The 85,065-nt window shown below is 59.0% G+C and carries 80 protein-coding genes, 9 tRNA genes and 1 pseudogene (1 of these 90 cut by a window edge); 60 read left to right on the top strand and 30 right to left on the bottom strand.

The genetic code is table 11. The annotated features are described in order from the left end of the window. Nucleotides 1-78 precede the first annotated feature (78 nt). The 3 genes from DFR38_RS14020 to DFR38_RS14005 all read left to right on the top strand — a co-directional run bounded on the left by DFR38_RS14020 (nucleotide 79) and on the right by DFR38_RS14005 (nucleotide 4,058). Nucleotides 79-528: a Rossmann-fold NAD(P)-binding domain-containing protein gene (locus DFR38_RS14020; protein ID WP_110313549.1), complete on the top strand. Its 450-nt coding sequence runs from the start codon at nucleotides 79-81 to the stop codon at nucleotides 526-528. A 245-nt stretch (nucleotides 529-773) separates the two neighbouring features. Then, nucleotides 774-2,846, top strand: a complete 2,073-nt coding sequence (locus DFR38_RS14015) for an acyltransferase family protein (protein WP_082693982.1) — start codon at nucleotides 774-776, stop codon at nucleotides 2,844-2,846. A 216-nt stretch (nucleotides 2,847-3,062) separates the two neighbouring features. Continuing rightward, the gene (locus DFR38_RS14005; RefSeq protein ID WP_110313547.1) at nucleotides 3,063-4,058 is read left to right on the top strand and encodes a 2-hydroxyacid dehydrogenase; all 996 of its coding nucleotides are present in this window, start codon (nucleotides 3,063-3,065) and stop codon (nucleotides 4,056-4,058) included. 24 nt (nucleotides 4,059-4,082) lie between these two features. Here DFR38_RS14005 and yaaA read toward each other — a convergent pair whose 3' ends face one another. Continuing rightward, entirely contained in the window at nucleotides 4,083-4,856 is a 774-nt protein-coding gene (yaaA, locus tag DFR38_RS14000; RefSeq protein WP_059286950.1) for a peroxide stress protein YaaA, read from the bottom strand. A 50-nt stretch (nucleotides 4,857-4,906) separates the two neighbouring features. Next, nucleotides 4,907-5,746 carry a PhzF family phenazine biosynthesis protein gene (locus DFR38_RS13995; RefSeq protein WP_110313546.1) on the bottom strand — a complete coding sequence of 280 codons (840 nt, stop codon included), beginning with the start codon at nucleotides 5,744-5,746 and terminating at the stop codon, nucleotides 4,907-4,909. 51 nt (nucleotides 5,747-5,797) lie between these two features. Between DFR38_RS13995 and dtd the strand changes: the two genes are divergently transcribed. After that, nucleotides 5,798-6,250, top strand: a complete 453-nt coding sequence (dtd, locus tag DFR38_RS13990; RefSeq protein ID WP_059286949.1) for a D-aminoacyl-tRNA deacylase — start codon at nucleotides 5,798-5,800, stop codon at nucleotides 6,248-6,250. Between the two features lie 72 nt (nucleotides 6,251-6,322). Here the strand turns inward: dtd and DFR38_RS13985 are convergent, their stop codons facing one another. Next, nucleotides 6,323-8,215 (bottom strand): LysM peptidoglycan-binding domain-containing protein, encoded by a 1,893-nt coding sequence (locus DFR38_RS13985; protein ID WP_239688768.1) that lies wholly within the window; start codon nucleotides 8,213-8,215, stop codon nucleotides 6,323-6,325. Nucleotides 8,216-8,436: 221 nt separating this feature from the next. Beyond that, a complete protein-coding gene (gene gloB / locus DFR38_RS13980; RefSeq protein ID WP_059286951.1) occupies nucleotides 8,437-9,195 on the bottom strand; it encodes a hydroxyacylglutathione hydrolase in 759 nt (252 codons plus the stop codon). A gap of 20 nt (nucleotides 9,196-9,215) precedes the next feature. Between gloB and DFR38_RS13975 the strand changes: the two genes are divergently transcribed. The 12 genes from DFR38_RS13975 to DFR38_RS13920 all read left to right on the top strand — a co-directional run bounded on the left by DFR38_RS13975 (nucleotide 9,216) and on the right by DFR38_RS13920 (nucleotide 20,277). Then, nucleotides 9,216-10,025 (top strand): class I SAM-dependent methyltransferase, encoded by an 810-nt coding sequence (locus tag DFR38_RS13975; protein ID WP_059286947.1) that lies wholly within the window; start codon nucleotides 9,216-9,218, stop codon nucleotides 10,023-10,025. Further along, nucleotides 10,022-10,465: a ribonuclease HI gene (gene rnhA / locus DFR38_RS13970; protein ID WP_059286946.1), complete on the top strand. Its 444-nt coding sequence runs from the start codon at nucleotides 10,022-10,024 to the stop codon at nucleotides 10,463-10,465. Before DFR38_RS13975 ends, rnhA begins: the two co-directional genes overlap by 4 nt. A 61-nt stretch (nucleotides 10,466-10,526) precedes the next feature. Continuing rightward, entirely contained in the window at nucleotides 10,527-11,249 is a 723-nt protein-coding gene (gene dnaQ, locus DFR38_RS13965) for a DNA polymerase III subunit epsilon (RefSeq protein WP_059286945.1), read from the top strand. Further along, nucleotides 11,246-11,929 carry a 2-C-methyl-D-erythritol 4-phosphate cytidylyltransferase gene (ispD, locus tag DFR38_RS13960; protein WP_110313545.1) on the top strand — a complete coding sequence of 228 codons (684 nt, stop codon included), beginning with the start codon at nucleotides 11,246-11,248 and terminating at the stop codon, nucleotides 11,927-11,929. Before dnaQ ends, ispD begins: the two co-directional genes overlap by 4 nt. A 5-nt stretch (nucleotides 11,930-11,934) precedes the next feature. Beyond that, nucleotides 11,935-12,414, top strand: coding sequence for a 2-C-methyl-D-erythritol 2,4-cyclodiphosphate synthase (ispF, locus tag DFR38_RS13955; protein ID WP_059287288.1), 480 nt, complete (start codon nucleotides 11,935-11,937; stop codon nucleotides 12,412-12,414). 85 nt (nucleotides 12,415-12,499) lie between these two features. Continuing rightward, entirely contained in the window at nucleotides 12,500-13,159 is a 660-nt protein-coding gene (gene rpiA / locus DFR38_RS13950) for a ribose-5-phosphate isomerase RpiA (protein ID WP_059287285.1), read from the top strand. Between the two features lie 126 nt (nucleotides 13,160-13,285). Then, the gene (gene phoU, locus DFR38_RS13945; RefSeq protein WP_059287284.1) at nucleotides 13,286-13,990 is read left to right on the top strand and encodes a phosphate signaling complex protein PhoU; all 705 of its coding nucleotides are present in this window, start codon (nucleotides 13,286-13,288) and stop codon (nucleotides 13,988-13,990) included. Between the two features lie 145 nt (nucleotides 13,991-14,135). Beyond that, on the top strand, nucleotides 14,136-15,629 hold the full coding sequence (gene ppx / locus DFR38_RS13940) for an exopolyphosphatase (RefSeq protein ID WP_233170336.1): 1,494 nt from the start codon (nucleotides 14,136-14,138) through the stop codon (nucleotides 15,627-15,629). A gap of 2 nt (nucleotides 15,630-15,631) precedes the next feature. Continuing rightward, on the top strand, nucleotides 15,632-16,699 hold the full coding sequence (gene corA, locus DFR38_RS13935) for a magnesium/cobalt transporter CorA (protein ID WP_239688815.1): 1,068 nt from the start codon (nucleotides 15,632-15,634) through the stop codon (nucleotides 16,697-16,699). Between the two features lie 126 nt (nucleotides 16,700-16,825). Next, the gene (locus DFR38_RS13930) at nucleotides 16,826-19,168 is read left to right on the top strand and encodes a heavy metal translocating P-type ATPase (RefSeq protein ID WP_110313544.1); all 2,343 of its coding nucleotides are present in this window, start codon (nucleotides 16,826-16,828) and stop codon (nucleotides 19,166-19,168) included. A gap of 16 nt (nucleotides 19,169-19,184) precedes the next feature. Continuing rightward, a complete protein-coding gene (locus tag DFR38_RS13925; RefSeq protein ID WP_059287180.1) occupies nucleotides 19,185-19,400 on the top strand; it encodes a heavy-metal-associated domain-containing protein in 216 nt (71 codons plus the stop codon). A 112-nt stretch (nucleotides 19,401-19,512) separates the two neighbouring features. Continuing rightward, entirely contained in the window at nucleotides 19,513-20,277 is a 765-nt protein-coding gene (locus tag DFR38_RS13920) for a substrate-binding periplasmic protein (protein WP_059287181.1), read from the top strand. Between the two features lie 106 nt (nucleotides 20,278-20,383). Here DFR38_RS13920 and DFR38_RS13915 read toward each other — a convergent pair whose 3' ends face one another. The 8 genes from DFR38_RS13915 to lgt all read right to left on the bottom strand — a co-directional run bounded on the left by DFR38_RS13915 (nucleotide 20,384) and on the right by lgt (nucleotide 27,937). Further along, nucleotides 20,384-21,151, bottom strand: a complete 768-nt coding sequence (locus tag DFR38_RS13915; protein ID WP_059287186.1) for a 3',5'-cyclic-nucleotide phosphodiesterase — start codon at nucleotides 21,149-21,151, stop codon at nucleotides 20,384-20,386. A gap of 119 nt (nucleotides 21,152-21,270) precedes the next feature. Then, nucleotides 21,271-21,945, bottom strand: a complete 675-nt coding sequence (locus DFR38_RS13910; protein WP_059287182.1) for an amino acid ABC transporter permease — start codon at nucleotides 21,943-21,945, stop codon at nucleotides 21,271-21,273. Beyond that, nucleotides 21,942-22,679 (bottom strand): amino acid ABC transporter permease, encoded by a 738-nt coding sequence (locus DFR38_RS13905; protein ID WP_059287183.1) that lies wholly within the window; start codon nucleotides 22,677-22,679, stop codon nucleotides 21,942-21,944. The genes DFR38_RS13910 and DFR38_RS13905 overlap by 4 nt, the downstream gene beginning before the upstream one ends. 89 nt (nucleotides 22,680-22,768) lie before the next feature. After that, complete coding sequence (locus DFR38_RS13900; protein ID WP_059287184.1) at nucleotides 22,769-23,575, bottom strand: ABC transporter substrate-binding protein; 807 nt, start codon at nucleotides 23,573-23,575, stop codon at nucleotides 22,769-22,771. 186 nt (nucleotides 23,576-23,761) lie between these two features. After that, complete coding sequence (gene phnE / locus DFR38_RS13895; RefSeq protein ID WP_244909909.1) at nucleotides 23,762-25,330, bottom strand: phosphonate ABC transporter, permease protein PhnE; 1,569 nt, start codon at nucleotides 25,328-25,330, stop codon at nucleotides 23,762-23,764. Further along, nucleotides 25,324-26,121 carry a phosphonate ABC transporter ATP-binding protein gene (locus DFR38_RS13890; protein ID WP_110313543.1) on the bottom strand — a complete coding sequence of 266 codons (798 nt, stop codon included), beginning with the start codon at nucleotides 26,119-26,121 and terminating at the stop codon, nucleotides 25,324-25,326. The genes phnE and DFR38_RS13890 overlap by 7 nt, the downstream gene beginning before the upstream one ends. After that, the gene (locus tag DFR38_RS13885; protein ID WP_059285342.1) at nucleotides 26,118-26,966 is read right to left on the bottom strand and encodes a putative selenate ABC transporter substrate-binding protein; all 849 of its coding nucleotides are present in this window, start codon (nucleotides 26,964-26,966) and stop codon (nucleotides 26,118-26,120) included. The genes DFR38_RS13890 and DFR38_RS13885 overlap by 4 nt, the downstream gene beginning before the upstream one ends. 119 nt (nucleotides 26,967-27,085) lie before the next feature. Further along, nucleotides 27,086-27,937, bottom strand: coding sequence for a prolipoprotein diacylglyceryl transferase (gene lgt, locus DFR38_RS13880; protein WP_059285341.1), 852 nt, complete (start codon nucleotides 27,935-27,937; stop codon nucleotides 27,086-27,088). A 198-nt stretch (nucleotides 27,938-28,135) separates the two neighbouring features. On the opposite strand from lgt, the gene ilvD reads away from it, so the two are divergent. From ilvD to yfcF, 3 genes are all read left to right on the top strand, one after another. Then, entirely contained in the window at nucleotides 28,136-29,989 is a 1,854-nt protein-coding gene (gene ilvD, locus DFR38_RS13875) for a dihydroxy-acid dehydratase (protein WP_059285340.1), read from the top strand. An 83-nt stretch (nucleotides 29,990-30,072) separates the two neighbouring features. Then, nucleotides 30,073-30,459 carry a nuclear transport factor 2 family protein gene (locus tag DFR38_RS13870; RefSeq protein WP_059285339.1) on the top strand — a complete coding sequence of 129 codons (387 nt, stop codon included), beginning with the start codon at nucleotides 30,073-30,075 and terminating at the stop codon, nucleotides 30,457-30,459. Between the two features lie 24 nt (nucleotides 30,460-30,483). Continuing rightward, a complete protein-coding gene (gene yfcF / locus DFR38_RS13865) occupies nucleotides 30,484-31,122 on the top strand; it encodes a glutathione transferase (protein WP_059285338.1) in 639 nt (212 codons plus the stop codon). Between the two features lie 79 nt (nucleotides 31,123-31,201). Here the strand turns inward: yfcF and DFR38_RS21055 are convergent, their stop codons facing one another. Continuing rightward, nucleotides 31,202-31,453, bottom strand: coding sequence for a hypothetical protein (locus tag DFR38_RS21055; protein ID WP_146215981.1), 252 nt, complete (start codon nucleotides 31,451-31,453; stop codon nucleotides 31,202-31,204). Between the two features lie 420 nt (nucleotides 31,454-31,873). Between DFR38_RS21055 and DFR38_RS13860 the strand changes: the two genes are divergently transcribed. From DFR38_RS13860 to DFR38_RS13835, 6 genes are all read left to right on the top strand, one after another. Continuing rightward, nucleotides 31,874-32,980, top strand: coding sequence for a hypothetical protein (locus tag DFR38_RS13860; RefSeq protein ID WP_059285343.1), 1,107 nt, complete (start codon nucleotides 31,874-31,876; stop codon nucleotides 32,978-32,980). A 95-nt stretch (nucleotides 32,981-33,075) separates the two neighbouring features. Further along, on the top strand, nucleotides 33,076-34,323 hold the full coding sequence (gene glyA / locus DFR38_RS13855; protein WP_059285337.1) for a serine hydroxymethyltransferase: 1,248 nt from the start codon (nucleotides 33,076-33,078) through the stop codon (nucleotides 34,321-34,323). Nucleotides 34,324-34,471: 148 nt separating this feature from the next. Further along, nucleotides 34,472-34,930, top strand: coding sequence for a transcriptional regulator NrdR (nrdR, locus tag DFR38_RS13850; protein ID WP_059285336.1), 459 nt, complete (start codon nucleotides 34,472-34,474; stop codon nucleotides 34,928-34,930). 78 nt (nucleotides 34,931-35,008) lie between these two features. Continuing rightward, complete coding sequence (gene ribD, locus DFR38_RS13845; protein WP_110313553.1) at nucleotides 35,009-36,145, top strand: bifunctional diaminohydroxyphosphoribosylaminopyrimidine deaminase/5-amino-6-(5-phosphoribosylamino)uracil reductase RibD; 1,137 nt, start codon at nucleotides 35,009-35,011, stop codon at nucleotides 36,143-36,145. A gap of 169 nt (nucleotides 36,146-36,314) precedes the next feature. Then, entirely contained in the window at nucleotides 36,315-37,046 is a 732-nt protein-coding gene (locus tag DFR38_RS13840; protein WP_193394273.1) for a hypothetical protein, read from the top strand. A gap of 85 nt (nucleotides 37,047-37,131) precedes the next feature. Continuing rightward, nucleotides 37,132-38,622 (top strand): carboxypeptidase M32, encoded by a 1,491-nt coding sequence (locus DFR38_RS13835; protein WP_059285335.1) that lies wholly within the window; start codon nucleotides 37,132-37,134, stop codon nucleotides 38,620-38,622. A 71-nt stretch (nucleotides 38,623-38,693) separates the two neighbouring features. Here DFR38_RS13835 and DFR38_RS13830 read toward each other — a convergent pair whose 3' ends face one another. Both DFR38_RS13830 and DFR38_RS13825 read right to left on the bottom strand, forming a co-directional pair. Continuing rightward, entirely contained in the window at nucleotides 38,694-39,551 is an 858-nt protein-coding gene (locus tag DFR38_RS13830; RefSeq protein WP_059285334.1) for an HDOD domain-containing protein, read from the bottom strand. Nucleotides 39,552-39,671: 120 nt separating this feature from the next. Beyond that, on the bottom strand, nucleotides 39,672-40,565 hold the full coding sequence (locus DFR38_RS13825; RefSeq protein ID WP_059285333.1) for an alpha/beta fold hydrolase: 894 nt from the start codon (nucleotides 40,563-40,565) through the stop codon (nucleotides 39,672-39,674). Nucleotides 40,566-40,742: 177 nt separating this feature from the next. Between DFR38_RS13825 and DFR38_RS13820 the strand changes: the two genes are divergently transcribed. Together DFR38_RS13820 and DFR38_RS13815 are read left to right on the top strand one after the other, a co-directional pair. Then, entirely contained in the window at nucleotides 40,743-41,615 is an 873-nt protein-coding gene (locus tag DFR38_RS13820; protein WP_059285332.1) for an AraC family transcriptional regulator, read from the top strand. A 13-nt stretch (nucleotides 41,616-41,628) separates the two neighbouring features. Further along, nucleotides 41,629-42,114, top strand: coding sequence for an AraC family transcriptional regulator (locus tag DFR38_RS13815; RefSeq protein ID WP_059285331.1), 486 nt, complete (start codon nucleotides 41,629-41,631; stop codon nucleotides 42,112-42,114). A gap of 81 nt (nucleotides 42,115-42,195) precedes the next feature. Here DFR38_RS13815 and guaB read toward each other — a convergent pair whose 3' ends face one another. Further along, nucleotides 42,196-43,659, bottom strand: coding sequence for an IMP dehydrogenase (gene guaB, locus DFR38_RS13810; RefSeq protein WP_059285330.1), 1,464 nt, complete (start codon nucleotides 43,657-43,659; stop codon nucleotides 42,196-42,198). Between guaB and DFR38_RS13805 the strand changes: the two genes are divergently transcribed. The 8 genes from DFR38_RS13805 to DFR38_RS13770 all read left to right on the top strand — a co-directional run bounded on the left by DFR38_RS13805 (nucleotide 43,649) and on the right by DFR38_RS13770 (nucleotide 47,227). After that, nucleotides 43,649-44,227 carry a DUF4124 domain-containing protein gene (locus tag DFR38_RS13805; protein ID WP_082693337.1) on the top strand — a complete coding sequence of 193 codons (579 nt, stop codon included), beginning with the start codon at nucleotides 43,649-43,651 and terminating at the stop codon, nucleotides 44,225-44,227. The genes guaB and DFR38_RS13805 overlap by 11 nt on opposite strands. Continuing rightward, complete coding sequence (uvrC, locus tag DFR38_RS13800) at nucleotides 44,227-46,032, top strand: excinuclease ABC subunit UvrC (protein WP_110313542.1); 1,806 nt, start codon at nucleotides 44,227-44,229, stop codon at nucleotides 46,030-46,032. Before DFR38_RS13805 ends, uvrC begins: the two co-directional genes overlap by 1 nt. 24 nt (nucleotides 46,033-46,056) lie before the next feature. Continuing rightward, complete coding sequence (gene pgsA, locus DFR38_RS13795; protein WP_059285328.1) at nucleotides 46,057-46,638, top strand: CDP-diacylglycerol--glycerol-3-phosphate 3-phosphatidyltransferase; 582 nt, start codon at nucleotides 46,057-46,059, stop codon at nucleotides 46,636-46,638. A gap of 89 nt (nucleotides 46,639-46,727) precedes the next feature. Beyond that, a tRNA-Gly gene (locus DFR38_RS13790) sits at nucleotides 46,728-46,803 on the top strand. 28 nt (nucleotides 46,804-46,831) lie between these two features. Next, nucleotides 46,832-46,907: transfer RNA gene (locus DFR38_RS13785), tRNA-Gly, on the top strand. Nucleotides 46,908-46,933: 26 nt separating this feature from the next. Next, a tRNA-Gly gene (locus DFR38_RS13780) sits at nucleotides 46,934-47,009 on the top strand. Nucleotides 47,010-47,035: 26 nt separating this feature from the next. Then, nucleotides 47,036-47,111, top strand: a tRNA-Gly gene (locus DFR38_RS13775). Between the two features lie 42 nt (nucleotides 47,112-47,153). Beyond that, nucleotides 47,154-47,227 (top strand) — tRNA-Cys (locus tag DFR38_RS13770). Between the two features lie 655 nt (nucleotides 47,228-47,882). Here DFR38_RS13770 and DFR38_RS13765 read toward each other — a convergent pair. The 6 genes from DFR38_RS13765 to DFR38_RS13740 form a co-directional block, all read right to left on the bottom strand. Further along, nucleotides 47,883-48,950, bottom strand: a complete 1,068-nt coding sequence (locus DFR38_RS13765; protein ID WP_082693336.1) for a fimbrial protein — start codon at nucleotides 48,948-48,950, stop codon at nucleotides 47,883-47,885. A 489-nt stretch (nucleotides 48,951-49,439) separates the two neighbouring features. Continuing rightward, nucleotides 49,440-50,522: a fimbrial protein gene (locus DFR38_RS13760; RefSeq protein WP_082693335.1), complete on the bottom strand. Its 1,083-nt coding sequence runs from the start codon at nucleotides 50,520-50,522 to the stop codon at nucleotides 49,440-49,442. A 182-nt stretch (nucleotides 50,523-50,704) separates the two neighbouring features. After that, on the bottom strand, nucleotides 50,705-53,206 hold the full coding sequence (locus DFR38_RS13755) for a fimbria/pilus outer membrane usher protein (RefSeq protein WP_082693334.1): 2,502 nt from the start codon (nucleotides 53,204-53,206) through the stop codon (nucleotides 50,705-50,707). 45 nt (nucleotides 53,207-53,251) lie between these two features. Further along, nucleotides 53,252-54,037, bottom strand: a complete 786-nt coding sequence (locus DFR38_RS13750; RefSeq protein WP_059285326.1) for a fimbrial biogenesis chaperone — start codon at nucleotides 54,035-54,037, stop codon at nucleotides 53,252-53,254. A gap of 44 nt (nucleotides 54,038-54,081) precedes the next feature. Then, nucleotides 54,082-54,621, bottom strand: coding sequence for a fimbrial protein (locus tag DFR38_RS13745; protein WP_082693333.1), 540 nt, complete (start codon nucleotides 54,619-54,621; stop codon nucleotides 54,082-54,084). Between the two features lie 168 nt (nucleotides 54,622-54,789). Continuing rightward, nucleotides 54,790-55,332, bottom strand: coding sequence for a fimbrial protein (locus DFR38_RS13740; protein WP_059285325.1), 543 nt, complete (start codon nucleotides 55,330-55,332; stop codon nucleotides 54,790-54,792). Nucleotides 55,333-55,674: 342 nt separating this feature from the next. Here DFR38_RS13740 and DFR38_RS13735 point away from each other — a divergent pair, with 342 nt between their 5' ends. Next, nucleotides 55,675-56,760, top strand: a complete 1,086-nt coding sequence (locus tag DFR38_RS13735; protein WP_239688572.1) for a nucleoid-associated protein — start codon at nucleotides 55,675-55,677, stop codon at nucleotides 56,758-56,760. Between the two features lie 66 nt (nucleotides 56,761-56,826). Here DFR38_RS13735 and DFR38_RS13730 read toward each other — a convergent pair whose 3' ends face one another. Then, a complete protein-coding gene (locus tag DFR38_RS13730; RefSeq protein ID WP_110313541.1) occupies nucleotides 56,827-58,023 on the bottom strand; it encodes an amino acid aminotransferase in 1,197 nt (398 codons plus the stop codon). Nucleotides 58,024-58,232: 209 nt separating this feature from the next. Here DFR38_RS13730 and DFR38_RS13725 point away from each other — a divergent pair. The 3 genes from DFR38_RS13725 (at nucleotide 58,233) to DFR38_RS13715 (ending at nucleotide 60,171) form a co-directional block, all read left to right on the top strand. Next, nucleotides 58,233-58,317: transfer RNA gene (locus DFR38_RS13725), tRNA-Leu, on the top strand. Between the two features lie 212 nt (nucleotides 58,318-58,529). Beyond that, on the top strand, nucleotides 58,530-58,949 hold the full coding sequence (locus DFR38_RS13720) for a ProQ/FINO family protein (protein ID WP_059285323.1): 420 nt from the start codon (nucleotides 58,530-58,532) through the stop codon (nucleotides 58,947-58,949). 91 nt (nucleotides 58,950-59,040) lie between these two features. After that, a complete protein-coding gene (locus DFR38_RS13715; protein ID WP_059285322.1) occupies nucleotides 59,041-60,171 on the top strand; it encodes a glycerate kinase in 1,131 nt (376 codons plus the stop codon). 14 nt (nucleotides 60,172-60,185) lie between these two features. Here DFR38_RS13715 and DFR38_RS13710 read toward each other — a convergent pair whose 3' ends face one another. After that, entirely contained in the window at nucleotides 60,186-61,055 is an 870-nt protein-coding gene (locus DFR38_RS13710; RefSeq protein WP_059285321.1) for an ion transporter, read from the bottom strand. 120 nt (nucleotides 61,056-61,175) lie between these two features. On the opposite strand from DFR38_RS13710, the gene cysK reads away from it, so the two are divergent. The 5 genes from cysK to DFR38_RS13685 all read left to right on the top strand — a co-directional run bounded on the left by cysK (nucleotide 61,176) and on the right by DFR38_RS13685 (nucleotide 64,754). Further along, entirely contained in the window at nucleotides 61,176-62,108 is a 933-nt protein-coding gene (gene cysK / locus DFR38_RS13705) for a cysteine synthase A (protein WP_059285320.1), read from the top strand. A 144-nt stretch (nucleotides 62,109-62,252) separates the two neighbouring features. Continuing rightward, entirely contained in the window at nucleotides 62,253-62,726 is a 474-nt protein-coding gene (locus DFR38_RS13700; RefSeq protein WP_233170330.1) for a hypothetical protein, read from the top strand. A 7-nt stretch (nucleotides 62,727-62,733) separates the two neighbouring features. Beyond that, on the top strand, nucleotides 62,734-63,144 hold the full coding sequence (locus tag DFR38_RS13695; protein WP_059285318.1) for a YchJ family protein: 411 nt from the start codon (nucleotides 62,734-62,736) through the stop codon (nucleotides 63,142-63,144). Nucleotides 63,145-63,241: 97 nt separating this feature from the next. Beyond that, nucleotides 63,242-64,273 (top strand): histone deacetylase family protein, encoded by a 1,032-nt coding sequence (locus tag DFR38_RS13690; RefSeq protein WP_110313540.1) that lies wholly within the window; start codon nucleotides 63,242-63,244, stop codon nucleotides 64,271-64,273. 172 nt (nucleotides 64,274-64,445) lie between these two features. Further along, on the top strand, nucleotides 64,446-64,754 hold the full coding sequence (locus DFR38_RS13685; protein WP_059286512.1) for a hypothetical protein: 309 nt from the start codon (nucleotides 64,446-64,448) through the stop codon (nucleotides 64,752-64,754). Nucleotides 64,755-65,133: 379 nt separating this feature from the next. Here DFR38_RS13685 and dcd read toward each other — a convergent pair whose 3' ends face one another. Further along, entirely contained in the window at nucleotides 65,134-65,703 is a 570-nt protein-coding gene (dcd, locus tag DFR38_RS13680; RefSeq protein ID WP_059286513.1) for a dCTP deaminase, read from the bottom strand. Between the two features lie 221 nt (nucleotides 65,704-65,924). On the opposite strand from dcd, the gene DFR38_RS21265 reads away from it, so the two are divergent. The 3 genes from DFR38_RS21265 to DFR38_RS13665 all read left to right on the top strand — a co-directional run bounded on the left by DFR38_RS21265 (nucleotide 65,925) and on the right by DFR38_RS13665 (nucleotide 68,977). Next, a complete protein-coding gene (locus tag DFR38_RS21265) occupies nucleotides 65,925-66,155 on the top strand; it encodes a FeoA family protein (RefSeq protein ID WP_059286514.1) in 231 nt (76 codons plus the stop codon). Further along, a complete protein-coding gene (gene feoB, locus DFR38_RS13670) occupies nucleotides 66,152-67,921 on the top strand; it encodes a ferrous iron transport protein B (protein ID WP_110313539.1) in 1,770 nt (589 codons plus the stop codon). The genes DFR38_RS21265 and feoB (DFR38_RS13670) overlap by 4 nt, the downstream gene beginning before the upstream one ends. A 117-nt stretch (nucleotides 67,922-68,038) precedes the next feature. Continuing rightward, nucleotides 68,039-68,977, top strand: a complete 939-nt coding sequence (locus tag DFR38_RS13665) for a dihydroorotate oxidase (protein WP_082693516.1) — start codon at nucleotides 68,039-68,041, stop codon at nucleotides 68,975-68,977. A 57-nt stretch (nucleotides 68,978-69,034) separates the two neighbouring features. Here DFR38_RS13665 and DFR38_RS13660 read toward each other — a convergent pair whose 3' ends face one another. The 3 genes from DFR38_RS13660 to DFR38_RS13650 all read right to left on the bottom strand — a co-directional run bounded on the left by DFR38_RS13660 (nucleotide 69,035) and on the right by DFR38_RS13650 (nucleotide 74,141). Further along, a complete protein-coding gene (locus DFR38_RS13660; RefSeq protein WP_059286516.1) occupies nucleotides 69,035-69,814 on the bottom strand; it encodes a DODA-type extradiol aromatic ring-opening family dioxygenase in 780 nt (259 codons plus the stop codon). A gap of 656 nt (nucleotides 69,815-70,470) precedes the next feature. Beyond that, nucleotides 70,471-72,648, bottom strand: a complete 2,178-nt coding sequence (gene katG, locus DFR38_RS13655) for a catalase/peroxidase HPI (protein ID WP_059286517.1) — start codon at nucleotides 72,646-72,648, stop codon at nucleotides 70,471-70,473. 509 nt (nucleotides 72,649-73,157) lie between these two features. Beyond that, nucleotides 73,158-74,141 (bottom strand): recombination-associated protein RdgC, encoded by a 984-nt coding sequence (locus DFR38_RS13650; RefSeq protein WP_059286518.1) that lies wholly within the window; start codon nucleotides 74,139-74,141, stop codon nucleotides 73,158-73,160. A 93-nt stretch (nucleotides 74,142-74,234) separates the two neighbouring features. On the opposite strand from DFR38_RS13650, the gene DFR38_RS13645 reads away from it, so the two are divergent. From DFR38_RS13645 to DFR38_RS13635, 3 genes are all read left to right on the top strand, one after another. Then, nucleotides 74,235-74,311, top strand: a tRNA-Pro gene (locus DFR38_RS13645). Nucleotides 74,312-74,390: 79 nt separating this feature from the next. Continuing rightward, nucleotides 74,391-74,467 (top strand) — tRNA-Pro (locus DFR38_RS13640). 61 nt (nucleotides 74,468-74,528) lie between these two features. Next, nucleotides 74,529-74,604 (top strand) — tRNA-Thr (locus tag DFR38_RS13635). Nucleotides 74,605-74,673: 69 nt separating this feature from the next. Here the strand turns inward: DFR38_RS13635 and DFR38_RS13630 are convergent. Further along, nucleotides 74,674-75,156: pseudogene (locus DFR38_RS13630) on the bottom strand (IS3 family transposase); the annotation flags it as partial. 234 nt (nucleotides 75,157-75,390) lie between these two features. Between DFR38_RS13630 and DFR38_RS13625 the strand changes: the two are divergent. The 7 genes from DFR38_RS13625 (at nucleotide 75,391) to efeB (ending at nucleotide 81,491) form a co-directional block, all read left to right on the top strand. Beyond that, nucleotides 75,391-75,639 (top strand): FeoA family protein, encoded by a 249-nt coding sequence (locus DFR38_RS13625; RefSeq protein ID WP_059286519.1) that lies wholly within the window; start codon nucleotides 75,391-75,393, stop codon nucleotides 75,637-75,639. After that, on the top strand, nucleotides 75,632-77,467 hold the full coding sequence (feoB, locus tag DFR38_RS13620; protein ID WP_059286520.1) for a ferrous iron transporter B: 1,836 nt from the start codon (nucleotides 75,632-75,634) through the stop codon (nucleotides 77,465-77,467). Before DFR38_RS13625 ends, feoB (DFR38_RS13620) begins: the two co-directional genes overlap by 8 nt. Continuing rightward, on the top strand, nucleotides 77,464-77,682 hold the full coding sequence (locus tag DFR38_RS13615; RefSeq protein ID WP_059286521.1) for a FeoB-associated Cys-rich membrane protein: 219 nt from the start codon (nucleotides 77,464-77,466) through the stop codon (nucleotides 77,680-77,682). The genes feoB (DFR38_RS13620) and DFR38_RS13615 overlap by 4 nt, the downstream gene beginning before the upstream one ends. 280 nt (nucleotides 77,683-77,962) lie before the next feature. Next, complete coding sequence (gene efeU / locus DFR38_RS13610; protein WP_110313552.1) at nucleotides 77,963-78,802, top strand: iron uptake transporter permease EfeU; 840 nt, start codon at nucleotides 77,963-77,965, stop codon at nucleotides 78,800-78,802. A gap of 37 nt (nucleotides 78,803-78,839) precedes the next feature. Beyond that, nucleotides 78,840-79,733 (top strand): iron uptake system protein EfeO, encoded by an 894-nt coding sequence (efeO, locus tag DFR38_RS13605; RefSeq protein ID WP_110313538.1) that lies wholly within the window; start codon nucleotides 78,840-78,842, stop codon nucleotides 79,731-79,733. Nucleotides 79,734-79,807: 74 nt separating this feature from the next. Continuing rightward, nucleotides 79,808-80,170 carry a cupredoxin domain-containing protein gene (locus DFR38_RS13600; protein ID WP_059287164.1) on the top strand — a complete coding sequence of 121 codons (363 nt, stop codon included), beginning with the start codon at nucleotides 79,808-79,810 and terminating at the stop codon, nucleotides 80,168-80,170. Nucleotides 80,171-80,210: 40 nt separating this feature from the next. Continuing rightward, the gene (gene efeB / locus DFR38_RS13595) at nucleotides 80,211-81,491 is read left to right on the top strand and encodes an iron uptake transporter deferrochelatase/peroxidase subunit (RefSeq protein WP_110313537.1); all 1,281 of its coding nucleotides are present in this window, start codon (nucleotides 80,211-80,213) and stop codon (nucleotides 81,489-81,491) included. A 71-nt stretch (nucleotides 81,492-81,562) separates the two neighbouring features. On the opposite strand, the gene DFR38_RS13590 is transcribed toward efeB, so the two are convergent. After that, nucleotides 81,563-82,897 carry a sigma-54 interaction domain-containing protein gene (locus DFR38_RS13590; protein WP_059287163.1) on the bottom strand — a complete coding sequence of 445 codons (1,335 nt, stop codon included), beginning with the start codon at nucleotides 82,895-82,897 and terminating at the stop codon, nucleotides 81,563-81,565. 188 nt (nucleotides 82,898-83,085) lie between these two features. Here DFR38_RS13590 and cydP point away from each other — a divergent pair, with 188 nt between their 5' ends. The 3 genes from cydP to cydB form a co-directional block, all read left to right on the top strand. Further along, nucleotides 83,086-83,277: a cytochrome oxidase putative small subunit CydP gene (cydP, locus tag DFR38_RS13585; protein WP_059287162.1), complete on the top strand. Its 192-nt coding sequence runs from the start codon at nucleotides 83,086-83,088 to the stop codon at nucleotides 83,275-83,277. Next, on the top strand, nucleotides 83,267-84,817 hold the full coding sequence (locus tag DFR38_RS13580) for a cytochrome ubiquinol oxidase subunit I (protein ID WP_059287161.1): 1,551 nt from the start codon (nucleotides 83,267-83,269) through the stop codon (nucleotides 84,815-84,817). The genes cydP and DFR38_RS13580 overlap by 11 nt, the downstream gene beginning before the upstream one ends. Before the next feature lie 78 nt (nucleotides 84,818-84,895). Then, nucleotides 84,896-85,065 carry the beginning of a cytochrome d ubiquinol oxidase subunit II gene (gene cydB / locus DFR38_RS13575; RefSeq protein ID WP_193394310.1) on the top strand. It continues 970 nt past the right edge of the window, so 170 of the gene's 1,140 nt are visible here — the first part of the coding sequence; it begins with the start codon at nucleotides 84,896-84,898; the stop codon falls past the right edge of the window.

The following is an 85,065-nucleotide window of genomic DNA, read 5'->3' as shown; positions in this document are numbered from 1 at the left end:
CCCTGTATTTCATCGCCCGCGGCCTGCCTTCGGCGCGCGTTATACTGGAAGCTCTTCCACTTTCTGGCGACCCCCACCATGCGCATCGCTGTTTTCGATACCAAAAACTACGACCGTCAAAGCCTGGATCTTGCCAACCAGCAGTTTGGCCATCACTTGAGCTATTTTGAACCCCGGCTCAATCGGGACACGCTGGAGCTGGTGCATGACGTTGAGGCGGTCTGTCCCTTTGTCAATGACCGGCTGGATGGCGAGGTCATCGCCCGTCTGGCGCAACGTGGCGTGCGCCTGATCACCTTGCGTTGTGCCGGCTTCAACGGGGTGGACCTGGCGGCGTGTCAGCAGCACGGCATCGTGGTGACCCGGGTGCCGGCCTATTCGCCGCACGCGGTGGCCGAGCATGCCTTTGCCCTGTTATTGGCGGTGGTGCGGCGCATCCACAAATCCTATGTGCGGGTGCGTGAAATGGATTTCTCACTGGATGGGCTGGTGGGTTTCGACCTGTATCGCAAGACCATTTCCCTTTGATGGTATTCGCGATGGTGATGCTCAGGCCCAGAATTTTGGTGTAAGACATCTCCGCATGGGTCATAAACCCAGTTTGATGCTTGTTCCGTATCGAGGCATGCCTGATGTTGAAAAGTTTTGAGAAATGCTCATTGTTTTATGTAACGACATGCCAGATGGTTAGGCAGAAACTGGTATGGCAGGTAGAATGTAGGTTTTAATCGATTTGTCTACCTGCCGGTATACGGTTGGCAACGGCCTGGTCCATGCGTACATCCTTCCCATCTAAAGACTCGAATCCTCACCTTACCTATCGCCCTGACATTGATGGCTTGCGTGCAGTGGCTATCTTGGCTGTGCTGTTGTATCACGCTTTTCCAAACCAGTTTCACGGCGGTTTTGTGGGTGTGGATATTTTCTTTGTGATTTCTGGTTACCTGATTTCCAGCATCATTTTTAAAGGCCTTGAGAGCAAAAAATTCAGTTTTATAGATTTCTATGTGCACAGGGTTAAAAGGATTTTTCCAGCACTTATTCTCGTGTTACTTACCGCATTTGGTATCGGTTGGTTCTTGTTGTTGCCAGATGAGTTTAGGCAATTGGGTAAGCATATGGCAACGGGGAGTGGTTTTGTACAGAACATCGTGCTATGGAAAGAGACTGGCTATTTTGATAATGCCTCAGAACTCAAACCATTGGTACATTTATGGTCACTTGCTGTAGAAGAGCAATTTTATCTGATTTTTCCTGCCTTGATGTGGTTAGTGTGGCGTTTTGGCCTGAATGCGTTAATGGTCGTGTTAGTGATTGCCTTGTTTTCATTCAGTCAAAATTTGCATGAAACGTTTCGTGATATAGTTAAAGCTTATTTTTTACCGCAAACCAGGTTTTGGGAGCTGCTTGCAGGTTCTATTCTTGCATATGCACGTATTTTTAAGAATGATAGATTTTTGGTCGGGGCGAGGCGGTTTTTTTTAAATCCGGTATTTTTCAGAAGTTTAAGTGCTGAAGGAGAGTCGCGAGATATACTAAATAATGCCTTATCTGCTTTTGGTTTTTTTGTGGCGGTTATGGCGGTTTTTGTTATTGATAAAAATAGACTATTCCCAGGGTGGTGGGCGTTAGCTCCAGTTATTGCTGCATGTCTGATGATTTTGGCAGGTCCCGGGTCTTGGGTTAATAAGAATATTCTTGCAAATAAAATAATGGTTTGGGTCGGTTTGATTAGCTATCCACTTTATCTTTGGCATTGGCTTGTTTTGTCAATGATACGAATTGTTAATAATGGATTGCTGACAAATTATGCAGCATGTTTTGCTATCGTTGTAAGCTTTGTTTTAGCATGGTTGACTTATAAGTTGATAGAGCGACCCGTAAGGCTAGGTAATCGGGAGTGGTGGGCCCCTGTTTTGGTTGCACTATTGGTGGTTGTCGGCTTGTTGGGAGCTGTCACTTTTAAGAAGGATGGCTTCGAGTTCCGAGAAGAAGTTCGCAGTAGTAAGAAATTGTTTGATGGGCTTTCGCTAAATCCGGCTGGAATTAATTATCCGAGTTGCTCAGAGTTGTTGAAAAAGACTAGTGGTATTAATTATTGTCTTCAGTCAAAGAAGGGTGAGCCGAATTATGCAATAGTTGGCGATAGCCATGCGGAGCATCTCTTTTATGGTGTTGCTGCTCAAAGCAAATACAATTGGGCATTGTTGGCTAATTCAAGTTGTCCCCCGCTGTTAGGTGCGGGTGTGGTTTCTGATCGAGGTCTGGATTGCCAGAAAATGATGAACGACATCATGCAGTATGTTGCAAAGTCGGAAAAAATAAAGACAGTGGTTTTTTCATTTTTTGGAAATTATGAATTGGATTCTGGCTTTGCGGCGGATCATGTAAGCGGAGCCGGGAAGTGGTCTGATTTGAGGATTACTGGAGACAAGCCCGGTTCAAAGATTGATTTGTTTTATTATGGATTGAATAATTCAATTGAGTATATGGAGCGGAGTGGTAAGTCGGTTGTTTTGGTTGTAGATATTCCAGAAATTCCATTTTACCCGAGAGGCTGTATTGGGCGTTCATTCTTGCCTGGTGCTGTTGAGAATTGTTACGTCTCCAGGGAAGTGACAAATGACAGGCAAAAAGTATTACGAGAAATGGTGGCGAAGCTGAAGGTTGTGCATCCTAATTTGCAGGTTTTTGATTCGATTCCATATTTTTGCGATGAAAAGAAATGTAATGTCATTGTGGGTGGTAATTTAATGTACCGAGATTCGCACCATTTGGGGATTTATGGAAGTTCGTACCTTGGTGGTGAATTGATCAGATGGCTTGCTAGTCGTGGTATCGGTTAAGCCTAGCTCTGTTGGAGTCCTATACGGTCAAGGTTTGTAAGTAATCCACCAGGTACCAGCAACCAATTCCCTGCAGCTTGCTGCACGGTAGTAAAAACCCCGATCAAGCCTTGCTTGACGGGGTTTTTGCATATGGGGCCCTGTATTTCATCGCCCGCGGCCTGCCTTCGGCGCGCGTTATACTGGAAGCTCTTCCACTTTCTGGCGACCCCCACCATGCGCATCGCTGTTTTCGATACCAAAAACTACGACCGTCAAAGCCTGGATCTTGCCAACCAGCAGTTTGGCCATCACTTGAGCTATTTTGAACCCCGGCTCAATCGGGACACGCTGGAGCTGGTGCATGACGTTGAGGCGGTCTGTCCCTTTGTCAATGACCGGCTGGATGGCGAGGTCATCGCCCGTCTGGCGCAACGTGGCGTGCGCCTGATCACCTTGCGTTGTGCCGGCTTCAACGGGGTGGACCTGGCGGCGTGTCAGCAGCACGGCATCGTGGTGACCCGGGTGCCGGCCTATTCGCCGCACGCGGTGGCCGAGCATGCCTTTGCCCTGTTATTGGCGGTGGTGCGGCGCATCCACAAATCCTATGTGCGGGTGCGTGAAATGGATTTCTCACTGGATGGGCTGGTGGGTTTCGACCTGTATCGCAAGACCATGGGGGTGGTGGGAACCGGTCGCATCGGTCAGGCCACGATAGCCATTGCCAAGGGCTTTGGCATGCGGGTGCTGGCTTTCGATGTCTATCCCCAGGCAGGGCTGGACCAGCAGCTGGGCTTTGAATATGTGTCGATGGCGCAATTGCTGCAGCAGTGCGATGTGGTCAGCCTGCATTTGCCGCTGACAGCGCAAACCCAGCACATGATCAATGCCGATGCGCTGGCCGGCATGAAAAGCGGTGCGGTACTGATCAATACCAGTCGTGGGGCGCTGGTGGACACCACGGCCCTGATTGCGGCGCTGAAGGATGGCCGGCTGGCCGGGGTGGGGCTGGATGTGTATGAGATGGAGGAGGGGGTGTTTTTCGAAAACCACTCGGAAGTCGGCCTGCAGGATGACCAGCTGGCGCGCCTGCTGACCTTTCCCAATGTGCTGGTCACGGCGCACCAGGGTTTTCTCACCCGCGAGGCGCTGGACAATATCGCTGAAACCACGCTGGCCAACGCCACGGCTTTCGAGCAGGGGCTGGCGCTGGCCAACAAGGTGGGAAGCTGACGATCCAGGCCGGCCAGCCCGGGTTCAGGCCAGCTGGCGGCGGAATACCCAGCGCTGGCTGTCTGACTCGGTCGCCTCGAACCGGTAGCCCGCCAGATTGAAGTCCTGCAGTGCTTCCGGCGTGTCTGCCGCATGCAGGGCGGCCCAGCGTGCCATCAGGCCGCGCGCCTGTTTGGCGTAGAAGCTGATGATCTTGTACTGGCCGTTCTTGAAATCCTGGAATACCGGGGTAATCAGCCGGCCATGCAATTGGGCCGGTTTGACCGATTTGAAATACTCGTCGGAGGCCAGGTTGATTAGTGTCGGGTTTTCTGCTGCCTCCAGCAGCTGATTCAGGGCGGCGGTAATACGCTCTCCCCAGAAGGCATACAGATTGGCTCCACGCGGATTGGCCAGCTTCGTGCCCATTTCCAGCCGGTAGGCTTGCATCAGGTCCAGCGGGCGCAGCAGGCCATACAGCCCGGACAGGATGCGCAGATGCTGTTGCAGATAGTCGAGCTGTGCTTCGTTCAGACTGGCGGCATCCAGCCCCTCGTAAACATCTCCCATGAAGGCCAGCACGGCTTGCTTGGCATTGTCCGGGGTGAAGTCGGGGGTCCAGTCGTGATAGCGGCCCACATTCAGGGTGGCCAGCGTGTCGCTGATATTCATCAGGTGGGCAATATCTGCCGGGCTTTTTTCGCGCAATACCGTGATCAGTTGCTGACTGTCGGCCAGAAAATCAGGCCGAGTGTAGCGCGTGGTATGGGAGGGCGTGGTGTAGTCCAGCGTTTTGGCCGGCGAGAGTACCATCAACATGAGGCGGATCCTTGCTGCGGAGTAGGGGGAATTGTAGCGGAGACAGCGGCTTAGTGCGCCGGCTCCATGAGTCTGGCGCGGCCGGATACGCGAATCGAGCTGCCTTGTTCTGGCGGAATGGCCGCATGCAGGCAAGAGCGCTGGCCCATGTCCTCGCCTTGTATCACCTCGATATGGCCACCATGCTCCCAGCCGATATCGCGCAGATAACCGGCCAGGGCGGCGGTGGCGGCGCCGGTGGCCGGGTCTTCATACACGCCGCCGGCGGCAAAGGCATTGCGGCTGTGAAAGCATTGCCGGTTTTCTGCCCATAGCAGCAGGATGGTGGTGAGGCCGGCACGGCGCATCAAGTCGCGTCCTGCTTCCAGTGAATAGCGCATGGCGGACAGGGTGGCACGCTCCTGCACCGCCAGCAGCAGGTGGTCGGCACCGGCATGAATCAGGGCTGGAGGCAGCTCGGGGGAAAGCTGGGCGGGGCTCAGTCCGAACAAGGCGAGCACCTCTTGCAGCAAGGCGGCTGCTACCGGTGCACTGCGGGTCGGTGGTGATTGCAGGGCGGCGCTGAGCCGGCCGGCCTGATACTGGCCACTGACGCTGATGCTGGCCTGATTCAGCTGCAGGGGAAAGTCGCCATCGCCGTAGTGCATGGCCAGCGCTGCCCCCAGCGCAATGGTGGCATGTCCGCAAAACGGCACTTCTGCTTCCGGGGAAAAATAGCGCACCCGCCAGCCCTGGCCTTGCGGCATGGCAAAGACGGTTTCCGAGAAGCCCAGCTCGGCGGCAATGGCTTGCATTTCACGGTCAGCGGGCAGGGTGGGCTGGATGACTACGCCGGCCGGGTTGCCCCCGCGCTCGCCATCGGAAAAGGCGGCAATCTTCAGAATATTCATCACGCGCTCCCAGCGGGTAGAATGGCAGGTCAGACTTCAGGAGATGTGGGCATGCGGGTCGTAGTTCAACGGGTGAGTGCAGCAAGCGTGACGGTTGCCGGCGAGGTATGCGGGCAGATTGGCCCCGGCCTGCTGCTGCTGGTGGGGGTGGAAGAGGTGGATGGCCAGCAGGATATCGACTGGCTGGTACGCAAGATCAGCCAGCTGCGCATTTTCAATGATGATGCCGGGGTGATGAATCTTTCCCTGCTGGAGCAGGGCGGCGAGGTGCTGGCGGTCAGCCAGTTCACCCTGTTTGCTTCCACGCGCAAGGGCAATCGGCCTTCCTATAGCCGGGCGGCGCGTGGTGATATTTCCAGACCACTGTTCGAACAGTTTGTTGACAGCCTCAGCCGGGTACTCGGCCGCGCCGTGCCTACCGGGGTTTTTGGGGCGGATATGCAGGTTGCGCTGGTCAATGACGGGCCGGTGACCATTTTGCTGGACAGCCGCGACCCCGAGTAAGTGCTGGCCTGACCGCTGGCAGACAAGAAAAAACCCGCGACAGCGGGTTTTTCATTGGCAGGCTCAGGGGAGTTACAGGCCCTGGGTCTCGATGCGCACGCGCTGGCCTGGTTGCAGGCGGGTCAGCTGGTTGGCGTCGTTCCAGCGCTGGATGTCAGCGTGATTGACACCGAAGCGGCGGGCGATGCTGTAGACGGTATCGCCACGCTGCACCACGTATTCGGCCGGTACCGCTCCGCTCGCCGGGGCGATGCTGCTGCTGACCTTGACCAGGGCCTCATCCTGCGCACTGGGCGCCGGTACTGCCTCTGCCAGCATGGTATTGGCAGCCAGCGGATTGCCCTTGACCTTGATGACCTGCCCCAGCTTGACGGTGTTATCCGTCAGGTTGTTGAAGGCTTTCAGGTCGGCCACGCTGACATTGTAGCGGCGGGCGATATTGAACAGGGTATCGCCACTGGCAACAGTATGCTGGCTGGCAGCCGGGTTGACGCTGGCCAGGCGGGCTTCCAGCGGCTTGGGTGGCGGCGTGTTGCCGGAGGGCAGGCTGGGTGCTTCCGCCTTGGCCAGCAATACCGGTTTGGCCGCTGCGGCCGGTGCGGCGCTCTGCGCCGGTTTGACCACCGGTGTGCTGTCGGCAATGATCGTCGGTTGTGTTGGGGCAGCCGTGCTGGCAACCGTCGGCGCGGCCGCGCTGGCTGCTGCGACGGCTAGCGGCTTGCTGCTGACTGGCTGCGCTTTGGCGATGCTGGCGGGCGCAGCACTAGCCAGCACCGGCGTCTCTGCACTGCTGGCAAGCACCGGCGAACTTGTCACCGTGGTCGTGCTGGCGATCAGGCTGGTGCCATCCCCCAGGTTGCCATCACCGGCATCCAGCGGGCTGGCGCCGTCACTCTTGCCACGCAAGGCAACCAGTACCGGGCGACCGGCCGCCAGATTGCGCGAGCCTACCTTGTTGACGTTTTGCAGCTCGGCGGTGCTCATGCCATAGCGCTCGGCCACGGTGGTGATGTTTTCATCCGTGCTCGGGGTGTATACCTGCCAGCTGAGCAAGGGTTTGTTCCAGTGCGACAGGTTGTAATCGAACTTGTCGGCCTTGGACAGCGGGATCAGCATCTGCCGGCCCGGCTTGTGGGCGTATACCGGCAGATTGAAGGCAGGATTCAGTTCCTTGAATTCGGCAACGGAAATGCCGGCCATCTTGGCCGCTACCTCGATGTCCATGTGACGACCGGTGGACACCGCGACGAAATAGGGCTTGTTGGGGAATTTATCCAGCTTGACGCCGAATTTTTCCGGCTGGCTGAGAATGTTGCGCACGGCAATCAGCTTGGGAGCGTAATTGCGTGTCTCATTCGGCATCTTGATGTTTTCGTAGGTCGGCTCAAGACCGGCGGCCTGGGCACGGGCAATGGCGCGCGCCAGATTGCCCTCGCCCCAGTTGTAGGCGGCCAGTGCCAGATTCCAGTCGCCAAACTGCGCGTACAGATTCTGCAGATAATCCAGCGCGGCGCGGGTGGCTTCCATCACATCGCGGCGACCATCGTACCACCAGGTCTGTTCCAGGCCGTAATGACGGCCGGTAGCCGGCATGAACTGCCACAGCCCGGCTGCACCTACCGGTGAATTGGCGGTGGGGACAAAGGCGCTTTCCACGATGGGCAGGAAGGCGATTTCGGTCGGCATGCCACGGCGTTCCACTTCATTCATGATGTGAAACAGGTATTTGTGGCTGCGGTCCAGCATGCGTTTGAAGTATTCGGGCTTGCTGCTGTAGAGACGTTCCTGCTTGCGGACGATGTCGGCGTTGACTTCGGTCAGCTGGAAACCTTCGCGCGCGCGTTCCCAGACATTGTCGCCATTACGCAGCAGACTGGAGTTCAGCAGCATCATGTCCAGGCCGGCGGCCTGGGCTTCGTCGACGCCGACTGACTGGCGGAAGGCCCCTGAATCGGCATGTGCCAAGGATGAAACGGAAAATGCAAATGACAACGAAAGTGCCAATGGTGTAATTCTTTTCATTTGGCCAGCCCGGAATTCTGATCTCGGCCGATGCTAAACACCCCCCAAGGGTGTGTCAATCGAAAAAGACAAATCATTTCATGAGCTTTGCTTGAATGAGTCGCTAGATTTAATAAAGATTGGCAGCCAGCCTTTTGGCAAGAATGATCTACCCGGAATGCATGTCAGCGGAAGTTGTTTTTCCATTCGCGCAACACTGTGAACACCTGCAGGCGGTCCTGCAGCGCCTGCCCGGCCTGTCGGCTGGCCTGCTGTTGCACTGCCGGTTTGCTGCAGCGCATGAAGGGGTTGGTGGTTTTCTCCAGCCCCAGCTCGGTGGGCAGCGTGGGCAAACCCATGGCGATCTGCTTTTGATCCAGCAGCTGACGCAGCTGTATCTCGTCATTGTCCGGCTCTACCGCCAGCGCAAACTTGAGATTGGACAAGGTATATTCGTGCGCCGGGTAAAAGCGCGTGGTATCCGGCAGGGCGGCCAGCTTGTCCAGTGAGGCCAGCATCTGGGCCGGGCTGCCTTCAAACAGGCGGCCACAGCCCGCGCCAAAAAGGGTGTCGCCGCAAAACAGCTGGCCATGACCGTAATAGGCCAGGTGGTCCAGTGTGTGGCCGGGCAGGGCTAATACCTCGAACTGATAGCCCTGCCAGTCGATCCGCTCGCCTTCCGCAACGGGCTGATTCACCCCGCTGATCGCCGCCGGCCCATAGACCCTGGCCTGTGGCCAGCGCTGCAACAGCTCGGCCAGTCCGCCACAGTGGTCGGCATGATGATGGGTGATCAGAATGCCTTGCAACGCCAGACCGCCATGCTCCAGAAAGGCGATCAGCGGTGCTGCTTCGCCCGGATCAACTGCAAGTGCGCCGGTGCCCTGCTGCAAAACCCAGATATAATTGTCGGCAAATGCCCGAACGGGGGTAATGGTAAACATGGTCGGATCGGACTCCTTCAATGATGCAAGCGTTTTCCACGTGGCTGGCCACGACCGAACTGGGACATTACCTGCTGGAGTGCGAACAGGCGTTTTTCGATCGGGCTGTTGCCGATATTTTCGGTTTTCATGCAGTGCAGATGGGCCTGCCGGAGGTGGACTTCCTGGCGGCCAACCGCATTCCCTGGCAATGCCGGGCGGCGGAAAGCGGTGAGGCGGCGCAGATCATCTGTCACCCGGCCCAACTGCCTTTTGAATCGCGCAGCCTCGATCTGCTGGTGATGCCGCATCTGCTGGATTTTACCACCGAGCCGCACCAGGTACTGCGCGAGGTGGAAAGAGTGCTGGTGCCGGAAGGGCGTCTGTTGATGACCGGCTTCAATCCGGTGTCCCTGTGGGGGGTGCGCCGCCTGATACAAGGGCGGGCGGACACGCCGTGGCGTGGCAACTTTTTCCCGCTGATCCGCATCCGCGACTGGTTGAAGCTGCTCGATCTGGAGCCGGTCGCCGGCTGTTTCATGGCTTATGCCCCCCCCGTTTCGCAGCGCGACTGGCTGGAGCGCTTTGGTTTCCTGGAGCGCGCAGGCGACAAATGGTGGCCGCTGGCCGCCGGTGTATATGGCATCGAGGCCATCAAGCGCCAGCGCGGCATGCGGCTGATTACCCCCAAGTGGAAAGCCGCCAAGTCGGCACAGGGGCTGGTGGTGGCCGCCGGCAACGAACGCCACCCTACCCGCAAGCAAGCCGCCACCACCGCCGGTGCGCGGCAGCCTGCACAGAATGACCATGCCCGGTCGGCAGGACGGGGCGGAACTGACAGAGACACATGACAACTGAAGATCGCGTTGAGATTTATACCGATGGTGCCTGCAAGGGCAATCCGGGCCCCGGTGGCTGGGGTGCGCTGCTGCGTTTCAAGGACAAGGAAAAGGAATTGTTTGGTGGCGAGCACGGCACCACCAACAACCGCATGGAGCTGCTGGCGGTGATTCGCGCGCTGGAGGCATTGAACCGGCCTTGCAGTGTGGTGGTCTACACCGACTCGCAATATGTGCAGAAAGGCATTTCCGAGTGGATCCACGGCTGGAAGGCCCGTGGCTGGAAAACCGCCGCCAAGGAACCCGTGAAGAATGCCGATCTGTGGCAGGCGCTCGATGCCGAGCGCAACCGTCACACCCATGTCGAGTGGCGCTGGGTCAAGGGCCATGCCGGCCATGAGTTCAACGAACGCGCCGACCAGCTGGCCAACCGTGGCGTCGACACCCTGTAAATCCCCCTGACAGAGTTATTGATTGCGACCGGCGCAGGCCGGTTCGCCTGAAAGCAGCAGCATGAGACAGATCATTCTCGATACTGAAACCACCGGCCTCGATCCCGATCAGGGCCATCGCATCATTGAATTCGCCGGGCTGGAAATGGTGAACCGCAAGCTCACCGGCAAGCATCTGCATCTGTACATTCACCCGGAGCGCGATATCGACCCGGATGCCGAACGGGTGCACGGCATTTCGCTGGCCTCGCTGGAGGGCAAGCCGCGCTTTGCCCAGGTGGCGGCCGAGCTGGCCGACTTCATGCGCGGGGCCGAGCTGATCATTCATAACGCGCCGTTTGACGTCAAATTCCTCAATGCCGAATTCGACCGCCTGGGCCTGCCGCTCGTCAAGGATGTGGCGGCGCAGGTGACCGACACCCTGGCCATGGCGCGCGACCAATTTCCCGGCAAGCGCAACAGCCTGGACGCCTTGTGCGACCGCTTTGAAATCGACCGCTCCAACCGTACCCTGCACGGTGCGCTGATCGACTGCGAACTGCTGTCGGAAGTCTATCTGTGGATGACCCGCGGCCAGGAAAGCCTGGTCATGGACATCGATGTCGACAACGGCAGCCAGCAAGCCGGCGACATCCATTTCGAGCGCAAGCCGCTGTCGGTACGCCGGGCCAGCGAGGAAGAACTGGCCGCACACCAGAGCTATCTGGGCGAGCTGGACAAGGCGGTCAAGGGCAGTTGCCTGTGGCGCACGCTGGAGAACCCGCCGTCAGGGGAGGCCGCATGAGCCGCTATCTTGCCCTGGTGCCGGCCGCCGGTTCCGGCAGCCGCTTTGGCGGCCCCAGCCCCAAGCAATACCTGCAACTGAACAATCGTCCGCTGATGTGGCACACCTTGCAGGTCTTGTCGCAGGTGGCAGCCATCAGCCGGGTGGTGGTGGTGATCTCGCCCGGTGACGAATGGTTTGATGATTTCGAATGGGACCTGCCCAAGCTCAGCGTGCTGCGCGTGGGCGGTGCCAGCCGCGCCGAAAGCGTGCGCAATGGCTTGCAGGCCATGGAGGCCGGCGAGCAGGACTGGGTGCTGGTGCATGATGCCGCCCGCTGCTGCCTGTCGGTGGCGGCGGTGGAGCGGCTGATTGCCACCCTGGCTGACGATGCGGTAGGCGGCCTGCTGGCCTTGCCGGTGCCGGATACGGTGAAGCGGGCGGATGGCGAAGGCCGCATCAGTGCCACCGTGCCGCGCCAGGGGCTGTGGCTGGCGCAGACGCCGCAAATGTTCCGTGCCGGGCTGCTGGCCGAGGCACTGGCCGCGGCCACGGTGGCGGATATCACCGACGAAGCCTCCGCCGTGGAGCAATATGGACACAAGCCGCGGCTGGTGGAAGGCGATGCGCAGAATTTCAAGGTGACCTACCCGCGCGATCTGGCACTGGCGCGTGCCATTCTGGCCGCAAGAAAGGAGTGAACAGCATGTTCCGAGTTGGACAAGGTTACGATGTGCATCAGCTGGTGGAAGGCCGCCCGTTGATCCTGGGCGGCGTGACCATCCCGCACAGCCATGGCCTGCTGGGGCATTCCGATGCCGATGCCCTGCTGCATGCCATTACTGATGCCATACTGGGAGCAGCCGCGCTGGGCGATATCGGCCGGCACTTTCCGGATACCGATGCCCGTTTCAAGGGGGCGGACAGCCGGGTATTGCTGCGCGAAGCGGCGGCACGGGTAAGGGCGGCCGGCTGGCAGGTGGTGAATGTGGACGCCACGCTGATCGCACAGCGCCCCAAGCTGGCACCGCACATCGATGCCATGTGCGCCTGCATTGCCGCCGATCTGGGCATTGCCGTGAATGCGGTCAATGTGAAGGGCAAGACCAATGAAAAGCTGGGCTATCTGGGACGTGGCGAGGCAATCGAAGCGCAGGCCATCTGCCTGCTGATGCCGGCGCAGTGATGGCTGGCGCACCGACAGATGCCAGCCGATGTGGGATAATCCCTGTCTGAATGCGGAATCGAACTCACCTGATGGAGGTATCAACATGCTGACCCAAGACCAACTCAAGCTGGCCGTGGCCCAAAAGGCGCTGGAATTCGTGCCGGACGACTGTATCGTCGGTGTGGGCACTGGCAGCACGGTCAATCTTTTCATTGAAGAACTGGCCACCATCAAAGGCCGTATCAAGGGCGCGGTCTCCAGCTCGGAAGCCTCCACCGCCCGCCTGAAAGCGCATCACATCCCGGTATTCGAGCTGAACGAGGTGGAAAAGCTCGAGGTGTACATCGACGGTGCCGACGAAATCAACCACCACCTGCACATGATCAAGGGCGGTGGCGCCGCGCTGACCCGCGAGAAAATCGTGGCCAGCGTGGCCGATCAGTTCATCTGCATCGCCGATGAAAGCAAGTATGTGCTCAAGCTGGGCAAGTTTCCGCTGCCGATCGAAGTCATTCCGATGGCCCGCAGCTCGGTGGCCCGCCAGCTGGTGGCACTGGGTGGCCACCCGGAACTGCGCCAGGGCGTGGTGACCGACAATGGCAACCTGATTCTCGATGTGCACGGCCTCACCATCAACACCCCGGTGGAGCTGGAAGAAGCCATCAACCATATCGCCGGCGTCGTGACCTGTGGCCTGTTTGCCCGTCGTCGCGCCGATGTGCTGGTGCTGGGCCGCCAGGATGGCGTGGAAGTCATCCGCTAAGCCCTTTGTCGCATGCCGCCGGGCCTGTCGCTGACAGGCCCGTTTTGATTAAATGTCATCAGCCTGTCATCAGGCCGGCTTACCATCATCTATTCATTGCAATCCGGATTCGTTCAAGAGGCAGACATGGCAGAACACATCTCCAAGCAGTTCGACATGGAACTGGAAACCATCCGCACCCGCGTCCTGCAAATGGGCGGTCTGGTGGAACAACAGATCCTCTCTGCTATCGATGCGCTCATGTCCGGTGACATCGCCAAGTTCGACAAGGTGATTACCGAAGACGCGCTGGTCAATTCGATGGAAGTCACCATCGACGATGATTGCCAGCACATCATCGCGCGCCGTCAGCCGGCCGCCAGCGACCTGCGCATCATCATCACCGTGATCAAGACTATTACCGATCTGGAGCGCATCGGTGACGAGGCGCAAAAAATCGCGCGCATGGGCAAAACCATCTACCAGTCCGAGCGCTACCAGATGCCGCGCTTCCGCGAAATCCGCAAGATGGCGGAAGTGGCCCTGGCCATGCTGCGCCGCGCACTGGACGCCTTTGCCCGGCTGGATGCCAGCGCGGCACTGGAACTGGCCGAAGAAGACATGCGCCTGGACGACGACTTTGCCGCCGAGCTGCGCCAGCTGATCACCTTCATGATGGAAGACCCGCGCACCATCAGCATGTCCATCGACACCCTGTTCATTTCCAAGGCCATCGAGCGCATTGGCGACCATTCCAAGAACATCTCCGAGTACGTGGTTTACCTGGTGAAGGGCAAGGATATCCGCCATACCTCGCTGGAAGACATCAAGCGGGAAACCCTGGGTCACTGATCAAGCGCAATGACGCAACAGCACGAATGGCGGTAACATCGCGCATGTTACTGCCATTTTTTATTGAATAATCCATGGCGTGGCCGCTTACAGGCTGAGCCCTGAGCATGGCCGCGCAGCAAACCATATTGGAAAAGGCTAGCCTTTGACCACAACCCTGCCCACCCCGGATGTGCTGGCCACGGTCGACCTGGGGTCCAACACCTTCCGTCTGCAAGTGTCCCGTGTTGTAGAAGACCAGCTGTACCCGCTGGATGCCATGAAAGAAACCGTGCGTCTGGGCGCGGGCCTGACTGCCGACAAATACCTGGACGACGCCACCCAGGAAAAAGCCCTGGCCTGCATGGCCCGCTTTGGCGAGCGCCTGCGCGGCTTCAGCCCGGCCCAGGTGCGCATCGTCGGCACCAATACCCTGCGGGTAGCCAAAAACTCGGCCGATTTCATTCAGCGCGCCGAAGCGCTGCTGGGCTTTCCCATCGAAATCATCGCCGGACGCGAAGAAGCACGGCTGGTGTATATCGGTGCGGCGCACTCCCTGCCCGCCACCAAGGAAAGACGGCTGGTGGTGGATATTGGCGGCGGTTCGACCGAATTTGTCATCGGCAGCCAGTTCAAGGCCCATGTAACCGAAAGCCTGCCGCTGGGCTGTGTCAGCTACAGCATGCGCTATTTTGCCGATGGCAAGCTCAGCCGCAGCAATTTTGCCGATGCCACACTGGCGGCGCGCAATGAAATCCAGCGCATCACCACCGAATACCGCCCGGAAGAATGGCAACTGGCGGTGGGGACCTCGGGCACCGCCCGTTCCTTGCGCGACATCCTGGAAATCAACGACTGGTCGGCTTCCGACATCACGCTGGAAGGCATGCTGCAACTGCGTGCCGAACTGATCAAGCGCGAATCCCTGAAAAACGTCAGCCTGAACGGCCTGAAGGCCGACCGCCTGCCGGTGCTGCCGGGCGGGCTGGCCATCATGATCGCCATTTTCGAAGAACTTGGCATCAGCAAGATGACCGTGGCCGAAGGCGCGTTGCGCGATGGCGTGCTCTACGACCTGCTGGGGCGCCAGCGCGAAAAGGACATGCGCGAAAGCACGGTGCAGCTGTTCAAGCGCCGTTATCACGTGGATGTGCCGCAAAGCGAGCGGGTGCAGGCCCTGGCCGAGCGGCTGTACCGCATGGTGGCGGGCGAGGATGTGGACCAGGACATGCTCAAGCGGCTGATCTGGGCGGCCCGGCTACATGAAATCGGCCTGACCATCGCCCATACCGCTTACCACAAGCATTCGGCCTATATCCTGCAAAATGCCGATATGCCGGGTTTTTCCAAGCGCGAACAGGCCATGCTGGCCACCATCGTGCTGGGCCATCGCGGCGACATGGGCAAGATGCAGCAGGTGGTGAACGACCCCGCCTTGTGGCAGGCCGTGGTCGCGCTGCGCCTGGCGGTATTGTTCTATCGCAGCCGCATGGCCATCACCCTGCCGGAATTGCTCGACCTCAAGCTGGATGTGAAAGGTTTTGTGCTGACCATGAGTCAGAATTGGCTGAATGATAATCCGCTGACTGCCAGCGCCTTCCGTCAGGAAGTGTTGCAGTGGAAGAATGTCGGTTTCGAACTCGACGTCAGCCAGCTTTAATCATGCGCCATGCCGAAGTGAAACAACGGGTGCCCAGCCTGGGCGAGGCACCCGGCAGCCTGCTGCCAGTCGGCGAGCAGAAACTCTCCAGCTCCAGCCTGGCCCTGGTGGAATTCGGGCCGCAGCAGCTGACTGAAAACCGTTTTGACAGCATTGCCGCCGGGCTGGCCCATCAGCCGGCGCAGCCGATACAGTGGCTGAATGTCTATGGCCTGCACGACCCCGCCGTGATGCAGGCCATCGGCGAGCGATTCCAGCTGCACCCGCTGGTGCAGGAGGACATTCTCAATAATCGTCAGCGTCCCAAGCTGGAAGACTATGGCGACTATCTGTTCATCGCCACGCGGGTGTTCGATTTTCCCAAAAACGGTGGCCGGCTCAGTTATGACCAGATGTATCTGGTGGTGGGAGAAAACTTTGTCCTGAGTTTTCAGGAAAGGCCGACCGGGGTGTTCGAGCCGGTGCGCGAACGGCTGCGCAATCCGCACAGCGTGCTGCGCGGCAAGGGCGCGGACTATCTGGCGTATTCACTGCTGGATGCCATCATCGACGATTATTTCGGCGTGCTCAGCCAGTTTACCGAGCATGTCGAGCGGACGGACCAGCTGCTGCTGCGTGGCCGCGAAGTGGGTGTGCTCAACAAGGTGCAGCGGCTGAAACATGATTGTCTCAAGCTGCGCCGCTCCATCCTGCCCCTGCGCGAGATGCTGCTGACCATGACCCGTGGCGAATTCATCCTGATCCGGCAGGAAACCCAGGTCTATCTGCGCGATGCCTATGACCACACCATGCATGTCATCGAATCGCTGGAAATGTCACGCGAAATGGTGGCCGACATGCTGGACCTGTATCTGTCCACCCAGTCGCACCGGCTGAACCTGCAAATGCGCGTGCTGACCGTGTTCAGCATGATCTTCATGCCCTTGACCCTGATTGCCGGCATCTATGGCATGAACTTTGAAAACATGCCGGAGCTGCACTGGCACTATGGCTATTTTGCCGTGCTGGGGCTGATGGCCGCCATTGCCGGCGGGCTGATCTGGCTGTTCTGGAAGCGTAACTGGATCTGACGTGCATCCTGTTGCATCCGCTGCCGCAGCGCGCAGGCCCTGCGGCTTTTTCATGCCTGGCGTTTGCTTTATGGTGGTGTTCATATACCCCTTGGGGGTATATACTGACATCCCGAGGAGGCCGTCATGAATGAATCTGTCATTACCCTGCCCATTGCCGGAATGCATTGCGCGGCCTGCGCCATCCGCCTGGAGAAGGTGTTGAACCGGCTGGATGGCGTCAGTGCCAGTGTCAACTTCGCCAGCGAACAGGCGCTCATCCGTTACCAGCCGGCGGCCACCAGCATCGCCCAACTGCAGGCGGCCATCGACAAAGCCGGCTTCAGCCTGCCGCAGCAGCAACTGCAACTGGCTATCGCCGGCATGAGCTGTGCCGCCTGCGCGGTGCGTCTGGAAAAAGTGCTGAACAAACTGCCGCTGTGCACTGCCGAGGTCAATTTCGCCACCGCCACTGCCCGCCTGCAGTTTGCCACCGGCACCGTGCAGCCGGCCGACGTGCTGGCAGCGGTGAGCAGGGCCGGCTTCACAGCCACGCTGCAGCAGGATGCCGGCCAGGATGGCACCGCGCAGACGCAGTCATACCGGCGCGAGCTGCTGTGGTTTGCCGCCTCGGCCTTGCTCACCCTGCCATTTTTCCTGGAAATGCTGGCCATGCTGTTCGGCTGGCACCAGCTGATGCTGCCACGCGGCCTGCAACTGGCCCTGGCAACACCGGTGCAGTTCCTCATCGGCTGGCGCTTTTATCGCGGTGCCTGGCATGCGCTGCGCAGCGGCGGGGCCAATATGGATGTGCTGGTGGCGCTGGGCACCAGCATGGCCTGGCTGCTGTCCACCGTGGTCACCCTGGCGGGCTGGCAGCAGCAACATGTGTATTTCGAGGCCAGTGCGGCGGTGATTACCCTGGTATTGCTGGGCAAGCTGCTGGAAGCACGGGCACGCGGCAAGAGTGCCGGGGCCATTGCCAGCCTGCTGCGGCTGGCGCCACGCACGGCGCGCATCGAGCGTGACGGCAGCCTGCAGGAGATCGGGGTGGACCAGTTGCAGGTGGGCGATGTGGTGCTGGTGCGCCACGGTGAAAGCCTGCCGGTGGACGGGGTGGTGCTGGAAGGCAAGGCCAGCCTCGATGAAAGCATGCTGACTGGCGAGAGCATGCCGCTGGCCAAGACGGTGGGCGACAAGGTCTATGCCGCCACCCGCAATCTGCAAGGCATGCTGAAAATACGCGCGGTCAGTGTTGGCGCCCACACCCAGCTGGCGGAAATCATCCGGCTGGTCGGGCAGGCGCAGGGCAGCAAGGCGCCGATCCAGCGGCTGGCCGACCGCATTGCCGGCGTATTCGTGCCGGTGGTGGCCGGCCTGGCGGTGCTGACCCTGTTGCTCAACGGCTGCTGGCTGGGCGACTGGAGCCAGGCATTGATCAATGCGGTGGCGGTGCTGGTGATTGCCTGCCCCTGCGCGCTGGGGCTGGCAACGCCGACCGCCGTGATGGTGGGCGTCGGCAAGGGGGCCAGCCGCGGCATGCTGTTTCGCAATGCCACGGCACTGGAAAGCGCCGGCCGCATCCAGCTGCTGGTGGTGGACAAGACCGGTACGCTGACCGAAGGCCGGCCGCAGCTCAGCCACCTCTGGGCTGCCGATGGCGATCAGGACCAGTTGCTGCGCCTGGCAGCGAGTGCGGAGAGCGGCTCGGAACACCCGCTGGCGCTGGCGCTGCTGCAACAGGCGGCTGCGCGTCAGCTGCCCTTGCTGGCGCTGCAGTCCTTCCGTGCCGAAGTGGGGCAGGGGGTGATTGCCGAGCTGGCAGGATATGGCAGGATACGGGTCGGGCGGCCGGAGTGGGCCTGCAGCCAGCCCTTACCGCCAGAATGGCGTGCACCGGGGCAGAGCGTGATTGCCGTCGCCCGCGATGATGTCTTGCTTGGCCTGCTGGCCGTCGCCGACCGTTTGCGTCCCACCTCGGCCGCCGCGGTGCGCAGCTTGCAGCAAATGGGGGTGCGGGTCATCATGCTGACCGGCGATAATCCATCGACGGCCGCCGCCATCGCTGCCGAGGCCGGCATTGACCACTATCGCGCCGGTTTGCGGCCGCAGGACAAGGCGGATGCGCTGCGCGAACTCCAGGCGACCGGCCTGCAGGTGGCCATGCTGGGCGATGGCATCAACGATGCCCCGGCGCTGGCGCTCGCCGATGTCAGCTTCGCCATGGGTGGCGGCGCGGACGTGGCACTGGAAACCGCCGACATCACCCTGATGCGTGGTGATGTGCAACAGGTGGCCGATGCCATCCGCCTGTCGCGTGCCACCTTGGGAAAAATCCGGCAGAACCTGTTTTTTGCCTTCATCTACAATGCGCTCGGCATTCCGCTGGCGGCATTGGGATTGTTGAATCCGGTACTGGCAGGGGCTGCCATGGCCATGAGTTCGGTGTCGGTAGTCAGCAATTCGCTGCTGCTGCGCCGCTGGAAATAAACGGAAAGGAACGAGCATGAGCGAACTGAAACTGCATATCGAAGGCATGAGCTGCGGCGGCTGCGCCAACAGCATCAGCCAGGTATTGTCCACCATGGCGGGTGTCAGCAGCGCCGAGGTCAGCCTGGAAAGCAAGCAGGCACACGTCGTGTACGATGCGGCGACCGTGTCGCCGGAAGAACTGGCGGCCGCCGTGGTGGATGCCGGCTTCGAGGTCGTCGCCAGCGAATGAATCAGTACCGGCCATCGGTATAAACACTTATACTGCTGTCATTGCAGATGCCGGTCGCGCAGGCCGGCATCAGTCGTTTACAAGCAGACGGCTTCAGGCCGCAGATGACGCGATGATGCGCTTTTTGATCAAGTGGGTGGCAATGTGCTGCGGGCTGGCGGTCTGCAGCAGCTGGGCGCTGGCTGCAACACTGCCGGTGCTGGCAGAAGACAACCTGCCTTTTTCCTATCGGCAGGATGGGGCGATACGGGGCTATTGCACCGACATCGTGCGCGCCACCCTGGCCAGCGCCGGTTTGCCCTACCAGGTGGATATCCAGCCCTGGGCCAGAATCTACACCACCACGCTGGCCCGGCCCGGCACCCTGATGTATCCGGTGGCCAGAACCCCGGAACGCGAGAACAAGTTCAAGTGGATAGGCCCGCTGGTGACCAACCGCATCGCGCTGTTTCGCAAGAAAGGGCGTGGCGACGTGGTGGTGCACAGCCTGGATGATGCCCGGCGCTATCGCATCGGCGTGGTCAATATGGATTTCCGCGAGGAATACCTGCGGCGCAAGGGCTTTGCCGAAGGCGGTGACAAGACCCTGATGGTGGTCAGCTCCAGCGATCTGCTATTGCCGATGTTACAGGCTGGCCGCATCGATCTGGTGCCGCTGGGGCTGGCCAAGTGTGCGCCGCACGGCCTGGATTGCAGCCAGATCGAGCCTGTCTATGTGCTGAGCGAGCTGGAGTCCGGCCTGTACATGGTGTTCAACCGTGATACCAGCGAGGTGCTGGTGCAACAGGTCCGCGCTGGTTTTGAGCATGTCCGTCGCAGCGGCCGGCTGGCACGCATCATGCAACCGCTGCAGCGCATTTACGGCAGCAGCCCGTAAGCGGCTGCCGCTCTGTCCCATCTCCCCCGGGAAGCGCTGACAAAACCTCGTGGAGAATCCGGGCCAAGGCAGCGTAACGCTGGCGCCGGGGTTTTGTTACCGGGTCTTACAACTCGATGCTGATGCCTTGCTCCAGCGGATGCAGGTGCAATAGCGAGGGCAGTTCCTTGCGCACCTGCTCCAGCAGCTGGCTGCGCAGGCTGCTTTCGGTGTGGGTGATCCACACATGGACATTGGGTGGCAGGATTTCCAGCAGCGGCAGCAGCAGGGCGGGGGACATGTGGCCGCCTTTCAGCGCCAGGGCCGACTGCTCGCTCAGATAGCTCAATTCGCAAATCACATCCGTCAATGACGGGACATGGCTGATCCAGTGCCAGAAAGGCAGGCAGGGGCCGGAGTCGCCGGTAAAGGCCAGCGCCCGCCATGGACCTTCCAGCAGCCAGCCCAGTGCCGGCACGCTGTGCTCCGCCGGCAGGGCGGTGGCAATGCCATCGGGCAGGGAGATCGAATCGCCCACTTCCAGTGCATGCAGCCTCACCCATGGCATATTGCCGGGGGCCGCCTTGGTGTAGTCCGGCCACAGCAGGCCGTTGAACATGTGCTGCTGCAACGCGCTGATGGTTTCCTGCTGGGTGTAGACGTCCAGCCCCCTGCCGCCGTGTGTCACATGGGCATCGGCCAGCAAGGGCAGGCTGCCGCTGTGGTCCAGGTGGCTATGGGTCAGCAGTACGGTGTCGATCTGCAACAGCGCGTCGGTATCGAGGTCGGCAACACCGGTGCCACAGTCGATCAGGCAGTTGCCATCGACCAGAAAGCTGGTGGTACGCGCCGCTTGTCCGATACCGGCGGACGCACCCAGAACCTTGACATGCATGTGGAAGCCCTCGCTCATCAGCCCGTTCAATCTGTAGCCAGTGTAGTCGATGGCGCAGCATTGCGCCGGAGCGCATGGTGCGGTGGCCAAGCTGCGCCGGCTTGCGCGGCAGGACGCCTTCAGGCCGGCATGCGGCCGGCGCGCCGGCCCAGCCATTCCAGCGCACTGCACAGCAACAGATAGCCGATGGCCAGCAGGCCGAAGATCTGCAAGGGATAGACCTGCTCGCGGTTGTTGATCTGGGTGGCGACAAAAGTGAATTCCGCCACGCCCACCACATAGGCCAGCGAGCTGTCTTTCAGCAGGGTGATCCACTGGTTGACGAAGGACGGCAACATGGCGCGCAAGGCTGGCGGCAGGATGATGTAGCGCAGGGCTTGCCAGCGGGTCATGCCCAGGGCCTGCGCTGCGCGCCACTGCCCGTCGCCGATGGCATCGATGCCGGCCTTGACCGACTGGCTGAGATAAGCGGCATTGATCAGCGCCAGCGCGGCAATCACCGTCAACACGCCAGGAATGTCGATGCCGAACAGGATCGGCAGCAGAAAATAGCACCAGAAAATCAGCATCAGCACCGGGATGGCCCGCAGGATCTGCACCAGCGTGTTGAGTACCCGGCACAGCCGCGGCCCACCCATGCACAGCGCAACCCCCCCGGCCAGCCCACCCAGCGTGGCCAGCACGCCTGCGGCCAGGCTGATGCCGACGGTGAGCAATAGCCCGCCTGGCTGGCCCTGGGCCAGATTGCCCCACAGCAGATAGTCCAGATTGTCATGCAGCAAGCTCAGCATCATCGGCCAGGCTCCTCGGCGCTGCGCCGGCTCCCGGCCAGCTGTGTTGCGATGACCAGCAGCAGATAGAACAAGGTGGCCACGGCAAAGGCCTGAAAGGCCAGCAGGGTTTCGCTTTCCACCTGGCGAGAGGCATAGGACAGCTCGGCCACGCCAATGGCCATGGTCAGCGAGGTGTTCTTGATGATGGCGGTGTACTGGCCAAGCAGTGGCTGACGAATATGGCGCAATGCCTGCGGCAGCACGACAAGGCGGAAAATCTGCCACTCGCTCATGCCCAGGGCCCGGCCAGCCAGCCGCTGCCCGCTGCCGACGGTGCGCAGGCCAGCGGCCAGTTCTCCGCTGATAAAGCAGGCCGAATACCAGGACAGGGCAATCCAGGCGGCCAGCCATTCAAACGAGGGCCAGGACAGGCTCAAGCCCAGCGGCAGCGCCAGTTGGTGCGGGCTGTTCAGCCATTGCATGGCCTGATCCGGCAGCAGGCCACCCACGCCGAAATACCACAGCAGAACCTGCACCAGCAGCGGTGTGTTGCGATGCAGGCTGCAAAACAGACGGGCAGGCCAGTGCAGTACGCGCAGCGGGCTATCCTGTGCTGCGCACAGCAAGATGCCCAGCAAGCTGGCAGCCAGGCTGACACACAGTGCCAGTGCGGCCGTCATGGCTGCACCATGCAGCAGCCAGCCCAGATAGTGCGGTGCCAGCCAGCCTTGTCCCAGCCAGGAAGGCGGAGTCATCTGTCCATTCTTTCCGTAAGGGGGATGAAAACGCAGAAAACCGACCCGTGCGACCGAGGCGCAGGCCGGTGGGCTGATCCGGGGAAAAATCAGGCAGCGTCGCCGATCTTGAAATCACGCGGCAGCGGAGCCTTGGTCTTGGGGCCGAACCAGCGGTCGTAGATCTTGCGGGCCTGGCCGGACTTTTCCAGTTCCAGCAGCGTGTCATTCACTGCCTTGCTCAGGCGGGCTTCGCCCTTGGGCAGGCCGATGGCCTGGTATTCGCGGGTCAGGGTAAAGGGCGCCAGCTCGTACTTGGCCTTGTCCGGGGCATTGGCCAGCAGCGCAGCCAGCTTGGAGCCGTCTTGCGAAATGGCCTGCACATTGCCGTTACGCAGCGCGGTAAAGGCCAGCGGGGTATCGTCGTAGGCCACTACCGTGGTCTGGCGGTATTTCTCGCGCAGGTAGATTTCCTGGGTGGTGCCCTTGTCCACCCCCACGCGCAGGCCGGCCAGCTGTTCCGGCTTGCTCAGGCTGCCTTTGCGGGCAATGAACTGCTGACCGGAAGCAAAGTAGGGCAGGCTGAAATCCACCTGTTTCTTGCGTTCGTCGGTGACGGTAAAGTTGGCGGCGACCAGATCCGCCTTGCCAGCCACCAGCAGCGGAATGCGGTTGGCGGGATTGGTGGGCACCAGTTCCAGTTTTACTTGCAGTTTCCTGGCAATGGCCTGGGCCACTTCCACATCCAGCCCGCTGATCTGGTGGGTTTGCGCATCCAGAAAACCGAAGGGCGGATTGCTGTCGAAAGCGGCCACGCGCAGCACGCCGGCTTTCTTGATGTCGTCCAGACGGTCGGCCAGGGCATGGCCGGCAGTGCCCAGCAGGGTGAGCGCCAGTAGCAGGGAAGGGGTTTTCATGGCTAAGCCTCTTGTGGAGTGAGATGACAATGACTGCAGTACCGGTAGGCAGTGCAGTGAATGGCCCCCATGCTAGGCGCTGCTGCTCAGCAGGTAAAACGATTAAAACTGCATTTTTTATCAGAATATGGAATAAGAAACGGCAGCCCAAGGCTGCCGTTGCAAGGAGTTGTGCATGCTGAGGAATCAGCCCATGCGCTGCCGGCAATAACGGCTGAGCTGTTCCACCGCCCACGAGAGCAGCAGCATGGCGATGATCAGGCTGGCTGCCCGGTGCTGCTGGAACAGCGACAAGGCCAGATACAGCTGCTGTCCCAGGCCGCCGGCGCCCACGATGCCCAGTACGGTGGCGCTGCGGATATTGTTTTCCCAGCGGTACAGGGTGTAGGCCAGCCACTGGCTGCATACCGTGGGCAACTGACCGTAGGCAAAGGCCAGCAGCCTGCCGGCCCCGACCTGCTGCAAGGCCAGCTCCGGCTCCGGGTCGGCGTTTTCCAGTGTCTCGGCAAACAGCCGCCCCAGCACGCCGGTGGTGTGCAAGGCCAGCGCCAGCACCCCGGCCGCCGGGCCAAGGCCCACGGCCAGTACCGCCATGGCAGCCCATAGCAGGTCGGGCACGCCACGCAGCACGTTCAGCAACAGCCGGCTCAGCCACTTTGCAGCCCAACCAAACCGGCCGGCGGCCGGCATGGCCAGCACCGCGCCAGCCATAAAAGCGAGCACGCTGCCCAGCCCCGACATGGCCAGGGTTTCCACAACGCCGTGGGCGATGTCCGCCAGCATGTCGCTGGCCGGGGGGAAGAAGTCCCGGGCAAAGCGCACGATGGCGCTGCTGTCGAAACCACTATCCCGCCAGCCCGGCCACAGCCACAGCACGCTGGCGGCCACGGCGAGCAGGCCCATTAGCGGCAGCATGCGCGTGGTGGCTACGCGGCCCAGGGCAAGGCGCGATAACTGGCTGACGCCTTCACTCAGGCTGACCAGCAACAGGAACACCAGCAGCAGGGTGCTGACTTCGCCGCCATTGAGCATTTTCAGGCTGGTGTCCAGCAACTGGCCCACGCCACCGGCACCGACAAAACCCATCACCGCCGAGGCGCGAATGGCGCACTCCCAGCGATATACGCTATAGCTCAGCAGCTCGGGCAGGGCTTGCGGCCACAGGCCGTACAGCAGGCACTGCCAGCGGCTGGCCCCTTGCAGATACAGGGCAGAAGCCAGCCCGGGTGTTTGTGATTCCAGAATCTCGGCATACACCTTGGCCAGCATGCCGCCATACGCCAGGCCGATGGCCAGCACCGCAGGCAGGCTGCCCAGGCCGACCGCCCGTACCAGCAGCAGCGCCCAAACGATTTCCGGAATGCCGCGCAAGATCACCATCAGCCCGCGCAGCCCCGAGGCCAGCCAGCAGGCCAGACGGGCAGGGCGCTCGCCACCCAGCACATGGCGCTGCAAGGCATGGCTGGTGGCAAAGGCCAGCGGCGCACCCAGCAGCATGGCCAAGGCAATACCGGCGGTGGCACTGGCCAGCGTGGTGATGGTTTCGCGTGCCACATCGCGCAGAAAATCCGCCTGCAGCGCCATGGGGAAGAACCCCGCGACAAAGCCGGCCATGGTGCGCCAGCTATCCGGATTGGCCAGGGTGGCCGGGTTGAACTGGGTCAGGCTGAAGCTGGGGGCCAGCAAGGCCAGACACAGCAGCAGGGTAAGCAGGCGCGGCCAGCGCGCCGGATCGCGCGGATGGCTGCTCAGCATCGCAGGTCCTGGCGGCTGGCGGCCGGGGCGGGTGGCTCAGCCGGCTCGCGCAGCCTTTCACCGGCATACAGGGCGCTGACCACGCCCGGATGCACTTGCTCGCGTGGCAGGTCGAACATGATCTGGCCATCGCGCACCCCGATGATGCGCGGGAAATAAGCCAGTGCCAGTTCCACCGAATGCAGGCTGACCAGCAGGGTGGACTGGCGTGCGGCGGCTTCGTCGCACAGCAGGCGGATGGTGTCATCGGCCAGCCGCGGGTCGAGCGCTGCCACCGGTTCGTCCGCCAGTATCAGCGCGGGACGCTGGTGCAGCACCCGGGCAATGCCGACGCGCTGGCGTTGCCCGCCGGACAGCTGATCGCAGCGTTGCCACAGCTTGTCGGCCAGCGCCACCCGCTGCAGGCTGTCCAGGATGGCTGCCGTGTCGTCCGGCCACACTAGCTGGCGCAACGCGCTCCAGCCGGACATCTGCCCCAGCCGTCCGGCTGCCACCGCATGCACCACCCGCTGGCGGGCCGGCAAGGGTGCTGCCTGGTAGATCATGCCGATGCGGCTGCGCAAACCGGCCAGCCAGCGCGGTGACACATGCCAGGGATTGTCGCCCAGCAGGTTGAGGCTGCCGTGTCCGGGACGGTAGCGGGTGGCGGCCAGCAACAGCAGCGAGGTCTTGCCGGCGCCGGATGGTCCGATCAGCGCCGCCTGCTCCCCCTGGGCCAGGCTCAGACTGATCGCGCGCAGGATGTCTGTTCCGCCCAGTTGCAGGCTGACGCTGTCAAACTGCAGGCTCACTTGAGCAGGCCTGCCGCTTCTGCCGCAGCCTCGATACCCTTGTAGTTGTCAGCCTTGGTGGGAATGAAGCGGCTGGCCCGTTGCAGATCGAGAATGGCTTTGTCCTGCGGATTTTTCGGGTCCAGCTTGAGGAAGGCGCTGGTGATCCTGGCCTGCAGCTTCTTGTCCAGATTGCCGCGCACCGTCCAGTTGTAATCGTAGAAGGGCGGCGTGGTGGCCAGCAGTTTCACCTTGCTGCCATCCACCTTGCCGCTTTGCACCAGCTTTTCCCATACCGAGGCATTGAGCGCACCGGCATCCACCTTGCCGGAGGCGACCCAGGCCACGGTGGCGTCATGTGCGCCGGAATAGGCGACGTTCTTGAAGAAGGTTTCCGGCTTGATGCCTTCCTTCTGCAGGAAGTAGCGCGGCATCAGGTGACCGGAAGTGGAGGAGGCCGAGCCGAAAGCAAAGCTCTTGCCCTTGAGGTCTTGCAGCGATTTGGCGCCCGTCGCTGCATTGACGATGAATTTGGCGGTGAACTTGCTGTCTTCCTCGCGCTGCACCAGCGGCACCACCTTGCCGTGCAGGCTGGCCTGCACAAAGGTAAAGCCACCCAGCCAGGCCATGTCGATCTTGTCGCTGTTAAGCGCAGTCACCACCGCGGCGTAATCGGTCACCGGCACGAATTGCACCTTCATCCCCAGCTCCTTTTCCAGATACTGGCCTAGCGGCGCAAACTTGCGTTGCAGTTCGGTCGGGGCCTCATCGGGAATGGCGGAGACTTTCAGCACGGCTTCTTCGGCAGAAGCCAGGGCGGACAAGGCCAGCAAGGCAGTGGCCAGGGTGAGCTTGAGGGTTTTCATGCCAGATTTCCTTAGCGGTGCGGGCGAAAGGCCGCAGGACAAATAAAAGCCAGTCGATGACTGGCTTTCTGGATAAAACTGATGATGGCAGGCTACAAGCTGCCAGCGGCAATTATAGCCTAGCGTGGCTGGCGTTTGCCGAAGAATAGCAGCAGCGCCACGCCGATGATGATCATCGGCAGGCTCAGCCACTGGCCCATGCTGATGGTGTAGGAATGGCCGAAGATGCCGGCGTCCGGATTGCGGAAAAACTCGCTGACAAAACGCGCCAGACCGTAACCGATCAGGAACACCGCCGACACCTGGCCACGGGCACGCGGCTTGCTGCTGTAGATCCACAGCACGGCAAACAGGGCGATGCCTTCCAGCAGGAATTCATACAGCTGCGAAGGGTGACGTGGCAGCGCGCCATACTGCATCAGCATATTGAGCAGATCGGACGAAGTCTGGCCCTCGGCCAGATCATTGGCCCGCGCCTGCGGAAACAACATGGCCCAGGGCAGGTCGGGGCTGGCCACGCGGCCCCACAGCTCGCCATTGATGAAGTTGCCGATACGTCCGGCCGCCAGGCCCAGCGGCACCAGCGGAGCGATAAAGTCGGTCAGCTCCCAGAAGCTGCGCTGCTGTTTGCGGGCAAACAAGGCCATGCCCACCAGCACCCCCAGGAAACCGCCATGGAAGGACATGCCACCCTTCCACACCATGAAGATTTCCGCCGGATGGCTGAAGTAGTAGCCGGGCTCGTAAAACAGCACTTCACCCAGGCGTCCGCCAATCACCACGCCGAGCACGCCATACATCAGCAGGTCGTCCAGCAGCTTGGAAGTGAGGAAGGCATGGCCCTGGCGGATGCGGTAATTACCCAGCAGCAGGAACAGGCCAAAGCCCAGCAGGTACATCAGGCCATACCAGTGAATGGCCAGCGGGCCCAGGTGGATGGCGACGGGGTCAAACTGCGGATGAACGATCATTTGTCAGGTCGGTGCGTTTGCGGTAAAAGAATATGGACGAAATTATACGGAATGCGTTCCGCCGCGTCCTGTCATTACCATGACAGAATGTGGCCAGCCCGATCCAGCGGCACCCCGGAGAGGGCAGACCGGCCTGCAACACAGGCGCGGTCAGCGGCAATGTGCTCTGCAAGCATCTGATCATCAAGGAAACAAGACATGCCCCAATACCGTTCCAAAACCTCTACCGCCGGTCGCAACATGGCGGGTGCCCGCGCCCTGTGGCGCGCCACCGGCATGAAAGACGAGGATTTTGGCAAGCCCATCATCGCCATTGCCAACAGCTTTACCCAGTTCGTCCCCGGCCATGTCCACCTGCACAATATGGGCCAGCTGGTGGCGCGTGAAATCGAACGCGCCGGCGGGGTGGCCAAGGAATTCAACACCATCGCCATCGACGACGGCATCGCCATGGGCCATGGCGGTATGCTGTACAGCCTGCCTAGCCGCGACCTGATTGCCGATAGCGTGGAATACATGGTGAATGCCCACTGTGCCGACGCGCTGGTGTGCATCTCCAACTGCGACAAGATCACCCCCGGCATGCTGATGGCCGCCATGCGCCTGAACATTCCGGTGATCTTTGTTTCCGGTGGCCCGATGGAAGCCGGCAAGGTGCAATGGGGCAACGACATCCGCAAGCTCGACCTGGTCGACGCCATGGTGGAAGCGGCCAATAGCGCCATCTCCAATGAGGACGTGGAGCGGGTGGAACGCTCGGCCTGTCCGACTTGCGGCTCCTGCTCCGGCATGTTCACCGCCAACTCGATGAACTGCCTGACCGAAGCACTGGGCCTGTCGCTGCCGGGCAACGGCAGCCTGGTAGCCACCCATGCCGACCGCAAGGAATTGTTCCTGCGTGCCGGCCGCCTGATCGTCGACATTACCAAGCGTTATTACGAACAGGACGACGCCAGCGTGCTGCCGCGTGCCATCGGCACCAAGCAGGCTTTTGAAAACGCCATGAGCCTGGACGTGGCCATGGGCGGCTCCACCAATACCGTGCTGCACCTGCTGGCGGCTGCCAGCGAAGCCGGTGTCGACTTCAAGATGGCTGACATCGACCGCATCTCGCGCTCGGTGCCCTGCCTGTCCAAGGTGGCGCCGGCCACGCAGAAATATCATATGGAAGATGTACACCGCGCCGGTGGCGTGGTGGCCATCCTGTCCGAACTGGACCGTGCCGGCCTGATCCACCGCGATGTACCCACCATTCATAGCAAGACGCTGGCCGAGGGGCTGGAAGCCTGGGACATCATGCGCCATGGCGAAGACAGCGCAGCCCGCCGCTTCTACCGTGCCGCACCGGGTGGCGTGCCCACCACCATCGCCTTCTCGCAATCCATGCGTTACCCGACGGTGGATGACGACCGCGCCGCTGGCTGCATCCGCGACAAGGCCAATGCCTACTCGCAGGACGGCGGCCTGGCCGTGCTGTACGGCAATATCGCCGAGCGTGGCTGCATCGTGAAAACGGCTGGTGTGGATGATTCCATCCTCAAGTTCACCGGTCGTGCCCGCATCTTCGAAAGCCAGGACGATGCCGTTGCCGCCATTCTGGACGACCAGATTGTGGCTGGCGACGTGGTGGTGATCCGCTACGAAGGCCCCAAAGGCGGCCCCGGCATGCAGGAAATGCTCTATCCCACCAGCTATCTCAAGTCCAAGGGCCTGGGCAAGGCCTGCGCGCTGCTGACCGATGGCCGCTTCTCCGGTGGTACTTCCGGCCTGTCCATCGGCCACGTGTCGCCGGAAGCAGCCGAAGGCGGTGCCATCGGCCTGGTGGAAGAGGGCGATACCATCGAGATCGACATCCCCAACCGCGGCATCCGTCTGGCCATCAGCGACGAGGCACTGGCTGCGCGCCGTGCCGCCATGAACGCGCGTGGCCGTGATGCCTGGAAGCCGGTGGACCGCCAGCGTCCGGTCAGCGCCGCCCTGCGTGCTTACGCGGCCATGACCACCAGCGCCGATACCGGCGCGGTGCGTGATGTGACCCAGGTGGAAAAATAAGCGGACTGCCCGCAGAATGTGCAAGAACGGCAGCTGCGGCTGCCGTTTTTTTTGCGCTCAATCGACAACAGGAGATAGCCTGCATGGCTGACACAGCGTATTTGTCGCCCGAAGCGGTAGTGCAGCAACAGCTGGATGCCTACAACGCCCATGATCTGGAAGGCTGGCTAGCCACTTATGCCCCCGATGCCTGCCAGTACCAGCACCCTGCCACCTTGCTGGCGCGTGGTCATGCCGAGATTCGCCAGCGGGCCATCGCCCGCTTCGCCGAGCCCGATCTGCATGCAAGGCTGTTACGGCGTCAGGTCATTGGGCAGGTGGTGATTGACCATGAAATGGTCAGGCGCAATTTTGCCGAGGGACCGGGCCAGATCGAGCTGCTGTGTCTGTATACCGTGGAAGCGGGCAAGATCAGCAGCGCCAGCTTTATCGCCGGGCCTGAGCAACTAGACCAGCCCGGCACTGATTAACGCCACCGCCAAAGGAGGTCACCGATGCACAGTCGCGCAGCACTACACCTTACTGTCGATGCCCAGTACTGCAGCCCCTATGCCATGTCGGTGTATGTGGCGCTACAGGAAAAGCAGCTGCCCTTTACCCTGGCCACGCTGGACCTGGATCACGGGGCCAATCATGCACCGGCCTATGCCGCCAGTTCACTGACCGCGCGGGTGCCCGCCTTGCAGCATGGTGATTTCGTGCTCAGTGAGTCTTCGGCCATTACCGAATATCTGGACGAGTTGTTCCCCGCCCCGGCTTTGTACCCGCAATCGGCCCAGGACAAGGCGCGGGCACGGCAAATCCAGGCCTGGTTACGCAGTGATCTGCTGCCTTTGCGGCAAGAGCGGGATACGCTGGTGGTGTTTTACCGGCCAGTGCGCCAGCCCTTGTCGGATAGCGGCCAGCGCGCCGCCCACAAGCTGCTGCGTGTTGCCGAACAGTTGCTGCTACCGGGGCGGGACAGCCTGTTTGGCGAGTGGAGCATTGTCGATGTCGATCTGGCGCTGATGCTCAATCGCCTGCGCCTGAATGGCGACCCCATGCCGCAGCGGCTGGCAGATTACGCTGCCCGGCAATGGCAACGACCATCAGTGCAGCAGTGGCTGCAGCTAGCGCGCCCGGCGCTGGCCTGATGCCGGACAGCCGCTGCGCTGTGTGCGGCCCGCCACAGTGCTGCTTGGCTGCGGTGTGGAATTTTCTTCAAGTCCGAACTTAATTTCTCTGGTGCAGTCTCATCATTTCCAGTTTGGTCCCCAGACTGGATTCCCCGATCAACAGCGCAATTCCCGCTGTTTTGCCTTGCTCGCTCAGCAAGACCGAACATTTCCGCATGTTCGGTTTTTCTTTTTTGTCACAATCTGAACTTGTATACAGTATATGTTTCATTTGCTGCGCAATATTGCGCAGATCCGAACATGGCCAGCGTTCATTCCATTGTCCTGGGTTGCCGGCAGTGACTGGCATGCGCAGTCATGCCCAGGAGCAGCCTGTCCTGCTGCCCGGCGTGCTTGTCAGCGAATGGGGGGAAAGTGCTTCTGGTGTAAAAAATCTTTAATAACATTGTGTTATGCAGATTTTTACTGGGGTTGGCCGGCGAATGGACAAAAAAATGCGCGGTGCCGTGAGGCCCGCGCCAAGTCTACAAAGGAGAAATAGAGGAGAAACTATCAAGAAGCAATTGCTGCATCTCAACGAGTACGGATTATCCGGATGTCGCGCTCGAGTGTCAACATCCGAATTTTCGAAAAGCTAAAAAATATCCGTTTCTGTCGCTAATTAGCACATGCTTATGTTTGAAAGTGAAAGTCAAGCGCTTGCTTGGTGATCCGGGCGCGGCGGATTGTGCGACAATATGGCCTTTCCCGATTTCAGCAGGATGACATGATGTCGCAGCCGCTTCTCACTCTTCCGGACCCGCGCCAGTACCACCCGCAGGTATCGCTGACCAATATGCTGATCCACAACGCGCTGTCGGTGCAGAACGCCACCACAGAAGCGGATCGCGAGTTGTGGTTTGTCGCCATTCGCGATGCCATGGCGCAAATGCTGCAGCGTGGCGAATTGCTCTCCATTTCGGTCGCATTGGCGATGGTGCCGTCACAAGACACTTATAAGATTGTCTGGGATGCATTGCGGGCGGCAGTGGAGCAGCCGGACGGGCGCTGTGCCCATGTGTTTGCCCTGCCGCTGGTGCTGGTGGCCGGCAGCAAGAACCAGGCAACGCTGCCTGCCGCCATTGCTGATGAAGACGGCTTGAACGCGTTGCTGCGCCAACATGGCGTCATCAGCTCGGATGGCGATGTCCGCGTATTCGGCCAACTGCTGCATCCGGACACGGTAGTGGCGATGGATGCGGCCAGGCTGTACCGCCTGACCCGTGATTTGACCAGCGCGGCAGATGGTGTTGGTGAAGCCTTGAACGGTGCCGCCATCACCCTGAAAGAAGAGGGCGTGTTCCTGCGTTACCTGCTGGGTGTGGCCATCCAGCAGCCGGGCGATGCCGCGCCGGTACAGCTGGGTGGTGCTGTCGGCGCCTGGGGCATGCCCTTGATGAAATTCCTGGGCGAACAATTGCATACAGATGGTGTGACATTGTTCCCGATTGCCCGCCCGCCCCTGCCGGTGATGCAGGCGCTGGTGGCCGGCAATTTCGCCCGTTTCGAAGTGGCCTTGCAGGTGTTTGCCAGCAGCCAGATCCGCCGGCTGCGTGAGCTGTCGAAAGACCCGGTGGCCATTCTGTCCGCCCATGACAACGGTGAGTTGCACATCACCCTGTCGGCAGAAGGCGACGAACGCAACTGGGAAGCCTTTGTCTGGCCACTGGCGGCCATGGACAATGTGGCGCTGATCGAATCGAACTTCCGCGAACTGATGGCGGAGTGCCGGGTGCGCGATGTCCATGTGCTGCCGGCGGTTTACCCGGAAAGCCGCGATGGCATTCCGCTGTTCTTTACCGCAGACGACTTGCCGCAGCTGAACGGGCAGGGCTGAAGCGGCGTTGGTAAAAACGCTTCATGTGAAAATGTTTCAGAGGGCGATTCGTGTAGAATGGCCTCATCGTTAACCCTTTGATGGAAGAGTCAAAGATGTTTGCAGCTGACCAGACGATTGCCAAGTTCGACCCGGAATTGGCCGCCGCTATCAAGGCCGAGTGCCAACGCCAGGAAGATCATATTGAACTGATCGCTTCCGAAAACTATACCAGCCCCGCAGTGATGGAAGCCCAGGGCTCCCAGCTGACCAACAAGTACGCCGAAGGCTATCCGGCCAAGCGTTTCTACGGTGGCTGTGAACACGTTGATGTGGTCGAGCAACTGGCCATCGACCGTGTGAAGCAACTGTTCGGTGCCGAATACGCCAACGTGCAGCCGCACTCCGGCAGCCAGGCCAACCAGGCGGTGTACTTCTCCATCCTGAAGCCGGGCGACACCGTAATGGGCATGAACCTGGGCCACGGTGGTCACCTGACCCACGGTTCCCCGGCCAACCTGTCCGGCAAGATGTTCAACATCGTGGCCTACGGTCTGAACGAAAAGGAAGAAATCGACTACGACGACATGGAACGCGTAGCGATGGAAACCAAGCCCAAGCTGATCATTGGCGGCGCTTCCGCCTACGCCCTGCGCTTCGACTTCGAACGCATGGGCCAGATCGCCAAGAAGTGCGGTGCTTATTTCATGGTCGACATGGCGCACTACGCCGGTCTGATCGCCGCTGGTGTGTATCCGAACCCGGTACCGCATGCCGACTTCGTGACCTCCACCACCCACAAGACCCTGCGTGGTCCGCGTGGCGGCATCATCCTGGCCAAGGCCGAGTTCGAAAAGAGCATCAACAGCAATGTGTTCCCCACCCTGCAGGGCGGCCCGCTGATGCATGTGATTGCCGGCAAGGCCATCGCTTTCAAGGAAGCGCTGCAACCGGAATTCAAGGTCTATCAGGAACAAGTGCTGAAGAACGCCGACGCCATGGCCCGTACCCTGGCCGAACGCGGTCTGCGCATCATCTCCGGCCGTACCGAAAGCCACGTCTTCCTGGTGGACCTGCGTCCCAAGGGCCTGACCGGCAAGGCTGCCGATGCACTGCTGGGCCGTGCGCATATCACCGTCAACAAGAACGCCATTCCGAACGACCCGGAAAGCCCGTTCGTGACTTCCGGCATCCGTATCGGTTCGCCGGCCATCACCACCCGTGGCTTCAAGGAAGCCGAGGCGGTCATGGTGGCCAATCTGGTGGCCGATGTCCTGGATAATCCGACTGACGATGCCGCCATCGCCCGCGTTGCCGAACAGGCCACCGCGCTGTGCCATCGCTTCCCGGTTTACGCCAAGTAAGCAATTGCTTGCCGGACGGAAGGCAGCCTGCGGGCTGCCTTTTTTCTTATCTGCGGCAAATCAAGGCGGCTTTACCGTTGCAGGCATTAACCTGTCAGGTCTTTGCTGCTACCATCAGACCTCATCAAACATACTGGATTGACACGTCATGAAATGTCCTTTCTGTGGCAATGCCGATACCCAGGTCATCGACTCCAGAGTCAGCGAGGACGGGGCCAGCATCCGTCGCCGTCGTCGTTGTCTGGCCTGCGAAAAGCGCTTCACGACATTTGAAACCGCCGATGTGCGCATGCCGCAGGTGGTCAAATCCGGTGGCCATCGTTCCGAATTCGATATCGAGAAGGTTCGCACCAGTTTCCTGCGCGCCCTGCACAAGCGGCCGGTGCCGACCGCGCTGGTGGATGACGCCATCGACCGCATCTGTCACAAGCTGCTGCAGCTGGGTGAACGCGAAGTATCCAGCCGCCAGATCGGCGAAATGGTGATGAACGAACTGGCCAAGCTGGACAAGGTGGCTTATGTGCGTTTTGCCTCGGTCTATCGCAGTTTCCAGGATATTTCCGAGTTCTCTGATGCGATCAGGGAAATCCAGAAGTCCAATCATTGAAACAGGGCGGGCTGCGCCATGCCGGCGCCGGCCCGCCATCTGATGCCGGCTGCCGCCACCCCGCAGGACTGCGCAGCCATGTCTCATTCGCTGGAAGGCTTGTTGATGTCGTCGTATTCCCCGCAAGACCATATATTCATGCAACAGGCGCTGCGCCTGGCCGAAGCCGCCACCCGCCGTGCCGCCCCCAATCCCGGAGTAGGTTGTGTGCTGGTGCGCGATGGCCAGGTCATCGGCGAAGGGGCCACCTTGCAGGTGGGCGGGGATCATGCCGAAATCCAGGCGATCAAGGACTGTCTGGCGCGCGGTGACACGCCACGCGGCGCCACAGCCTATGTCACGCTGGAACCATGCAGTCATCACGGCCGCACCCCGCCCTGTGCCGAGCGACTGGTACAGGAAGGGCTGGCACGCGTGGTGGCGGCCATGGTCGATCCTTACCATGAAGTGTCCGGCCGCGGGCTGGCCATGCTGCGGGCAGCGGGCATCGACGCCTCTGCCGGTCTGCTGGAAAGCGAGGCGCGCCGGGTGCACCGCGGTTTTCTGTCGCGGGTGGAGCGGCAACGTCCATGGGTGACGCTCAAGGCCGCCGCCTCGCTGGATGGCAAGACCGCTTTGCTGAATGGCAAGAGCCAATGGATTACCGGGCCGGCGGCGCGCCATGACGTGCAAAAACTGCGCGCCCGCCACTGTGCCATCCTCACCGGCAGCGGCACCGTGCTGGTGGATAATCCGCAGCTGACGGTGCGCGATTTCATCCTGCCGCAGCAGCCCTTGCGCGTGGTGCTGGACAGCCGGCTGGTCACGCCGCCGGATCGCCGCATCTTCCATGGCGGTAATACCCTGCTGGTGACCAGCAGTACCGACCTGGCCCGCCATCAGCCCTACCTGCAACGTGGGGCCGAATTGATGGTGCTGCCGGAAGATGCCGGCCATGCCAATCTGCCCATGCTGATGCGGCATCTGGCCGAACGTGGCATCAATGAATTGATGATAGAAGCCGGTGCCGGCTTGAACGGCGCACTGGTCAGGGCCGGGCTGGTCGATGAGGCCATTCTGTATCTGGCCCCCGCGCTGGTGGGCAGCACGGCACAGGGCCTGTTTGCCTGGCCGGCGCTGGAGGATCTGGCTGACAAACAGCAGGTCAGGATTCAGGATGTGCGCATGGTGGGAGCGGATATCCGCATCAACATGACTTTTGCTGCGCCGCTGTGAAGCGCGCGGTGATGGCTGCCATCGCGATCAGGCTGGCCGAACCGGCTGGCGTGTTCCACAATGAAGCAGCGTGTTCATTGCACCGCCGCTGTCCTGGCCGCGCTGCGCTGACCAACAAGACTGGCATGGCAGCCAGTACCGGCCCGGCCGCTAGCATGAGTAGACCACAATGACTGACTCAGCCTCATCACTTCCCGCCATGGATTCCGCTGGCCTGCAGCAGGCGCTGGATGCCTATCTGCGCCTTATCTTGCGCCAGGGAGCCGCCGAGCAGGTATTGGATGAGCGGCGGCAATTGCTGGATAAATTGCTGCCATTGCTGGACGGGGTATCGCGCGATGCCCATTCCTTCCGCCGTGTGGTGGAGCGCTTTGTCGGCAGCTGTGCGGTGCAGGACCGGGTCACCGCCTTGACCTGCGCGCGCGAGTTCTATTACTTCTGGCTGGGCGATGTGAAAAAGCTGGTGGAAATTACCGCCCGCTCCGGCTTTACCACACGCAATGTGCGGCTGGAAATGGCCGACTCGCTGGCCTCGCTGCTGGAGCGCATGCGGCGTCAGGGCTTCGATGCCTTTCCGCCTTCGCTGGAAATCTATCTGGGCAAGCTGTTCGAGGATGGCATGGCCGAGGCCGACATCCATGAGCGCGAAATGCTGCTCAAGGGCATGTTGTTCCTGTTGTCCGGCCAACCCTACCGGCCAGACAGCTTCCGCATGGTGGTGGATGCCATGCTGTTGCACCTGAATGATAGCCGCAACAAGAAAGCCTTCGTGCAGCTGGCTCGCGAGTACTTCTACTATTGGCTGTCCTTCCCGCCGGCGCACGAGCGCATTCATCTGGCCGAGGAAGCCGCTCAGCCCATCAGCCTGCTCCAGCCGGGCAGCACCACGCGCCAGCGCTGAGTCAGGCTGCTTTTGCTGCCTGTGGCTGGCTTTGCCGGGCGGCGGCGTGGCATCATGCTCCCACTCATACCTTGCAGGAGCACGCATGTCCCAGCCCACGGCCTACCCGTCCCTTGTCGCCAGCTTTACCCGGCTCTATCGCTACGAACACCTCTCCGCCATGGTCAGCTGGGATCAGGCCACCATGATGCCACCGAAGGGCAATGATGCGCGGGCTGCGGCGCAGGCCGAGCTGGATGTGCTGATGCACGCCACCCTGACCGATCCGGCGCTGGCCGCGCTGTTGCAGCAGGCGGAACAGGAAGATCTCAGCCAGCAAGAGCGCGCCAGCCTGCGGGAAATGCGCCGGGAATGGCAGCGTGCCAATCTGCTGCCCGCCTCGCTGGTGGAGGCACAGGCCCTGGCCGGTGCGCGTTGCGAACATGCCTGGCGCAGCCAGCGCACGGCCAATGACTGGGCGGGATTTCTGCAGAATTTCCGCGAAGTGGTGGCCCTGTCACGCCAGGAGGCGCGGCTGCTGGCCGAGGCGCAAGGCTGCAGCCCCTACGATGCCTTGATGAACAAATACGAGCCGGGCATGCAGAGTGCCGACATCGACCGCATTTTCGGCGAGGTAAAGCAGTGGCTGCCGGGACTGATCGCGCAAGTCATGGCCAAGCAGGGCAGTGAAACCCTGCTCTTGCCGCAGGGCAGTTTTCCGGTAGAACAGCAGCGTCAGCTGGGGCTGGCCGTGATGCAGCTGCTCGGTTTCGATTTTGACGCGGGCCGGCTGGATGTCAGCGTTCATCCCTTCTGCGGCGGCGTGGCGGAAGATGTGCGCATCACCACCCGCTACCGCGAAGACGATTTCATGCAAAGCCTGATGGGCATCATTCATGAAACCGGCCATGCCCGCTACGAACAGGGCTTGCCGCGTGACATGCTGCATTTGCCGGTAGGGCGTGCCCGCTCCATGGGCATTCATGAAAGCCAGAGCCTGTCCTTCGAGATGCAGCTGGGGCGCAGCCCGGCCTTCCTCAGCCTGATTGCGCCGCTGCTTGCTCAATACCTGGGCGCGCAGCCGGCTTTGTCAGCAGAAAACCTCGCCAGGCTGTACAGCCGTGTCCATCCGGGCTTTATCCGCGTCGATGCCGACGAGTTGTGCTACCCGGCACACGTCATCCTGCGTTATGAAATCGAAAAAGCCCTGATGGAGGGCGAGATCGAGGCCGAGGATATTCCAGCCCTGTGGGATGAGAAAATGCAGGCTTATCTGGGAGTGGATACCCGTGGTAATTACCGTCAGGGTTGTTTGCAGGATATCCACTGGACCGATGGCAGCTTTGGTTATTTCCCCAGCTATACGCTGGGGGCGATGTATGCGGCGCAGTATTTCGCGGCGATACGGCGCGATACGCCGGATCTGGAGCAGCGCATTGCCGCCGGTGATCTGGCCGTGGTGTTCGACTGGCTGCAACAGCATATCTGGAGCCAGGCCAGCTTGCATGACACGAACACACTGGTAGAGCGCGCCACCGGGGAAAGTCTGAATCCGGCTTACTTCCACGCGCATTTGCAGGCACGCTACCTGGGATAGCCGCAGGCGGCTGACAAGAAAAAACCGCGGCCGGAATGGCGCGCGGTTTTTTTATGGCCGGATAGAGGCAGTCAGCCGGCGACAGCCAGCTCCTGATGCATGGCATCGACCCAGTCTTCAAACTCTACGTCCGACATGCCCAGGTAGTTCAGCACCTCATCCTTGCGTGCCTCCCAGCCGGCATCTTCCTTGCCCGGTGTCAGCGTGCGCCAGACATGGCGCGCTGCGCGGGTGACCGCCACCATCATGCGGCCATCATGATCCAGCGGTGCATCAGGCCCGGTGAGCATGACCGTGTCGTCGTTCTGCATCAGGATTGCTTTGGCAAAGCTTTCCGGCATGTTCCAGGTACGGGCCACCAGATAGCCCACCACATCATGGCGGGTGCCATGCAGTTCCTGTTCAACCAGGCCGATCCGGTCATCACTGGCCATTTCGGTCAGGCGCAGGGTGCGGTAGTAAGTGGGGAAGCGCATCAGCATGATGGCAATGCCGCAGCTGTGAAACAGCGCAAAGCTCTGGCAGTCATCCGGGACATGCACGATCTTGTCACACAGCGCGGCGCTGATCGCGGCAATCTGCAGGGCGTTATCCCAGAATTGCTCCAGCGCAGGCGGGGTTTCGGCGGTCAGCCGGGTACGCAAGACCAGGCCGCTGACCAGGCTGACCACGTTTTTGACCCCCAGCAGGCTGATGGCCTGATGGATGGAGGTGATGTGGCGACCGCGGCCAAGAATCGGCGTGTTGGCCGCCTTGAGCATGGCGACACACAGCGCCAGGTCTTCGCTGATGATGTCGCCGAGCTTTTGCAGCGTGACATCCGGGTCGTTGCGCAATCCCAGCAACTTGTCCAGCACATCCGGACGCGGGGGGATAACCAAATTTTTCAGGAGCTCGTCACGCTCGTCGGTACTGATCAGTGGCGTCATGCTGGAGGCTATGAGGAGATGATTTCCATTTATTTTATCAGCCTTCCCGCGAATCGATAGGCCATCTTATAGGCCATCCGACAAATTTTGACCGTGCTCAAGCTTGCCAGGGGCGAGTTTTCAAGCAGACCTGATTTCAGCTTGAATCAGGAATGGCTGAATCACCTGTGCCAGCGCCTCCGGCTGTTCCCATTGGATCATATGGCCTGCGCCGGCTATCACGTTTTCCTGCAGCCGCGCAAAGCAGGCACGTCGCTCCGGCAGGCTGTCCATGACGCCCTTGGCCATGGGGTGGTCCCACATATCGCCGCCCATGACCCATTGCACCGGCGCAGTGATGCGCTGCCAGCAGCATTTGGCTTCCTCCAGCCGGTACAGCACCGGGTTGACCATCTTGTGGCGCGGATCGGCACGGTAAACCAGCTGGCCGTCTTCCCGCTGCCGGGTCAGCATGCTGGCCAGCCAGCGTGCCCGCGGCGCAATCAGGCGCGGATTGCGTTCGATCAGCTTGTTGGCAACGTCTTCCAGCCGTCCCAGCGCATTGAAGCTGGGGGCATCGCGCCGCTCGCGCAGCCAGCGGGCATAGCGGCCGGGTGCTTCGGCCGGGCGGGTGGCATTCAGGCCAAAGCCTTCCACCAGCGACAGGCAGGCGATGCGTTCAGGGCGCACGCCGGCATAGATGCCGGCAATCATCGCCCCCATGCTGTGTCCCAGCAGCCGTACCGGCTGTTGAGGCGACAAGTGGCTCAGCAGGGCATCCAGATCGGCCAGGTAGTCGGGAAAATAATAGCTGTCGCGGTTCCAGTCGCTGTCGCCAAAGCCGCGCCAGTCCGGCGCCACCACATGCCACTCGCCGGGCAGGGTATCGACCAGAAACTGGAAAGTGGCCGAGCTATCCATCCAGCCATGCAGCATGACCAGCAAGGGGGCCGCGGGATCACCCCAGTGGCGCAGGTGGTAACGGTGCTGGTTCAGGGAGATGAATTCGCTGTGGCTGGGCTGAACAAGAGGCATGGCGCATGGGTCGTCTGGATTGGACAGAGGCTTAGTGTACGGAAAAATCCGGGCAGGCTCACCATGCACGGTGGGGGAGGGCGATGCGCGGTCGTATCGCGCCGGAATGTGCAGCGCAAGAACGGGGCAGGCTAGAATCGCAAAATCGATCAACGCCTCTCATCTAGACTGTCCGTCATGAGCAAACCCTATCGTCAGCACGGCCCCGGCACCCTGTATTCGCAACGCCTGCTGCGTGCGCTGGATTATCTGTGGCGGCATCTGGATCAGCCGGTCACGCTGGAGCGGCTGGCCGAGGAGGCCTGCTTTTCGCCCTATCACTTTCATCGCTTGTTCCATGCGCTGATGGGCGAGACGCTGAACCAGAGCCGGCAGCGCATGCTGTTGCACCGGGCCGCCGGTGAACTGGCTGCCGGCCGGCGCGCACTGCCCAGCATTGCAGCCCGTGCCGGTTACCGCAGCAGTGCCGCTTTTGTACGGGCTTTTGGCAAGCACTACGGCGAGCCACCCGGGCGCTATCGCCAGCGCCGTTTGCTCATGTCCGCCACTTTACAGGAGCGTGTCATGCACAGCGTCAGCATCATCTTGTTACCCGCCTTGCCGGTCGTGCAGCGGCATCATCACGGACCCTATATGGGCATAGGGCAGGCTTTCGATGCCCTGCATGCCTTGCTGGGGCCAAGGCCGGCTGACGGTGAGCCGGTGCAGGTATTCGGCCAGTATCTGGATGATCCGGACCAGGTGGCCGCGGCCGATTTGCGCGCCATCGCCAGTGTCAGCCTGCCAGGCGGATTCAGCCTGAGTGACGCCGCGCTGACGGCGCAGGGTTTTGTGCGTGGTGAAATCCCGGCCGGTCGTTATGCTTGCCTGGAGCATGTGGGTCCTTATGCCGAGCTGAAAACGGCATGGGATCAGCTATACCGCCACTGGTTGCCGCAAAGCGGCGAAGAACCGGCCGACCAGCCCTGCCTCGAGCAGTATCTGAATGCCCCTTACCATACGCCGCCCACCCAGCTGCGCAGTCGTTTGCTGCTGGCCTTGCGCGACTAAACAGGAGTTCTCCATGTATCAGCCTGAAATCATCCACTTGGCACAGCCGCTACCGGTGCTGATGAAGCCCCATCTGGGCCCGTACTCGGGCATTGCCACGGCGTTTGCCGACTTGCGGGCGCTAGTGCAGCAGCATGCAGACGGAGCGCATACCCTGCGGGCATTTGGTCAGTATCTGGATGACCCGGCCACGGTGGCACCGCAGGCATTGCGCGCAGCCGCCTGCCTGACACCGCCGCCGGCTTTGCGCGTGTCGGCGAGCGAAGTTGCAGCCATGGGTTTTTCTTATGGCGAACTGGCGGCCGGGCGTTATGCATGCATTGTGCATCAGGGGCCGTATACCGGCCTGGCCGAGGCATGGAACTGGTTAATACAAGAATGGCTGCCCGCCAGCGGCGAGCAGTTTGGCCAGCGCCCCTTGCTGGATGAAGCCTTGAGCGGGCCGCATGCTGTGGCTCCGGAAGCATGGCGCACCCGTTTGCTATTGCCCTTGGCCTGAGGTGCAGACACAAAAAAGCCCGCATCATGTGATGCGGGCTTTTGATTCTCAGGCGGTCTAAGGACCTGCCTTGACCAGGGATTAACGCGAAACGTGATAGTTCGGCGCTTCCTTGGTGATTTGTACGTCATGCACATGCGATTCCTGCATGCCGGCGGAAGTGATTTCCACGAAGCCGGCTTTTTCATGCATTTCATCGATGTTGGCGCAGCCGAGGTAACCCATGGAGGAGCGCAGACCGCCCATCAGCTGATGGATCACGGCGGCAATCGGGCCCTTGTACGGAACGCGACCTTCAATACCTTCCGGCACGAACTTGTCGGCAGCGTTGGAGCTGTCCTGGAAGTAACGGTCAGCCGAACCCTGGCTCATGGCACCCAAGGAGCCCATGCCACGGTAGGACTTGTAGGAACGGCCCTGATACAGCTCGACTTCGCCCGGCGCTTCTTCGGTGCCGGCAAACATGCCGCCCAGCATCACGCAGTTGCCACCGGCCGCCAGTGCCTTGGAAATGTCACCGGAGAAACGGATGCCGCCGTCGGCGATCATCGGCACGCCCGTGCCTTTCAGTTCTTCGGAAACATTATGGATGGCAGTCAGTTGCGGAACGCCCACACCGGCCACGATACGGGTGGTGCAGATGGAGCCGGGGCCAATGCCCACTTTCACGCCATCGGCACCAGCTTCCACCAGCGCGCGCGCCGCAGCAGCGGTCGCGATATTGCCGCCAATCACGTCCACCTGCGGGTAGGTCTGCTTGACCCAGCGCACGCGGTCGATCACGCCCTGGCTGTGGCCGTGGGCGGTATCCACCACGATCACATCCACGCCGGCAGCCACCAGCGCGGCCACGCGCTGTTCGGTATCACCACCAGTACCTACGGCAGCACCCACACGCAGACGGCCCTGATTGTCCTTGTTGGCACTCGGGTGTTCGCTGGTCTTGATGATGTCCTTGACGGTAATCAGACCCTTCAGCTCCCACTGGTCGTTGATGACCAGCACACGCTCCAGGCGGTGGGTGTGCATCAGCTCGCGGGCTTCGTCGATGCTGGCACCTTCCTTGACGGTGATCAGGCGCTCACGCGGCGTCATGATCGAACCGACAGTCTGTTCCAGACGGGTTTCGAAACGCAGGTCACGGTTGGTGACGATACCCACCACCTTGCCGTTTTCGATCACCGGCAGGCCGGAAATCTTGTGTTGGCGGGTCAGCAGCACCAGATCGCGCACCAGCATGTCGGGTGCGATGGTGATCGGGTCTTTGACCACGCCGCTTTCGTGGCGTTTTACCTTGGACACTTCCGCAGCCTGTTTGTCGGCCGACATATTCTTGTGAATGATGCCAATACCACCTTCCTGAGCCATGGCGATGGCCAGCCCGGATTCGGTAACCGTATCCATGGCAGCAGAAACCAGCGGCAGGTTCAGCGTGATATTGCGGGTGAGTTTGGTAGAGAGGACTACGTCGCGCGGCAGGACTTCAGAATGGGCCGGGACGAGGAGAACGTCGTCGAAAGTATAGGCTTTCTCGATGATACGCATCTGGCGTTTCCTTTGCGGCAAAGCGGCATTATACCGAGACTATAGAAGTGTTGCAAAAAATGCTGTCGCTTGTTTTTGCGATCAGCGTGCCGACACCGTACAATCAGCGTGTTTCAGCTTAGGACACCAAAGAATGAAAACCCGTGCGATTCTGAGTGTGCTTGTTGCATTTTCGCTGTCGGCCCCGGCCATGGCCGAGGTGTACCAGTACATCGATGCCAACGGCAAAACCGTGTTTTCCGACCAGCCGCCGCCGGGAGCCAGGGCCAAGCCGCTGAATGTACGGGCCTCTGCCGCGGCCTCGGCGCCAGCCAAAGCCCCCAAGACGACAGCGCTGAGCGAGATCGAAAAGAAAAACGCCGAGATCGATGCAGAAAACGCCAAAATAAAAGAACAGAACAAAAAAACAGCGCAGGAAAACTGCAAGAATGCCCGCAACAACCTGGCTGCGCTGCAGCAGGGCGGTCGGGTCAGGATGCCGGGTAGCAATGCCCTGGCTACCGACAGCCAGCGCAATGATTTACTGCAAGAAGCGCAGCAAAATGTAGCCAACTGGTGTAACAAGTAGTGCCTTCCAGCGTATTCGATTACCAATCGGTACTGGCCAGCCTTCCGAATTTGCCCGGCGTCTATCGCATGTTCGATACGTCGGGCAATGTGCTTTATGTAGGCAAGGCCATCGACCTCAAAAAACGGGTCAGCTCCTACTTCCAGAAAAGTGATCTGTCACCGCGCATCCAGCTGATGGTGCGACAGATTGCCAGCATCGAAACCACCGTCACCCGCTCGGAAGCGGAGGCGCTGATTCTGGAAAACAATCTGATCAAGGCGCTGGCACCCAAGTACAACATCCTGTTTCGCGATGACAAGTCCTACCCCTACCTGATGCTGACCGGCCATGAATACCCGCAAATGGCCTATTACCGGGGGGAGCCGAAAAAGCCGCATCAGTTTTTTGGCCCCTATCCCAATAGCTATGCGGTACGCGAAAGCATCCAGATCCTGCAAAAAGTCTTCCGCTTGCGCACTTGTGAAGATGCGGTGTTCGCCAACCGCTCGCGCCCCTGCCTGCTCTACCAGATCAAGCGCTGCTCCGGCCCCTGTGTCGAACATATCTCGGCCGCGGATTACCACAGCGATGTGCAAAGTGCGGTGGCCTTTCTGCAAGGCCGGCAAAGCGAACTGATCGACACGCTGACCGCCCGCATGGAACAGGCTGCCGCACAGCTGGAGTTCGAACAGGCGGCAGAGCTGCGCGACCAGATACAGGCATTGAGCCGGGTACAGGAAAAACAGTTTGTCTCCAGCAACGCCAGCCAGCTCGATTGCGATGTGGTCGCCGTTGCCGCAGAGGGTGGGCTGGTGTGCATCAATCTGGTGATGATTCGCGGTGGCCGGCATCTGGGGGACAAAAGCTTCTTCCCGCAAGGTGCACAAGAGGCCGATGCCACAGCCAATCTGGATGCCTTCCTCGCCCAGCACTATCTGGGCGCCCCCATGCCGCCGGTCATCATCTTCAATGGCGAGGTGTCCGCTGCGCTGCGACAAACGCTGGAAGAACAATCCGAACGCAAAGTCCACCTGGTCAGCAACCCCATCAGCGAACGCCGTGTATGGCTGGAAATGGCCGAAAAAAATGCCATGCTGGCCATTCAACAGCGCCATAGCAGCAAGGCTACCCAGCGGCATCGTGTGGCACAGCTTAATGAGGCGCTTGGGCTGGAAGGGGTGGAGCGGCTGGAGTGCTTCGACATCAGCCACACCATGGGCGAAGCCACGGTGGCTTCCTGCGTGGTGTATGACAAGGAAAGCATGCAGCCCAGCCAGTATCGCCGTTTCAATATCGAAACCGCCAAGGCCGGCGACGACTATGCCGCCATGCGCGAAGTGCTTTCCCGGCGCTACGGCAAGCTGGCGGCAGGCGAGGGCCAACTGCCGGACGCCGTGCTCATCGATGGCGGCAAGGGACAGGTCGGGGTGGCGCTGGAGGTTTTTGCCGAACTGGGCCTGACCCTGCCCATCATCGGTGTGGCCAAAGGGGAAGAACGCAAACCCGGTCTGGAAACGCTCATCCTCCCTTACCAGCAAAAGACGCTACAATTGCGCAGTGATCATCCCGCCTTGCATCTGATCCAGACCATCCGCGATGAAGCACACCGCTTTGCCATCACTGGCCATCGTGCCCGTCGTGCCAAGGCCAGGACCGCCTCCACACTGGAAGACATTCCAGGTATTGGTGCCAAGCGCCGCCAGCAACTGCTGCTGCGCTTCGGCGGCCTGCGGGGTGTGGTGGCGGCCAGTGTCGACGAGCTGGCGCAGGTGGATGGCATCAGCCGGACGCTGGCGGAAAAGATTTACCACGCGCTGCATTGAACAAAACATAACCAGATAATCCAGATGCCCTTCAATTTGCCGATCTTCCTTACCTGGCTCAGAGTCGCCCTGATACCGCTCTGCGTTGCCGTGTTTTTCCTGCCGGATAGCGTGCTGCATGCCAGTGACCGCAATAATGTAGGGGCCATGATCTTTTTCCTGGCAGCCTGGACCGACTGGCTGGACGGCTTTCTGGCGCGCAAGCTCGGCCAGACCTCCGCCTTTGGTGCTTTTCTGGACCCGGTAGCCGACAAGCTCATCGTTGCCGCTGCGCTGATACTGCTGGTCGAAATGGGCCGCACCCCCGGCTGGATGGCCATGATCATCATCGGCCGTGAAATCACCATCTCCGCCTTGCGGGAGTGGATGGCAGGGATGGGCAGCCGCGGCAGCGTGGCGGTGGCCTATATCGGCAAGCTGAAAACCGCGGCGCAGATGCTGGCCATTCTGCTGCTGCTATACGCCGGCCCCTTGTTTCCGGGAATAAACAGCCTGCTGCTTGGAAATATTTTCATGGTGATCGCGGTAATTTTGACTTTGTGGTCAATGGTTTATTATCTGCGCATGGCGGCACGCGAGTTTTCCGGTAAAAAAATTGATGTGTGAAGTGTTGACAGGGTCCGAGAAACCCTTATAATTCGCACTCTCTCGACGCCACTTCGGTGGCAGACAAGAGAAGCAAAAGTAGTGTGAATGCGGGAATAGCTCAGTTGGTAGAGCGCAACCTTGCCAAGGTTGAGGTCGCGAGTTCGAGCCTCGTTTCCCGCTCCAGCATCACTTTTGCTGCTGTAAATGCGACGCGGGAATAGCTCAGTTGGTAGAGCGCAACCTTGCCAAGGTTGAGGTCGCGAGTTCGAGCCTCGTTTCCCGCTCCACTACAGTTCAAGCAGTACCATGCGACGCGGGAATAGCTCAGTTGGTAGAGCGCAACCTTGCCAAGGTTGAGGTCGCGAGTTCGAGCCTCGTTTCCCGCTCCATCACAGTTCAAGCAGTACCATGCGACGCGGGAATAGCTCAGTTGGTAGAGCGCAACCTTGCCAAGGTTGAGGTCGCGAGTTCGAGCCTCGTTTCCCGCTCCACAATTTATCAGTCAGACTCAGCGCTGATTGAACACAAGCTACGGCGCGGTAGCAAAGCGGTTATGCACCGGATTGCAAATCCGTGTAGGTCGGTTCGACTCCGGCCCGCGCCTCCAAATCAAACCTTGCCACGCAAGGTCGTAAACGCCCAGCACAGTCTGGGCGTTTGCTATTTCCCCTTTCCAATTGCGCGACATCAGTGCATCACCACTCTTGCCCTCATTGCCTGGCTTGCCTGCTAAGTGCGGTTTCGCTGGCAAAACCTGGCGTGGCAGATCAAGCCCGTCTGGCATCGTGGATGCCAAGCCTTTCGGACCAACATCATCGCCAGTGCCCTTTCCTGACGGGCCTGCCTGGATGCCCGCCACGCAGATGGCCCGCAGTCGTCCTACAGCCGCCGCCCCAGGCCAGCGCTCCCGTAAACCCAGGCCAGCTCAGCGATATCAGCAGCCTTGGCGTCTACGTGGCTGGCAAGCCGGGGAAGCGCCACAGCAGCCCTTATTGACCCAAGCGGGGCTTGGCTAGCCGGTTTTGGCAAGTGGCTTAACTGTTGCGCGCTGCGACAGGCCAATCCTCACATCTGGCGCGAACCAGTGCATTCCGGGCTCGGCAAGTGATAAATGCTCGCTTGAATCTTGAGCGTGGCCAACAGCATTGCTAGCACCGCGATGCCTTCAGCCCGCAGGTTTTGTGCTGTCGGAATAGCTTGGGCATGCATCAAGGAAGGAGGCTATCTTGTTAACCGCTATAGCCGGGATGATGTATTTCCAATTATTGATAAGAGAAGGTAAAGGTAGCGATTGCCGCTAATGAACCAGGCATCATATTTCCTGTTCTGACAATGTAGGCAGAAAACGGAAAGACCTGATTTCCCGTCATATTATTCATCAAAAGAAATTGATTGGTTGTGCCTTTATTGGCGGAGTCGGGTCCAAATTTGACCAGACTGCCATCGGCCTTCTTTATTTGCACTCCAATGCCGCTGGCAGTAGAGCTACTTTTTAAAGACAGCAGGTTGCTGGTATTGCTCGGATTATTATTGTCCGTAAATGTCATGTAAACATTCAGACTGCTGGGGCAGCTAAGGCTAAGGCTAAAGGGCGTGGGTAATGATAAGCTGCCAATGCTGGCCAGGTTTATGGAATTAACAGAAGGTAGTGTAATATTAAGATTTCCAGTATTGGCTGTGCATGTTGACGCTTTTATGCTGATAGTGGTACTGGCAAGATTAAGATTAAACGCATATGCTGCGGAGTTGGTTTCATCACGTAGCTGAATATTTGCCACAGTCTGCGCCGGAATGATATAAGTACCAGTTTTCAGTGATCCGGTAATCACGAATTGAATGAAGTATTTTAATCCCATGCCTACATAGCCTTGCCCATTTAGCATGAAGTTGGGAGAGAATCCCAGCGGGGTGTAGCTTTTGGCTGGATCAGCAGCGCCCACAATATAACCAATGCCAGGAGCTTTGGTTGGGAAAATGCTATAAGTAACGCCATTCAAAGTGTAAAACATTCCACTTATTGGTGGGATGGCCGGTGCGATATAAGTGGCGGGGTAAGGAGCACCATCCAGTTTCCCTTGGGTGCAAGTAAAAACACTATAAATATTATCGGCTGTTTGCCAGCTTGTAAAAGATGTGCCTACTGTCAAAGAGTTGGCAGCACCGCTCCAGCTGAATCCTGGAATGCTTGCATTAATTGGCGGGGAGACGACTGGTGCAGTAACATTACTGCTATCGCCGGTGTAGCTCGAGACACATTTGACGGTTGCAAAAACATGATTGCTACAAATCAATAAGCCAGCGCTTGATATATGCTTCAACAAGTTTCTCATCAATATTTCCCCATTAATGCGTGCCAGATATTCAAAAGTTAGTATTCAATACTGCACAATCCGCCAGATTTTTTGACAAGGCATGGTGTATGTCGTAATGCACTTATCCAGTCAGCACCAATTGCTATGGAAGGTATGGTTTTCCATATAGGGGTAGGGAATATCCCGCTCCTTACTACTGACAAAAGTGGATTTTCAAAAGTATTTCAGCTAAAAGGCAAAAGCTGCACCATTACGTTTTACTTGAATATCAATGCAGCTGCTTATCGTTGTTGCTTAGGGTGTGATTGACGGCGTGGGGGCAGGTATTAATGCATGCGCAAAATCTACACTGCTTTGGCAGTTAAAGACAGGGTAAAAGGAGTGGCGCCTGTGGCAGATTACAATGCTGGTAATTATCCAGTCATTGTATTGCATACATGGATTGGTTTATACCAGGTACACAGCAATTATATTGGACGCGAGGGTTGCAAGGTATCCTGTTTGGCATCACTGGTATGACATGGTAAACGTAGCCCGTGCTGTTAGAGTGCCAACCCCCACGCTACCTGCCGATGTGCGAATATAACTGGCACTAAAGGGGATTAACTGGTTGCCGATGACATTGTTACCAATCAGGAACTGATTGGGATTGCCAGCCATGCTAGAGTCTGGTCCCATGGAAATAATTTTCCCATTCTGCTTTATCTGTACACCAATACCCGTTGTCGTGGATCCACTTGCTGCCTGAATGATATTGCTGGTCTGCGCTGGATTGCTGTTATCGGTTATAGTCATATAGGCATTAACCGCATTGGGACAGTTAATAGAGATATTGAATGGCGTTGCACCTGTAGTTGATCCTGCACTAGGCAATAGTGCAGTTTGGATGCCTGGTAGCTGAACCTGGATATTGCTGGTATTAACGGTGCAGCTTTGGGTCTGAATAATAGCGCTGGTTGGTTCAACGCGAAATAAACCTCGGTATGAACCACCGTCTGAAGTCCATCCCATGATGTAGGTTGCCGTTGTTGGCAGAGATATAACTCCGCTGCTAAGTGGGGCAATTCTGATAAACCGAATTTTAGCGGTCAATAATACTGTACGATTTGCTGCCGAGTAGCATATGCCTCCCACCAAGAAACACCATCCTTTATCTACTGGAAGTGGAAAAGGAAGTGTTTGGTATGCTCCAGTCCATTGGACAGATGCTATGTAACCAATATTCGAATTTGGAAGTTTAAAAATGGTATAGGTAGTTCCGTTGTCATCGTAAGTGAGGTTGGTTGAAGGTTGAGCCGCGGCTAGACTGAGCCTTTCATTTGGAATGCAATTGGAGAAGGCGGTCGCTGTTGTCGTATACCAATCACTAATTGGAGTGATCAAGGGTGTACTGGCTGGAATGTTGGCAACGGTGAGTGGGGGAATTGTAGTGAATAAATATAAATTCAAACCACCTATATTAGTACCTTGAACAGTACAACTTGCATAGGATGAGTTATGCAAAAAAAATAATCCGATTAGGATAAATATTTTCCCAAAGTGTAGTGTAAGCAATTTATAGAAATTGAAATGTTTTGGCATGAATTTCATCGTATCACTCCGCAAGTGCCAGCTGTTTTTATGGTTTTAAGCAGCTTGAAAGGTGCAGCTTGTTTTCTAAAGGATTTCTTACTACTTTTACATGTGCACTTTGCGCTAGGGCATGGTTATTTAATTTTTATTATCATGTGTCATTAAAATGGTATGTGTCAAAATAAAATTAATGGTAGCCATTACTGAATGCCCATCTGGCAAACTGCTGTCTTGAAAGAAGTGATCGTAAGCTCAGCATTGTCATAGCTTAGCATGCATTTTTTGCCACCATCGAGGTCGACAAACAAGCTACCGCTGGGCTGTTTCACTCGCGCAAATAGTTTGCCAGCTTGACCAATATCACCGACTATGTGACCGTCCTTGTCTTTTACGCTGGCACCAAAGGGCAGTGGGCTTTCATCGGCAAAGCGTGTTTTCAGTAGCAATGGCAAGCCCATCGTGGTTTTAAACTTCACCAGTACCACCGAACCACTACGCGGAATCGCTTGTGTACTGCTATAGTCCAATTGCACACCATCACTCATGCTACCCGTTTCCAGCTGTATATCATTTTTGCGGTAAGAGGAGAGCGATGGCAGCAGTGCATGACCGGAGCCATCCACTTCTACGCCAATACCAGGCGCCACCATCGCACCTTTGGCATCTGGTGCTTCAATAATTGCAGTACTCTCTCCGAGTGGTTGGCCAAATAACACGGTCCCGGCCGCGGCGACGACCGAGCCATTCAAGCCCAGCGAAGCTTGTTTATTTCCACCGGAGCTGCTGGCGCTCGCATTGACAATGCCTTTGCTACCTTGGTAAGCAAGATTGCCAGCAATGCTGCTACTGTTACTGCCACCACCACGACTTTCTCCTATGTTGATTCCATAGCTCATTTTTCTATCCTGGTCGAAGCTACCGCTCATATTCAGTTGTGCATCACTGCTACCCGTAGAATCATTACGCAGGCTGCTGCTGAATATCTTTCCGCTATCCAGGTTAAAGTTGATACTTAGCATGACGCTGTTGACACTTTGTCCGCCATTGTTGGTTTGTCTATTGGCATCAATTGCCAAACTACCCCACTTGTAGCCTTGCCGTATACCCATCTGGTATTGGGTGCTACGTGCTTGGCCACCCCAGTAATCCTGAATGGAGCCACTTATATAAGCAGAACTCCCATTTTTAAAGTTTTGATTAATATTGATTTCTCCACGACTGCGTAGCCGGGAAAAGTTGTTAAATAAGAGTTGCCCATTGTTGGGATCTGCCATCGTGTCCCGAATATTTAGTGCAGTTTGCACATCCATGTAGCCGGAGGTCGAGTAGCGATAGGCAGCAAGAGTGACATTGGTTCCAGTGTTATTGAATAGCTTGTTGAAGCTGAATCGATAAGACTGACCAGTTAGCGTTGTGCCATTGATTTTCGTATTTGAACTACTGACATCAAAGCCAAGGGCGCCAGCACCAGTATTAAACACACTGCCTAGTTCTAATGTGGTATAGCCATCTGCTGCGGTCACCCCACCATTTAGTGTGAGTAAATTGGACATCCCGCGCTGATAGGTAAACTGTCCAAGCATGGGCGTTGTGTTTGCCAGCTTGCGCACTTGGCCTAAAGTAAAATTATAGTGGCTCGAACCTTCTCGTAGCGAACGTGGTACGGCAGAAAACGGTACGGTAAATGTTGATTTTTTGCCATCAGCTTCAGTCACCGTTACGACAAGATCACCGTTGTAGCTGGCTGGAGCAATATCCCTGATTTCAAATGCACCAGGAGCGACGGTGGTATCGTAAATGGTATAGCCGTTTTGCTGGATGACCACATGCGCATTGCTATTGGCCATGCCACGGACGACCGGTGCGTATCCGGTATCATTGATGGGCTTCATCCGGTCATCGCTGGCTATGCGGATACCCCGTACCGGAACCGAAGTGAATAGATCGGAATCGCTAAAACTATCACCAATAATCAGCTGGGAATGGATGGCATCCAGATCGCGACTGATATAATTTCGGATCGGTTGGATTGAATGGCCGTTGCTATTACTCCAGTTAACCGATGTCGTATTGCGGAAACGCCAGCTGCCCAGGTTCAGTCCGATATTTGCCGACAAGTAGGCATTGCTATTGTCAGTATTGGCTGTTTTTGAGTAGTAAATATTACTGGAGTAGTCGAGCAGCAGGGCAGGTACACCTTCATCCCAGCTGTCTGGTGAGGTGTAGCCTATGAAATGCTGCTGCATGTCAACCTGTGGAACGCTTATTTTTAATTGTAGCAGGTTGCTATCAAATTGGTAGAATGCGCCGTTAATCTGCTTGGCCAGATCAACACAGATATCCTCCCCCTTTTGTGTTGGCTCTGGTAAGCGATCGGCACGCACGCCCAGCTCCAGTAAAAGTGATCGCGGAATGCATGGGACAGTATTTTTATTATCTTCAGTTTTGATAAGGCGCAGATCACGCCGTCCGCGCGGTATTTCGTTGATGAGCACATCCGTACTGTACTCACCCTCCGGCAATGATGATCCAGTCTGAAATTTACTGAAATCCAGTTTCTTCAATGAATCACCCCATAGCAAGCTTCTATCAAAAGAAGGCTCGCTGCCATTTTCATTGGCTTGTACCGCTTGATGGCTTATGCCAAAGCAGACGGCCAGAAAAAGGTGTATTGGTTTTTTTTTGAAGCTAATGGATTTCACTGTATAAACCTTGTTGTGCCACTACGGTGGCAACCTTCAAGTGGTTTATTCGGCAAGCTTTGCTGTATAGCTAGAGCTGCCACCATAATCATTAATAACGCTGAAATTTATGCCGGGCTTGATTTCATCACTCTTGGCGGTTATTTCGTATTCCATATCGCCATTAGGTGAAATCATTGATTTTTGCGGTGATAAATCCACACTGCCCTTGGTTTTTTCTGTATTGATATGTATTTGATTGAAAGTGATATAGTACGGGGTACCATTGTGAATAAGCACATACCATTTGGAATTTTTGCTAATCAGTTTCCAGCTTAATTTTTCTGGTGCATTTTCTGGAGATAGTGCTAACTTTTCAGGGCGAAAGAAAAATTTGATCCGACTTCTGATGCCGATGCGCAATTGGTTAGGATCGTCGGTATTTTGTGGTACTTCGAGTACATTTATCCAGAACAGGCTTTCCTTGTCGGTGGGAAGTGCTATTTCTCCGGTATAGCGTACGCGAATATTCTGCCCTTTTTCGGCCTGCAATATGGATATGGGTGGGGTTAAAACAAAGGGTGCGCTAGTGTTGTCCGGCGTGTCTTTGCTATTTCCTTCATCAAGCCATGCCTGGATCAGTGATGATTTTTTTCCCGCATTATTTACGGTAAAGGTGATTTCTTTTTTGCTGGCGGGGTAGATGATGCGTGTTGCATTAATGGATACGTCGGCCTGTGCCAGATTAAACAGGCTGCCCATGGAAAAAGTGCCTACTGCTGTAATGAAGTTTTTTATCATGTTTTCCCCAGATACTTTATTAGTGATGGCAAGAGGGTGATGTAAATTCATCACCCTCTGCTGCTTTGCTTCTGTGAAAAGGAGTTGCTTAATATCTACTCGTATTGCACAGTGTAATTGACGCTTGCAATAACGGTGCCTGCAGTGACCGCAGCTTTGGCATAGTAACTGGCACGATAATTCAGTATGGCGCCATCGTTGATAATATCGAAGGAGGCACCGCTAGCACCAAAGCCACTACCCTGGCCAATATTGATTGGTGAATTAGAGTTTATGTTGTACAAGGCAACATCTACATTGCTTGCGGTGCCAGTATTAATCAGTCTTCCGGTAGTGGAATCAACATTACTACCAGCTTCAAACCAGGCTGCAGCTTTCTTGAATGGTTGTGGGCAGCTGCTGAGGGTAATGGCAAATTGTGTGGCTCCAGCTGTTGCTGCAGGACTGGCTAACGCAGTCGCCGAAACAATTGGCAGTGTCACCGTGCCATCATTGGTACCATTGGCTGCACTGATCGTGCAGGTCTCTGATGAAATATCACCATTGAAACTGATGAGTCCATCGGCGGCTTGGGCTGTCGAAGCTAATGCAGCTAGTAATGATATGGTTGAAACGCTTATAAGGACCTTTTGCATTGCAAGCTTCCTCAGGTAGACAGACCGCTAGTGCGTGCTTTTTTTATAGTCTGAAAGTGGCGAATGGTTAAATTCGCGGATATATAGTACGAGGAGGAGCCAATATGACTCCTCCTTGGGGATTGGCTATGCAGCTATGCCATGACGCTGCAGCATGCAGCGCTTTGCTTACTGATATTGAATGGTGTAGTTAACCGAGGCGACAACTGAGCCGGCCGTGGCTGCGCCAGTGGCGTAGTAGCGGGCATTGAAGTTCATGGTGGCGGCATTATTGGTAATCGGTACGGCAGTACCGCTGCTGCCCAAGGAGCCATTACCTTGGCCAACAGCAATCGGCGTGGTGCCGGTACTGTTGTACAGTGCTACATCCACTTTGGTGGCGGTGCCGGTGTTAATCAGACGGCCCGATGCGGGATCAACGTTAGATCCAGCTTCAAACCAGGTGGCTGCTTGGGTGGCTGCTGCTGAGCAACCTGATAGTGCGATAGAGAACTGAGTTGTACCTGCGGTAACACCGGCGCTAGCCAGCGATTTGGCCGAGACGGTCGGCAGGGTCACCGTGCCGTTAGCTGTGCCGCCGGCAACGGTCGGGGTGCAAGATTGGGCGGTCACATTACCATTGAAGGTAATGGTGCCGTCTGCAGCTTGTGCCTGTGCAGCAAGGCCAGCCAGCAGAAGAGCGGTAGAAGCGGTGGTGAGCAATTTTTTCATGATGTCTGTTCCTTCGTGTCGGATGAGGAGGATTCAAATACGCTGACGCGTTGCGTGCGTTTGACTCAGGCTAGTATCGACTGGGAGACAGTTTTTTCATCTAAGACGCATCATTTTTGAATCTAGGAAATTTCCTATATCCAGCTGATTTGGCTTGTTTTATGTGGGAAAATTTAAAAAAACGTCATTATTTTAAATGATTAAATTTTGCTCAGAAGTTAAGTGCTGGCCACATGTTGGTAATTTGCCTTGATTACTGCATTCGTCTTGCTTGATGTGTATTGACTATTTCTTTTTTATCGAATTGTCCATGTCATGTAATGTATTTCGATTGCATAGCATTTGCGCTGCCACGCATTTCGATTGTCAAGCGGCGGGGCGGGGGCAATAATCCTGCTTTGCTTTGAGCTGAGGCAGCTTATGTTGATTGGTGAATCGCGTGTTGAACGCCTGGTGGTGCATCGGGTAGGCAATCAGGCTAGGGGAGAGGGCTTGCAGCTGTCCGAGCGGGCTTGTGATGTGGATGATGGTGTTTCCTCGCTCATCTTGAGTGGCTACTTGCGGGGTGTGGTTTCCGACAAGAAGAAGCACCAGTTCTTTCATGAGTCGGATCTCAATCTGAATGAGATCTATCACTACACGCGGCAGTTTTTCAGGGATGAGCTGGACTTCCTCACGGTTTCCCAGCGTATTGCCAAGCATTTGTATGCTCGTTCACAGCATCCGAATATCAGTGCTGGCGATTTGTTTGTCATTTTGTTTGCCGGTTTGTCTGATGGTGAGCGGCAGTTGCGTGCCCTGGGGGTATTCAAGTCGGAAGTGCGGGATGACTTTCTGTCGGTGATCGAGGCCGGTGAGGTATTTGACATTCGCCATGCCTCTGGCATCAACCCGCGTCTGATTGATAAGGGGGCCTTGATCCTGGAAAACAGTCCGCTGGTCTATGCCGTGGATCGTGGTGGTCAGCAAGCAAAGTTCTGGCTGGATGATTTTCTCAAGGCGATGCGGGTGCCGGATGCGCAAAGCAGCAGCCGCATGGTGGCCAGCGTGGTCGAACAGCTATCCGAGGAGATTGCCGACCCGCTCGAGCAGGCCCGCTTCAAGGATGAGTTTCTGGCGGTGTGCGGTGCGGAAGAGGAGATGTCGACCGGTCAGGTCAGTTCCATCGCCGAAAAATTCGTCGGCAAGGAGCAGGTAAGCCAGGCATTTGACAGCGCGGCCGAGGCATATGGCTTTGCCCTGGATGAGGAGGCGCGGCTGCCGGCGCAAAACATGGCCAAGCGTCTGGAAAAATCGCTATCCAAATATGGTATCGGTCATGGCATCAGTGTGCTGTTGCCGACAGGCATTACCTTGAAAAATATCCAGTCGGTGAATGACGGTGAGGGAGAGTTAAGCCTGACCTTGAAGCTGCACAAGCGCGACTGATTGTTGTTGTGAGCAAAAAGCCCGTCAGTGATGACGGGCTTTTTGCTGGGCGGGGTGGGGATGGCCTCAGCCTTCCAGCACGCTGGCCATGGCCTGGGCGACATAGTCCACATTGCGGCTGTTCAAGCCGGCTACGCACATGCGGCCTGAGCGCACCAGATAGACGGCAAACTCTTCACGCAGGCGGTCTACCTGTTCCGGGCTGAGGCCGGTGTAGCTGAACATGCCTTGCTGGGTGGTGAAGTAGCTGAAGTCGCGGCCAGGCAGGCGGGCGCTGAGTACGGCGAACAATTGCTGGCGCATGGCCTTGATGCGTACCCGCATCTGTGCCACTTCGGTTTGCCATAGGGCAAACAAAGCCGGATCGTTCATCACGGCGGCGGTAATCTGACCGCCATGGGTGGGGGGGCTGGAGTAGTTGCGGCGTACGGTGGCTTTCATCTGTCCCAGTACGCGCTCTGCTTCTTCCTGGCTTTGGCAGACGATGGACAGTCCGCCGCAGCGTTCGCCATAGAAGGAAAGGTTTTTGGAAAAGGAGTTGCTGACAAAGAAGCTGATTCCCGCATCGGCCAGTGCGCGGATGGCGTAGGCGTCTTCATCCAGCCCCTGGCCAAAGCCTTGGTAGGCAATGTCGAGGAAAGGCAGCAAATTGCCGTTTTTCAGCACGGGAATCAGCGCATCCCATTGCGCCTGGCTCAGGTCAACCCCGGTGGGGTTGTGGCAGCAGGGGTGGAGCAAGACCACGCTTTGCGCGGGCAATTGCTTGAGTGTGGCCAGCATGTCATCGAACAAGAGGCCACCGCTGTGTGCATCGTAGTAAGGATAGTCATGCACCTTGATCCCGGCACCTTCAAAGATGGCGCGGTGATTATCCCAGCTGGGCTTGCTGATCCAGGCTTCACTGTGCGGGAAATAGCGCTTGATGAAATCCGCGCCCACTTTCAGCGCTCCGGAGCCACCGATGGTCTGAATGGTGGCGATGCGTTGTTGCTGTAGTGCCGGGTGTGTCGCACCAAACAACAGTTTTTGCACGGCGCTGCGATAGTTGGCGGCGCCTTCCATCGGCAGGTAAGGACGCGGTGCGGGAGATGCTGCACGGGCTGCTTCCGCTTGTTGCACGGAGTCGAGCAGAGGGATGCGTCCCTCTTCGTCATAGTACAGGCCGATGCCCAGGTTTACTTTCTGGCTGCGGGTGTCGGCATGAAAGGTTTCCACCAGGGTCAGGATGGGGTCGCCGGGATAGGCTTCGACATGTTCGAACATGAGACGGCAATTCCTTGGTAGCGATCAGGATAGGTAGTGGGCAGCGACCCGTCCTAAGAACAGGGTTGCTGCGCTGTATTAAGAGAGCCATCTTCGCGCAAAGCGGCCAATAGCAGCAAGTCATGCACGGCTTGTGCTGCTGGATAAGGGAAATTGCGCGTGCAAAGGGTGACTCTGCGGCAGAGTGCTGGCATAATCCGCCACTCGGTGCGCCCATGGCGAAATTGGTAGACGCAAGGGACTTAAAATCCCTCGACTTCGGTTGTGCCGGTTCGACCCCGGCTGGGCGCACCAACACCGTTACACTGTTCGAGCCACATGGCTAGCAGACCAGTTGGTCGATGCCGGCTTTTGCTGGCACGCGCTTGCAAGCTGCATTACCATACAGGGCGCAGCAGCGTCATGGAGATGATGACAGGCTGTGCTAGCGACGGGTTGTATACCGTCACCCCGTCTGGCAGGCTTGCCTGTCATTGAAAAGCATCACTGGATCTAGATAGAAGTTCATGAAGCCAAATACCGAAACGGCACTGGGTGCTGCTCTCAAATCCGCAGTGCAGAGTCTGTCGAAGAAAAAACAGACAGAAATGATTGCGGAACATGTTTACAGCAAGTTCGAAGTGTTTCGTCAGTTCCGTCCGCTGGCTCTGGGCATCCATGAGAGCCTGATTGCTGCCTTGCCGCAATTCGATGCCACGCTGATTTCCCGTGTGGTGGCCAATCACTGCCGTAAGCCGCGCTATGTCAAGTCGCTGGCGCGTGGCGGCAAGCGTTTCGACCTGGCCGGCAAACCGAGCGGCGAAGTGACTGCTGAAGAGAAAAAGGCTGCCCAGCTGATGTCGGCACCCAAACCGGCAGTTGAAGCCGCTACTGCACCAGAAGCCAGTGCGACGCCGGTGGCGCCAGAAGGCCAGTCGGCAGAATAAGCGTTCATTCGCCCCCGTTACCAACCCCTTCTTGCCTTGGCAAGGAGGGGTTTTGCATTTATGTTGTCCATTTTCCGCTGGAGGATGACCCATGCGTTGGCTGCTTGCACCGGATTCCTATAAAGGCTCGCTGGAGGCCGCTGCGGTGGCAGAGGCGATGCAGCGTGGCATTGAACGCGCCGACCCGCAGGCGGAGTGCCTGCTTCGTCCAATGGCCGATGGCGGCGAAGGGACGCAGGATGCCCTGTATGCCGCTGTTGGCGGCCAGTGGCTGCAGTTTCCGGTGTGCAATGCCACGGGTGACACCATCATGGCTCCATGCTTGCTGTTGCCGGACGGAACCGCAGTGCTGGAGGTGGCGCGCATCATCGGCTTGCCCGAAGCGGGAGACAGCCCGGTGGCGCAACGTAGCAGCCGTGGTGTTGGCCAGATGCTGGCAGCCTTGTTGCAGTCGGGGCAGCGGCGTATCGCAGTAGCCTTGGGCGGCTCCAGTACTAATGATGGTGGGGCGGCGTGTCTGGCGGCGCTTGGTCTGCAGTTACTCAATGCCCGGGGGCAACGGTTGGACGGCGCACTGCAGGATTTGTCGCAGTTGTTCACGCTGGACGCCGATGGCTTGCTGCAGGCTTTTGCCGATGTCGAGCTGGAAATCTGGTCGGATGTGGATAATCCGCTGAGTGGGCCTCGTGGGGCAACCGCAGTCTTCGGCCCGCAAAAAGGCGTGGCTGCGGCGGATATCGCCCGCATCGATGGCGAGATCACCCATTTCGCGCAGCTGCTGGATGCCCGCTTGCAGCGAGATACCCGGCACCTGCCCGGCAGTGGTGCTGCCGGTGGGCTGGGCTATGCCATGCTGTTGCTGGGTGGGCGCATGCAATCGGGGGCGCAGGCCGTGGCGCGCCATCTTGGCCTGGCGGCAGCCCTGCAGAGGGTCGACTGGGTGTTCAGCGGGGAAGGGCGCAGCGACAGCCAGACACTGGCGGGCAAGGCTCCGGCCTGTGTGGCTGCGCTGGCACGCGCGGCCGGTGTGCCGGTCAGCCTGCTGTCCGGTGCGGTCATCGCCGACGAGCAAGGGGCGCTGGCTGGCAGTTTTGACGGCTGTTATTCCCTGTGCAACCGGCCGATGTCGCTGGATAGCGCGATGCAGGAAGCTCCGCAACGGCTGGCCCAACTGGCCGAACAAGTGGCGCGCACCATTCTGGCCGCCCGGGCCGCCGCCTAGCCTTTAGCAGTACGTTAGCTGACCTCGCCCCTGGCTGGTCTGGGCAGTGTGCCGCCGCAATGCTTGCAAAAGCGCGCATCCCAATCATGCCCCTCGCTGAAGCAATGGGGGCAGAGGCGGGTGGCCGACTGCTTGTCGGTTGGGGTGGCCGATGCGCCGCGGGCGATTTCTGCCGTCACGATGCCGGTGGGCACGGCGATGATGCCATAGCCGGTAATCATCACCAGGCTGGCCAATGCCTGGCCCAATGGTGTCTTGGGGGTGATGTCGCCAAAGCCGACGGTGGTGAGGGTGACAATGGCCCAGTAAATGCCGACCGGAATGCTGGTGAAGCCATTGGCTTCGCCTTCGATGACATACATCAGCGTCCCCAGGATGATGACCAGCAGTACCACGGTGCCGAGAAACACGATGATCTTGCGCCGGCTGGCCAGCATGGCCCGTTTCAGCTCGCGTGCCTCGCCCATGTAGCGGGTGAGCTTGAGAATGCGGAACATGCGCAGCAGCCGCAGCACGCGGATATCGGCCAGGAAGCGGCTTTCCGGAATGAACAGGCCCAGGTAGAGCGGCAGGATGGACAACAGGTCGACCACGCCGAAAAAGCTGCGGGCGTAGCGTAGCGGTTTGTGGACGCAGGCCAGACGCAGCAGGTATTCCAGCGTGAACAGAATGGTGAACAGCCAGTCCAGAATCTTTAATTGCGGGCCCCATTGCTGGCGGATGCTGGCCACACTCTCCAGGATCACGGTGAGCAGCGACAGGATGATGCTGACAATCAGCGCCAGATCGAACAGCCGGCCGCTGCGGGTGTCTGCCTCAAAAATGATGATGTACAGCTTGCGGCGCCAGCCGCTCAAGGGAATCAGCTCTTCCTGGGTCGGCATGATGGATGTGGGACCAGTTGGTTCATTGAATAGAAGTAAACACTATTAGAGTTTTCTGAGCGCTCATATATTATAAGCGTTATTAAACCTTGCATTAATGTTGCCCGGGAGAATAAGACGATGCGTATCGCCAATACCGTAACCGACCTGATCGGCAATACCCCTCTGGTCAAACTGAACCGCGTTACCGATGGCTGCGTCGCCACCGTGGTCGCCAAGCTGGAGTTTTTCAATCCGGCGCACAGCGTCAAGGACCGTATCGCGGTGGCCATGATCGATGCTGCCGAGCAGGCTGGCAAGATCGGGCCGCACACGACCATCGTCGAGCCGACCTCCGGCAATACCGGCATCGGCCTGGCCATGGTTTGCGCCGCGCGTGGCTACAAGCTGGTGATCACCATGCCGGAAACCATGAGCCGCGAGCGTCGCCAGCTGCTGAAAGCCTACGGTGCGGAACTGATCCTCACTCCGGGGCCGGATGGCATGGGTGGTGCCATTGCCAAGGCGCGTCAGCTGGTCGAAGAAAATCCGGACAGCTGGTTCATGCCGCAGCAATTCGAAAACGCAGCCAACCCGCAAGTCCACCGCAATACCACGGCTGAAGAAATCTGGCGCGATACCGATGGCCAGGTGGATATTTTCGTGGCTGGTGTTGGTACTGGCGGCACCATTACCGGTGTCGGTGAAGTGCTGAAAGCCCGCAAACCGGGTGTGCGGATTGTGGCGGTGGAACCGGATGCGTCGCCGGTGCTGTCGGGTGGACCGAAGGGCCCGCATCCCATCCAGGGCATTGGTGCCGGTTTTGTACCGCCCATTCTGAATACCGAGGTTTACGACGAAATCATTCGCGTCAAGAATGATGATGCCTTTGCCACGGCACGGGCGGTGGCGACCCAGGAAGGCGTGCTGGTCGGCATCTCTTCCGGTGCCGCCGTGTGGTCGGCCATTCAGCTGGCCAAGCGCCCGGAAAACGCCGGCAAGCTGATCGTGGTGGTCATTCCTTCCTTTGGCGAGCGTTATTTGTCGACACCGCTGTTCGAACATCTGGCCTGATCGTTTCAGCTCAGCCTTCCTCGCCATCTCACCGGCCGCGCAGTCACTGCCCGGCCGGTTTTGTCATGTGGGGGGCTGCCGGCAGCGAACTGCCAGCCGGCGTATTTTGTCCAATCTGCCTCCACATCCGCTACACTACCGCCCATGCATTCCACTCTCAAAGTGCTTAGCCGGGTAGCCGGCATGTCGCTGGTGTTGTCTGCCTGCAGCTTGCTGCAACAACCGGCAGCCCCGCAAACCGGGGTGCGACCTGCTCGACCGGTGCAGGCCCAGCCGCAGCCTGACAGCAAGCAGGACTTGCTGTTCAGGGAAGCCAGTCGCCTGGCTGGCAAGGTGAAAAGCGGCGAGCTGAGCCGCGTGGCGGCGGCCGATCAGCTCAATGTCTATCGCCTGCGCTTGATTGGTGCCAACCTGGTTGATGACAACAGCTTTGCCATGTATCGCTACCTGGCGGTGGAACGCGATGCCGGACGGCTGACGCAAGAAGAGTCGCAAGCACGCATGGAAATGCGCTTGCGCGAATGGCTGCGCCGCTGGCCCAAGCTGCAGCCCAAGCCGCCAGCGCCGGTATTTACCAATTTTCTGTTGAAACTCTATGGATTGCCCGCCCTGGGCTGATAAAGCAATGAGCAAGAAGAAACATTCCAGTGCCTGCCCCTGTGGCCTGACGGCCTCTTACGCCGACTGTTGCGGCCGCTATATCGATGGCACCCAGCAGGCTCCCACGGCCGAGAGCCTGATGCGCTCCCGCTATGCGGCCTACACCATGAATAATGCCGATTATCTGCTGGCCAGCTGGCACGCCTCCACCCGTCCGGCAGAGCTGGACTTGTCGCGCGAAGAGCGCTTCGTCAAATGGCTGGCGCTGGACGTGCTCAGCACGCAGGCGGGCAGTGCCGAGGACGACGCCGGTGTGGTGGAGTTTGTCGCCCGCTACAAAGTCAACGGTCGTGCACAGCGGCTGCATGAAGTCAGCCGCTTTCGCAAGGAAGACGGTCGCTGGTTCTATGTGGATGGCGATGCCGAAGAAGGTTGAGCAAACAGTATTGCGCCCGGGCAAATCATCGCCCGGTCATGGTTGACCCCATCGCCCCATCGCGCCAGCATGGGGCTTTTGCTTGCCGGATATTCCCATGCTGACCATCTATAGCGACACACACCGCCTGCAGCACGGCAAGGCCGAGCTGATCGATGGCACCCTCAAGCCTTGTTTCGAAAATCCCTCGCGTGCCGACATGGTATTGCAGGAAGTCAGGTCACGTGATCTTGGCCCGGTGATCGAGCCGGTCGCGCACGGGCTGGCACCGGTACTGCGCGTGCACGATGCCGGCTATGTCGAATTTCTGCAAACTGCCTGGCAACGCTGGACGGCCATGGGGCGCGACTACGACGCCTTGCCCAAAATGTGGCAGATCCGCCGTCTGCGCGCGGCCATCCCGCAGCATGTGGAAGGGCAGCTGTGTTATTACTCGATGGACTGCGGCACGCCGCTGACCGCCGGCACCTGGCCGGCCATCACGGCCGCGGCAGATGTGGCACTGACGGCCGTCGATCAGCTGGCGGCGGGCCAGCGCGGCGTATTCGCCCTCACCCGGCCGCCGGGCCATCATGCTGCCCGTGATTACTGTGGTGGCTATTGTTTCTTCAATAATGCCGCCATTGCAGCACAAAGCCTGCTGGATCGCGGTGCGAAGCGGGTGGCCGTGCTGGATGTCGACTATCACCACGGCAATGGCACGCAGGATATCTTCTACCAGCGTGATGACGTATTGTTCCTGTCGATTCATGGCGATCCGGCCACCGAATACCCCTTCTTTCTTGGCTTTGCCGACGAGCATGGCGAGGGGGCCGGCCTGGGCTACAACTACAATTTTCCGCTGCCGGCTGCGTCCAGCGTGGCCTTGTGGTTTGCCGCGCTGGACACTGCGCTGGGTGAAATCCGGCGCTATGCCCCGGATGCGCTGGTGGTGTCGCTGGGGGTGGATACCTTCGAAGGCGATCCGATCTCGCGCTTTTCCCTGGCCAGCACCGACTTTCTACGGCTGGGTGAGCAGATTGGCGGGCTGGGACTGCCTACCGCTTTCTGCATGGAGGGTGGGTATGCGGTGGAGCCCATCGGGCTGAATGCGGTGAATGTGCTGGAGGGTTTTTCAATGCGGCAGTAGCCGGCACGCCCGTACTACGGTGATCCCTTCAGCGCAGCCCCGCGGCCGCGGCTAGCCCGATTGCTGGCAATGGCAGATGAATATTTTGTTTCAAGTCAATATCTTGTCTGCCGTCGCTTGGTTTTTGGGAGGAGCCCAGCTAGCGTTAAAGTGTGGGTGAAAGGAGATGGCAATGGGACTCGCTCTGAAAGGCTTGCTGTGCGAGCTGGAAAGCTGCCGCAGCAAGGGCATGACCACTGAAGCCGTAACACGGGTCGACGTGGTGCGCACACTGGAAGTACCGCTGGATCTGCATGCCTGCCGTGAGTTGCGCGTATTGGCCCATGTGTTCAGTGGCGACCAGGCGGCACTGGCTGCCATGGTGCTGAAGGCGGCCTTGCTGGATATGCAGGAACATCTGGATGAAGATCTGGACCAACTGGCGGAAAATGCCCGGATTTTGCTGGAAGATCCTTGCCACAAGGCAAGCGAGGTCATCTAGTCGGGAGACAACAACGGGGTCACCGGGGAATGAGGGAGTAGCAGGGCCGGCTTTGCCGGCCCTGTTTCTTTATGTGCCTGGTCTCTTGCGCTGCCCTGTCATGGCCAAAGCAGCAAACTATTTCTATAGAATGAGAATATTGAATAAAAATGACATATGTATTATTGCGGCATAAAAAAAGGGACGTTACGGCAAGGGGGAACCGCGACGTCCCAAGAAGAAAGCATGTGCTGTATTGGGTTTGCTGCTGAAAACGGATAAGCCACAGTTCATCCTAGAACAGGCAGCGGAAATTGCCCGACAGATTTTCATGCTGATGAAATAAAAAAGGACAGCCTGGGCTGTCCTTGTCGTAGCGGCTTGTCGCGCAAGGCGACCATCAGGGGCGGGGCAGGGTGACGCCAACCTGGCCCATGTATTTGCCCGCACGATCGGCATAAGACACATCACACACTTCATCGGATTCGAAGAACAGCACCTGTGCCACGCCTTCGTTGGCATAAATCTTGGCCGGCAGCGGGGTGGTGTTGGAAAACTCCAGCGTGACATAGCCTTCCCATTCCGGTTCGAAGGGGGTGACATTGACGATGATGCCGCAGCGCGCGTAGGTCGATTTGCCCAGGCACACGGTCAGTACCGATCGCGGAATACGGAAATATTCCACCGTGCGGGCCAGGGCGAAACTGTTGGGCGGGATGATGCAGTAGCCCTTGCCGGAGACTTCGACAAAAGAATCGGGGTCGAAATTTTTGGGGTCGACAATGGTGCTGTTGATATTGGTGAATACCTTGAATTCATCGGCACAGCGAATATCGTAGCCATAGCTGGAGGTGCCGAAGGAAATCACCTTCTCGCCGTTGATATTCTTGATCTGGTTGTATTCAAACGGCTCGATCATGTTGTGATCCTGCGCCATGCGGCGGATCCACTTGTCGGATTTGATACTCATGGTCGGGGGTCCGTTACAGAAATTTAGATGGCACCGATTCTAAACGGTATGACCCGGCAGGGCCATATCTCGTCATGTTTTGCCGATGCCGGCAAACGGCTTGGGCTTGCTGGCCATTGATGTTGCGCAAACCTTGCGCAGATGCCGGCCAGGAAGCCTTATCGGGAGAAAGGTCTTTTACTTATAATAATGCAAACTATTCGCGTTATTGGGTATGCAAGATGTTGTCACTCGACAAGTTTCCACTGGGGTGCAAGGGCGTGGTGGACAGCCTGGATCTGTCTGACGAGGCCTTCCGTCGTGTTGCGGCGTTCGGGCTGATTCCCGGCAGTCATTTCAGCCTGATGCGCAGCGCCCCCTTTGGTGGCCCGCTGGTGCTGGAAGTGGGGAGTACGCGCTTTTTACTGCGTCGCAGTCTGGCCAGTCTGATCCAGGTACGGGTGGCGGAATGAAGCGCTTTGCCTTGCTCGGCCTGCCCAATACGGGCAAGTCCACGGTATTCAATCGCCTGACCGGCATGTCGCAACGGGTTGGCAACTGGCCCGGGCTCACGGTCGAGCTCACCAGCGCGCGGCTGCTGCTGGGCGGCAAGATGGTGGAATTGGTCGACTTGCCTGGGGTGAATGACCTGACCGGCTATAGCGACGATGAAGCAGTCGTGCGCGATGTCTTGATGAGCACCGCATTTGACGCGGCCATCCTGCTGCTCAATGCCGCCCAGCTGGACCGCCAGCTGCCACTGGCGCTACAGGTGCTGGCCAGCGGCCTGCCTGCCGTGGTGGTGCTGAATATGGCGGATGAAGCCAGGCTGCTGGGGATTTCGCTTGATCTGCCGCTGTTGCGTCAGCGCCTTGGCGTGCCGGTGGTGCTGGTGTCGGCCAAGCGCATGGAAGGCTGGCCTGCGCTGCTGGAGGCGCTGAATCGCCAGGCCGCCAGTGCTGCGGTTGCCAGTCATGCCCAGCTGGAGCGCGTGCCGGAGACGCAGCAGGCCATCATGCAGGCGCGGGCACTGCTGGCCGGGTGCTGGCGTTTGCCTGCCGTGCTGCCGGCGGGCATCACGGAAAAAGTCGATGCCTGGCTGATGCACTCCTGCTGGGGCTTGCCGCTGTTCTTCGCCTGCATGGCCTTGCTGTTCAATCTGACCTATCAGATCGGCACGCCACTGCAAGGATGGGTGGGCGACGGGCTGGACTGGTTCAAGGAAGCGGCCTTGCAGCACTGGCTCGCTCCTTTGCCTGCCATTGTGCAGAGCCTGCTACTGGAGGGCGTCTGGCAAGGAGTGTCCACCGTGCTCACTTTTGCCCCCATCCTGTTCGTGTTTTTCATCCTGATGGCCTTGGTGGAGGACAGTGGCTACCTGGCGCGCGCGGCCTATCTGACCGATGCCTTCATGGCCAGGCTGGGGCTGGATGGCCGTGGTTTTGTCATGCAGCTGATGGGTTTTGGCTGCAATGTGCCGGCCATTCTGGGTACGCGGGTGATGCGCGAGCGCCAGCAACGCCTGCTCACCATGCTGATCGTCCCCTTTTCCCTGTGTTCGGCGCGGCTGCAGGTGGTGGTGTTTTTTGCCGGCATCCTGTTCACTCCGCATCAGGCGCCGTGGGTCTTGCTGCTGCTATACCTGCTGAGTTTCGTGGTCGCCATTTTCACCGCCTGGTTGTTCAAACATCGTTATCGGGGCAATGAGGCGTTTTTGCTGGAGCTGCCGCCTTATCGCCTGCCGGGTATGCGTCACATGCTGATCCGGGCGGTGGGCGAGGTACGTGCCTTTCTCGAACTGGCCTCCAGCTTCATCCTGATGGGAGTGGTGCTGGTGTGGCTGGTTTCGCATATCCCGGCTGGTGATAACAAGACGCTGGCCGATATGCTGGGTACGGTATTGGCTCCGGTGCTGGACCCCATCGGTATCAGGCATGAACTGGCCGTGGCCCTGCTGGTGGGCTTTGTCGCCAAGGAAATCCTGCTGGGCGGCCTGGCGGTGATCTATGGCGTACCGGAGGCCGGCCTGGGGGCCGCCTTGCTACACCATCTGGACTGGGCCTCGGCCATGAGTTTCCTGATCTTTACCCTGGTGTATGTGCCTTGCCTGTCCACCGTGGCGGCGATACGGCGCGAGTCCAGAAGCCGCAGCTTTACCGCGCTCTCTGTCGGCTGGTCGGTCCTGCTGGCCTGGCTGCTTTGCTTTGCCTTCTATCAGGGCCTGCATCTATTGCGCTAGACGGCCGGGCAAGGCGCGCTGCGGTGGTCGTATTGCATGGTGGCTTGATGTGGCGCAGAGCGACCCTGCGGTGCCGGGCGCAGACTGCGTTTTTTGTTTTGTCGGGAAATCCAAGGCATGCATGTCGACCTGTCTGTCTCCTGGCTTGGTCTTGCCATGGCCAATCCGCTGTATAACGCCTCGGGCGTCATGTGCCGCAGTGTGGCGGAACTGGAGCAAGTGCGCACCTCGGCGGCCGCTGCAGTGATCACCAAGAGCTGCACACCGCAGCCGCGTACAGGCAATCCGGAGCCACGCTATTGTGCGACAGCGCTGGGCAGCATCAACTCCATGGGGCTGCCCAATGCTGGCTATCCTTATTACCTGGATTATGCGCGCAGCTATCCCTATGCCGCAGGCAAGCCGCTATTCCTGTCGCTCTCCGGCATGACGCTGCAGGAGAACCTGGACATGCTCAGTGATCTGGCGGCTGCGCAGCTACCCTGCTTGCCGGAAGTCAATCTGTCCTGCCCGAATCTGCCGGGCAAGCCACAGCTGGGCTACGATTTCCAGGCTTGTCATGAGGCGCTGACGCAGATGGCGCGTGTCTACCACGGCCCGTTCGGTGTCAAGTTGCCACCGTATTTCGATCCGGTGCATTTTGCCCGGATGGCCGCCGTGCTCAATGCCTTCCCCGCATTGCGCTTTGTCACCTGCATCAACTCCATCGGCAATGGCCTGGTGATCGATGTCGACCGTGAAAGCGTGGTGATCAAGCCCAAGGACGGGCTGGGTGGTCTGGGGGGCAGCTATGTATTGCCGACCGCACTGGCCAATGTCCGTGAGTTTTACCGCCTGTTGCCTGGCAAGCATGTGGTGGGCTGTGGCGGTATCAACAGTGGTCGTGAGGCCTTCATGCATATCCTGGCCGGAGCGACGGCGGTACAGATCGGCACCTGCCTGTACGAAGAAGGCGAAGGGGCGTTTGCCCGCATTCTGGATGAATTGCGGGCGTTGATGGCGCACAAGGGATACCAGCGGCTGGATGATTTCCGTGGCAAATTGAAAACGCTGTGAGCTGAGAAGCGTACTTGGACAGTAACAGGGCCATCTTGAAGATGGCCCTGCTGCATGTCAGTCGAAGCGCCAGCAGGCCATGGACAATGAGCCCATGCGCCAGTCATCGTGCAGCTTGTGCGGTGGCGTATCATCCGATGCCGCCCCCATGGCTACCAGCAGTGGATTGAAATGCTCGTCGCTGGGATGGTTTTCACGGGCGTGCGGTGCCAGCTGCTTCCAGTTGAGGATGTCCTGCGGCCGGTTATCACTCAAGGCATGGTCCATCCACTGGGCAAAATCCTCGGCCCAGGAGGGCGGGGCACTGCCATCGCGGCCAAGCTGCCACAGATTATGGGTATAGCTGCCCGAGCCCACAATCATCACATTATCATCACGCAGTGCGCGCAAGGCGCGCCCCATCCGGTAATAGGTGTCGGCTGTCGCCGCATGCGGTAGCGACACCATGACCAGGGGAATATCCGCTTGCGGATACATCAACATCAATGGCGTCCACATGCCGTGGTCCAGGCCACGCTGATCGGTGCTGCCCACACGGAAGCCAGACTGGCGCAACAGGTCCATCGCCTCTGCGGCCAGGGTCAGATCGGTGCTGGCAGGATAGCGCAGGGTGTAGAGAATGGGCGGAAAGCCGCCAAAGTCGTACAGTGTGCCCGGTTTTTCTGCCAGATTGACCATGGGCAGCGTACTTTCCCAGTGGGCGGACAGCACCACGATGGCCCGTGGGCGGGGGAGCTGCTGCCCAAGCTGCTGCAGAAAGTCACGGGTGGCGCTGTGCTCGATGGGGAGCGTCGGGGCGCCATGAGAAATAAACAGGGCGGGTTGTCGCGTGGTCATGGTGGTATTGCCTGCAGTGATTGCCATGTAAACAGCTTAACCAGCTTTCCCTGTTAAAAAAACCGTGAATTTCTCATTATATTGTTTACCAATGGTGCATAGTTTGCCAGCCTTGTACTGCTGGATATGGCCCAGGCCAAGCGCTTGTCGCGCATTCCGCCGGGCAGCCTGCGACTAGGTGAAAACGACTGAGCCGGCGCAGTTTCCCAGGCATCAATAAGCCTGCCGCAGGCCCGGTTCACCCGGCATCACTGGCGCGCCACGGAGCAGCCACCGTTGCTCATGCTAAGCCGGGTGACTGGCAACAGGCTGCTTCGCCATGCTGTGGTGCCCTGTTGGCTGCAGTATCAGGGCCCAACCAGCGCAGACGATGGCCAGGCCAAGCAGTCGGCGGGTCATCAGGCGCAAACGGCTGCGCTGTAACGGGGTGTGCTGTTGTTTCATACGGTTCTCCCAATCAATGATGCCATTTTAATGAGAATAATTCTCAAGTAAAATTAATCTTTTAAAATTGTCGATTTGTTTTGACAATGACAGGACAGGAGCCGGCGCCCGCAGGACCTGCCTGAAAAGCGGATAGGCTGTAAAAAAACCGGACAGCATGTGCTGTCCGGTTGGTTGGCCTGTTCGTGATGACGCGCCGTGCGTCAGGACGGTCAGTTCAGATCAAAGCGATCTGCATTCATCACCTTGGTCCAGGCTGCGACGAAATCCTTGACGAATTTCTCCTGGGCATCGTCCTGCGCATACACCTCGGCGTAAGCACGCAGCACCGAGTTGGAGCCGAATACCAGATCGACACGGCTTGCGGTCCACTTGACGGCGCCGCTCTTGCGATCACGCAACTCGTAAAGATTGTGCGCAGCCGGTTTCCAGGTATTGGCCATATCGGTCAGATTGACAAAGAAATCATTGGTCAATTGTCCGACACGGTTGGTGAACACGCCGTGCTGGCTGCCGCCATGATTGGTACCCAGCACGCGCAGGCCACCCACCAGTACGGTCATTTCGCAGGCGGTCAGGCGCATCAGCTGTGCACGGTCGAGCAGCATTTCCTCGGCGCTGACCACGTAATCCTGTTTCTGCCAGTTACGGAAACCGTCGGCAAGCGGTTCCAGCACATCAAAGGACTCGACATCGGTCATCTCGGCAGTGGCATCACCACGACCGGGTGCGAATGGCACCGTGATGGCATGGCCTGCAGCCTTGGCGGCCTGCTCGATACCGACATTACCGGCCAGGACAATCACGTCAGCCACGCTGGCACCGGATTCGGCGGCGATTTTTTCCAATACCGCCAACACCTTGGCCAGGCGCGCCGGCTCATTACCGGCCCAGTCCTTTTGCGGAGCCAGGCGGATACGTGCACCATTGGCACCGCCGCGCTTGTCCGAACCACGGAAGGTGCGGGCGCTATCCCAGGCGGTGCTGACCATTTCGGCCAGGCTCAGGCCGCTGGCGGCAATCTTCGCCTTGACGGCGTCGATATCGTAGCCGGTGGGGCCGGCCGGAACCGGATCTTGCCAGATCAGGTCTTCCTGCGGCACATCGGGGCCGATGTAGCGGGCCTTCGGACCCATGTCACGGTGCGTCAGCTTGAACCAGGCGCGGGCGAATACTTCCGAGAAGTAGGCCGGGTCCTTCTGGAAGCGTTCGCAGATGGCACGGTAGACCGGGTCCATCTTCATGGCCATGTCGGCGTCGGTCATCATCAGGCGGGTACGCTTGGACGGGTCGTTTTCCACGTCGGCCGGGTAAGCCTCGGGCTTGGCATTGGTGGGTTCCCACTGCCAGGCGCCTGCCGGGCTCTTGCGGCTCTCCCACTCATGGTTGAGCAGCATGTCGAAGTAGTCGTTGTCCCAGCGGGTCGGGTGAGTAGTCCAGGCACCTTCCAGGCCGCTGGTGACGGCATCGCGGCCAATGCCACGGCTGCTGTGGTTGAGCCAGCCAAGCCCCTGGTCTTGCAGCTCGGCACCCTCGGGAGCGGGACCCAGTTTGCTGGCATCGCCGTTGCCGTGCGTCTTGCCGACGGTGTGGCCGCCAGCCGTCAAGGCCACGGTTTCTTCGTCATTCATTGCCATGCGGGCAAAGGTGACACGCACATCATAGGCGGTCTTGAGCGGATCGGGCTTGCCGTCCACGCCTTCCGGATTTACATAGATCAGCCCCATCATGACGGCGGCCAGCGGGTTTTCCAGATCGCGCTCACCGGAGTAGCGGCTGCCTTCGCTGCCGCTGGGGGCCAGCCATTCCTTTTCCGAACCCCAGTAGATGTCTTTCTCGGGGCCCCAGATGTCTTCGCGGCCAAAGGCGAAACCATAGGACTTGAGGCCCATGGACTCGTAAGCCATGGTGCCGGCCAGCACGATCAGATCGGCCCAGCTGATCTTGTTGCCGTATTTTTTCTTGATCGGCCACAGCAGGCGGCGGGCCTTGTCGAGGTTGCCGTTGTCGGGCCAGGAGTTCAGGGGGGCAAAACGCTGGTTGCCGGTGCCGGCGCCGCCACGGCCGTCCGCAATACGGTAAGTGCCGGCCGCGTGCCAGGCCATGCGAATCATCAGTCCGCCATAATGGCCCCAGTCAGCCGGCCACCAGTCCTGGCTGTCTGTCATCAGGGCCTTGATATCATTTTTCAGTGCTTCAACATCCAGCTTTTTCAGTTCTTCGCGATAGTTGAAACCACCACCCAGCGGATTGGTCTTGCTGTCGTGCTGGTGCAGGATGTCCAGGTTCAGGGCTTTGGGCCACCAGTCCATGTTCGACATGCTGGTCTGGGTCATTCCGCCATGCATGACCGGGCACTTGCCTGCAGAACTTGCGTTATTGTTCGCCATCACTTGCTCCTGTTGCGTGGGTTATGGATTGTTGCGGGGTGTTCCCGCGAACAGATAGAGGTTTTCAAGAATCCAGTGCAGGGGATAGTGCCCGTTTGCACTTTCAAGGCAGACTCCGGCAGACAGCTACCAGAGGGATTGCACCTGATCGTACTATTGCAAGCCTGCGAATGCGGCCAGCATGTCGAGCAGGACTTCCTGCCATGTCTGATTGTTTTGCATGACGTTCTCCCGGTGTACTGGATTGATAGCCTAATTTGTACTGCATCACCTGTTCTTTGTTACTGGGATAATTCCTTAATATTGATAAGAAAAATCTTATCTAGTGCTAGGGCAGTAAAGTAGCCGTCAAGTTCAAGCCTTTGCTGCTCATCCCGTAGCAGGGTGATGGGCTTAGTATGGTCATGACTGATAGTTTTGTTAAATTGATTGTTATTAATCGATTGTTAGTCTTGTGCTATCAAAAAAAAAGAGCCCGCAGGCTCTTGGTCAATCCGGATGTGATGGGCTTAGTCCCAGGGCAGCTTCTCGTCGCTGCCATGCTCTGCCGGCGCCGCAAGGTGCTGTGCTGGTGCCGGGGCAGGCGATGCCTGGCTGTCTTCCAGGCCGCCAAGCGCTTCGATCAAGGCTTCTACCAATTCACCCAGCTCTTCACTCATCAGGGTGAAGGTGGCTTCAAACAGGCTTTCCCGGTCATCACCCGCCTGACTGGCTTCTTCTTGCAGAACATCCAGAAACTGGATGCGCTTGAGTTGCAGGGTATCCGTCAGCATGAAACGAACTTTTTCCTGCCAGATCAGGCCAACGCGGGTCACCTGCTTGCCGGTCGCGATATGCTGGCGGATTTCCTCTGCGGTCAGGTCCATGCGCGTGCAGCGAATGACTGCGCCATTCTCGCTGCCATCTTTCAACTCACAGTCGGCATCCAGTTCGAAGCCGTAAGGTGCTTCGCCAGCGGCCAACCAGTCGGTCATGGCCGTATGTGGAGCCAGTTTGGTACGGGGCAGGGCGGCGGGGAAGGGCGGCAGGGCCTCGCGCAGTTTGGAAACCAGGGCTTCGGCCTTGCTGGCCGTACCCGAATCCACCATCATCCAGCCGCGGCGGCAATCCAGATAGGCGGTAGTACGATGACTGCGTACAAAGGCGCGTGGCAGCAAATCGTCGGTGACCTGCTCTTTCAGTGCCAGCTTTTCCTTGCGGCCAACCTTGCGCAGCTCCTTATCCTCGATCTCCTGCACTTTCTGTTCGACAAAATCGCGGATCACGCCAGCGGGCAATACCTTGTCTTCCCGCTTGAGCGACAGCAACTGGCAATCGCGGGCGGTAAACACCGGGCTGTCCAGATGTGAGGCAGGTGCGACCCAGCCTTCGGCAAACCAGTCCAGCCCGCCACAATGCTGAAAGGGGCTTTTCTCCAGCGCGGCGGCCAGTTTGTCGCTTGCGTGGATGGATTCGGAAGTCAGGCGATAAAAAGATAGTTGCTTAAACCACATAATTGTTCCATAATGCGCGTCCTCTGATGCCGCTGATTGTAACCCGGAAACGGGCCGCGCAGCAGACAACAGATTGCAGATATTAGTGGGAAGCGGAGTGTAGCTTAGCCTGGTAGAGCGCTACGTTCGGGACGTAGAGGCCGGAGGTTCGAATCCTCTCACTCCGACCAAAAATATCGCAAAAGTATTGTGAAATACTTGGATTTGAGTTAAATTGCTGTTCTCGCGCTGATGCGCGAAAACACAAATCGGAGTGTAGCTTAGCCTGGTAGAGCGCTACGTTCGGGACGTAGAGGCCGGAGGTTCGAATCCTCTCACTCCGACCAGATTCAAAAAAGCCTTGAATTTCTTCATAAGAGACTCAAGGCTTTTTTACCAAGTTGGTTCGCCGGTATAGCTCAGTTGGTAGAGCAGCGCATTCGTAATGCGAAGGTCGGGGGTTCGACTCCTCTTACCGGCACCATGTAAGTCAAGCACTTGAAGCCAGCCCTGCGGGGCTGGCTTTTTGCTTTTCTGTAACTTGTAAGACTGGCTAGGTGAATCGCCCGCCGCTTCTCTGGACACTCTTGAGCCGTTGGAAATATTGCTTCTCAAACTCTACCGGCGATAGCCCGTTTGCGGAACCATGCCGGCGTTTCGGCTTGTAGGACATCTCGATGTAATCGAAGATATCTCGCCGGGCTTCTTCTCTGTCGTGATAGGTTTTTAGCTTGATACGCGCACGCTTCAGCAACTGGAAGAAACTCTCCGCCACAGCATTGTCGTGGCAGTTCCCATGCCGGTTCATGCGGGGTACCAAGCGATGGGCCTTCAAAAAATCTTGCCAGTCGTCACTGCTGAACTGACTTCCCTGGTCGGAATGGACCAGCACCTCCTGCTTGGGCTGACGTCGCCATACCGCCATCACCAGGGCATTCCGCACCAGCTCTGTTCTATTGATACGTGACTGCATCGACCAGCCAATGACCTGCCGCGAAAGCAGGTCCAGTACCACCGCGAGACGTAACCACGTTCGGTTACCTGTTTGACAGCTTCAATCTTGAACTCCTCCGCTGTCCGGCTTGGCCGCCCGCAGTTTTGCTGACCGGCTTTTCCTTACTTGCCATCGGGTTGCTGCGGCATGAATCCTGTGGCGCAGTTGCGTGTGTCCGCAGCGCTTGTAAAAAGTGCTGGAAAAATATTGACATTAAAAAGTGGAGGGGTATTATCCGATCCAATCAAAATTGATTTTCATTTACGGGTGATGTGAATGCGGCTGAGTGAGCTGGGAAAACAACAAACAGCCAGTGTGGTCGGTGTGGAAAAATTGCAGGCAGATGACGCGATTGCCGCGCGCTTGCAGGACATCGGCTTTGTCGCTGGCGAGACGGTAAAGGTCATTACCCGTGCGCCGTGGGGAGGCGATCCGATTCTGGTACAGGTTGGCACCAGCCGCTTTGCCCTGCGCCGGGAAGAGGCCAGCCGCATCGTGCTGCAACCAGGAGTGCAACATGGCTGAGATGGCATTGCGCATTGCCCTGGTGGGGAATCCCAATTGCGGTAAAACCGCGCTGTTCAACCAGTTGACCGGCGCGCGCCAGAAGGTGGCCAATTATGCCGGCGTAACCGTCGAGCGCAAGGAGGGGCATTTCTTCACGGCGTCCGGTCACCGGATCAGCCTGCTCGACCTGCCCGGCACTTATAGTCTGGAATCGGCCAGCCAGGATGAGAAAGTCACGCTGGATGTGCTGCGCGGGCAGCATCGTGGTGAGCAGACTCCGGAAATGATTATCTGTGTTGCCGATGCCACCAATCTGCGGCTGCATTTGCGCTTTGTACTGGAGGTGCAGCAACTGGGCCTGCCCATGGTGCTGGCGCTGAATATGGTGGATGCGGCGCAGCGGCGTGGCATCCGGATTGATGTGGCGCGCCTGTCGGCCGAGCTGGGCATTCCGGTGGTGGAAACCGTGGCAGTGCGGCGTGGCGGGGTGGATGCGCTGGTGCAGCTGGTGGATCAGACCGCCAGCAAGATCCCTGCGGCGGCGGCAGCTCGCGGCGGGGATCTGCATCAGCAAGTACGCCGCATCATGGCCGATTGCGTCAACATTCCGCAGCTGTCCGATGCAAAAGTGGATGCGATTGACCGCTGGGTACTGCATCCGGTGCTGGGACCGCTGATTCTGCTGCTGGTGATGTTCATGGTGTTCCAGGGGGTGTATTCGCTGGGCAAGCCGGTAACCGACCTGATCGGCGACAATTTTGACCAGCTGAACAAGCTGGTGGCCAGCCTGCTGCCGGATGGCCCGCTGCGCGGCCTGCTGTGTGATGGCCTGATCAGCGGCCTGGGCACGGTGCTGGGTTTCCTGCCGGAAATCCTGGTGTTGTTCTTCTTCATCCTGGTGCTGGAGGAATCCGGCTATCTGCCGCGCGCCGCTTTCCTGCTCGACCGTGTCATGTTGTCGGTGGGTCTGACCGGCCGTTCATTCATTCCGCTGCTGTCCAGCTTTGCCTGCGCCATTCCCGGCATCATCGGCAGCCGCAGCATCAGTAATCAGCGTGATCGCTGGACCACCATTCTGGTGGCGCCATTGATGACCTGCTCGGCACGTTTGCCGGTGTATGCCCTGCTGATCGGCGCCTTCATTCCGGCGCAGAGCATTGGCGGGATACTGAATCTGCAAGGTCTGGTGCTGCTCGGCCTGTACCTGCTGGGTATCGTTGGGGCGATGGTGGTGGGCTGGGTATGCAAGCGGCTGCGGCCGCGTGATGCGCAGCAACCGGCGCTGATCATGGAGTTGCCGGCCTACCGTGTGCCGCAAATCCGCGATCTGGCGCTGGGGCTGTGGGAAAGAGGCAGCATCTTCCTGAAAAAGCTGACCGGCATGATTCTGGCGCTGACGGTGCTGATGTGGTTTATTTCCAGCTTCCCCAATCCGCCTGCCGGTGCGACCGGTCCGGCCATCGACTACAGCATTGCCGGCTATCTGGGCAAGTCCTTGCAGTTTCTGTTTGCACCGCTGGGTTTCAACTGGCAGGTCACGCTGGCGCTGATTCCGGCCTTTGCCGCACGGGAAACCGCCGTGGCTACCCTGGCGACGGTTTACTCGGTGGCCAATGCCGATGATGTGGCTTCGCTGGGCCATGTGCTGGCGCATCAGATCTCGCTGGCCAGCGCGCTGTCCCTGATGGTGTGGTTTGCCTTTGCGCCGCAGTGCATGTCGACACTGGCAGTGATCCGCAAGGAAACCGGCAGCCGGCGGCAGGTGGTGTTGTCCTTCAGCTATATGTTTGTGGTGGCTTACGCCTGCTCGTTTCTGACCTATCACCTGGTGAAGGCCTTTGCATGACTACCAGCCTCTTGCTCCAGTACGGCATCATCGCCATCGTCGTCCTGTTTGCCCTGCGCAGCCTGATTCAGCGCTTTGCCCGCAAGCAGGGCGGCTGTGGCAGCAGCTGCGGTTCTTGCGGGGGCGGCTGCGCGAGCAATGGCGCCACGCCCGTGGTGATGATCAAGCCACTGCCGCCGACAAAGAAAGGCGGCGACTGCTGCGCGGGTGACTGAGTTTTCTTGTCCCTGCTGATCGCGCTCCGCAGGCCACCGGCCTTGCCATGAAAATGCCACGCTTAGCCGTGGCATTTTTCTTTTGATGTCAGACAGGCCGCCTGCACGCTGCACGGGCAGTGCTCATCGCGGAGGATGCGCCGCACGGCAAGCGGTGACGCTGGCCACGGACCTGGCCCGGCGGCAGCCGGGGAGGGCTGACGACAGCGACGACAAAACTTTGCGTTGACAGTTCAAATGCAAATGATCATGATTCTCATTTTCAATAATGGGTCTGGTCATGTTGATCCCGTTTCTCATCATGTTGCGCGAAGGCATGGAGGCTGCGCTGATTGTCGGCATCATCGCCAGCTATCTGCGCCAGTCCGGTCAGCAGCGCTGGATGCCCGCCGTATGGCTGGGCGTGGTGCTGGCCTGCCTGCTCAGTCTGGCGGTGGGCGCGCTGCTGGAACTGACCCAGCAGGAATTCCCGCAAAAGCAGCAAGAGCTGTTTGAAGCGGTGGTGGCGCTGATTGCCGTCGCCATTCTCACCTCCATGGTGTTCTGGATGAAGCAGGCCGCCCGTTCCATCAAGGGGCAGCTGCACGAATCCATGGCGGCGCTGTTCCGCCGCAGCCGGGGCCAGGCTTATGCACTGGTCGGCATGGCGTTTTTTGCCGTGGCGCGCGAAGGGCTGGAATCGGTGTTTTTCCTGCTGGCGGCCTTCCAGCAGCAGGCAGAAAACCCGCTGGCCTGGCTGGCCGCCGTGCTGGGCCTGCTGGTGGCGGCAGCCATCGGCTACGGCATCTACCAGGGCGGCGTGCGTATCGATCTGCGCCGTTTCTTCCGCCTGACCGGCCTGTTCATCATCTTCGTCGCGGCCGGCCTGCTGGCCGGTGCCATCAAGTCGCTGCACGAAGCCGGCTTGTGGAACCAGCTGCAGGCCGTGGTATTCGACCTGAGCCATGTGCTGCCCACCGACACCCCGCTCGGCGTGATCCTGGCCGGCCTGTTCGGCTACAACGACACCCCCACCGTCAGCGAAGTGCTGGCCTGGCTGCTGTTCCTGATTCCAGCCCTGTGGCTGTTCCTGCGTGGCAGCCAGCCTGCCGCCAGCCCGCAGCCTGCCTCCACGCGCTGACACGGCTTTCGCCCCCCATTTTTCAAGGAAAAACCTGATGACACACCGTTCCCTGTTCAAGTTGTCGCTACTGGCATTGCTGGTCTCCACCCTGGCTGCCTGCGGTAAAAGCGAAGATGCGCCAGTGGCGCAGGCCAGCAGTGCGGCCGTGGCTGCCGCCTCGGCAGCGGCGGTGGACTACAGCGCCCAGCTGGCCGGCCCGATTGCCGACTACAAGCAATACGTGACCAGCGAGCTGGCCGGCCTGCTGACCCAGTCCAAGGCTTTTGCCGCCGCCATCAAGGCTGGCGAACTGAAAAAGGCGCAGGAGCTGTACCCCATCACCCGCCAGCATTACGAGCGTATCGAGCCGATTGCCGAACTGTTCTCCGATATGGATGGCGCGATCGATGCCCGCGAGGATGACTTCAAGCAAAAAGCCGCCGACCCGAAATTCACCGGCTTCCACCGTCTGGAAAAAGCCCTGTTTGGCGACCACACCACCAAGGGTCAGGCTGAGTATGCCGACAAGCTGGTAGCGGACATCAGCACCCTGCAAAGCCGGGTGCAGACGCTGAGCATTCCGCCAGCCAAGATGGTGGGCGGCGCGGCCGGCCTGATCGAAGAAGTGGCGGCCACCAAGATCAGCGGTGAGGAAGACCGCTACAGCCATACCGATCTGTGGGACTTCCGCGCCAATGTCGACGGCGCGCAGAAGATTGTCGAGCTGCTGCGCCCGCTGCTGCAGAAAGCCAGCCCGGACTTGCTGGCCAAGGTGGATGAAAACTTCAAGTCGGTCGACAGCCTGCTGGACAAATACCGCAGCGAGGACAAGCAGGGCTTTGTCAGCTACGACAAGCTCACCGATGCCGACCGCACCGCCATGAAGGGCCCGATCACCGCGCTGGCGGAAGACCTGTCCAAGCTGCGTGGCGTGCTGGGGCTGGATTGATCCGTCACGCTACCGCCCGGCGCTGCCAGTGCGCAGGCCGGGCGGGCTGGAACAAATTGTCTGAGGAATGAGCCATGTCCAGAGTATTCCCCGTAGTCCTGCTTGCCGCCTTGCTGGCCGGCTGCAGCAAGGAGGCCCCGGCACCACAGGCCACCGTCGCCGCTGCTGCCATCCCGGTGGTGAATGTCGGCATCAGCGATGAGGCCTGCCAGCCGATGCAGCTGACCGTGCAGCGCGGCAAGACCCAGTTCCTGATCAAGAACAACAGCAGCCGCACTGTGGAATGGGAAATCCTCAAGGGCGTGTATGTGGTGGAGGAGCGCGAGAACATCGCCCCCGGTTTCAGCCAGAAGCTGACCGCCAGGCTGGAGCCCGGCACATACGCCATGACCTGCGGCCTGCTGAGCAATCCGCACGGTGTGCTAATCGTCGAATGATCATGCTGCGCGGCAGCACAATACAGAAGTCCTTCACACCATGACTGAACAAGACAAGCCTGTCCTTTCCCCGCCTGTGGCGATCGCCAATCCCCAGCGTCGCAGCCTGCTGCGCGGGGCCGGGCTGTTTGGCGGCGGCCTGCTGGCCGGCGGCCTGGGTAGCGCGGCCTGGTTTGGCCAGCTGGCCAAACCGGTGGATCCGGCGCAGCAAGTGGTCCCCTACCGCGGCCAGCATCAGGCAGGCATCACCACCCCGGCAGCGCAGGAAGCCATCTTCATCGCTTTTGATGTGCTGGCGCGAGACCGCCAGGGCTTGCAAGCCACCTTGCAGTTGCTGACCGAACGCATCGCCTTTCTGACCCAGGGCGGCCCGGCACCGGTGGATCACCCCAAAATGCCACCGCCGGACTCCGGCCTGTTGGGCAGCAATATCAGCGCGGATGGGCTGAGCATCACCGTGGCGGTGGGCGCCTCGCTGTTTGACCAGCGCTTTGGCCTGCAGGCACAGCGCCCGCGGCAGCTGAGCCAGATGCAGGCTTTTGCCAATGACGCGCTGGACGCGGCATGGTGCGATGGCGACCTGCTGCTGCAATGCTGCGCCCATTCGCGCGAAACGGTGATTCACGCCGTGCGTGACATCATCAAGCATTGCCCGGACAAGCTGGCTGCCCGCTGGAAGATGGATGGTTTTTTGCCGGCGGGAGCCGTGCGCCACAGCAGCACGCCGATCAATCTGTTCGGCTTCAAGGACGGGACGGGAAACCCCGACACGGCCGACAGCGCCCAGATGAATGCGCTGGTGTGGGTGGACGACAAGGACCAGGAGCCGGCCTGGGCCAAGGGCGGCAGCTATGTCGCCATTCGCCTGATCCGCTTCACGCTGGAGCAGTGGGACCGCACACCGCTGGGCGAGCAGCAGGGTATTTTCGGCCGCGACAAGGCCAGTGGTGCGCCGCTGGGCAAGACCCACGAATTCGACGACCCCGGCTTTGCGGCAGACCCGCACGGCCAGCAGGTGCCGCTGGATTCGCACATGCGCCGGGCCGAGCCACGCCAGCATGGCCGCCACGATGCCAGGCTGCTGCGTCGCAGCTACAGCTATTCGCTGGGGCTGACCAAATCCGGCCAGCTGGACATGGGGCTGGTGTTCATCTGCTTTCAGTCCAATCTGCAAACCGGTTTCATCGCTACCCAGCACCGGCTGGATGGCGAACCGCTGGAGGAATACATCAAACCTTTTGGCGGCGGTTATTTCTTTGCCCTGCCCGGAGTGAGCGGCAGCGACTATCTCGGTGCCGGCCTGTTGCAAGCCGGGCGCTGATGGCGGCCCGGCCATCAGGCTGGAACAGAGTTTGCTACAACGCACACACCAAGGTTGTCTTTTGCCCCTGCCTAGCTGGCGGGGGCTTTCTTTTGTCTGCCGGCCAGCCGGCGGTAGAGCGTGCGCTCGGTCAGTTGCAGCGCCGAGGCCAGTTGCTGGCGGCTTAAGCCGCTGTGTTCGACCGCCCATTGCAGGTACTGGCTTTCCAGCTGTTCCAGCGGCAGCAGGCCGCAGTGGAAGTCCTGCATGGCCGGGGTTGCCGGTGGTGTGCTGTTCCATTCGTCGGCGCACAGGTTTTCCAGCGTGATGACATCGCCGTCGCTCAGCAGGCTGGCGCGTTCCAGCAGATTGCGCAGTTCGCGGATATTGCCGTTGAAAGGCTGTTGCAACAGCCATTGCAGCGCAGCCGGCTCCAGTTGCAGCCTGCGTCCGGGGGCAACCCGCTCCAGCAGCGAGGCCGCCAGCAGCGGAATGTCCTCGCGCCGTTCGCGCAGGGGAGGGAGGCGGATGGGAAACACCGCCAGCCGGTAGTAGAGGTCGGCGCGGAAGCTGCCGGACTCGACCATGGCTGCCAGATTGCGGTGGGTGGCGGCAATCAGCCTAAAGCTGGCGGGAATGCTGTTGATGCCCCCCACGCGGCGAAAGCTGCCGGACTCCAGCAAGCGCAACAGCTTGACCTGCTGTGACAGCGGCAGGTCGCCAATTTCATCCAGAAACAGCGTGCCGCCATGGGCGGCTTCCACCAGGCCCTGCTTGCGCTGGTTGGCCCCGGTAAACGCCCCTTTTTCATAGCCGAACAGCTCGCTTTCCAGCAGGGTTTCACTCAGGCTGGCGCAATCCACCGCAATAAACGGCCGTTGCGCGGCACCGCCGCTGTCGTGAATGGCCCGTGCCAGTCCTTCCTTGCCGGTGCCGGATTCGCCGATCAACAGCACCGCCGCACTGGAAGGGGCCGCTCTTTGCGCCAGCAGCAGCATGCGGCGAAACACTGCGCTGCGCCCCACCATCTTGTCGGCGGCCGCCTGGCTGCTGGCCAGCTGCAGCGGCTTCATCTTTTCAATGAACAGGTGGCGATGGCCGCTGATATCCGCCAGTGGCATCAGTTCCACATCCACATGCTCGTCGCCATGCGCCGTGCGGTGAATGTGCAGCACCCGTTCCGGCTGGCCGCTGGCCAGCGTCATGCGCAGCGGGCAGGACTCGCCCTCTTCATCACAGGGGCGTTGATAGCCGTGTGACACCTCGTAGCAGTGGCGGCCCGGCGCTTCGGCACCGTAGGCGGCGCGGTAGGCCTGGTTGGCATGCAGGATTTCAAAGTGCTCGGTAATGACGATGCGCGGCTCGCTCAGCTCGTCCAGCATGCGGCTGATGGTGTCCAGGCTGGCTTCATTCGACAGGGGTGACATAGTGTGTTTTCTGACATGTCAAAAATGACATGATAGCCGGAAAACCGCCAGTAATCCCCCTGAAAACAGGCGGTACAGCCTGGCATGGCATTTGCAAACAGCCAGGCCAAACGCGGTGGCCCACCCTGCCTGCCCCGGCGCAAGCGGGTGGCCAGCTGTGCCGCCACCGCGTCAACCGAGAGCCTGCAATGAACAAACCACCACGCAAACTGGGCCGTGAACTGGCCTGGATCATCGGCATCAAGATCGTGCTGCTGCTGATCATCTGGAAAGCCTTGGTCGCGCCCTACCGCGTCCATGTCGATGCCGCCGCCATGGCCGACGGCATGCGGGAGGCGGGGATGGCCAGCCAACACCTGGAGAAAAACAATGTTAGATAACATCGTCGATTTATCACGACTGCAGTTCGCCGTGACGGCGCTTTACCACTTCCTGTTCGTGCCACTGACCATCGGCATGGTGTGGCTGCTGGTGATCATGGAGTCTGTATGGCTGATGACCGGCAAGCAGGTCTATCAGGACATGACCCGCTTCTGGGGCAAGCTGTTCGGCATCAATTTTGCGCTGGGGGTGACCACCGGCATCACCATGGAATTCCAGTTCGGTACCAACTGGGCCTATTACTCGCACTATGTGGGCGATATTTTCGGCGCGCCGCTGGCCATCGAGGGGCTGATGGCCTTTTTCCTGGAATCCACCATGATCGGCCTGTTCTTTTTTGGCTGGGAGCGGCTGTCGCGCAAGCAGCACTTGCTGGTGACCATCCTGATGGCCATCGGCACCAATCTGTCGGCCTTGTGGATATTGATTGCCAATGGCTGGATGCAGAATCCGGTGGGGGCCGAGTTCAGCTATCAGACCATGCGCATGGAGATGACCGACTTTGCCGCGCTGCTGCTTAACCCGGATGCCCAGGCCAAGTTCGTGCATACCGTCAGCGCCGGTTATGTCACCGGGGCGATGTTTGTGCTGTCGATTTCCAGCTGGTATCTGCTGCGCGGGCGCAATGTGGAATTCGCCCGCAAGAGCTTCCGTATTGCCGCTGCCTTCGGTTTTGCCAGTATCTGTTCGGTGATCGTGCTGGGCGATGAGTCCGGCTACACCGTGGGCGAGGCGCAGCAGACCAAGCTGGCCGCCATCGAGGCCATGTGGCATACCGAGCCGGCCCCGGCCTCGTTCAATCTGCTGGCTTGGCCGAATGAAACACGCATGGAGAACGACTGGCAGGTGAGTATTCCCTGGGTGATGGGCTTGATTGGCACCCGTTCGCTCAGCAAGGAAATACCGGGTATTCACGAAATCATGGCGCAAAACCGCCTGCGTATTGAGTCCGGCATGCTGGCAGTACAGGCGCTGGAAAGCGTGCGGCGCGACCGCCAGGACAGTGCTGCCAAAGCGGTGCTGGAAGCCCACAAAAAGGATCTGGGCTTTGGCCTGCTGCTGAAGAAGTACACCGCCAATGTGGCCACGGCCACGCCGCAGATGATTGATGCCGCCGCGCGCGACACCATTCCTCGCGTGGCACCGATGTTCTGGTCCTTCCGGCTGATGGTGGGCATGGGCATGGCCATGTTGCTGCTGTTTGGCTGGGCCTTCTGGGCCTCGCTCAAGGGCAATTTCCAGCACCGTCCGCGCCTGCTCAAGCTGGCCTTGTGCTGCCTGCCGTTGCCCTGGTTGTCCTGCGAACTGGGCTGGGTGGTGGCCGAATATGGCCGCCAGCCGTGGACCATTTACGGCGTACTACCCACCCGGCTGTCGGTGTCCACGCTGTCGCTGGAGTCGTTATACGGTTCGCTGGCCGGTTTTGTCGGTTTCTACACCGTGCTGCTGGTGGTGGAAATGATGCTGATGGTGCGCTTTGCCCGCCAGGGGCCGGGCAGTCTGGGCACGGGCCGCTACGACCATGAAACCGCTCATTGATATTGGCTGGCAACACCTCTGCGGCTGTATCGCACCAGGGATGTTGCACTGTTTTGTGCGCAGTACGAAGGAATAATCATGCTGGATTATGCAAGTTTGAAGGTGATCTGGTGGCTGCTGGTCGGCGTCTTGCTGGTCGGTTTTGCCATCATGGATGGTCACGATATGGGTGTGGGCACGCTGTTGCCCTTTGTCGGCAAGGATGATACCGAACGGCGGGTGGTGATCAACACCGTCGGCCCGCACTG

This window comes from Aquitalea magnusonii (assembly GCF_003202035.1).
GTDB lineage: Bacteria > Pseudomonadota > Gammaproteobacteria > Burkholderiales > Chromobacteriaceae > Aquitalea > Aquitalea magnusonii.
The sequence above is the reverse complement of the archived record's forward strand: the minus strand, read 5'-3'. Positions and strand labels throughout refer to the sequence as shown.

Coding starts and splice junctions, on each gene's coding strand:
- DFR38_RS13690 (WP_110313540.1), top strand. CDS start 63,242: ATGCTGACCATCTATAGCGACACACACCGCCTGCAGCACGGCAAGGCC.
- yfcF (WP_059285338.1), top strand. CDS start 30,484: ATGCACAGTCGCGCAGCACTACACCTTACTGTCGATGCCCAGTACTGC.
- DFR38_RS13920 (WP_059287181.1), top strand. CDS start 19,513: ATGATGCGCTTTTTGATCAAGTGGGTGGCAATGTGCTGCGGGCTGGCG.
- rnhA (WP_059286946.1), top strand. CDS start 10,022: ATGACAACTGAAGATCGCGTTGAGATTTATACCGATGGTGCCTGCAAG.
- nrdR (WP_059285336.1), top strand. CDS start 34,472: ATGAAATGTCCTTTCTGTGGCAATGCCGATACCCAGGTCATCGACTCC.
- DFR38_RS13730 (WP_110313541.1), bottom strand. CDS start 58,023: ATGTTCGAACATGTCGAAGCCTATCCCGGCGACCCCATCCTGACCCTG.
- DFR38_RS14015 (WP_082693982.1), top strand. CDS start 774: ATGCGTACATCCTTCCCATCTAAAGACTCGAATCCTCACCTTACCTAT.
- dcd (WP_059286513.1), bottom strand. CDS start 65,703: ATGAGTATCAAATCCGACAAGTGGATCCGCCGCATGGCGCAGGATCAC.
- DFR38_RS21055 (WP_146215981.1), bottom strand. CDS start 31,453: ATGCCAGTCACTGCCGGCAACCCAGGACAATGGAATGAACGCTGGCCA.
- glyA (WP_059285337.1), top strand. CDS start 33,076: ATGTTTGCAGCTGACCAGACGATTGCCAAGTTCGACCCGGAATTGGCC.
- lgt (WP_059285341.1), bottom strand. CDS start 27,937: ATGATCGTTCATCCGCAGTTTGACCCCGTCGCCATCCACCTGGGCCCG.
- feoB (WP_059286520.1), top strand. CDS start 75,632: ATGGCTGAGATGGCATTGCGCATTGCCCTGGTGGGGAATCCCAATTGC.
- phoU (WP_059287284.1), top strand. CDS start 13,286: ATGGCAGAACACATCTCCAAGCAGTTCGACATGGAACTGGAAACCATC.
- katG (WP_059286517.1), bottom strand. CDS start 72,648: ATGGCGAACAATAACGCAAGTTCTGCAGGCAAGTGCCCGGTCATGCAT.
- DFR38_RS13765 (WP_082693336.1), bottom strand. CDS start 48,950: ATGAGAAACTTGTTGAAGCATATATCAAGCGCTGGCTTATTGATTTGT.
- DFR38_RS21265 (WP_059286514.1), top strand. CDS start 65,925: ATGTTGTCACTCGACAAGTTTCCACTGGGGTGCAAGGGCGTGGTGGAC.
- pgsA (WP_059285328.1), top strand. CDS start 46,057: ATGCCCTTCAATTTGCCGATCTTCCTTACCTGGCTCAGAGTCGCCCTG.
- DFR38_RS13660 (WP_059286516.1), bottom strand. CDS start 69,814: ATGACCACGCGACAACCCGCCCTGTTTATTTCTCATGGCGCCCCGACG.
- DFR38_RS13815 (WP_059285331.1), top strand. CDS start 41,629: ATGTATCAGCCTGAAATCATCCACTTGGCACAGCCGCTACCGGTGCTG.
- DFR38_RS13805 (WP_082693337.1), top strand. CDS start 43,649: ATGATACGCATCTGGCGTTTCCTTTGCGGCAAAGCGGCATTATACCGA.
- DFR38_RS13745 (WP_082693333.1), bottom strand. CDS start 54,621: ATGCAAAAGGTCCTTATAAGCGTTTCAACCATATCATTACTAGCTGCA.
- DFR38_RS13695 (WP_059285318.1), top strand. CDS start 62,734: ATGAGCAAGAAGAAACATTCCAGTGCCTGCCCCTGTGGCCTGACGGCC.
- DFR38_RS13720 (WP_059285323.1), top strand. CDS start 58,530: ATGAAGCCAAATACCGAAACGGCACTGGGTGCTGCTCTCAAATCCGCA.
- DFR38_RS13905 (WP_059287183.1), bottom strand. CDS start 22,679: ATGACTCCGCCTTCCTGGCTGGGACAAGGCTGGCTGGCACCGCACTAT.
- DFR38_RS13600 (WP_059287164.1), top strand. CDS start 79,808: ATGTCCAGAGTATTCCCCGTAGTCCTGCTTGCCGCCTTGCTGGCCGGC.
- DFR38_RS13760 (WP_082693335.1), bottom strand. CDS start 50,522: ATGAAATTCATGCCAAAACATTTCAATTTCTATAAATTGCTTACACTA.
- DFR38_RS13700 (WP_233170330.1), top strand. CDS start 62,253: ATGCATTCCACTCTCAAAGTGCTTAGCCGGGTAGCCGGCATGTCGCTG.
- DFR38_RS13580 (WP_059287161.1), top strand. CDS start 83,267: ATGTTAGATAACATCGTCGATTTATCACGACTGCAGTTCGCCGTGACG.
- efeU (WP_110313552.1), top strand. CDS start 77,963: ATGTTGATCCCGTTTCTCATCATGTTGCGCGAAGGCATGGAGGCTGCG.
- DFR38_RS13915 (WP_059287186.1), bottom strand. CDS start 21,151: ATGCATGTCAAGGTTCTGGGTGCGTCCGCCGGTATCGGACAAGCGGCG.
- gloB (WP_059286951.1), bottom strand. CDS start 9,195: ATGTTTACCATTACCCCCGTTCGGGCATTTGCCGACAATTATATCTGG.
- cysK (WP_059285320.1), top strand. CDS start 61,176: ATGCGTATCGCCAATACCGTAACCGACCTGATCGGCAATACCCCTCTG.
- DFR38_RS13665 (WP_082693516.1), top strand. CDS start 68,039: ATGCATGTCGACCTGTCTGTCTCCTGGCTTGGTCTTGCCATGGCCAAT.
- DFR38_RS13885 (WP_059285342.1), bottom strand. CDS start 26,966: ATGAAAACCCTCAAGCTCACCCTGGCCACTGCCTTGCTGGCCTTGTCC.
- DFR38_RS13750 (WP_059285326.1), bottom strand. CDS start 54,037: ATGAATTTACATCACCCTCTTGCCATCACTAATAAAGTATCTGGGGAA.
- DFR38_RS13650 (WP_059286518.1), bottom strand. CDS start 74,141: ATGTGGTTTAAGCAACTATCTTTTTATCGCCTGACTTCCGAATCCATC.
- guaB (WP_059285330.1), bottom strand. CDS start 43,659: ATGCGTATCATCGAGAAAGCCTATACTTTCGACGACGTTCTCCTCGTC.
- DFR38_RS13615 (WP_059286521.1), top strand. CDS start 77,464: ATGACTACCAGCCTCTTGCTCCAGTACGGCATCATCGCCATCGTCGTC.
- DFR38_RS13715 (WP_059285322.1), top strand. CDS start 59,041: ATGCGTTGGCTGCTTGCACCGGATTCCTATAAAGGCTCGCTGGAGGCC.
- feoB (WP_110313539.1), top strand. CDS start 66,152: ATGAAGCGCTTTGCCTTGCTCGGCCTGCCCAATACGGGCAAGTCCACG.
- ilvD (WP_059285340.1), top strand. CDS start 28,136: ATGCCCCAATACCGTTCCAAAACCTCTACCGCCGGTCGCAACATGGCG.
- ribD (WP_110313553.1), top strand. CDS start 35,009: ATGTCTCATTCGCTGGAAGGCTTGTTGATGTCGTCGTATTCCCCGCAA.
- DFR38_RS13685 (WP_059286512.1), top strand. CDS start 64,446: ATGGGACTCGCTCTGAAAGGCTTGCTGTGCGAGCTGGAAAGCTGCCGC.
- efeO (WP_110313538.1), top strand. CDS start 78,840: ATGACACACCGTTCCCTGTTCAAGTTGTCGCTACTGGCATTGCTGGTC.
- DFR38_RS14005 (WP_110313547.1), top strand. CDS start 3,063: ATGCGCATCGCTGTTTTCGATACCAAAAACTACGACCGTCAAAGCCTG.
- ispD (WP_110313545.1), top strand. CDS start 11,246: ATGAGCCGCTATCTTGCCCTGGTGCCGGCCGCCGGTTCCGGCAGCCGC.
- rpiA (WP_059287285.1), top strand. CDS start 12,500: ATGCTGACCCAAGACCAACTCAAGCTGGCCGTGGCCCAAAAGGCGCTG.
- ispF (WP_059287288.1), top strand. CDS start 11,935: ATGTTCCGAGTTGGACAAGGTTACGATGTGCATCAGCTGGTGGAAGGC.
- DFR38_RS13820 (WP_059285332.1), top strand. CDS start 40,743: ATGAGCAAACCCTATCGTCAGCACGGCCCCGGCACCCTGTATTCGCAA.
- efeB (WP_110313537.1), top strand. CDS start 80,211: ATGACTGAACAAGACAAGCCTGTCCTTTCCCCGCCTGTGGCGATCGCC.
- DFR38_RS13975 (WP_059286947.1), top strand. CDS start 9,216: ATGATGCAAGCGTTTTCCACGTGGCTGGCCACGACCGAACTGGGACAT.
- DFR38_RS13925 (WP_059287180.1), top strand. CDS start 19,185: ATGAGCGAACTGAAACTGCATATCGAAGGCATGAGCTGCGGCGGCTGC.
- phnE (WP_244909909.1), bottom strand. CDS start 25,330: ATGCTGAGCAGCCATCCGCGCGATCCGGCGCGCTGGCCGCGCCTGCTT.
- DFR38_RS13625 (WP_059286519.1), top strand. CDS start 75,391: ATGCGGCTGAGTGAGCTGGGAAAACAACAAACAGCCAGTGTGGTCGGT.
- DFR38_RS14020 (WP_110313549.1), top strand. CDS start 79: ATGCGCATCGCTGTTTTCGATACCAAAAACTACGACCGTCAAAGCCTG.
- DFR38_RS13590 (WP_059287163.1), bottom strand. CDS start 82,897: ATGTCACCCCTGTCGAATGAAGCCAGCCTGGACACCATCAGCCGCATG.
- DFR38_RS13830 (WP_059285334.1), bottom strand. CDS start 39,551: ATGACGCCACTGATCAGTACCGACGAGCGTGACGAGCTCCTGAAAAAT.
- DFR38_RS13840 (WP_193394273.1), top strand. CDS start 36,315: ATGACTGACTCAGCCTCATCACTTCCCGCCATGGATTCCGCTGGCCTG.
- DFR38_RS13870 (WP_059285339.1), top strand. CDS start 30,073: ATGGCTGACACAGCGTATTTGTCGCCCGAAGCGGTAGTGCAGCAACAG.
- DFR38_RS13825 (WP_059285333.1), bottom strand. CDS start 40,565: ATGCCTCTTGTTCAGCCCAGCCACAGCGAATTCATCTCCCTGAACCAG.
- DFR38_RS13710 (WP_059285321.1), bottom strand. CDS start 61,055: ATGCCGACCCAGGAAGAGCTGATTCCCTTGAGCGGCTGGCGCCGCAAG.
- DFR38_RS13860 (WP_059285343.1), top strand. CDS start 31,874: ATGTCGCAGCCGCTTCTCACTCTTCCGGACCCGCGCCAGTACCACCCG.
- DFR38_RS13995 (WP_110313546.1), bottom strand. CDS start 5,746: ATGAATATTCTGAAGATTGCCGCCTTTTCCGATGGCGAGCGCGGGGGC.
- corA (WP_239688815.1), top strand. CDS start 15,632: ATGCGCCATGCCGAAGTGAAACAACGGGTGCCCAGCCTGGGCGAGGCA.
- DFR38_RS13740 (WP_059285325.1), bottom strand. CDS start 55,332: ATGAAAAAATTGCTCACCACCGCTTCTACCGCTCTTCTGCTGGCTGGC.
- dtd (WP_059286949.1), top strand. CDS start 5,798: ATGCGGGTCGTAGTTCAACGGGTGAGTGCAGCAAGCGTGACGGTTGCC.
- cydP (WP_059287162.1), top strand. CDS start 83,086: ATGAACAAACCACCACGCAAACTGGGCCGTGAACTGGCCTGGATCATC.
- DFR38_RS13910 (WP_059287182.1), bottom strand. CDS start 21,945: ATGATGCTGAGCTTGCTGCATGACAATCTGGACTATCTGCTGTGGGGC.
- DFR38_RS13930 (WP_110313544.1), top strand. CDS start 16,826: ATGAATGAATCTGTCATTACCCTGCCCATTGCCGGAATGCATTGCGCG.
- dnaQ (WP_059286945.1), top strand. CDS start 10,527: ATGAGACAGATCATTCTCGATACTGAAACCACCGGCCTCGATCCCGAT.
- DFR38_RS13835 (WP_059285335.1), top strand. CDS start 37,132: ATGTCCCAGCCCACGGCCTACCCGTCCCTTGTCGCCAGCTTTACCCGG.
- yaaA (WP_059286950.1), bottom strand. CDS start 4,856: ATGTTGATGGTACTCTCGCCGGCCAAAACGCTGGACTACACCACGCCC.
- DFR38_RS13900 (WP_059287184.1), bottom strand. CDS start 23,575: ATGAAAACCCCTTCCCTGCTACTGGCGCTCACCCTGCTGGGCACTGCC.